The sequence below is a fragment of the Pseudoalteromonas sp. THAF3 genome (genome assembly GCF_009363775.1).
GTDB lineage: Bacteria > Pseudomonadota > Gammaproteobacteria > Enterobacterales > Alteromonadaceae > Pseudoalteromonas > Pseudoalteromonas ruthenica.
This window is the reverse complement of sequence record NZ_CP045418.1, coordinates 2,302,256-2,417,598: the sequence shown is the minus strand read 5'-3', so window position 1 is coordinate 2,417,598 and position 115,343 is coordinate 2,302,256. Positions and strand designations below refer to the sequence as shown.

The window sequence follows — 115,343 nt, the reverse complement described above, 5'->3', positions numbered from 1 at the left end:
CAGCTTTGTTATTGCCGATGCGTTGTACCACAAGTTTCCTAAAGCGCGAGAGGGCGATTTAAGCCGTATGCGCTCGACCTTGGTTCGTGGGCAAACACTTGCCGAATTTGGCGTTGAATTTGAATTGGGTGATTACCTGCGCTTGGGACCCGGTGAGCTAAAAAGCGGCGGTTATCGCCGTGAGTCTACACTAGCTGATGCAGTAGAGGCGATCATCGGTGCGGTGTTCTTAGACTCCGATATCGATACCTGCCGTGACCTAGTACTAAGCTGGTATGCCACTCGCCTTGAGTCAATTTCCCCAGGAATGAATCAAAAAGATCCAAAAACTCTACTGCAAGAGTTTTTACAGGCGCGCAAACTCCCCTTGCCGGGCTACACTGTGATTGATACGAAAGGTCAAGCGCACAATCAAACATTCACGGTTGAATGTATTGTTGAAGGCATGGACAGCATTATTTCTGTAGGCAGTTCACGCCGTAAAGCAGAGCAAAAAGCGGCGGAAAAAGCCTTAAAGATGTTAAAGAATGACAGCTGATATGCAAACAAATACCCATTGCGGTATGGTCGCCATTGTTGGCCGCCCCAATGTAGGAAAATCGACCTTGCTTAATAAAATTGTTGAGCAAAAGGTCAGTATTACCTCGCGTAAGCCACAGACCACGCGCCATCGCATTATGGGTATCCACACCGAAGATAATTACCAAACTGTTTACGTTGACACACCCGGCTTACACGTAGAGGAAAAACGTGCTATCAACCGGCTAATGAACCGCGCAGCATCAAGCTCAATTGGTGATGTTGAATTGGTGATTTTTGTTGTTGAGGGGACGCATTGGACTGATGATGATGAAATGGTACTCAGCAAAGTCAGTGGTGGCAAAACCCCGGTGTTGGTCGTGATCAATAAGACCGATCAAGTTAAAGACAACAACTTGATTTTGCCGCACATTAAGTGGCTCAGTGAGAAAGGCGATTTTGCTGGCATTATTCCAGTATCGGCAAAACACAACCGCAACCTTGATTTGATCAAAAAAGAGGTACGTGCTCGCTTGCCAGAAAGTGAGTTCTACTTCCCAGAAGATTATATTACCGATCGCTCAATGCGGTTTTTAGCGGCTGAAGTAGTGCGTGAAAAGCTGATGCGCTTTATGGGTGATGAGCTGCCTTACTCGGTTACTGTAGAGATTGAACAGTTTAAGTGGCAAGACAATGGTGTATGGCATATTAATGCACTGATCCTTGTTGAGCGTGAAACACAAAAACGTATGGTGATCGGTAACAAAGGTGAAAAGTTAAAAACTATCGGCCGAGAAGCACGTAAAGACCTTGAGCATATGCTCGATAATAAAGTGTTTTTAGAGCTTTGGGTGAAGGTCAAATCAGGTTGGGCAGATGACGAGAGAGCACTGCGCAGCTTAGGTTATGGCGAAGATTAAACGCCGATGGAAGCCGGTTTTGACCGTGCCTTTTTACTTCATCGTCGAGCCATTAGTGACTCGCAGTGGCTCGCTGATTTTTTAGTACAACACCGTGGTATGATGCGCATGATCGTGCGCCTCAGTGGTAAACACGCCGTAAAACATAAGGCTCAGTTACAGCCTTTCCAACCTTTGCTCATACGCTATCAAGGCGGCGGCGATCTTAAGTATTTGCAGCATTTCGAACTATCAGGCTCACAGCCCGCTTTAATTGGTGACAAACTATATTGTGGTTTTTACATGAACGAGTTGGCCGTGCGTATCGTACCTTTGAACGAGCCGCTGGAGCAGGTGTACGACCTTTATCAAGCGCAGCTCAAGGCCTTGGCGGCCACTAACCACATGGCAGCGAGCTTACGCCATTACGAACTCACCTTATTGGAAAGTTTGGGTTATGGTGTTGATTTTGAATACGATAATATCGGTAAAGAAATCAGCGCTGATTGTCATTATGACTACTATCCAGAGCAAGGGTGGGTGATGCAACAACAGCCTAAATATGGCTATGGTTTTAGCGGTAAGCAAGTGCTTGCAATGGCTGCGCGTGAGTTTACAGATCCTGAAATTCAACAGGCGGCGAAGCATTTTTGTCGCTTTCTACTTAAACCCTTGCTAGGCAGTAAGCCATTGAAAAGCAGAGAATTATTTAAATCAAGGTAAGGCAGCAATGAAAGAAATTCTATTAGGCATTAACGTTGATCATATCGCCACCTTGCGCCAGGCGCGCGGCACTCGTTACCCTGACCCTGCCCATGGCGCAGCAATCGCTGAGCATGCGGGCGCTGATGGCATTACTATCCACCTGCGCGAAGACCGTCGTCATATCCAAGACCGCGATGTGTATGTGATGAAAGACACCATTCAAACCCGCATGAACTTAGAAATGGCGGTGACTGAACAGATGCTAGCCATTGCCCTTGAGGTGCAACCCGCGTTTGTATGCCTAGTACCAGAAAAGCGTGAGGAGCTCACCACCGAAGGGGGGCTTGATGTGGTTGGTCAATTCGATAAAGTTGCCGACGCGGTTAAACGACTTACGGCTGCGGGTATCAAAGTCAGTCTATTTATTGATGCCGATAAAGCGCAAATTGATGCCAGTGTGAAAGCGGCGGCACCCTATATTGAAATTCACACCGGAGCCTATGCCGATGCCGAGAATGACCAGCAACAAGCGAAGGAACTAGAAATTATTCGTGAAGGTGTGCGTTATGCTCATAATCAAGGGCTCATCGTCAATGCGGGACATGGCTTGCACTATCATAATGTGAAGCCAATTGCCGCGATGGAAGAAATCTATGAGCTTAATATTGGTCACGCCGTTATTGCTCGTGCGGCCATTGATGGCATGGAAAAAGCGGTTCGTGACATGAAGCGCTTGATGTTAGAAGCGCGGGCGTGATTAGACCCTAAGCACTGGTGCCGCCTAGTTCGGTGGTATGAGTGTTTTGCAGTTGCTGAAGTAAACATAACATGCGCAGCGTCTCAACCGATCTTGATAACAGGGCACCTGTTTGGCTGGCGCTGTCGGAATTGTTTTTAGATACTGCAGTGAGTGATCACTATGATGCTATCGCCCGGTGCTGTGCGCACTCACCTTACAGCCTCAATGAACTTGCCTTTATTTTCCACTATGAAGTTGCCCCAGTGCTGTGGCGAAACTTATTATCACCTGCTGGGCACTGGAGTGGTTTTGATGAACAGTGGCTTATCAGCGCAGTCAAAGCGCATGTACTTAGCGCACGCACACCGCTAAGGCGGGCGTTACTGTATCTTTACTCGCTTTGTTATCGTCGCTATCTGCACCATCATTGGCAGGCATTAGCGCCAAGGATAAAGCACTGGCGACAAGTGCAAGGCAATGCTTAATGCACTGCCTTCACGTATCAGCACAGTTAAGATGAGCTGCTTTTCTCTAAACCGGCGTCTGCCATCAAATTGCTTAACTCGTCTTGTAGCTCTAACAGCTCGGGCTCAATATCATTAATGCTGGCTTTTTCTTTCATTGCGGTTTCTATCAACTCGGCGAGTTTTTTCAGTTTAGGCACACCGGTATAGCAACAAGCACCATGAAACTTGTGGATTATCGACAGTAAACGCTCATGGTCACCTTTTGCCATCGCCTCTTCGATAAGGTTCAGTGTTTCAGGAATACTTAATAGCAACATATTCAGCATCTCTTGGGCCAAATCTTCCTTGCCACCGGCACGTTGCAATGCCAGCTCCCAATTTAAACTGTCGCTGATAAAGGGGGGCTCGCTTAGTGGCGGTTTAGCACTGACGCGCTCACGAGCAAGCTTGTCATTGGGGGCATAATGCAATAGAGCATCGCTGAGCATATCCTCATCTAACGGCTTAGTAAGGTAACTGGCAAAGCCGACATGTTTTAACTGCTCCTTTTCACCATCTAAGGCATGGGCAGTGACCGCAATAATCGGGGTGTCTTCATTCAGAGATGACTCTAAGATTAGTTTACACGCGGTAATGCCATCCATAATCGGCATTTGAATGTCCATAAAAATTAAGTCGTAACGATGGCTTTTACATACTTCGACCGCTTGCGCGCCGTTATGAGCGGTATCTAGACTCTCCACTTGTTCTTCGAGTAAGGCACAGATCAGTTTTAGGTTGGCATCATTGTCATCGACCACCAAGGCTTTGAGTGGCAAACGGGTCGTATGATGGTCGTGAGTATGAATAGTTGGGTGATCCAAGCGAAATGGCGCAGCCAACATTTCGCAAAATTTGCGATGGTTAATTGGCTTACTAAGACACCCATCGGCACCACTGCCAACGAGTGCCTCACGCATATTATGCGACACTGTGTTGAGTAACAGGTAGAGGTAATCACTGCATTGACGAGCAATGGCAATGAGCTGCTTCATTCTGGCCATGGACTCTGCGCCGCCGGGGTCGCCAAGCACGCAGATATCGTAGTTGAATGCGTTAGTAGCAGCCTGCTCGAGCTCTTCTATGGTGCGGCACCCGGTTAAATGCACGCCCCAAGCCGCCAAAATACTGCTAGTTGCCATATAACTGTGTTCGTTCTGCTCGAAATACAGCACCCGTTTATTGACCAACGAAGCACAAGGCAGGTCAAGTTCAAAGTGATGTTCAGGTACTTTGAACACGGCGTTGAAGGTAAAACAGGTGCCCTTACCGGGAGCCGAGTTCAGGGTGATGCGACCGCCCATAGCCTCGACTAAATGTTTGGTAATGATAAGGCCGAGGCCTGTGCCGCCAAATTTTCGGGTAATGGAAGAATCGGCCTGACCAAAGGGCGTAAACAAAGTGTCTTGCTTGTCCATGGCAATGCCCACTCCCGTATCCTTGACGGATATTAACAATGAGACACGTTCGTCGTTCAACAACCGGCTACTAATATCAATATTGACTTCGCCGTGTTCGGTAAATTTAATGGCATTACTGACTAAGTTAGTCAGTATTTGCCGAAAGCGTGTGGGGTCGCCAACAAGGTGATCGGGCACGTTTGGGTTTACGTGAATAGACAATTCCAGATTCTTCTCATGAGCGCCGGGGGCTAATAAGGTGAGCACTTCATTAACGGCATCACGGATTTGGAATTGAATGCTTTCCAGTTCCATGGCGCCAGCTTCAAGCTTGGAAAAATCGAGAATGTCACTGATGATTGTCAACAGGCTATTCGCTGAGAGCTCAATGGTATCGAGGTAATCTTTTTGGTTTTTATTCAGTGGCGTTTTATAAAGCTGGCGGGCAAACCCGATGACTCCGTTCAGTGGGGTACGCAGTTCATGACTCATTTTCGCCAAGAAGTCTGATTTAACTTGGTTGGCAGCCAATGCATCACGTTTGGCGATATTGAGCTGGATGTTTTGCATCTCATACTGCTCGAGGGTTTCTTGATAATCAGCAGTGGCTTGGTCAATATGACGCTGCATCTCATCCTTTTCTTCGGCCATATGCTGGTTAATATGCAGCAACCCTTGGCGTAGCTGTTCGAGCTCGCCCTGCATTGGCTTTTGAATATTATCGGCCTCTTTCCCATGAGCGACTTCTTGGGTTGCTTGAACTAAACGCGACAGTGGCTGAGTGATCATACGGCTCAAACGAATCGATATCACCACGGCAAAGCCAATGGCTAGCAGAATGACCGCAGCACTGATCAGCACCGCCTTTTGCTGCTCGACTACCGCAACTTGGCGATTGAATTGCACCATGACAATGCCATTAGTTTTAAAAGGCTGATGACTCGGCGCATTGGGGTCAAGTATGCCATGGTAGATGACTAAGAAATCACCTTCTCGGGTCGTTTTGCTACTGGTTTTATTATCAAGCGTCGGTACTTGGGTTAAACGCGCAAACTCACGGTGTAAGTTGCTGGCCAACACCAGTTCATCGTTGCTATCGAAAATAGCAACGGACTTAATAAGAGGTGAGTGTTTGTTATGAATATGCCTGGCGATGCGCTCAAGTGCGCCTTGGTCGTTGTTCGCCAATGGGTTTTCCAGCGCTATACTTAAGGGCTCGATGATCGTATTACCTTGCTCGATAAGAAATTCATCCAGCTCAAGGTAGCGATTTATAGTAAAATAACCGCCAAGTAACAGACCAATCACCACAGTAGGCACCAAGGTCAGGATCAATACCGAGTCCCGCAGGCCTAATCGGTTCATAATCAACCATATTTTTTGTCTGTGATAGGTTTAGGTTATAGCTTTCACAGGCCTTTCGCAATGTTAATTAGGGTAGTCAATGGCGAAGTTCTTTAAGCCCACAAAAAAATCAGTCAGTCAGCGCTTTCGTACCTTGTCGATATCCGGGCTCGACCACCATGGTCGCGGTGTCGCCAAAGATAAAGGTAAAGTGATCTTTGTTGCCGGGGCGCTCGGCTCGGAGCAAGTCAAAGCAGAAATACTCAGCGATAAAAAGAATTACGCTGAAGCACGCTGTGTGAAAGTATTAAGCCCCAGTGCTGAACGAGTGGAGCCAAAGTGCCAACACTACCAGCACTGTGGTGGTTGTAACTTGCAGCACCTCGAGGCAAGTGCACAGTTGGCTGAAAAACAAAAAGCGTTAGCGGCGTTATTTCATAAGTTCACTGGGCTCAGTTCATTGCCATGGCAGAGTCCCATTGATAGCTCACCTTGGCATTATCGTCGTAGTGCCCGGGTCAGTGTATATTGTGATAATAAGCAAGAGACCATCAAAGTTGGTTTTCGCCAGCAGGGGTCAAAACAGATCACTAATATTGTTGCTTGCCCGGTGCTTGATGCAGGGTTTATGGGTGTCTTTGATTTCTTTCGTGATGTTATTGGTGCGCATCGTGCTTTGCGCTGTATTACCCATTTACAGTTGGTGAGTGCCAAAGAACATAATTTCATTGTTGTACGCCACACTAAAACAATAGCGCAAGCACTGCGCGAAGATATAAACGCGCAGGCGCAACAACACAACTGGCAACTTGTTTGGCAAAGTGAAGCGCAGCAGAGCTTGCCTAGCACTTACTATGAGCTGGAAAGTAGTCAGCTCCGCCTTGGCTTTGGTTTGCAAATTTTCATTCAAGTAAATGCCGAGGTCAACGACAAAATGCTCACGCAAGCCATGTCATGGCTTAATTTAGCGGCGCATGACCGGGTATTAGATTTGTTTTGTGGGGTGGGCAATTTCTCGTTGTTAGCGGCCATGCAAGCACAGCATGTTACGGGTGTCGAAGGAGTTGAATCGGCCGTCTCTCATGCGCGCGAAAATGCTCAGCATAATGGCATTGATAACTGTGATTTTTATTGCAGTGACCTCACGCAGCCATTAGCGCAAGCACAGTGGTTTTCAAGCGAGCTTGATGTGTTGATCCTCGATCCATCTCGCACTGGTGCTGAGGCGGTGCTTGCGCAATTACCGTGCAATCAGTTTAAACGTATCTTGTACGTGTCGTGCGATCCCGTTACTCTGGCCAGAGACAGTAAAATTATACTCGCCAGCGGACACCAGCTAACTAAGCTTGGGATAATGAATATGTTTCCGCATACCGGGCATATTGAAACAATGGCCTTATTCGAACGGGGGTAGTTGCGGCCATGGTGGCAACCAGACAATCACACCGTACAGCACAGATAGAGAGCTTTGATACGGCGCTAAATCAACTAGCTCTGAGCGATGACAAACATGCGTTAGTGAAAGCGGCCGCCGACTATTGTGGTGAGCGCCAGTGCGCCGAGCATGACCGTCTTGCCTTGGAGATGGTAGAAATTTTGGCGCAGTTAAATCTGGACGCCAATTCATTGGCGACGGCCTACCTAACGCCCTATTTCCTTGCTGGTTGTATAGATATTGAAGACACTCGCAACACCTTCAACAAAGACGTGGGTCTGTTACTCAAAGGGGTGGAGCAAATGGCGACCATCAGCACCTTGGCTCATGCTGGCAGCGGCCAAGTGCAGGTGGATAAAATTCGCCGCATGCTGTTGGCAATGGTGGAAGATGTTCGCGCGGTGGTGATTAAACTCGCGCAGCAGGTTTGCTATTTGCGTGAAGTGAAAAATGCCGAAGAAGAAGAGCGCGTAATTGCTGCCAAAGAAACCGCAAATATCTTTGCCCCCCTTGCAAACCGTCTTGGTATTGGTCAGTTAAAGTGGGAGCTAGAAGATTTAGCTTTTCGCTATTTGCATCCACAAACCTACAAACGCATTGCTAAATTGCTTGAAGAGAAGCGCTTAGACCGTGAAGCGTATATGCGCGATATGGTCAAGCAGGTAGAAGACAAGCTTACCCAAGCGGGAATTCAGGCGCAGGTATATGGCCGCCCGAAGCACATTTTCAGTATTTTTAAGAAAATGAGCAAAAAGAACTACGAGTTTGATCAATTATTCGACATTCGTGCCATGCGCATCATCGTCGATGAAATTCAAGATTGTTACGGTGCCTTGGGTATCGTACACACCAGTTGGCGTCATTTACCCAAAGAGTTTGACGATTATGTTGCCACACCCAAACCGAACGGCTACCAATCCATTCATACAGTGGTCTTCGGGCCGGAAGGAAAAACCGTAGAAATTCAGATCCGTACCCAGCAAATGCATGAGGATGCGGAGCTAGGTGTGGCGGCACATTGGATGTATAAAGAAGGTGCACTGCCTGGTCGGGACTCGGGTTACGAGCAAAAAATTAATTGGTTGCAGAAGATTCTGCAGTGGCAAGAAGAAGTTGTGGATGGCACCGACCTAGCGGATGAATTGAAAAACCAGGTGGTCGAAGACCGGGTCTACGTGTTCACCCCGCGCGGCGATATTTTCGATTTACCCCATGGGGCAACCCCCTTGGATTTTGCCTATTACATTCATTCCAACGTTGGTCATCGTTGTGTTGGCGCTAAGGTATTTGGCAAGATTGTGCCTTTCACCTACCAGTTACAAACTGGTGATCAGGTCGAGATTCTTACCCAAAAAGAGCCCAATCCGAGCCGTGATTGGCTTAACCCTAGCTTAGGGTATATCCGCTCCTCACGAGCACGTTCGAAGATCCACCACTGGTTTAAGCAGCTAGATCGAGACAAAAACTTACAAGCTGGTAAGGATATTCTCGATGGCGAGCTGCAAAAGCTCGACATTCACTACAAAGACCTCGAGCCGGCGATTAAGCGTTTTAATTTCTCAGCTCTTGATGACCTCCTGGTCGCTATCGGTGCCGGTGATGTGCGTCTAAATCAGCTGCTTAACTTTGTGCAAAATAAAGGTGAAAGCGAACCACAAATCAAGTTTAAGCCGCACCGAGGTAATCACAAAGGCGATAAAAATGGCATCGTGGTTGACGGTGTTGGCTCGCTGATGAGCCATATGGCAGGTTGCTGTGAGCCGGTGCCAGGCGATAGCATTTGTGGCTATATTACTCAGGGTCGAGGCATCGCGGTGCATCGCAGTGATTGTGAGCAATTTGCGCAGCTACAAGAGCGCCACCCCGAGCGCATTGTGGAGGTCAGTTGGTCGCAAAAAACCAGCCAAGACTTTGCTCTGTCAATTAAGGTCGAGGCCAACGATCGCCAAGGGTTAATTCGCGATATCAGCGCGGTGCTCGCCAATGAGAAGGTCAATGTGATGAGCATGAATGTGAATACTATTGATGAGAAGCAACTGGCGATATTTTCGATGAAGATCGCGGTCTCAGACCTAAGCAGCACCAATCGACTGCTAACGAAGTTACTGCAAATTGATGGCGTGTACGATGCCAACAGAGTTGGAGCTAGCTAATGGGCTCTGTTGATGAACTATTGGCGATTATGGCCAAGCTGCGCTGTCCTGAGTCGGGTTGCGAATGGGATTTGGGGCAAGATTTTCACACCATAGTGCCGCACACTCTTGAGGAAGCCTATGAGGTCGCCGACACCATAGAGCGTGGTGATTTTACTGCCCTTAAAGCCGAGCTTGGCGACCTGTTATTTCAGGTGATTTTTTATGCGCAACTGGGAAAAGAACAGCAGCTGTTTGATTTTGAAGACATCGTCAGTGGTTTAAATCGTAAGCTCAAGCAGCGTCATGGTCATATTTTTGCCGATGAAGCCGAGCCCGGAAATTGGGAGCAGCGCAAGCATCAGCAGCGCCAAGCGCAAGGGCAAAAGCAGCTTCTAGACGATATTCCTAGCAATCTTCCAGCGCTCAGTGCGGCTCACAAAATTCAAAAGCGGGTCGCCAGTGTGGGCTTTGATTGGCCCTGCATTAGCGGCGCTTTGGATAAGGTGAATGAAGAGGTCGAGGAAGTGCGTGAGGCCATCAACATTGATCCACACAGCGATCACAGTGCTGAAGAAATTGGTGATTTGTTGTTTGCCACCGTTAATGTCGCTCGCCATCTTGGTCGTGACCCTGAGCAGTTACTGCGCCAAGCAAATCGCAAATTCACTAAGCGATTCAACCAAGTGGAAGTACACATCAATGAGCAGCAGCACAGCCTTGAAGACGCCTCATTAGCGCAAATGGAAGCTGCGTGGCAAAAGGTCAAATCACAAGAGTAAGGCCGCACCCGTAGGCCAATTTAAACTGGATTGGCGAAGGTGGCTTTGCTATACTATCGCCCCGTCTTGATTCTATTTAATCCATTTCCTGATATCTTAGGGTTCGCATGAGTACAAAATTTATCTTCGTTACGGGCGGGGTGGTTTCCTCGTTGGGTAAAGGTATTGCCGCAGCGTCTTTGGCCGCAATTTTAGAAGCACGTGGCTTAAAGGTGACCATCTTAAAGCTGGATCCTTATATCAACGTTGACCCGGGCACTATGAGCCCGATTCAACACGGTGAAGTGTTTGTTACCGAAGACGGGGCTGAAACAGACCTTGACCTAGGTCACTACGAGCGCTTTATCCGCACCAAAATGACTAGCCGCAACAACTTCACTCAAGGACGCGTATACGAAGATGTGTTGCGCCGTGAGCGCCGTGGTGAGTACCTAGGCGCCACCATTCAGGTTATTCCACATATCACCAATGATATCAAACGCCGTGTGATTGAAGGCGCAGAAGGGCATGATGTGGCTATCGTGGAAATCGGCGGCACGGTTGGTGATATTGAATCCCAACCTTTCTTAGAAGCAATCCGTCAGCTTGGTACCGAGCTTGGACGTGAAAATGCGCTGTTCATGCACTTAACCCTAGTGCCTTTCTTAGGCCCAGCAGGAGAAGTGAAAACCAAGCCTACGCAGCACTCGGTGAAAGAGCTTCGTTCCATCGGTATTCAGCCTGATGTGCTGGTATGCCGTTCGGCGTGTAAATTGCCGGCCAACGAGCGCGCTAAAATAGCACTATTCACCAATGTTGAAGAAAAAGCGGTTATCTCACTGCAAGACGTCGACAGCATTTACAAAATTCCGGCGTTATTAAAGTCGCAAGATTTAGACAATATTATTTGTCGCCGTTTTTACTTAGATTGCCCAGAAGCGGATCTGTCTGAGTGGGAACAAGTACTGTATCAAGAGTCGAACCCAATTGGGGAAGTGACCATAGGTATGGTCGGTAAGTATATTGAGCTTCCTGATGCTTATAAATCGGTGAATGAAGCCCTTAAACATGCCGGTTTGAAGAATCGCTTAACTGTTAATATCCAGTATGTTGACTCCCAGGATATTGAGAGCAAAGGCGTTGAATTACTGCACGGCTTAGACGCTATCCTCGTACCGGGTGGCTTTGGCGGCCGAGGTATTGAAGGTAAAATCCGCACAGCGCAGTATGCTCGTGAAAACAAGGTACCTTACCTAGGTATTTGCTTAGGGATGCAAGTCGCATTGATTGAATACGCACGCAACGTTGCTGGCCTAGAAGGGGCAAACTCAACTGAATTTGATGCCGGCTCTGCACACCCGGTGGTTGGCCTTATCACCGAGTGGCTGGATAAAGACGGTAATGTTGAAATGCGTGATGCAGACTCTGATTTAGGCGGCACCATGCGTTTAGGCGCGCAGTTATGTCACCTCAAAGAGGGTTCAAAAGTACGCGAGGTGTACGGCAGTGACCAAGTGGTTGAGCGTCACCGCCACCGCTACGAAGTAAACAACAATTATGTTGAACAACTTGAGCAAGCGGGTCTGAAATTCACCGGTCTCTCCGAAGATAAAAAGCTGGTGGAAATCATCGAAAATGAAGATCATCCATGGTTCATAGCGGCGCAATTCCACCCGGAATTCACCTCAACACCACGCGATGGTCACCCACTATTTGAAGGTTTCGTGGCAGCAGCAAACAGCTTCCAGAAACAATCTTCGTAATTGTCAGATAAAGCCGTGCTCATGCACGGCTTTTTCGTTTTACACTTGGGACAAGAGGAATCAAGCAAGATGTCAGAAATTGTTAAAGTGATCGGCCGTGAAGTGATGGACTCACGAGGTAACCCAACTGTTGAAGCTGAGGTTCACCTAGCCAGTGGTGCATGGGGTCGTGCCTGTGCTCCATCAGGTGCATCAACCGGTACGCGAGAAGCATTGGAGCTGCGCGACGGCGACAAAGCACGTTACCTAGGCAAAGGTGTGCTAACCGCAGTCGGTTACGTAAACAACGAAATTGCCACCGCATTAAAAGGTCAAAATGCCCTTGAACAACGCGCTATAGATGCGGTGATGTTAGAGCTAGATGGCACTGAAAACAAAGAAAAACTAGGTGCAAACGCGATTTTGGCTGTGTCTTTAGCGAATGCTAAAGCAGCCGCTCAAGAAAAGGGCGTAGAGCTATTCGAACATATCGCTGATATCAATGGCACCTCAGGTAACTACTCTATGCCTGTGCCAATGATGAACATTCTTAACGGTGGTGAACACGCTGATAACAATGTTGATATTCAAGAGTTTATGGTTCAGCCAGTAGGCGCATCTAGCTTCCGTGAAGCGCTGCGCATGGGCGCGGAAATTTTCCATAGCTTGAAGAAAGTACTCAGTGCTCGCGGCTTAAATACGGCAGTGGGTGATGAAGGTGGTTTTGCCCCTGATCTGAAGTCGAACGAAGAAGCTCTGGAAGTCATCGCTGAAGCGGTTAAAGCTGCCGGTTATGAGCTCAACAAAGACGTGACCTTAGCACTTGATTGTGCTGCGTCAGAGTTTTACCACGATGGTAAATATGACCTTAAAGGCGAAGGTAAAGAGTTTGATTCTGCTGGGTTTGCTGACTTCTTGGCTGACTTGGCGGCGCGCTATCCAATCATCTCTATTGAAGATGGCTTGGATGAGAGTGACTGGGACGGTTGGAAAATTCTGACTGACAAAATTGGCGATAAGGTGCAATTGGTCGGCGATGATTTATTCGTAACAAACACGAAAATCTTAAAGCGCGGTATTGATGAAAGCATTGGTAACTCGATTCTTATCAAGTTTAACCAAATTGGTTCTCTGTCTGAAACCTTGGATGCGATCAAAATGGCGCAAGATGCGGGCTTCACAGCGGTTATTTCACACCGCAGTGGTGAAACAGAAGACGCCACCATCGCTGATTTGGCAGTAGGCACAGCAGCCGGTCAAATTAAGACGGGTTCATTGTGTCGCTCTGACCGTGTCGCTAAGTATAACCAGTTGCTACGTATTGAGCAGCAACTGGGTGATAAAGCGGTATATAAAGGTCGTTCGGAAATCAAAGGTCAATAACCAGTTGTTGAACAAAAAAACCGCAGCTCAGCTGCGGTTTTTTTATTGCTGGTATTACCAAGCACTTAAAAGCTTGGCTTGTGGTTAAATAGCACCACTAATACGAAGGTTATTGAAGGCTGTTGGTTGTACCGCGATTGAGCTCACGTTTTACGTAATCTTGACCTGCTTTTTCTTGTGCTGCTTTTTCTTCAGCAGTCATACAGACGCGCTTGGGTATGTTCGAGCCAGTCGGCCTTTTTAACTCACAAATCAGGCCGTCATTATTAGCGGTTTGTCCTTCATTAGCTTGGCCAGCGCAACCACTTAATAGTACCACTGCACATCCTGCCAAAAGCAATCCTAATTTCATTATTATCTCCTTAATAGTCCGTTAGCCCTCTTTTGGGGCCACCTTCATGTTATAAGGGAATTACTTTTCAGTTGCCAGTAAAGTAAGTGTTATTAATTGTTTTTAATAGTTAAATTAACCTGTTGTTAATATTGTTTACCTTTCATTGTTATGTCACTATGAGTTTAAATCGGAACAGTCGCTGTATCTGCATTGGTAACGCTCAAGGAGGGCGGGGTGACAGTACTTTATTTTCTCGGATGTCCAGAATTAGACACGCTTAATACCGATGAGCGTAGTCAGGTCGTGGAACAGGCCTATAAAGAGTTTCGGGCAGTGCACCCGGTAAAATGGGCGGTACGCTGGTTGTTAATTGTCTTGGCGCTATTACCCTCGGTGATACTTGGCGTGTTGATTGGCACTGAGGCTGCGCTCGCCAGTGCGGTGATAGCTATGGTGCTACTGCATATTGTTATTGCAGAGAAAGAGAGCACCTTAGCCCGCCATTATTTGCACCAGCATTTCAGCGAGCTCTGTGCGAAAGTGTTGCTTAAGTACTAAAACTGATGTTGCTAGGCATCAATCATCTTACTTTGACGGTGCATGATTTGCGGCGTTCGTTACAGTTTTACTCCGAGCTGCTATGTTTCACTCCGTTAGTGCGTTGGCGTCAAGGTGCTTACCTGCAAAACCAAGAACTGTGGCTATGCCTTAATGTTGGCCTACCCCAACCAGCGCAAGATTACTCCCATATTGCTCTAACGGTGGGGCCAAGCCGTTTTTGTGAATTGCAACAGCGATTAACCGCCGCTGATGTGTGTTTTTGGCAGGAAAATAGCAGTGAAGGAAACTCTTTGTATTTTCTAGACCCTGATGGTCATAAGTTAGAAGCGCATGTTGGCGATTTAGGTAGTCGATTGGCAGCCATAGCGCAAACGCCCTACGAACACTTGCATTGGTATCCACAAGGGCAGGCAGTGATAAAGGACTATGATTGAGACCCAGAGCGGCGCTAGTTAGTCCGTTACAGACTGGGTTTATAAGCCGAAATGGTTGGCTAGAATCTGTCTCGTAAAATGGGTTTTAAGGTAAAAGCCACGGGGCAGAGTTTGAATTGTTTTGCCTTGTGGGCCAATGGCGTCGGTTAACGCTTGGCTGTTTGCTGCTTTAGGACGCAGTTGCAATACGTCGCCATAATGGCCGTTGAGCGTTTCTATTTTCCCCAATGCAATCAGCTCGGTGAGCTCCTCCCAATCACGTTTAAGCTGTGCAAACTGTTGCTCATTGGGACGCCACAAAAAGCCACTGCCAATGACTCTGTCGATTACTGCGATATCACGTTCGGCCAGTATTGGTAGCCACAGTACGTGATTAAGCTTCTTGTACACTGTGCTTTGTTCAAAGGTCAGCCCTTGTAGATTGGTTAAGGGGGCGACACTGACAAAGGTCGTCTCCAGTGGCAAACCTTTTTGCGAGATGGGCAGCGTTTTCAGTTCGACACCTAATGACACAAAGTCGGGTTCGGGCAGTGAACCAGCACTGGCTCCTAACGCAAGTTCAATAAGCTGACCAACCCAGCCTTTTTCACGCAGCAAGTCTTGCGGTGTTTTAAAGCCCAGCTCACCTGCCAATTGTCCCAGCGTTTTACCTGCTATAGCATCGACCCGTTGTTGCAGTTGGCTAAGGGTTTGTGGCGGTGCGTTCATGTCTTTGTCTCTAGAGTATTTCAATTGCTATGTTAGCAAACTCTTGCGTAGCGGAGAATGTGTCACCTTACTATCTCGGCTAAGTATTGCTAGTAAGTGCCTTAGTTGGTGTTATTTTGAACATGTTTTCAGTGGTTAAAATAACATCGCTTTATAAGTCCTCGTCGAAAAATAACATTATGAAAAATAAAGATATTTTCTATTAAGCCTCTCGGGCTTTAATAATATGCTGTTGTTTTAATCCACAAAATACAGTCCTATAAACACATTTATCCACAGAATCTGTGGAGAAATGCCTTTTTATGATCGTCAATTGTGGATTTGTTCTATTTTTACCCTTGTTTTTTAAAAGTTATGCACAACTTGTGAGTAAGTTGGTGTTTAGTGCGAATAATATTTGCTGTGCTTTAGGGATTATGGAACAATCGATAAAAATCGACTTACAAATGAGGCACTAAGGTGATTGATGCCGAAGGTTTTCGTGCCAATGTCGGAATCGTAATTTGTAATAACCAAGGCCAAGTCTTTTGGGCTCGTCGTTACGGACAGCATTCTTGGCAATTCCCGCAAGGTGGCGTAGACGATGGGGAAACGCCCGAGCAAACCATGTATCGTGAATTACACGAGGAGGTTGGTTTACTCCCTGAAGATGTAGAGATACTGGCAAGTTCTAGACATTGGTTGCGTTATAAGTTACCGAAGCGGTTGATCCGCAGAGATTCCACACCTGTGTGTATTGGCCAAAAACAAAAATGGTTCTTGCTAAAATTAAAGTGTAAAGATGAAGACGTAGATTTACTTAAAACTCACCACCCTGAGTTTGATGACTGGCGTTGGGTGAGTTATTGGTATCCTGTACGTCAGGTCGTGGCCTTTAAACGCGACGTATATCGCCGGGTAATGAAAGAGTTTGCGCCGGTTGCTATGCCTTTTAATCGCAAGGAGTCACAGCCGCAAGGGCAGTGGCGCCAACGCCGATAGGAGAACACCATGTTATCCACCATGCGCACCATCGTCGAGCAAGTTGCTCAGCAACCGAGTTTGGAAAGCGCATTGGTGGTATTTGTATCGCAAGTAAAAAAAGCGATGCGCACCGAGTGTTGCTCAATTTACTTCGCTGATTACAGTAAAGATAACTTCGTTTTAATGGCCACTGATGGCCTCAATCCTGGTGCTGTGGGTCAGTTTCGAGTCGGCTTTACTGAAGGCTTGGTGGGCTTAGTGGCGCAGCGTGAAGAACCTATTAATTTGGCTTATGCCAAATCGCACCCGCGCTTTGTCACCTCCGATTTAGTGCAAGAAGATCAGTACAATGCTTTTCTCTCTGTACCTATTGTGCATCAACGCCGCGTGCTCGGTGTTATTGTCGTGCAGCAGCAGGCTGCGCGGGTATTCAGTGAAGATGAAGAGTCATTTTTAATTACTCTTTCTGCTCAGTTAGCGCCTCAGTTGGCCGACGCACAACTGCAAACCTTGCTCAACCAAGACGGGCAAAGCCAGCGGTCCACAACTCTTAAAGGTATATCCGGCTCGCCGGGTATCGCTTTAGGGCAGGCTTATGTGGTGTTGCCTAAGGTTGACTTTTCGTCGGTTGAAATGCGCAAAGAGCCTAACAAACTCAAACAAAAGCAGCTATTTTTCCAGGCAGTAGCCGCCACTCACAAAGAGTTCAGCACCTTGGCAGCGTCGATGCAAGGACACCTTCCCGATGAGGCTGTGGCCGTCTTTGAAGTGTATTTACAGCTTCTTGATGCGAAGAGCTTAGGACGTGATGTTGAATTAGAAATAGCCGATGGTTGGTGCGCTAAAAGTGCTTTGAAGCGGGTTATTGAGCGTCTAGTGCAGCAATTCAATGCCATGCAAGACCCTTATATAAAGGAGCGCGCTGTTGATGTTAAAGATATTGGTTTACGGGTTCTGCACCACCTATTAAATACCGAGAAGGCCACCAAGGTGTATCCAGACGATACAATTTTGGTGGCGCACACATTAACCCCAGCTATGCTAGCTCAGGTTCCCAAAGAAAAACTCAAAGGGGTGGTCAGCGTCCATGGTGCGGCGAACTCCCATGCCTCTATTCTTACTAAGGCGATGAACATTCCCACCGTGTGGGGCATCAATGATATTCCTCTATTGCAGTTTGACCAAAAGGAGTTGATTGTTGATGCTTATGCGGGGCGCGTCTATTTATGTCCTAGCGAGGCTCTTAAGCAAGAGTACGCGCAAGTACAGCATCATGATGCAAAATTACATGACCAGTTTGAGTCTGAGCACCATCTCGAGGCAAAAACCGCAGACGGGAAAAGCATCGACTTGTTGCTTAACGCTGGCTTAGATTTAGGCAGTGAGCTCAATAGTGCCCGATATTGCGATGGTGTTGGGCTGTACCGCACCGAGTCATGGTTTATGCAAAAGGGAACGTTTCCGTCTCAGCATGAGCAAGAGGTGTGGTATCGCCAAGTACTCAGCAGCTACCACCCTGCGCCAGTTACTATGCGTACATTGGATATTGGCGGCGATAAAGCACTGGATTATTTCGATATTGACGAGGAAAATCCGTTTTTAGGGTGGCGTGGTATTCGCGTAAGTTTGGATCATCCGGAGCTTTTCCTCGATCAACTGAAAGCCATGATCAAGGCCAATACTGGCTTAGGTAATCTACGTATTATGTTGCCGATGATAAGTGATATCGGGGAGGTCGATGACGCGTCTGCGCTGATGGAACGCGCTTATTATGAGTTGCAACAAGATGCACCGGATCAATTCAGCTATATTGATAAGCCGCTAGTGGGAGTGATGATTGAGGTGCCCTCGAGCATGTATTTACTCAAGGAGTTAGCGGCAAAAGTTGATTTTTGTTCGGTGGGCAGCAACGATTTAACTCAGTATCTGTTAGCTGTGGATAGAGCTAATTCCAGAGTGGCTGGGCTTTTTGACCCTTACCATCCTGCAGTTTTGCGGGCCTTAAATGATATTGCCCAGCAATGCCACAACGCCAACTTTCCCTTTAGCCTATGTGGTGAACTTGCCGGTGAGCCTGAAGGCGCGGTGCTCCTTATTGCTATGGGGTTTGACAGCCTAAGTATGAACTTCAGCTCGTTACACAAAGTGAAGTGGGTGATCCGCCGTGTCGGCTTGGCCGCTTGTGAGGTGCTATTGCATCAATGTTTGGCTGCTTCCAGTGCAAAGAAAGTGCACCGCTTGGTGCGTGAATTTATGCTCGAAAACCACCTTGGCGCGCTTCTTTATACGCAAAAAGAGTGATCAATAAGTGGTCGTGAAATTGCCTTTATAACCTGATATATTAGCGCTATAAGAAAAGTTTATAAGAAGGGTGGTATGGCTGACCTGATATGGCTATTTTTGCTATGCACAGTGCTTGGCAGCGTAGTAGGCTTTTTAGCTGGATTACTGGGAATAGGAGGCGGCTTACTTATTGTCCCGGCGCTTTCGGCGTTATTGGTGCACTTTCATGTCACGGATGTTGAGCACGTGTTAGTGATTGCCATTGCTACCTCCTTGGCTTCGATTTTATTCACCTCCACCTCTTCTGCTTTGGCGCATCATCGTAACCAAAATGTCCCCTGGCAAGTTGCACCTTGGGTGCTTGTAGGCGTTTCACTGGGCGCCCTGATAAGCGGCTTTATGGCAAGTTATATACCTCAACAGGGACTAAAAACCATATTTGCTGTCTGTGTGATGTTCATTGCAATGCGCATGATTGTCTCTACGCGCAGAGTAATGAAGACTCGCGCCATGCCTAAAGGTCCTGTGGTTGCTGCTAGTACCTCGGTACTTGGGGCCATATCCGGGTTAATCGGTATCGGCGGCGGCGCGCTTGTGGTGCCGCTTTTAAATTATTTTTCTGTGGATATGAAAAAGGCCATTGGCTGCGCCGCAGTCAGTGGCATAGCCATTGCGCTGTTTGGCTGCTTGGGTTACATTGCCTCCGGGTGGCAAGTGAAGAGTTTAAGCGATGGCTTCTTGGGCTTTGTGTATTTACCTGCTTTAGCGGGGATTGTTGTCACCTCCTGGTTCACTGCTCCTTTTGGCGCGCGAGCAACGCATTTTTTACCAGTATCGCAAATTAAGAAAATCTTCGCCGTGCTATTGGTGGTGATCGCCTTGCGAATGGTGTTTAGTTAGGCATTGGAATTTATGGCTTTAGAGTTTCCGCAAATCGACCCTATTATTTTTGAAGTGGGTCCGGTCGCTGTACGTTGGTATGGCTTGATGTATTTAATTGGCTTTGCTTTCGCTCTGTGGCTGGCAAACCGACAAGCAGCAAAATCTGGTTCAGGGTGGAGCAAAGAGCAGGTAAGCGATCTGCTGTTTTACGGCATGCTCGGTGTGATCCTCGGCGGACGTGTGGGCTATGTGCTGTTTTATCAGTTTAGCTATTTCCTCGAAAATCCATTGTATTTACTGCGTATTGACCAAGGCGGAATGTCCTTTCACGGAGGCACCCTCGGCGTGATTGCGGCGATTGTGTGGTTCGCTAAAGCCAAAGGTAAGTCTATCTTAGCGGTGGGCGACTTTGTGGTGCCTTTGGTGCCGTTAGGACTACTGGCCGGGCGCATTGGTAACTTTATCAATGGCGAGCTTTGGGGGCGCGCATCTGATGTGCCTTGGGCTATGGTATTTCCTACTGGCGGGCCAGAGCCAAGACACCCTTCACAATTATACGAGGCATTTTTTGAAGGCCTCGTGCTGTTTCTTATTTTGCAGTGGTTTATACGCAAGCCACGCCCAGCAGGCAGTGTCGCCGGATTGTTTTTACTCGGTTACGGGGTATTCCGTTTTGCCATTGAGTACTTCCGTGAACCTGACGCTCATTTAGGCCTGTTTGCAGACTTTATTTCCATGGGGCAAATTTTATCCTTGCCAATGATTATCGTGGGTGCTGGGCTGATGTATTGGGCATACCAGCATAACAACAGCGCAGAGAAACACGGTTCACAACAACCAAGCTAATACTATGAAGCAATATTTAGATTTAATGCGCCATGTGAAAGAGCATGGCACCAAAAAAGAAGACCGGACCGGTACCGGCACCCTTAGTGTATTCGGCTATCAAATGCGCTTTAATTTGCAAGAAGGGTTTCCCTTGGTGACCACCAAGAAGTGTCATTTGCGCTCGATTATCCACGAGTTGTTGTGGTTCCTTAAGGGCGATACCAATATTGGTTATCTTAACGATAATGGCGTGCGCATTTGGGATGGTTGGGCCACGGCAGAAGGTGAGCTAGGCCCAGTGTATGGCAAACAATGGCGCAGCTGGGAAGGTCCTAATGGTGAAGTGATTGACCAGATTAAGGACGTGGTCGAGCAAATTAAAACTAATCCAGATTCACGACGGTTAATTGTGAGTGCCTGGAATCCAGCATTGTTGCCAGACACTCAGTTTAGCCCTAGCGAAAATGCTGCTAAGGGCAAGCAAGCACTGCCGCCGTGTCACACGCTATTCCAATTCTATGTGCTTGATGGCAAGCTGAGTTGTCAGCTATATCAACGTAGTGCAGATATTTTCTTAGGTGTGCCGTTTAATATTGCCAGCTATGCATTACTGACCATGATGATAGCGCAAGTATGCGATTTAGAATTAGGCGACTTTGTCCATACCTTTGGCGATGCGCACTTGTATTTGAACCACTTACAGCAAGTAGACGAACAGCTTGGGCGTGAACCGTTCGCCAAACCGACCATGAAGATTAACCCTGAAGTGAAAGATATCTTTTCTTTTAGCTTTGATGACTTTGAGCTGGTGGATTACCAGTGTCATCCTCATATCAAGGCGCCTGTTGCTATTTAATCTAGCCTCAGGTTATTGCTGGCACCTTTATTGCAGGCACATTAAGTAATATTCATAAATGTGTTTCGGTGAGGGTGTCATGCGACTCTTAATCACGATTTTGCTAGCGGCGCTGGTGATGGCTTGTGCGCCTTCACAACGCATAGAAATTGTGCCCCGCGTCGGTGAATACCGACCTGTACAAGAAAATACTATTCACCAATACAGTGTCCGTCTTGCCAATAATATGACAGCGGCGCTGCAAAGCATTGCTCCGGGTGCCAAAGTGGCAGTCGGCACCTTTTTGCCGCCCCAGTCATTAACGCTCAAGCAAATGACACCTCAGCAACATCAGATAGCTCTACAACTTCAAGAGAGTTTTATCACCCTCTACAATCAAATGGGTTTCTCTGTGGTTGAATATCGAACCCGTAATAGCATTGCTTTGCGTGACGGCGGAGATGTTATGTTGAGCCGAGAGGTAGGGCAGTTAGCAGCCCGTCACGGCATCGACTTTTTTGTTACCGGGACTATGACCCCACAGCAAGATGCTTATGTGGTCAATGTACGGATGATTAATATCAGTAATAATGAGGTGGTCGCGGCGGCGACGGACTATTTACCTAATAATGTGTTAACTAGTGCCGATAAAGTACATATGCAAAATGGCCATATTGAGCGTCGCGCTTATTAACGAGGAAAGACTATGAACACTCCCGCAATTTCAGGGCTTTTATCGCTGACCTTAGCTGTAGCTGGTTGTGCCAGTATGAATCAATGGACCGCGCATGAAGATGAAGTAAAGCGCCAGGCAATTGAAGAGTATGAAAGTGCCCATCAGCAGGTTAAAGTGATTGGTGCCCCAGAGCAATCCGTGGCTGGTAACACAGCTCAGTATCAAGGCCTTAACAATCCTCTTAAAGTACATTCTAGCCGCCAAAGTTACGCGAAACATTCTGTGAAAAACATTAACCATTATGTGCGCGGATTGATGCAAGATATGATGAGTAACATTGACGCCAGCGCACAAAATCAGGTTATGGCAGTATCAAGCTTCGTCTACTTAGATACCGACTACCAGCAGGGCACATTATTGGGCAACCAATTGGCAGAGAGCTTTATGCATGAGTTGCATGAATTTGGGGTGCCTGTAGTGGATTACAAGACCACCGATTACATTCGTGTAACCCCTGAAGGTGATTTCGCTTATAGCCGTGACTTTTTAGAGTTGCAGCAAGATCACCCAATGCGCTTAGTGTTAGCGGGCACGCTGGTGAAACACCAAGGCGGAGTCTTAGTGAATGCGCGGATTGTTAGCGTCAATTCGAAAATGGTCATTGCCAGCTCTCAAGGTTTGATCCCCAACGATGTAGTAAACGCGTTACTGAGTAACGCCAGTTATAATGGTGTGGAGCTCAGCCAAGCGAATTAGTTATAAAGTTTTTAGCCCTGGCGCCGATAACCGACTATATGGCTTAAGTGGGTAAAAACAATGATAAAGCGTTTTCTTGTTGGCGCCATGGTAACAACCATGGCCATGGCTGCATGGGCTCAAAGTGAGCCAAGCAAGGTCGAGATAAACCCTCTGTATATCAGTGTTGATAGCGGGTTTAACAATGCTCACCACAAACACCTAGGGGATTACACTCAACAATTGGCATTGAAACTCAGTGATACCATGGCGACACAACATGTCAGCCATATTGCAGTGACCAGTTTCGTTGACTTTGATCATCGCCTTGATAACGCTGGCGCCCTTGGTAACCAGTTAGCCGAAGGGCTGATGACAGACCTGCAACAATTTGGTTTTGCAACGGTCGAGCACAAGCTTAAACGCGCTATTTCTGTTCAACCATCCGGTGACTTTGCTCTTTCTCGTCATGCCAGCGAGCTGGCTGAGTCGGTGGGTGTAGACCATGTTCTCACCGGTACACTGGTGTACCGCCCCAATGGTGTGGTGATTAATGCTCGAGTGATCAGTAGTCAGGATCAAGTCATTAAAGCCAGCGCCCGCCAGTTTATTCCTTACTTCGTCTTAGATGACCTATTGCCACATGGTTAATAGCTCAGCGTTTGTGCTTTAAGCTATTGCTATTTAAGGTGAAGTTATTTGATAATAGAGGCCAGTGGCCTCTTAGTTAAATGGATATAACAACCCCCTCCTAAGGGGTAGTTGCAGGTTCGATTCCTGCAGGGGCTGCCAGTTTATCCACATCGACCTATCCCCATAAAAGCACTTTTTATTCGTGTTAAAGACAGTACTTAGCAGATAAATATGATAACGGTCTTGCGATGCGTGCTTAGGTACCCATGCCTCTGGGTCGTGGACTCAGAGGCCGAAACAGGTATTACTAGGCGCCAGGGCCGCACTCTATACAGTGTCTAATAATATCAGGACCAAACTTTAGCTTGGCGTTAACGTTTCGTAGCGCCGTGCGCACGCCTTCCTCTATGACTGGGTGGTAAAATGGCATCTCTAACATTTGTGGTACAGTCATTTTGTTTTGCACCGCCCAGGCAAGCAAGTGAGCGATATGCTCGGCTGCAGGGCCTATCATTTCGGCGCCCAAAAATAGGCCGCTGCCTTGCTCTGCGTAAACTCTTAACATCCCTTTATTTTTTAACATAACGCGGCTGCGTCCTTGGTTTTCAAAGCTTACTTCGCCGATTTCATAGCAGCCACAATCACCAAAGCGTTTACTTACTTGCTGATATGACTCACCAACCATCGCAATTTGTGGGTCGCTAAATACAGCCGCAATTGGCGCTCGACGTAAGCCATTACGCACATCAGGGTAGCGTCCTGCATTGTGCCCTGCGATAGTGCCTTGATCCGAAGCTTCATGTAGCAGCGGCACCATATTACTGGCATCCCCGGCAATAAATATGTTGCTGTCCCCGCATTGCATAGTGTATTCATCGGCAATGGGGACTCCTCGCTCATCAAGCTCTAGCGATGTATTTGTCAATGCTAGCTTATCGACGTTAGGTTTGCGGCCTGTGGCGGCAAGCACGTAGTCGAACTGTTCGCTGTGTTGTTGTCCATGACCGTCGGTATAAGTGAATTGAGCTTTATCGCCGACTTGTCGCATATTTGTCACTTGAGCATCGGCGTCTACGAAAAACTCTTCAGCGAAGGTGGTGGCGGCATAATCTTTTAAGACTGGATCGCTTAGCGGGCCAATCGCTCCGCCAACGCCGAATAACTTTACGCGTACCCCTAAACGATGCAATGCTTGGCCAAGCTCTAGACCAATAACGCCAGGGCCAAAAACAGCCACAGACTCGGGTAAGTCTTGCCAGTCAAAAACCTCATCGTTAACAATTAAGCGCTCGCCAAAGTTGTTAAACGCTTCTGGGTAGCTAGGTCGGGAGCCGGTGGCGATAACGACACGCTTGGCTTCAATTAACGTATGATCAGCGACTTGAACTTGATGATCATTAATAAATTGTGCGTGGCCAATCAGACGGTCTTGCGGGTCGATATCTTCGACTGCATCAATTACAAAGCTAACAAAGCGATCACGTTCGCTACGCACGCGATGCATCACTGCCTGACCATCAACAATAGGGGCTTGGGTATTAATACCGAAATGGTTTGCTGTGTGCACACTGTGGGCTGCTTCTGCAGCGGCGATCAAGAGTTTGCTGGGCATGCAGCCAACTCGCGCACAAGTTGTTCCGTAATGGCCTGCCTCAACCAAGAGTACCTTATTGGTATGTTCTTTCGCGCTGCGATAAGCACTTAGACCGGCTGAGCCTGCGCCAATGACTAAAACATCGGTGCTCACTTTATTCATAGCAGTGTCCTTATAAAAAAGGGCCCGCAGGCCCTTAAAATGAATTAGTTGTTAGTGAAGTAAAGGGAAAGCTCATCAGAGCCACCAATATGTTGCCCACCAATAAATACTTGCGGTACCGTATCTCTACCGGATATTGCTTTTAAGCTGGTAAGCGACGCTTGACTACCCAACACAATTTCCTCAAAAGCAAGACCGTGCTGCGTAAGCATTGCTTTCGCTTTGGTACAAAACGGGCATCCCGGCTTAGTAATAATGCTTACCGGCTGTGGCTTACTTTGCTTGGGGTTAATATAATCAAGCATAGTATCTGCATCCGATACCTCAAAAGGGTCGCCTGGTTTTTGCGGTTCGATAAACATCTTCTCAACCACGCCGTCTTTCACGAGCATGGAGTAGCGCCAGCTACGTTTACCAAAACCTAGGTCGTTCTTGTCAACCAGCATGCCCATGCCGTCAGTGAACTCGCCGTTACCGTCAGGGAGTAAGGTAATATTGTCGGCTTCTTGGTGCTCAGCCCACGCATTCATCACAAATGTATCGTTTACCGACACGCAGACAATGTCATCTACGCCATTTTGTTTTAGTACACCGGCAAGCTCGTTGTAGCGTGGTAAGTGTGTTGACGAGCAGGTTGGTGTAAACGCACCGGGCAATGAGAAAACCACGACCGTCTTACCTGCAAAGATATCGTCTGAGGTAAGTTGTTGCCATTGCTCGCCTTTACGCAGTGCAAATGTCACCTGAGGAATTCGTTGGCCTTCGCTGTTTTTTAATGTTGTCATACTGATAATCTCCTTTCGATGTGTTGAGTACAGTGTGACAAAAGCGAATTGATTTGTATATCAGTAAGAATTGATGACTTTGATTGTTAAAATCGAACGTTGAACGTATCTTGATTTTAAATGGTACGCAGGGAAGTGCTGAGCCTAGGCTATTGGCTCAGCAACACTAAGTCGTTGAGTTGAATATTCGCCAGTGGCCGTTTACCAATATTAGTGGCAATGGCACTGTGTTGGTAAAGCTGATTCACTTCTACACGATGTAAGGTAGTTACCTGACGTGGCAAACGTTTGCCTGCATAGGTGGTGAGGTTGCTGCTATGCGCCAAAGTGAGTTGCTGACCCATCACTAAGCCGTTGGCTTTACCTAAGTTGACAACTACTTGGTCACCATCAATATGCTGAATTAATCCACGGGTGGGTAGGCAGCGCAGCTCATTGTTGAGGTCAAACATCACTTTCTCACTAAGCGCAGTAATGGCCCGTCCGTATTGGCTTTGCCAAAACGTGCCACTGTTTACATCGATACGAGCGGTTTTTTCAAACTGCCAAGGCCCTTGAGTTTGATAGGCTTTTTGCCATATTTTTTCAAAGCTCAAGGCATCGAATAACGCAAACTCTACATTAAAATAGCGGTTATAGCTTTCATCCTGCCAAAATGCATAATCATTATTCAATTGCTTGCCGGTGGAAATATCGGTGATTTGCGAGAGTAACACGTACTGACTGTTACTTTTGTCGCGAATATATTCCAGTACGTTTTCATCATACTGAAATTGCTGTGTAAAGAAGGGGCTAACATCCACCGCTTCTTTAAAATAAGGAATAGGCAGCATAGCTAATTGCGTTTGGCTCATAATTGCGTAGAGCTGCTTAGTAAAAGCAGGGGCTACGTCAAATATTTGACCATAACGAGCTTGCTGTGGATTATCCAATGCCGTGCGTGTGAGAGCAAAGTGGCTAACAAAGTCTTGTTCAGGGCATTGCTGTGGGTTGTCTAACACTTCAATTTGCATGGTGACACTGATCATGCCATCACTTTGTTGCTCTTCGAGAAGCTGCATTTGTTGTACTTGACCATGTGCTTGCAAAGAAAGGTGATCCTGAGTGAGCACGCCGTTAGTCAAGGTCTGCACACTGGATAGCTCCAGCCCTGAATATAATAACGCCTGTTTTATAGCGTCACTGACCGCGTTGGCGCGTGCTGTTTCGGTATCTCCATTCTCTAAAGTCGCAACCCCTGTGGTTTGCAACCATTGGGCGCTGACACTCGGGCTTATTAGTGCAATCATCAGTGCGCACACAGGTGCCAAATATCGCATAGTTATCCCACCTAAAAATGTTCTTGCAACAAAGATAGCAAAGAACATACCAACTCCCCTGTAATAGTGGCATTTATCGTGCATACTATTGAGCATAGGTTTAGAGACAATCAATGTGGAGCAAAACATGCTACGAATGATGATACTGCTGATCAGCACATGGAGCATGCTCGGCTGCAGCAGCGTGTTTGATAAGCACGTTGAATACGCCATAGAGCAGCCTGATAACTATCCGATTTTACGTGCGATTGGTTATGCACCTATCGCCCCGCAGCCCGGTGAAAGCGCTCAGCAAAAATCGCTGATGGCGATGAAAGCTTCAAAGATAGAAGCCTATCGGGAGTTGGCGGAGCAGGTTTATGGCCAACAAATGCAAGGGCAAACCACCGTTGCCAATGCCATTGCCGGAGATGATGTACTGCAAGCGCGGGTTCAAGGGGTGATCCGAGGGGCTCGAGTTAAACGCAGTTATGTTGTTGGCGACAGTTATGCAACTGAATTAGAGCTGGATATGAAGCTAGTACATGACCTTTACATTACTCAGAGTAAGCCTCGCAAGGTAAAAAAGGTCACTTACTACTGAGGTGTTGGCTGATATACAACATTGCCCCAAGTGTACGCCAGTGCGCTTGGGTTTATCTTTTCTTGCCTTCATACACCCGCATTTTTGCTTTAATTTCTAATATCAAACTTATTCTAAGCACCTCTTTATACTGCATTTACGGTTAACATTGGGTGCTGCAGAACTGAAAATCACTGCTATGCTTTAGTAAATCAAACCCATTGCGTCTTAGGCAGTGCGCAGAAACTATGTAGGCTTTTAGGACGTAGTGAGCAGTACGAAAATTACAAATAAAATACGGTGGCTGGGGCTAGGTTTAGTGTTAGCCATGCTGTTACTCATGAATGCCATTCACGTTGGCGCAGCTATGGACAGCGGCTTGTTTCAAACACTTATGCGCAATCAATACGGTACTCAACGTTTACTGGTGGCGCAGCGCTGGCAGCAATTACTAGCTAGCTTGAGTGCGCAGCCCGAAACCCGCAAAGTGCAACTGGTCAATCAGTTTTTTGCCACGCAAGTGCGCTACCGCACCGACCAACTTCTCTACAAACAACAAGATTACTGGGCAACGCCATTAGAAACCCTAGGGCAGGGGCTGGGCGATTGTGAAGACTACGCCATAGCGAAATACGCGTCATTGAGAATGCTAGGCATCGCTGATAATAAGCTTCGCCTTATCTATGTTAAAGCGCAAATTGGCGGCCCTCGCAGTCAAAAATTCCAAGCTCATATGGTGTTAGGCTATTACTCGACCCCCAGTAGCCAACCCATCATTCTCGACTCGCTGACGAGTGCTATTTTGCCAGCAGCGAAGCGCACTGATTTATATCCGGTTTTCAGCTTTAACAGTGAAGGTCTGTGGACTGCAACGTCAACCCACAGTGTGGCCGACCCTCGGGCGAGGTTATCTCGCTGGCATTCGGTTTTAAAAAAAATGGAACAGCAAGGAGTTAGGTGGTGATAAAGCAAGCATCTGTGGCGTCCAACGGGGCGCACCGTATATCTTTGGTGGTACAACTGTGGTTGGTTATTGTGGTTATTGCCTTGAGTGGGTTGATCTGCAGCGTACTCATTAGCGGCTATAATGTTAAGAGCAGCTTTTCTGAGCAGCTTTACCTAAAAAATGTGGATAACGCCAATACTTTAGCGCTGTCTTTAACGCAAATGAATAAAGACCCGGTCACTGTTGAGTTGTTCGTATCGGCTGCTTTTGATACTGGTCACTATCAGCAAATCAAATTGCTTGATACGCAAGGCGAAGTCATTGTTGAGCGTTCGTTCGCACAGCCTGAGCATGCTTCTGTACCAAACTGGTTTGCACAGATGTTCGCCTTTGAGGTGGGCGCCGGCGTTGCGCAAGTAAGTAATGGCTGGCAACAGTACGGCACCTTGTATATTCAGAGTCAGCAACGATATGCACTAGAGGCTTTATGGGACAATGTACTTAATTTAGCAAATGGCTTTGCGCTTATTGCTTTATTCAGCTGCATCGCTGCATCAATAATCTTACGCTGGATTTTAAGGCCGTTACAACGAGTTGTTGTCCAGGCCCAAAGCTTCTCTAAAAAGCAGTTTTTGCAGCTGCCGTTACCTAATACAGCTGAGTTAGCTCAAGTCACAGAAGCGATGAATCACTTAGCTGAGCGCTTCGCTGATATCTTACTCGAAGGAAATGAACGTATCGCTCGGGCGCAGTACTTGGCTCAACACGATGAAGTAACTGGTCTTGCCAATGGTAGATATTTTCTTTCGCGCATGGAACAAGAGCTAAGACAAGTTGCCCACCGCCAGCAAGTATTAGTATTAATGAGGTTAACGAACTACGAGCAACTGCGGGGCAGTTTTACCCCTGACCAATTCCATGTACTTGAGAAAGAACTTGCACAGCTATTGATTCGCTATGCAGAAACCCAACAAGATAACCTTCATGATTGGCAGCTAGGGCGTATCAGTCATTGTGACTTTGCTCTTCGACTCAATGAGGTGATGGCTGCAGAGGATAGCTCACGGACGCTGACGCAATACTGTAGTGAATTTAGCGATACCTATAATGGGCTGGTAGAGTTGAGGCACAGTATTACCTATATTGAAGAAAAGCAAAGCGGTGAAGAGGCTTTGCAAGAAGGTCAACGATTGTTGGCTATGGCCACTGCTTCTGGTGTGGATATGTGCGCTGATGCTGTAACAGAGGATGCCCCAGTAGCAGCGGTGACTGGGCAATCTTTAATGCAAGCGCTTGAAAAAGAGCAGTTTGAATTAAAGCTTACAGACGTATTGAACTTCGATAATAGTTGCGTACAAAGTGAAGTCGGTTTATACCTGAAAGTAGGTAACAAGGCTCACTCTAGAAGCTACTATCAACGCCTGCTCAGTGAACAACAACTGGATGCGCAGTCGGACTGGAAAACGGTGAAAAAATTTTTCAATGAGAAGCTATGGCTACACTATTCCCAGCCTTTCGCTATCAGGTTAAGTGAATCAACGTTGGCAGATGAAATTACTTATACCAGTATTCTTGCACTCATATCCAGTGAAGAGCAGCTAGCGCCGCGCTTGACCTTGGAGTTTTCAGAGTTATGTTTAATCAACATGGCTGAGCAAGTAAAAGAGTTCTGCCGAGAGGCAAAGTTAGTGGGTTGCCACTTAGGTTTAACGGATGCAGGTCAAGCATTGAACCAAGTTGATGGCTTAGAACAGTTGGGGTTAGATTTTATAAAGCTTGATAACACTTTGGTGCACAACATCAGTAATGATGAGGCAACCCAACAGTTGGTGCGGCATATTTGTGCACAAGTGCGCCCTTTAGGGGTGATGGTCGTAGTGGAGGAGTTGGCTCAAGACATTGCTGTTGAATTACTCAAAGAGTTGGGAGTCAGTGCCCGTATTCAAGCTCAGCAAGGGCATTAATGCCCTTGCCCAGCGCCATTGACATGCAACGCTAATTGCAGTCGATCTTTAACCTGTAGCTTTGCAAATGTCGAGCTTAAATGCTGTTTAACGGTGCGCTCAGAAATATAGAGTCGTGCCGCGATAGCCTTGTTGGTTTGTCCTTGAGCCACGAGCTTGGCGACCTCACATTCACGCTCGCTCAGTTTGCTTAAATCCGCAGAGGCAGATGAACAGGCCTTATCGGCGATGGAAAGTGCACCAATAAGGTTGCTTAGCAAGCAGCCGGGTAGCCACAAAGCATTGTTTTCAATCGCGTCACGCGCCTGTTTAAGTACAGCCGTAGTGGCGAACAGTTCAACATAGCCGCGCGCGCCTAAGCTAAACCCTTGTTGTAATTCACTGACACAGGGGTTACGGGTCATCAATATAATTGCGATATGACGAGCATGTAATTGGCCAATGATCTGTTGCCAATCGGGCATGCCAGTGAGTACCCAAGCAATACGCGCATCGGGTATTTGCTCGGGCAGTGCATAAAGCACTTCTATTGGCTCACCTAGGCGCTGCCAATGGCTAGATATGAGTCCTTGTTCGGTTATAAACAGATCCATGGCTAACGCTCCGTCATCGCCTGAGAAGTGGCTTTAAGAATAGGCTTTAATAGATAGTCTAAAACCGTTTTTTGCCCGGTGATAATATCCACTTGAGTTGTCATTCCCGGAATAATCGTGAGTTGCTCGCTCAATGAGCCGCGCGATGTTTTTAGTTGCACTAAGTAATAGGTGTTATCGCGCTCATCGGTGACAGTATCGGCACTGATATGAGTGACTTGGGCTTCCAACCCGCCATAAACAGTAAAGTCATAAGCTGTGAGTTTGATCATCGCAGGTTGCCCAGGGCGTAAAAAGGCAATGTCCTGTGGCGCAATTTTGGCCTCCACAAGTAGTTGATCATCAAGTGGGATGATCTCCACCAAGTCACTGCCAGGCTGTAACACCGCACCCACAGTATTGACCAATAGGCGTTGCACAGTGCCGCGAACTGGCGAGCGAATATCTGTTTGTGTAACCTTATCAGCAAGCCCCGTTTGTGTTTCCCGCAAGGCGTCGAGGCGTAGCATCGAGTCGGAAAGTTGGTCGCGCCAGCGGTTCACCATGGTCAGTTCGACTTCATCAATTTTACTTTGCGCTTCTTCAATCGCTGCCTGGGTTCGCTTCAATGCCGCTTGGGCGCGCTTGATCTCACCTTGTAAGTCCACAGCCTGTCGCTCTAAGCGGATTATATCGACTTCAGAGACGGCTCCAGATTGCAGTAATGGTCGGGTTACCCTCAGTTCTCGTTGGCTTAGTGCTAAGCTGGCGCGGTACTGCTCAATGGCTGCCGCTGTTTCATTATAGTCTTGGCGTCGCTGTTCTAATTGCCGTTGGTGAATACGAATTTGCTGGGTCAATTCCTGCTTGTTACTGCGATATTGGGCTTGCTCATACTTAATCGCATTAGGCGCCTGTTGCTTTAATTCATCGCTAAATACCAGTTCAGTATCTGCGGTGAGCGCTTGTAAGCGAGCCACTTCTGCGCTTAGCCCTAAATATTGGGCGCGGCTTTCACGCAGGCTGGAAACAAACCGAGTCGGGTCGACCTTAACGAGGAGGTCTCCTTGTTCAACAATTTGTCCCTCTTTGATGAGAATTTGCTCGACCATGCCTCCGTCATAAGATTGCACAATTTGCAGTTTTTGCGAGGGGATCACCCGCCCTTCGCCGCGTGTCACTTCATCTAGTTGTGCGTAGGCGGCCCACACTAGTAGCAGTATAATCGCCACGGCTATAGCATAAAGAAGACCGCGCGCCGCCAGTGGTTGCTGTTGCATTTGCTGCCAATGCGCATCAGCCACCCAGTCTTGCTGATTGGGAGGCACGAAGAAACCATTAAACAGACGATTGAATAACCCCTTTTTGGCGCTGCGTTGAATGCCTCGGCCTAAGCGCTCAAAACTCGCTTGTTCAATACTGGATGGTGGGTGTTCTTGCTCTTTCATGATGCGTGTTTCACCGATTTTTTCGTCAAGTGAGAGGTGATCGTCGCTTTATCTCCATCGGCGATGATTTGGCCCTTATCCATGACTATAACTCTATCAACAAGCTCCAGCAGGGCTGAACGATGGGTAACAAGCACTAGCGTTTTGCTTGAGCAGTAGTGTTTTAGGGTATGAATTAACCGTTGCTCACTGCTGTGATCTAGGGCGGCACTGGGCTCGTCCAATAGCAACACTGGGGGGTCGTTGATGAGGGCCCGAGCCAGAGCAACGGCTTGGCGTTGTCCGCCAGAGAGTAACTTTCCTTGTTCGCCAACTTGCAAATCAAGGCCGTCAGGATGGGCGTTGATAAGTTCCATCAGACCAGCTTTCTCTGCAGCTGCTATTATTTGTTCATCTTCGGCATGCCACGCACCAAGCGTGATGTTGTCTCTTAACGTACCGTACATTAAGCTCACGTCTTGGGGAACATATCCTATATTGTGGCGTAGCTCAGCCGGGTCGAGTTGGCCGATATCAATGTCATCAACTAATATATGGCCTGCATTAGGGCTATATAACCCCATAAGAAGCTTCTCAATGGTGCTTTTGCCAGAGCCATTTTTACCGACCAGGGCCACATGCTCACCGACATTAATTTGCAGTGACACGTTGCGTATAATAGGCACTGCGTTTTCATCATAACTAAAGTTAACTTGATCTAACTTAAGGTGGCCGTTAATGATTGGGTGAGATACCCAGTGTTTGCCCTCTGGCCGCTCCACTGGTTTGTCCATTATCTCATTAAGCGAATCCATAGCCGTAGCAGCGTGGTGATATTGTGCCATCACAGCGGCTGTTTGCGAGATTGGGGCCATGGCGCGAGAAGACAACAGATACGCGGCAATCAATCCGCCTTGCGTTAATTCGCCGTCAATCACCAAGTACACGCCGACAATGATAAGGCCAATGCCGACCCCTTGTTGCATCCAGGTAGACAGATTAGTAATTGAGGCACTGAGCAAACGGCTTTGGGCATTTATACGCGCTAAATACAGTGTCGCTCGTTCCCACGCTGATTGCACTTTACATTCTCCATGAAAGGCTTTGATATCATCGAGGTTGTTCAAGCTCTCAACCAGCACGGCATTGCGCATGGCACTGACTTTCATGGTGTTGTCACTTAGCTGCTCAAGGCGATTGTGACTAGCAAGGGCGTACAGCAAAATGACTATAGCGCCAATGATCAGCGGCACAATTAGCTCTAAGCCAATCAGTGCGATAATTAATACGTAAATTAATACAAAGGGTAAATCGACTAACGCCACTAAGGTCATAGAGCTAAAGAACCCACGGATAGACTCAAAAGCGTGAAGGTTTGCGGCAAATGAACCTGAAGATTGGGGTTTATTCTTCAGTTGCATGCCGAGTACACGCTCCATAATGGTGGCTGAGACTTTCACATCGATACGGCTCGCGGCTAATTCAAGAAAGTAACTGCGCATCAAACGCAACACCAAGTCGGCGCTGAGCGCCAACATAGCGCCAATACCTAAAACCCATAAGGTATGTACGGCTTGGTTTGGGACAACGCGGTCGTATACGTTCATCACAAACAGCGGCATAGTCACTGAAAACAAGCCTATGAATAGTGCGGCAATAATCACATCGCGATACAGCGAGCGACATTCTTTGATGATCGGCCAAAACCACCCGGCGCGGCTATTTTTATTAGTCAGAGGCGCGCGGGCATCGTAGGCAAATTCAGGCTGAAGGTAGATAACCGCGCCGCTATAGGCTTTTTCAAACTCCCCAGTACTTTGTTGTACTGGCGTATCTGCAAGTTCAGGGTAAATCACAGATACTTGCTCGTTATGCTTATCGAAGCTTAGCAGCACACAGGCTTGATTGTTTGCCAATAATACAATGGCGGGCAGTAAAGCAGTATTAACCGCATCAAGGTCTCGATGTACGAGCTTCGACTTAAAGCCAGCACGTTTGGCGGCGCGTGACAGCACAGAAGGAGTGAGCTTATCGTCAACAAGAGGAAGGCCAGCGATAAGCGCCTCGCCGGAAAAGGGGCGATTATGATAATTGCATATTATCGCTAAACAATCCGCTAAGGCACCACCGTGAGCATGATCCATATTCATAAAACGCCATTTCCAGTAGGTGATTAGCTGTTGATTTTGGCCTCAATTCGCCTATTGAGCGCGTTGGCGCGCACCGAAATTTCTTTCTGGATAGGCTGTTCAATACCAAAGCCCATGGCAGTGACCCGCTGCGCAGAAATACCGAAGTTATTGATAAGAATCTCGGTAACAGCAAAAGCGCGGCGCTCTGATAGACGCTTATTATACTGTGGCTCGCCATCGAGTGACGCGTGGCCGTGGATTTCAACGGTTTTATCAGGGTGCTGTTTTAAGAACGTCGCGAGGCGTTCAATTTCAGCGTAGTATTGCGGCATCACCACGTCAGAGTCGAAGGCAAAGGGAATTCCTATTTCCACCGAGCGCGTGTCCGCTGTATATTTAGTGCAGCCTTGGGCGTCGACCTCGGTTGCAAATGGTGTGGCCGGACACTGGTCTTTATCATTGGCAATGCCATCACTATCGTCATCAGCACCCATAATAGCGGCGTTACTGCTTAGACCCGCTGCAGGTAAAGAGGTATCTATTTTTATGCTTTTATAGGCGTTGTCGCGTTTTTTTTTCTCTGTAAGAAAAGATTTGCGAGACATTTGGCTGGCAACATCCACTTTGGGGCAAAGGTGCTCGCTATCTGCTGTAAGCGGTGACTCAGTTAACTCACTTAAAGTCGGGTAATCCTCGTTGGTAATACTCAAAGCTTCGAGTAACCCGCCCATCTCTGCTAGCATCGCCAATACATTGTTCATTCGCTCATACTCGGCATTTATATAGGCTCGGCTGGATTGAAACGCCTCATTCTCAGCATCAAGCACGTCCAGCAATGTCCGCTCACCGATATCAAACTGGTCCTTGTAAGCCAGCTTGACCTTTTCAGAGGCGGCCTGGTGCTGCGCTAAGGCCGGTAGCTTACGCTCCAAAATGCGTACATTATTGTAGGCGATCTGCACGCCTTGGCGTATCTCTAAACAGGCTAAGTCGCGCTGTTGCTTAGCAACATTAACTTGTTCGTATGCTTGCTCGAGATTGGCACTATCAAGCCCACCATTGAACAGGTTGTAGCTTACATCGATGCCAATTCGGCCTTCAGAGCGAGTTGTGTTAAAACCAAGCTCATCCCTGTCTTGCATGCCATAACGAGCGGATAAGTTCACATTGGGGTGAAATCCGGACTTTTGGCTTTGTGCAAAGGCTTGCTCTGCGCTGATACCATAAAGCGTGGCATAAAAGCGCGGAGAGTTTTCATATGCCAGAGCTAAAGCTTTATTAATAGAAAATGGAATTTGTTCGTCATCGACCCCCGCCTCGTCGAGGTTGCTAGGGGGCAGTTCGCCGACAATCCGTAGATAGCGAGCATTGACATCGTGCAGGTTAGCAAGCTCAGTCATAACGTTAGACTCGGCCAGAGACAAGCGTCCGGTGATTTGCTCTAGATCGGCTGCTCTGGCTACCCCTGCACCGACGCTTTGCTCAATCTGTTGAAACACTATTTGGTGTTGTTCAAGATTTTGCTCTGCTAACTCCACCAGCTTGTTGTAGCGAATAACATCAAGGTAGGCGGTAGCGGCCTCTAAACTGGTTTGTTGTGCTTGGGCTAGTAGCTCAAAGTAACGGGTTAGCTGGATTTGCTCAAACCGCTCAACTTCGTTGCTAGTGCGAAAGCCGTCATAGAGCATTTGGGTTACGCTCAACTCGGCGGTATTGCGCGCGTAGTCATCATCAATGCCGTAATTGCGAGTCTCGTAACCGGTACTTGCATTCACGTCGACCTTGGGCAAATAGCCAGAGAATGCAGCATCGACTCCATGCATTGACGCTTTAAATTCATGCCAGCGTTGCTTGACTTGTGGGTTCGCTTCAAGTGCTTGCTTGGCGGCGTAAGAAAGTGGCTCAGTGGAGCGTGCGTGTGATAACGAGCTTGCGAACATCGTAGCCAGTGCAATGACGGTTAGTAGTCGTGGCTTAAGACCTATGAACTCCTTGTTAATTTGTTCATGATCCATGCTAACCTCCCAGTTTTGTTAAAGAAACCCAGTACTGCCATGTGTACAATATGATTTAGTCGAGAATCGTAAGATGTGCAATAAAATTACTCTTTGTACCTCTTTTACTTTTTAGGCTTAGTACAAAAGTATTGCTTTTTCCCATTAAAATTGGACCTCTGTCCAATAACACTCAGCTAACTACCTTCTACACTTTATTTGTCGGCCAAATTCAGTGAGGACACCGTCATGGAGCAATTAATTGTAAAAGAGGTAGTTGGGGAAGTATTTGTACGTTTGCCTAGTGGGGAGGTGAAGCTTGTTAGTGTTGGCGATATTATTGCCCAGGATTCGCAGATAATGACCCAAGCGCAAAGTTCGATAATACTTTCAAGCACTCGCGGCGAGTTTGAAATCCCAGCTAATCAACACCTAACCATAGGAGCGGATACCTTAGCTGAACTTGGCGTGAACATGGATGAACATCAAGTTGCACAGCAAAGTGTCGTTGAAGCTCTCAAAGAGCTTGAAGCACAGCAGCCCTCTTCTTTTGCCACTAACGAAGATCCCAGTATTTCCTCTTTTTTGGATGCACTACAAGGTGACGGTGACATTCTCGATGCATTAGAAGCAACCGCTGCTGGTGCGGGTGGAGGCGCCGCTGGTGGAGGAGGTACCTCTTTTGTACAGCTCACACGTATCAGCGAAACGCTATCAGGTCAGCAATTGACCTTAAATGACGATTTTAGTGCTCAGAATCAAGGTGCGATAACGGTTGAGAACACCGGCGATGGGGTGCTGCCAGAAACACAGAATGGTGAAAATGGTGAGAATAGTGAGAGTGGTGTTATTACGGTGGCACCTATTGGTTTGACTAATAACCCAGACATTCAAGTCAGTGGCTCCAGTACAAATATGGTAGGGCAAACTGCGACTGTGACATTGACTACAGCTGATGGTGTTTCGGTTGAGCAGATAGTGGTTATTGATGATGACGGTCAATGGCAGGTGGTGTTCTCTGATGAGGTAGCAGACGGTACGTTCGAAGTGACGGTTACGGCCACCGATCCTCAGGGAAACACTGTGGTGGGAACAACATCAGGGGAGCTGGACACCACAGCCCCCGTTATTGTTATCGCTACACCTATAGATGAAGATGACCCGACGCCAGCTATTTCGGGGAGCAGCGATTTAGAGGCTGGAGCAGCAGTGAATGTGCTCATTACAGATGCAGCAGGCGCTACCCAAACACTGGTCGCTACTGTGGGGGAGGACGGCACTTGGCAAGTGCAAGTCACACAACCATTGGTGCAAGGGGAGTTCAGTGTTGTTGCTAGCAGCACTGATGAAGCAGGGAATATTGGCCAAGCGCAGGCACTGGGCAGCTTTAATGGTGACACTGACCTAGAGAGTTTAACTATTGATATCGCTGCGATTGGCACCACAAACGACAGTACGCCGAGTCTAGCGGGCAGCACGGATGCCCCTGATGGCAGTGTGATCACTATCACTGTCGTTGACGCTTTGGGAAATGAGCAGAGTATAACCACGACAGCTGTTGCCGGTCAGTGGCAAATTGATGTGGCTCAGCCATTGGCCGAAGGCGAATTCTCAGTGACCGCATCTGTAGCGGCGGGTGGCTTAGAAGCCAGTGACTCAGAGTCTGGTTTATTGGACAGCCAAGCACCCAGTATAGTCATTGACTCTTTAGCAACTATAAGTGATAGCACCCCAATAATCAGTGGTAGCAGTGATGAAATTGGCGCAACCGTCAATATATTGGTGACAGATGCGGCGGGAGTAGCACAAAGCTTAACGGCTGTCGTCCAGGCAGATGGTAGCTGGCAGGTGGAGGTGCCACAAGCGCTGACCGAGGGAGAGTTTGAGGTACAGGCAAGTGTCACTGATGCAGCAGGTAATAGCGCCAGCGATACCGAGCAAGGCAATATAGATACCACTGCTCCAAGTTTAGATATTGAACCATTGATCTCAACTGGTGACAGTACACCGTTAATTTCAGGTAGTAGTGATGAAATCGGCGCTACCGTCAATATATTGGTTACAGATGCGGTGGGAGTTGCGCAAAGTTTAACGGCTGTCGTCCAGGCAGATGGTAGCTGGCAGGTGGAGGTGTCACAGGCACTGGCTGAGGGAGGATTTGAGGTACAGGCTAGTGTCACTGATGCGGCAGGTAATAGCGCCAGCGATACCGAGCAAGGAGTTATAGATGCCAGTGCGCCGGAGTTAACGATCGATTCTCCTGCGATTACCAATGACACAACCCCCGTTATTACTGGCACCAGTAGTGAAGTCGGGGGCACCGTTATTGTGATTGTCTCTGATGCTGAGGGTAATCGACAAACATTAGAAGCGACAGTTCAGCAAGATGGTAGCTGGCAGGTGCAAACTCAACAACCGCTAGGTGAGGGTGTTTACCAAGTGCAGGCGAGTGTGGTTGATGCATCCGGCAACAGTACCAATGATACTGCTCAAGGTGAGGTGGATACTACAGCGCCGAGCCTAACCTTGACTCCTTTGGGAGTCACGAACGATCCCACCCCAGTGATTTCCGGAACAAGTGATGAAATAGGAGCAACGATAGCGGTCGAAGTGGTTGATGCGAATGGCACAACTCAGTCATTCACTGCTGTGGTGCAAAGCGACGGAAGTTGGCAAGTAGAGGTGCCGACAGAGCTTGCTGAAGGGGGATACCAAGTTGAGGCCAGTGTGAGCGATGAAGCTGGAAACAGCACATCAGCAACGGCAAGTGGAACAATTGATACCAATGCTCCCGATTTGAGCATCGACCCGCTATCACCTACCAATGATGTAACACCAACGATTTCAGGTTCTAGCAGTGAAATAGGTGCCGCAGTAAATTTGATTCTCACAGATGCAAATGGGCAGATACAAACCGTAACAGCGGTGGTGGCGGCAGATGGTGGTTGGCAAGTGTCTGTCCCGCAGGCGCTTGCTGAGGGGGGGTTTACCGTTTCAGCGAGTGTTACTGATGCCCAAGGAAATGAAGCGCAGGCAAATGCCCAAGGGCAAATAGATGTTACGGCTCCGACGCTCAGTATTGATCCGCTTGGAGCGCAAAGTGATACCACGCCTATTATTTCTGGTGTTAGTTCGCAAGTGGGCGCAAGCGTGGGTATCGAGGTCACCGATAGCGATGGTACGACGCAAACGTTAACAGCAGTGGTGCAAAGCGATGGCCGCTGGCAGGTAGAAGCCTCCCAGCCGTTAGCTGAAGGGGATTATACTGTACTTGCATCAGTGACTGATGAAGCAGGGAATAACACCCAAGCGTCAGCGCAGGGCAGTATTGATGCCAGCGCACCGGATTTGACCATCGACAACCCGGGTATAGGCAATGACACGACTCCAATCATTACTGGCAGTAGTTCTGAGGTTGGAGCAACGGTGGCTATCACCGTGGTCGATGCCAGTGGTAATACCCAGACGATTCAGGCGACGGTGCAAGATGATGGCACTTGGAGTGCGTCGCTCGCCACGCCTTTAGCGGAAGGGCAATACACTATCACCGCCGAAGTCAGTGACAATGCCGGTAACCAGGCTAATGATCAAGTCCAAGGCGAAGTGGATATTACAGCCCCCACAGTGACCATTTCGCCCATTGGCAGCGTGAATGATGAAACCCCTGTTATTAGCGGCAGTGCTGAAGGCAATGAGGGAGATGTTGTATCAATCACCGTAGTCGATGCCAGCGGAGATAGTCAGAGTTTTACGGCACTGTTAGCCGGTGATGGCAGTTGGACAGCTGAGGTGCCTACTGCACTTGCTGAGGGGGATTTTGATATTACCGCCAGCATTACTGATGCCGCAGGAAACGAGGGCACCGATAGTGAATCCGGTACAGTTGATACTGCCGGTCCAGGGATTACGATTGATCCCGTAGGAGTGATAAGCGATGCCACCCCCGTTATTTCTGGTATCTCAGCGGGCGCTGCGCTTGGGGCTGTGGTGTCAATAGTTGTAGTTGATGCTCTTGGTAATGTTCAGAACTTGAGCGCCGCAGTCGGTGCAGATGGTACATGGAGCGCAAACATTGGTGCAGCGCTGGCAGAAGGTGAGTTTACTATCACAGCCAGCGTTGATGATGGTGCTGGCAATACTTCAACGGATTCTGAAACGGGTGTTATCGATACTATTGCTCCCACTGTTAATATTGACCCACTTGAGCTCACTAACGACAATACTCCCCTTGTTTCTGGAGGCTCAAGCGAAGCGAACAGCCAATTAACACTTACTTTTACTGACTCTCAGGGGAACAGTCAAAGCGTCATTACTACTACTGATGTCAATGGTGATTGGCAGGTATCCGCTCCTTCAGCGTTAGCCGATGGTACTTATACTGTGGCCGTGACTATTGTTGATGATGCAGGCAATACGGGTACTGATTCACAAAGTGCTGTCATTGATACTATAGGTCCTGAATTAACCATAGTGCCTTCCTTTTTGTTAGGGAATCTAGTTTCTTTATCTGGTACATCAGACTTGCCCGCAGGCAGTGAAATCACTATCACTGAGCACCTCGTCGGAGGAGCAATTGGCTTAACATACACAGCGATCACCGATGCTGATGGCAATTGGACTTTAGTTAATTTAACAGTGCCGCTTCTGACATTAGCCTATGTGACTGCGTCAGCCTCTGATGCCGCTGGCAACACGACCACCATCAGTACACTCGATTTTGATAATGAACCACCTGTTCTTAGCATTGATACCCTTGGCTTAACTAATGACAGCACGCCAGTTATCAGTGGTACAACAGATGTGGCTGATGGCACTGTAGTAGAGGTGATAGTGACCGATGCGCTCGGTGACCAGCAAACCTTGCAAGCGTCAACCTCAAATGGTAACTGGTCTGTGGCTGTGTCTGCGGCGCTGGCTGAGGGAGGCTTTACTGTAGAGGCGGCAGTACGTGATGACGTTGGCAACCTAACCGAAGTGAGCGCAACCGGTGAGGTGGATACCACCGCCCCTAGCCTGAGCGTGAACGTGCCTGCAAACGGCAATGACAATACCCCGCTTATCTCAGGGACATGTGATGAAATAGGAGCCACTGTTTCTATCACGGTCATTGATGGCAATGGTGATAGCCAAAATATTTCAACTGTTGTAGCAGTAGATGGCACTTGGGCTGTCACGCCCTCTGCGTTATCTGAAGGCACTTTTACCGTAAGTGCAACGATAGTGGATGACGCGGGCAATACCACCACAGTTTCTAACACTGGGAATATTGATACTCAAGGCGTAAGCGTGACCCTTGACCCATTAGGGTTGGGGAACGATGCCACGCCTCTGCTAAGCGGTACATGCAGTGAAATTGGCGGGGCGGTGAGTATTAGTGTGCTTGATAGTAATGGTGATACATACACACTCAGTGCGACGGTAGATGGCGGTGGCAACTGGTCGGTGTCTGCCCCCAGCCTTGCTGAAGGGGGTTACACCGTAACCGTCAGTGCTTCTGATAGTGCTGGCAATAGCAGCAGTGTTAGTGGCACAGGTACCATAGACACCATTGCACCGACAGTAAGCATTGATGCGGGCAGTATAGCTCTCACAAATGACAGCACACCGCAGGTAAGTGGCTCCTCTAATGAGTCGAATGCTCAAGTAAGCGTACAATTTGTTGATGGAGCGGGTACTGCTCATACGGTGAGCACTACCACAGATAGTAATGGTGACTGGTCTATTAGCGCGAGCTTAGTATTGGTCGATGGACCATGTACTGTGACCGCGAGCGTCACCGACCAAGCAGGGAATACCAGCAGCGTCGTAAGTACTGGTACTATAGACACAACCCCAATTAGCTTTGAAGTCACTGATTTTGATCCCGGGATTTTGGGCTTAGTGTTACCATCAGCAGAGGGAACGGCGCCTGCGGGTACAGAGATCTACATTCTTGGTTCCAGCTTAATTGGTGTTGGCCTATTGGGCATTGACTTGGCTGTTCTGAGCACGTATCCGAGCACGACCACGGATGCGAATGGTGATTGGGGATATACGCTCTCTTTGCTAGATTTAGATATATTCAGTGGGGAGGATTTTTATTTCGTGACCATAGACGCTGCAGGCAACTACTTAGTCAAAGATACCAATAATCAGGTATTTGATAGTGGCTCTATTTATGAAAACTCGTCAGCAGAGCAACCTCTAGAGGTCAGCGCTTTCGCTCAAGAGGTGGTGGTTGAAGAAACTGATAGTCAAAGCCATTATGCCAGTGTTGAGACTCTGGATTATGAAGCTGTAAGCTTGAGCTTAAATGGTGAGCAGTTTACCGAGTTTAACCAAGTAAAAGAAATCACAGTCAATGCCGAGCAAGCTATCAGTGAATCGGGTTTGTTAGGCGCTGAGGCTATTTTGGATAATCCTGATGAGGCAGAAGAGGTATTAGCTCAATTTGATGATTTAGCCTCAGAGCAAACCATAACGAGCGAGGAGCATGGCTTTGGAGGAGCCTCACATTACGCCACTGTTGGCGATGATGAAGTGATCAAAGCGATGCTGGATAGCTCAGGCAAAGGCGAGCTGTAAGAGGTAAAAAAGGGAGCTTAGGCTCCCTTTTTCAAATCAATATTTAGCTTAGTAGGTTCAGGCTTTTAAGTTCTTTACGATTTTATTTTCGCTGCGGTCAATCCCGCCGTCGGCAGCATAGGTTAATGAACTTGGTGCGCCGATAAGAATATCTTTGAGCTGTTTGACGGTGAGCTGAGCATTGTGAGCAGCCTGAGCATTCACTTGATTTTGCTGTTTGCACTTTAGCAATAAAGTCTGTGCATGCTCTATCATCTCTTGGTGCGGCGCTAATATCTCTTGCTCTTGCGCTTTTAATAGCTGAGCAATATGCTGGTCTTGTTGCTTAATTTGAACAAGCGCCCGCTCTTTTCTAGGCGTTAATTCCTTCAGTTCATCACCACTGCGCCCGGCAATAGCGCTCAGCTCATCTTCAAGTAGTTGTAGCAAGTCTTGTAAACTTGAGAGCTGTTGACCGAGAGCCACACTAAGTGCCGAATCAGCCATACAAATCGAACTCAAACGCAGCGATGTTTTTAGCAAGCTTTTCACTATCTACTTGATATTTGCCTTCACTGATAGCTTGCTTTAATTCGTCAACCTTTTGTTGGTCGAACCCTGATGAGCGCTCAGCCTTCTCTTGCAAAGACTTCATTTGCTTTGCTTGTGGGGTAAGGCTTACTGAGTCCGCTGCAGCCTTCGTACTGGCCTTTGCGTTTGCCTCATTACCTTGTGTTTGCGTTTGGTTGAGCTTTTGTTGCTCCACTTTATTTTGTGGTGTGTTGTACACCGAGCCTTGCTGGCCTTTGTTGACTTGATTCACCATCACTAATTACCTAAGCTATATTGACCTTTGCACTGTTTATCGGCCATTCTAGCCAATACTTTAGCATAAAATTTAAATATTAACCGCCACGGTTTCCACTGCTGTTACTTTGGCATTGATCAGCCGGCCAGACTTTACATTACGCACGCGAATATTATCACCGACACCGCCATCTTCTAGCGCTTCTCCAGATGTTTTTATAGTGAGTCCGTTAAAGCGGGCAATTATGCTCACATTATCGCCCTTACACACCATACACAACTGATTCATACTAATTGGCAATCCTCTGCGAATACTGCGTTTACTGCGGCTGCCGACAATAACTTCTGGCTGCTCTATGTAGCGAGCGCGAACAAAATGTTGCGGACGCTGCTCAGTAGTTAAATCATCAGCACTAATAATTTGCCCACGGGCAATGTGATCATTGGCGACCACGATAGTAGAGAGCTTACTGATGCGTACATGGACATACTGACTCCAAAGAGCAGGACTTGAACACTTAAGTTTTACTGTTACCTGCCGATTAAATGGCGGAGCGCTAGCCGTAGAGGCTTGCGGTGTTACTGCACACTCTCTGGGACCTATGCGCGCATCTAAGTCCATCGCTTGCACTTGTAGCTCTTGATCGGGCTGAATGTGCGCTTGATCTGTGATGTATTGCTCAGCAAGCGTTTGCAAAGCGTGGCGATCATAGCGCTGTTGTTGGCCGTTGTTTGCCTCAGCCGTTGAGCTTATTAATACACCGGCTATTAACCATAAGCTTTGGAAAAGTTGAATTTTTTTGAACATACTCACCATGTTTCGACTATGCTTATTGGGTAAAACAGGGTATAACTACGAAGCGTCAAAAACTGGGCGTTCTAGCGTAGTTATACTAACGTATGAAGCTAAGAAGCAAAATGCGTTCCTATTTGGCGCGAGTGTGCGAAGTTGTAAATTAATGCTAGGAGAATCCGATGGCTGGCATTTTAGATTCTGTCAATCAACGAACCCAACTTGTGGGTCAAAACCGCCTTGAATTATTGCTGTTTAAACTAAAAGGACGCCAGCGGTTCGGGATCAACGTTTTTAAAGTTAGAGAAGTCCTTCAGTGTCCACCACTAACAAATATGCCGAAGACGAATTCTTACATTCGTGGGGTTGCGCATATTCGTGGACAAACCATTTCTATCATCGATTTGTCTATGGCTGTAGGCGGTCCGGCCATCACTGATATTGAAAATTGCTTTATTATTATCGCCGAATATAACCGCTCTGTGCAGGGGTTTTTGGTGGGTGGCGTTGAGCGTATCGTCAATATGAATTGGGAAAAGATTATGCCACCGCCGTCAGGTGCGGGGCGCTATTCTTACCTTACCGCAGTGACTGAGATTGATGACGAGCTCGTAGAAATTTTGGATGTCGAAAAAATTCTTGCAGAGATCAGCCCAGTTAATACCGAGGTCAGTGAGGGCATTGCCTCAGATGGCGAGATGCAGAAAGATCTCGGTGAGCGTATTGTGTTTATTGCCGATGACTCTGCCGTGGCGCGTAATCAAGTAAAACGGGCGCTGGAGCCTCTCGGGGTGCAAACTGAGCTGGCGAAAAACGGTAAAGAGGCCCTGTTGCGATTAAAAGAAATAGCGAAACTCGACTGCAAAGATGATATCACTGAGCGAGTGGCGTTACTGATATCGGATGTGGAAATGCCAGAGATGGACGGCTATACCTTAACAGCAGAGGTCAAAGCGGATCCGAAGCTGGCACCATTGCATGTGATACTGCACACCTCTTTAAGTGGCGTATTTAACCATGCGATGATAGAAAAAGTTGGGGCGGATGATTTTATTGCCAAATTTAACCCCGACGAACTGGCTACAGCAGTTAAAAAGTGGGTGCATTGTGATTAATGCCGCCTTGTCTTGTAACCGCTTCAAGTGAGTTAGGTGAGAGTAATTTGGAAAATAAGCATTTAGAGCTCGGTGAATACAACCAGTTTCGTGCATTTTTAGAACAGCAGTGTGGCATCGTGCTGGGTGATAACAAACTTTACTTAGTTAAAAGTCGCTTGGCTCCGCTAATGGCTCGCTTTAGCGTTGAATCTTTGTCGCAGCTGGTTAGCAAAACGTTGAGTCCGCATGAGCGGCAACTTCGTGCCGCTGTTGTTGATGCCATGACCACCAATGAAACATTGTGGTTTCGCGACTCTTATCCGTTTGAACTATTGAAGACAAAGCTCTTACCTGAGTGCAAAGATTTACGTCGGCCGGTAAAAATTTGGTCGGCGGCCAGTTCTTCAGGGCAAGAGCCCTACTCGATAGCGATGTCAGTGGCCGAATATCAACAGTCTCGCCCAGGTCAACTGTCCTCGGGAGCGCAAATAATCGGTACGGATATCTCTAATACTATGCTCGATATTTGTAAAAATGCTGAGTATGACTCATTGGCATTGGCTCGAGGACTCAGTGCTGAAAGACGCAAAAAGTTTTTTAGCGATAGCGGCAACGGTATGGCTAAAGTTAACGACAATGTAAAACGTATGGTGAGCTTTCGCCATTTGAATTTATTGGATTCATATGCGTTGCTGGGTAAGTTTGACATTATCTTTTGTCGCAACGTCCTTATTTATTTTTCTCCGGAAGTAAAAGCCAAGATCATTGGTCAATTCGCGCAAGCGCTGAATCCTAAGGGATATTTGTTTTTAGGAGCGAGTGAATCAATGACAGGCTTGAGTACCGAGTTCGATATGATCCGTTGTAATCCCGGTATCATCTACCAAAAAAAGTCGTAAATACATAGCCTTACAATCTATGGTCTAAAAATTGCTGTAGCCCCTCTAAGAGAGTCAAAAATTTGGAGAGGCTATGGCTATCAGTTTTGATAAAGCATTTGGTATTCATCCCCAAGCAATGCTCGTTCGCTCGCAAAGGGCTGAGCTATTGGCGTCGAATATTGCCAATGCAGACACCCCTGGCTATAAAGCGAAAGACATTGATTTTGCCAGCGCATTAAAAGCGGCAAATAATCGGCAGTTAAGCGGCAATAGCTTAGCTCGCACCCATCCGGAACACCTCCAAGCAAGTACCCAAATGAGTATGGGTGAAGCAAAATTTCGTGTTCCAAATCAACCAGATACAGGCGATGGTAACTCTGTTGATGTACAGGTGGAACGGAACTTGTATACACAGAACGCTATAGAGTATCAGGCCAGCTTACGCTTTATGAACGGCAAGATTTCCGGTCTTAAGAAAGCCCTAGGTGGTCAAGGAGCATAATCATGAGTTTATTTAATGTTTTTGATGTTTCTGGTTCGGCCATGAGTGCGCAAAACGTGCGCTTAAATACCACGGCCAGCAACTTAGCAAACGCAAACTCGGTTAGCTCCTCAGTGGAGCAGACATATCGCGCTCGCCAACCTGTTTTCGCTGCTCAGTTGCAGCAAGCGGTAGGCAAACAGCAAGGTGAGTCTGTGGGAGTGAAAGTGCTGGGTGTAGTCGAGAGTGACAAACCGTTGCAAATTGAATACAACCCAGGTCACCCGATGGCGGATGAGAACGGCTATATCTATAAACCCAATGTCAATGTGGTTGAGGAAATGGCCAATATGATTTCGGCGTCACGCTCCTATCAAACGAATGTGCAAATAGCCGACTCTGCTAAGCAAATGCTAACGAGAACGTTGCAGCTTGGTAAGGGTTAAAGCGAGGATAGAGCATGAACAATAATGTGCAATCAGCAACGGGTCTAGGCTCCCTGTATTGGGATAACCAAAATAAGGCGCCGGAAGAAAAGAGCGATGAGCTCACCCAGGAAGATTTTTTCAGCCTGCTGACTCAGCAGTTGTCCTATCAGGATCCGAGCAAACCTGCGGATAATGACCAGATGATTGCGCAGATGACTAATTTCACCATGGCTGAGGGGATCTCAAAGCTCAATGAGAATTTTAACTCTTTGGCTGCCTCAATGACATCTAACTCGGCGCTGCAGGCGTCAACGCTAGTCGGGAAAAAGGCGTTGCTGGAGTCTGAAACTATCGAGTTGTATAACGGTGAAGTGAGTAAAGGGACTGTTCTTGCTAAAGAGCCTGTTGATAATTTAAGCCTCACTATCAAAGACGATAAAGGTCAGGTGGTTGAGGTGGTTGATTTAGGCTCGCAACCTGCTGGTGCAATTCGCTTTGAATGGGACGGTCTCGACAAAGACGGCAATCCGTTTCCTCCTGGTGAGTACGACATTGTGGCAGAGGGCAGCATCAATGGTGAATACAGCTCTTTACCTATGGCAACATTCAAAAATATTGAAAGCGTTAATATCAACGGCGCGAATGGGATCATCGTGAACACCAAAGAGGGCGCAGTGAAGCTCGCTGAGGTGGCTGAGATTTCAGTGTAAAGCATTTGCCTGCGGGCAGTTATTACGAAGAGGTGGAACATGAGTTTCAATATCGCTTTAACAGGGTTGGCGGCAGCCCAAAAAGACTTAGATGTGACCGCAAACAACATTGCGAACGTCAATACCACAGGTTTTAAAGAATCCCGCGCAGAGTTTGCTGATGTGTATGCGGCATCAGTATTCAGCGGCGGTAAAACGAAGAACGGTGATGGTGTGCAAACCACCATGGTCGCGCAGCAGTTTCACCAAGGTTCTTTAAAGTTCACGTCAAATGCACTGGATTTAGCGATTACCGGTGAAGGTTATTTTGCCATGGCTGATGATTTAGCTTCGCAAGACTTTACCTATACGCGTGCTGGGGCATTCAAGCTTAATGATGATAACTTCGTAGTCGATGCCAAAGGTAACTTACTGCAAGGTTTCCCAACGGACCCCGTTACCGGTGATACCACTTCGGTGAGCTTGAGTACGGCCAATCCGATTCAAATACCTGATTCATCAGGCTCCCCAAATGCGACAGATAATGTCTACAGCTCATTTAACTTGGATGCAGGTGCCACCGTCCCAACGGTAACACCATTTAACCCAAATGACTCAGCCACCTATAATTCGTCAACATCAACAACTGTCTATGACTCTCTGGGTGAGCCCCACGTGCTGCAGTTTTTCTTTGTAAAAACGGCCTCTAACGAATGGGATGTGCGCGCCACCGTCGATGGCACTGAAGTTGATAACGCGGGTAACGCAGGTGCAGGTCCTATCACCCAGTTTACTTTTGATGCAGCGGGTTTACCATTGCAAACAGATGGTGCGCCCAATACCGGCGCGACGTTTAACCCAATGACGTTATCGGGCGCTAACCTGAGCGCCAGCGGTATTTTGACCAACGGTGCCCAGTTTAATGATATTAACTTAAACTGGCGTGATGAAGCTGCGACGGGTAACAAGCTCCCAACCCAGTTCTCTAGCCGCTTCGAGGTGAAGGCGTTGGAACAAGATGGTTCGACCGTGGGCCGCTTATCTAATATTGAAATCGGTAGTGATGGTAAGTTAGTTGCTTCGTATAGTAATGGCGACTCTACTTTCTTAGGTCAGGTAGCGATGGTTCGTTTCCCTAACTCTCAGGGCTTGCAGCAGGTAGGTAATACCAGTTGGAAAGAAAGCTTAGACTCTGGTGAACCCATCGCCGGTGAGCCAGGAACCGGGACCTTGGGCACGATTAATTCCGAAGCGTTGGAGCAATCGAATACCAACCTTACTAATGAGCTAGTTGATTTAATCAGTGCACAACGAAACTTCCAGGCTAACTCTCGGGCGTTAGAGGTGAACTCAACGCTGCAACAGAATATCCTGCAGATCCGATAAGAAATATCCTACTAGGCCACCTTTTGGTGGCCTTTTTTCATCCCTCTAATCTCTCCTTTTAGATAACTTCTTTTTCTTGGTATCAATCTTGCTTTAGTCAATATAACGACGATTTTAAGGAGCAAGCCAATGGACAAGATGCTGTACATTGCCACCTCAGGAGCTAAGCAAAGCCTACTGGGGATGGGGGTTAAAAGTAACAACCTTGCCAACGCTAACACCACAGGCTTTAAAGCCGATATCGCTCAGGCACGCTCGATGCAGGCCTTTGGTGAAGGGTTGCCGACACGTGTTTTTGCTCTACAAGAACGGGCAGGGACCAACACCACAGCCGGCGGTATTTCTGAGACCGGTCGCGACTTAGACATCGCTATGAGTGAGCACGGTTGGCTGACGGTACTAGATGATGCCGGTAACGAGGCCTATACCAAAGCCGGTTCGTTGAAAATGACCCAAGAGGGGATGTTACTCGATAGAGATGGCCGTCAAGTTGTTGGCGAAGGGGGGCCTGTAATCTTGCCTGTTCCGATTGAGAAAATAAGTTTCAGCAAAGACGGCACCATTCAAGTTCGCCCTCAAGGCGCACCGGCCAACTTTCTTGAAGAAGTGGACAGATTGCAAATCGTTGAGGCCACAGGGCATCAGGTGGAAAAGGGCAACGACGGTCTGTTTCGGCCCGTAAATGGCCAACAACTTGATGTTTCTGAAAATGTCTCAATCATGTCAGGGGCTCTCGAGATGTCGAATGTCAATCCTGTGCATGAAATGGTCGATATGATCAGCCATCAACGTCAGTTTGAATTACAAGTCAAGCTAATGAAAACCGCCGAAGAGAATGACCAGCGTGCTGAGTCATTGCTACGGATTATGTAACATTAGCGAGGAGTCACTACTATGAACCCAGCATTGTGGATCAGTAAAACCGGGCTTGACGCCCAACAGACCGATATTTCGGTTATTTCCAACAACTTGGCTAATGCCAGCACGGTCGGTTACAAGAAAAGCCGCGCCGTGTTTGAAGATTTGTTGTATCAAAATATCAACCAACCTGGTGGGCGCTCTTCACAAGATACAGAGATGCCTTCGGGGTTGATGCTTGGCGCCGGTGCCAAGGTGGTTGCTAACCAGAAGAATTTCTCCCAGGGCAATATGCTAAGCACGGAGAACTCCCTCGACTGGATGGTTCAAGGACAAGGCTTTTTTGAGGTGTTGCTCCCTGATGGCAATATTGCTTACAGCCGTAATGGTCAATTCACGACCGACGAAGACGGTCGTATCGTCACCAGTGGTGCTGGTTTTCCAGTGCAACCAGAAATGAACGTGCCCGATGATGCGCAGTCTATTACTGTTTCGCAAGACGGAGAGGTTTCGGTGCGCGTAGCCGGGCAGGCGGACAATGTAGTGATTGGTCAGTTGGTGATCAGTGACTTTATTAATCCATCAGGGCTTGAACCTATGGGCCAAAACCTTTACACCGAAACCGCTGTCAGTGGCGCTCCGGTGCAAGGTAACCCGGGAGTAGACGGCTTGGGTATTATTGTTCAAGGAGCATTGGAAACCTCGAACGTCAATGTGACCGAAGAGCTGGTCAACTTAATTGAGACACAGCGTGTTTATGAGATGAACTCTAAAGTGATTTCATCTGTAGACCAGATGCTCAGCTATATTAATCAGCAGCTATAAGTGGGGGCATTATGATTAGGCCAATTGCACTATCAATTACTTTTGTACTTGCTACAGGGTGTGTTTCTACACAAAACTCCCATGTTGTCGAAAACGACCCTTACTATGCGCCGATGTATCCGCAGGAAGCAACACAAAACATGACCCAAAGTGGCGGCCTTTTCAATCCCGTGTTGGCGAACGATTTGTATGCCGATAAGAAAGCGTTGCGTACTGGAGATATCATTACTGTGGTACTGCGTGAGTCAACGCAAGCATCAAAAACGGCAAAAACGGAAACTGACAGGGAAACCGAGCTGGGGTTAGAGCCGGTTATTGGTTTAGGCGGCAATCCGGTCAATATCGGTGGAGATAGTATTCAAATGGGTGTGAACTCAGATGCTTCGTTCACCGGCGACGCTAAATCTAATCAATCCAACAGTTTGTCAGGCAATATTTCCGTGAATGTGATGCGCGTGCTGCCCAATGGTAACCTGGTGATTCGTGGCGAAAAGTGGTTAACGCTTAATACTGGGCAGGAGTTTATTCGCTTAGAAGGCATTGTTCGCCCAGCTGACGTGAGCTCCGAAAACACCGTAGAAAGTAGCCGTATCGCTAACGCGCGCATTCAATATTCTGGCAAAGGCGAGCTGCAAGAAACGCAAAGTGCCGGTTGGCTATCACGGTTCTTTATGAGCACTTTGTTCCCATTCTAAGGAGTCCAGTCATGAAATGGTTAAACCTTATCGTGTTCTGCATGGCGTTGACTAGCTGGCAAAGTTTTGCCGAGCGTGTCAAAGATGTGGCCATGGTTGAGGGCGTACGTAGTAACCAATTAGTGGGTTATGGTCTGGTTGTGGGTCTGCCTGGCACGGGAGAGAAGAGCCGCTTTACCGAACAAAGCTTTAAAGCGATGTTGAATAACTTTGGCATTACTTTGCCGGCCAACCTTAAGCCAAAGATTAATAATGTTGCAGCGGTTGCCGTTCATGCGGATATGCCGGCGTTTATCAAACCCGGCCAGAGTATGGATGTCACTGTATCTTCAGTAGGCAGTGCCGAGAGCCTACGTGGTGGTACCTTATTGCAAACCTTCTTAAAAGGTGTCGATGGTAATATTTATGCTATTGCTCAAGGTAGCTTAGTTGTTAGTGGATTAGGCGCGCAAGGGCTTGATGGCTCACGTGTGGTGGTCAATACGCCAACTGTGGGGCGAATTCCTAATGGCGGCATTGTTGAGCGCGCGATCCCGAGTCCCTTTACCCAAGGGGATTACATTACCTTTAATCTTAATCGCCCTGACTTTACTACCGCGAAGCGCTTGTCCGATACCATTAATAATCTTGTCGGGCCGAATACCGCAATGGCAATGGACGCGGCGTCAGTGCGCGTAACTGCCCCACGTGATGTTTCGCAACGAGTCGCTTATTTATCGACGCTGGAAAACCTTGAATTCACTCCCGCCGATAATGCTGCGAAAATCATTGTCAACTCCCGTACCGGTACCATAGTGATTGGCAAAAATGTCAAGTTGCAGCCAGCGGCTATTACTCACGGCGGGCTCACGGTGACCATCGCCGAAAATGCAGAAGTGTCGCAGCCCAATGCATTGGCCGAGGGTGAGACGGTGGTGACCAATCAAAGTATTATCGATGTGCGTGAAGACGACTCGCGTGCCTTTGTTTTTGACCCCGGGGTGAGTTTAGACGACCTTGTGCGGGCGATTAATGAAGTGGGCGCCGCACCAGGAGATTTAATGGCCATTCTTGAGGCGTTAAAAGAGGCTGGTGCTATTAATGGTCAGTTGGTGGTCATTTAAATCTGATACTGCAACAGCAAACCCCAGGTGCCCAAAACCTTGGGGTTTGCTGTTTTTATAGCCACATAAGTTCTTGTTAATCAGAACCATAAAGTCAGTGGTACGTTTTTTGCTTTAGTTTTTGCATCTAGTCATAACTTTGTCAGTCTTATGGATGCTAACCAACTGCAAACGCAAAGCGTCTTCGATCTCAATAGCTTAGATAAGCTTCGCCAAGATGCGTTAAAACAGCCTGCCGGCAGCGATGGCGAGCGCGCGGCCCTAAAGCAAGCAGCGCAGCAGTTTGAGTCTATCTTTACGCAAATGCTGCTCAAAAGCATGCGCAAAGCCAATGAAGCCTTCGAAGATGAAGACAGTCCGTTTAACGCCAGCAGCGTTAAATACTTCCAAGACATGCATGATCAGCAGCTCTCCAGTGAGTTATCGGCGAATGGTTCACTGGGCTTGGCCGATTTGATTGTGCAACAGTTATCGCCACAAAAAGACAGCTATATGCCTGCGTCAGCTTTGCGTGATGCACGATTAAACAACGCGCAAGTGAAAACCCAAGACCAACACACTGAGGCATCTCCTATCACTCACAAAGCCGATTTCGCCAATGCCAAGGAGTTTGTCGAAGGGGTGTGGGACGTTGCCCGTGAAGCGGCCGGTAAAATCGGTGTGCATCCCGGTGTTATGGTTGCTCAAGCTGCATTGGAAACTGGTTGGGGCAAACACATTATTAAAACTGCGAGCGGTGAAAGTTCGAACAATTTATTTAATATCAAAGCGCACCGTGACTGGCAGGGGGAAGCGACTGTAAAACCAACATTAGAGTATGAAGGAGGAGTTGCGGTTCAGCGCAAAGAACCGTTCCGAGTGTATGACTCTATTAAACAAAGTTTCGATGATTTTGTCTCATTTTTGAAAACTAATCCCCGTTACCAGCAGGCTTTAGATGTGGCCGATAAGCCTCATCAGTTTATCGACGCTATACAACAAGCTGGCTACGCCACCGATCCACAGTATGCAGAGAAAATTAAACGTGTGTTAGGGCAAAGCGAATTACGCGCCCTAGCCGGTGATCTGCTAAGGCAAGGAGAGTAGATCATGTCATTTAACCTACTAAACATTGCCAGTTCAGGCATTCGTGCCAATACCGAGCTGCTTAATACTACCAGTAAAAATATTGCCAACATTAATACCGAAGGCTACGTGCGCGAGCGTACAGAGCATGGCACCACCTTCGACAATCAGGTTGGCCGTGGGCAAACCTATCGTTTGCTCAATGAGTTTGCACAACAGCAACTCAATAGAGACACCTCTAATCGCTCCTTCTTTGAGCGCTTTATGGAGGAGGCACAGCGTATTGACAGCCAGTTTTCCGAGGAGTCCAATAGCCTGTCTACGCAAATCAATGGCATGTTTAATAATCTGCAAGAGGCGCTTAATCAGCCCTCTAACAATGTTACCCGCTCGTTGTTCTTCACCAACGCAGAAAACTTTGTTAATCAGATGGATAGGTTGTCAGGAATTGTGTCGCAACAAAAGAGTGTGGTGAATGATCAGCTTGGGATCCTTGCTGATGAAGCCAATGGCTTAATTGAGAAAATTAGTGAGCTGAACAACCAAATTACGGCTGTTCATGGTAAGAAAGATCAAGCTGATGCCAGCTCGGTCTATAACGAGCGCGACAAAGCGATTAAAGATCTTTCAGAGCTAATGAACCTAGAAACACTTGACGGACCTCATGGTGAAAAATTGGTGTTCATGTCTACAGGTGAAGCTTTGGTTATGGAAAATGGTAGCTTTAACTTGTTCTCGTTAAATGGCGATCCAGATCCGAATCTTAAGGAACTTCGCCTTGATGTGACCTCCGGACAAGCTAATAGCTTAGAGGTTGATACCAACAGCTTAAAAGGTGAGATTGGTGGTCTGCTGGCTTATCGAGACGAGGTACTCATACCGGCGCAAAATCAGCTGGGGCAAATGGGCTTATCATTGGCCGACGCCTTCAATCAGCAAAACCGCTTGGGGATGGACGCCAACGGTGAAATAGGCGGTGATCTGTTCACTTTGCCCACCGTCAACGGCTTACCATTCGCCGCTAATGCGGGGTCGGGCAATTTGCAGGCTGGTTTAGAGCAGGGGATGGGCAAAGAGATTCCGGCAACGGATTTCCGTGTTACCTTTACTTCGCCAACAACCGTAGAGATAGTGCCCCTTAATAATAAAGGTGAGCCTATCGGTACGCCGTCGACGGCCAACGTAACGGCGGGAGTGATAGACTCAACCACAGTAACAAGTGGCGAGTCTTATGGCTTAGATATTGATGTGACAGGTGCGCCTGCGGCGGGAGATAGCTTTGATATCAAGTTAAATGCCTTTGCAGCCAGCAATGTTGGGTTGGCGACCACGCGGCCAGAAAAGCTGGCATTAGCGTCGCCAATTCGCACCGAAACAGCGTTAAATAACGTCAGTGAAGCGGCAATTTCTCCCGGTTCGGTGACTGATATTGCCAACTCAACGGGCATCACTGTGGGCCCGCCGCCAAGCTTGACGAATGGGCCAATCAGCTTGCAAAAAACAGGTAATCCTAACGAGTACACGATTACCGATGGCAATGGTACAACGACTTTTACCATTACACCGCCAGCTGAAAATATGCTCGCTCAAGCAGGAGCACCGTACGCTAACTATGGCTTTGACTTTAATATTGAAGGCAACCCGGCTGCAGGCGATACGTTTAGCCTCGAGTTTAATACCGGGGGTTTTGACGATAACCGTAATGGCCTGGCACTCGCTGGGCTACAAAGCGAAGAGTTAGTGCGAGAAAATGTGCTCAGCAGTGGCAGCGCCGATAATCTCAAAACATTCAACCAGGCATTCGCAGGTATAGTGACTGATATAGGGATTGTAACTAGCCAAGCACAAACTAGTCATGCGGCTTTCTCTGCGTTGGAGGAGCAATCGAGCGCTTGGTATGAGTCGATGTCAGGTGTCAATTTAGATGAGGAAGCGGCTAATTTACTGCGCTTTCAACAAAGTTATGCGGCATCAGCGCGAGTGCTCTCTACAGCACAAACGGTGTTTGATAGCCTGCTTAGCTCCGCGAGGTAAGTATTATGCGTTTATCCAATAATCAAATTTATCAAAAAGGCTTAACCAGTATTTTAGAAAACCAGGTTAAGGTTGCCAAAGCACAAGAGCAGATCAATACGCAAAAGCGCGTGTTAACTGCATCTGATGATCCATCTGCAACAACGCGAGCTATGCTATATGGTGATGCTATTGCTAGTAACGAGCAATACACCAAGAACCTTAATTTGCTCAACAGTCGTTTAGAGACAGAAGACAGTGTCCTTAAAAACATTAAAGACTCTATTCAACGTGCTAATACGCTTACCGTACAGGCTGGTAATGGTGCATTAACAGAGCAAGACCGTAAAGGTTTAGCGGAAGAGTTAAAAGCCATCCAGGCTAACTTGCTTGATTTGATGAATGCCAAGTCTGAAGACGGTAAGTTTATCTTTTCTGGCTATCAAGATAACAACCAGAGTTACCAGTTTAATAGTGCAAGTGGGCGTTACGAGTATGGTGGCGACCAAGGCCAACATAAAGTTACGGTTGCCGAAGGGGTGAGCATTAAATCATCGGACAATGGTTTCGATGTTTTTGAAAAAGTACCCACGCGTTTAAATGTTGACAGCAATACAGCAACGCCCGGCGGCGGTGTGACTTCGGCAACGGTGTATGTGAACGAACAAAACGCTTTTGACCAATTTCATAAACAAAATTACAACTCAGACCCAGCCGCTGGCGCAACCGCCAACACGATGACGGTGGATATCACGGCTGGTCCTCCCGATAGCTATCAAATACTGCAAGATGGGGCACCATTAACGCCTGCGGTTACTGGGACCTACACTCCCGGCGAGCCGATTAAGTTTGCCGGTATGGAAATTGATATTCAAGGCGCAGCTCCTGGACAGGCGACCTTCGATTTGGCCCCGCCGGGGCGAGACAACGTGCTTAATACCCTTGAGGATTTGATTAATGGGATCACCACACCTGGATTAGGTATTGAGGATTACCAACAAGTTTTGGCCGATGGTTTGGTGCAGTTAAGTAGTGCACAAAACCAGGTATCACTTACCCAAGCAGGTTTAGGCGGACGCCTTAATACGGCTGAACGTATTGAGTTTTCCAACGCCGATGTTGATATTAATAACAAAGAAGCAAAAGCTGATCTTGTTGAAGTGGATATGGCTGAAGCGGTGACCGAGTTAACTCGTCATGAGACTGCACTGCAGGCTTCGCAGGCCACTTTTAACCGCTTGTCGAACTTATCCTTATTCGACTATATCGGTTAGTTGAGATTACTATTTGTGGTTGGGGCCGCAAGGCCCTTTTTTATTTTTTGTTCCTATAACTATTCGCTCTTCTCCTGACTCAACATTACCAACTTATAAGTAAAGTTGTTAATTTTTATATTTAAATTCATAGAGTTGAAAAAAAGTATAAAAAAATACTAAAGGAAAAAAGTGCTCGCCCGATAACCTAAGTAACTTAGCAAAACGTCAAAAAACAAGCTTTCGCTTAGTAATTGACAGTTTGAGAGTAAATTCAAAGTTTACTGTGGGAGAAATGACATGGCACTTTATGTAAATACTAACGTAAGTTCACTGAACGCCCAGCGTCAGTTAATGAATTCAGGTAACGAGTTAGATACTTCGTTTCAACGTTTATCATCAGGTTTTCGTATTAATAGCGCAGCTGACGATGCGGCAGGTCTACAAATTAGTAACCGTTTAGGTTCACAAATCATGGGCTTGAACCAAGGTAACCGTAACGCCAATGATGGTATCTCTTTAGCACAAACCGCTGAAGGAGCAATGGATGAGGTTACTAACATGTTTCAGCGTGTTCGTACTTTATCGCAGCAAGCTGCAAACGGCTCTAATACAGATGAAGACCGTTTAGCGTTGCAAGAAGAGATTCGTGCCTTGATGGATGAAGTTAACCGCGTTGCGTCTGATACTACATTTGGTGGTACAAACCTTCTTGATGGCTCGTACAAAGCAAGTTTTCAGGTTGGAGCTGATGCCGCACAGGTTATAGGTTTTAGCATGCAACAGGTAGGCGGTACATCAGGTGACTCGGATCACTCGCTATCTGCAAATGGAGGTTTCACTCTTTCAGGCATTGCAGGCGTCGCGTCAGAAGTAACTTCAAAGGCGATGACCGATGTACTTGGAACTGATGGCATTTCAACGTTGTCATCGATTAATTCCGACTTTGCTCTTACGGATGCAGCATTCTCTAATGTGTTCACTGAGACAGGCATTTCTGTCTCGAGCCAAATGAATGCGCAACTGGTTATGGCTGGTATGGACTCGTTAATTGCGGTAGTGGATAAAAAACGGGCTGAATTGGGTGCGGTACAAAACCGTTTCCAATCAACAATTCGTAACCAAGCAAACATCTCTGAGAACTTGAATGCGGCAAAGTCTCGCATTAAAGATACAGATTTTGCTCAAGAGACCGCGAATCTAACTAAGAACCAGATCTTGCAACAGGCAAGCCAGACCATTCTTAGTCAGGCAAACCAGCGTCCACAGGCAGCATTAAGTCTTCTTGGATAAGTAAAATGAAAAGCGCCCTTGCTGATGGGGTATTGGCAAGGGCGCGAAGTTGGATTTTAAAGCGGAAGCTAATTGCTAAAAAAATCCCAAAGTTGGGCAGGGTGCTACATCCCACCCAACTTCATTCAGTATAAGCAGCTATTATGCCAAAAAGTATAACAATTTTTTGGCAGTCGATTTCACTCTCAAACACAAGGGCCGTTACGGCCCTTTTTTCATATTGGCCCACTTATTGCTCATTTACTCTTATACGCGGCTAGCGCGGGTTTTTAACGGCAAATAATTGCCAAGCCCCCTCTGAAAGCGGCGTAAAGGATCCGCCTTAGCGTGGAAACAATTCGCCGCAAGCAGCGGTTAATAACCAAATTGAGAGTGAAAGAGAGGCTATTATGGCTTTATATGTAAATACCAACGTCAGTGCGCTTAATGCACAGCGTCAGTTAATGAACTCTGGTAATGAGTTAGATACCTCGTTTAAGCGCTTGTCTTCTGGCTTGCGTATCAACAGTGCTGCCGATGATGCGGCAGGCTTACAGATTTCAGATCGTCTGCAGTCACAAATCCTCGGTTTAAACCAAGGTAACCGAAATGCCAATGACGGCATCTCCTTAGCACAAACCGCTGAAGGTGCGATGGATGAAGTAACATCCATGTTCCAGCGCATTCGAGTACTGTCTCAACAAGCCGCAAATGGTTCAAACACCGATGAGGACCGCTTGGCGCTGCAAGAAGAAATACGCCAACTTTCTTCTGAAGTAAACCGAGTCGCATCGGATACGACCTTTGGTGGCCAAAATTTACTTGATGGTTCTTATTCTGCAAGTTTCCAAGTTGGCGCAGATGCGGTGCAGGTTATCGGCTTTACCATGAAAAATGTGGGTGGAACGGCTAATAGCTTGTCGGCTGATGGCGGATTCACTATTTCGGGTATCGCTGGTGTAGCATCAGGTGTTGGCAATAATGCGATGACGGCTATTCTCGGAACTGATGGTGTTTCTACGCTTTCTGGCCTTGACTCTAACTTTGCCCTCACTGACGCTGTTTTCTCTAATGTATTCACAGAAAGTGGAGTGTCCGTGTCCAGCCAGGTTAATGCTCAGCTAGTGATGGCAGGCATGGATTCACTTATTGCGGTTGTTGATAAGAAACGGGCCGAGCTCGGTGCGGTACAAAACCGCTTCCAATCGACGATTCGAAACCAAGCAAACATTTCGGAAAATTTAAGTGCAGCAAAGTCACGAATTAAAGACGCAGACTTCGCCATGGAAACTGCAAAGCTAACCAAGAACCAAATTTTGCAACAGGCAAGTCAGACTATTCTTGGTCAAGCGAACCAGCGTCCGCAGGCCGCACTGAGCTTGCTGCAAGGATAAACTAGCACTTAATTCGTATTTTTAAAAAAATTATTAAAGCCTCCGTTTTAACTGTCGATAACAGAGCTAGAGAACTGTAACTCTAGTTCTTATCGTGAATCTAAGCTGAATAGGGGTATTTCGCTTAGGTTCATATAATTAAGATAAAGCGGAGGCTAATATGGCTTTATATGTAAATACGAACGTTAGCTCGCTCAATGCGCAGCGTCAGCTAATGAACTCGGGCAATGAGCTTGATACATCTTTTAAGCGCTTGTCCTCAGGGTTTCGCATTAACAGTGCATCTGATGATGCAGCGGGTATGCAAATTTCAAACAGGTTGACAGGGCAGGTCAATGGCCTAAACCAAGGTAACCGAAACGCTAACGATGGTATTTCTTTAGCGCAAACCGCTGAAGGGGCGATGGATGAAGTAACTAACATGTTCCAACGTGTTCGTACCCTAGCCCAACAAGCTGCTAACGGCTCAAACACTGATGAAGATCGTGTAGCGTTGCAGGAAGAAATACAGCAGTTAATGGGTGAAGTTAACCGTGTTGCTTCTGACACTACTTTTGGCGGTCAGAATCTACTTGATGGCAGCTACAAAGCCAGTTTCCAGGTCGGTGCTGATGCAGCTCAGGTCATTGGATTCAGTATGCAGCAAGTGGGTGGTACCGCAGGTGATAGTGATCATTCGCTTTCCGCTGATGGTGGCTTCACTTTGTCAGGGATTGCTGGTGTCGCGTCAGAAGTTACATCTAAAGCAATGACAGACGTACTAGGTACAGAAGGTATCTCTACACTGTCATCAATTAATTCCGACTTTGCTTTAACTGACGCAGCGTTTTCAAATGTCTTTACCGAAACGGGTATTTCGGTATCTAGTCAAATGAATGCGCAGTTGGTGATGGCTGGTATGGACTCATTGATTGCCGTTGTTGATAAGAAGCGAGCTGAATTGGGTGCGGTACAAAACCGTTTCCAATCTACAATTCGTAACCAAGCGAACATCTCGGAAAACCTAAGTGCTGCACGTTCGCGCATTAAAGATACCGACTTTGCTGCTGAGACAGCTGCTTTGACGAAGAACCAAATCTTGCAACAGGCAAGTAACTCAATTTTGAGCCAAGCAAATCAGCGCCCTCAGGTCGCTCTTTCGCTACTGGGTTAAATTGAACTGATTTAAGCCATAACTGACGGTTAGGCGGTTATGGCTTATACTCCTTCTAAGCATTGTTGGAGATGTTACATGGCTGAAATTAACTTAAATCAAGACTTGGCAACTGTCTTGCAAAGTAGCTCAACGGCGAGTAAAAAAGACTCGTTATCTGAAGCTAAAAATGAAGCAAAGCAGGGTGTCCAAGAAGATATTGAACTAAAGACCGAGGGTGACTCTTTAGTTTCTAATGAAAGCGAGTTGATGCAAACACAGCAACAACTCGATGAAGAGCTAAGAGAGAGTTTGGATAAAATCAATGACTTTATTCCAATTCGTTCAACGAATCTGGTTTTCGAGTTTGACGAACTTGGAGATCCTCCGATCGTTAAAGTTATAGATCGCGATAGTGAAGAGGTGATTCGAGAAATTCCACCTAAAGAGTTCCGCGAGGTTGCTAAAGCTTTAGAAGAATTTGCCGATAAACTTGATAACCGTGGAGTGTTCTTTGATCAATCTGCGTAACGTAAACTGAATTAGGAGGTTTTTATGCCATTAATCACTCAGGCGGGCATAGGCTCAGGTCTTGACCTTGAGAGCATTATCAGTGCGTCTATTGAGGCTGAAAATGTTCCTAAAATGCAGAAGTTCATTCAGAAAGATGAGCGCCTTCAAGTCGAATTATCTTCGATTGGTGCGGTCAAGTCTGCGTTATCCAAGTTAAAGGACACCATGGAGAAATTAGGTGATCCCGATAACTTTAATAAACGTTTGGCGAATATTTCACAGCCTCCAAGTGGCGATATTATCTCTGTGAGCCCCTCTAGTGATATCACTCCAGGTAACTTTGATGTGCAGGTCCAACAGCTTGCCCAGGGTAGTCGTGCTATGTCAGCCGCCAATGCCTTTGCAGATAACTCCGCTGTAGTTACAGCGTCTGGAGGAACTCTAAGTTTCGGCGCTGGTGACAAAAGCTTTGATGTAACCTTGGATGCTGGAGCCACGCTATCAGATTTACGTGATGCTATTAATGATTCAGACACGAACTTTGGCGTAACTGCCAATATTATCAACACTGGTAGTGAAGCTAAATTAGTGCTGACTTCAAACGAAACTGGATCGGGTAATGATCTTGTTATTACCAATGACAATGCTGAGCTTGATGCTGTCTCAACTATAGCCAATGGTGGAGGTGCAGGTGGCATGTCGATTGCCGCAGGGGACGAGGCCAAAGATGCGAAAATTACCGTTGACGGTATTGAGATTGTCAACGACAGCAATGTATTTAAAGATGCCGTGCAAGGCATGACTATCACCGCTAAGCAGGTAAGTGAGGCCGGAGAAAGCGCAGGCATCAATGTCAGCGTGGATAGAGAAAGTGTTAGTACACTCGTCAACAAGTTCATCGAAGATTATAACAATTTAGTTGGCACTATCGCCTATCACACTAGTTACGACGAGGAGCGCCAAGTGGGTTTGCGCGGTGATGCGACCATGCGTTCGTTGAGTGACCAGCTTGTAAGTGTATTGTCCAGTGAGCTGACTGATGCCGGTCCTTTCACTAGCATTTTCGACATTGGATTAAGCGTTAATGATGACGGTTATTTGGAAAAATCCAGCATAGTTCGTAGCCTAGACGAAGCAATGGATACCAATTATGATGATATTGGCAAGGCTTTTGCAGGTGAAAACGGTGTCGCGAATAAATTAGAGGAGCTGCTTGGATCGTTTGTTGACTCTGGTGGTATTTTGAAAAGTCGTGAGGAAAACATTAATAGCCAGATTGACGATCTAGAAGAGGATGTGCTGGATCATCAATATAGGATGGAGGAGCTAGAAACCCGGCTTCGTAAGCAATACTCCAATTTAGACGTTTTATTAGCACAGATGAGTTCGACGCAGCAGTATTTAGGTGCTCAGTTAGCTAGTTTACCAGGTTTCGGTAGCGGCAAATCATCATCTTAGTGAGGTTATAAATTATGTATAATGCAAAAGTTAAGAATTATCAGAAAGAAGCATTAAAAACCCGCCTCGCGGGCGCTGATAGATATGAAGTGATCCAAATTTTAATGGCCGGTGCAATTGAAAAGATGGTTCATGCTAAGGTTGCTATCGAGCATAAAAACTTTGAAGCGAAGGCTGAACATCTAGGTAAGGCATCTTCAATTATCGAGGCTTTGCGTGGCTGTTTAGATTTTAATGTGGGTGGTGAAGTAACGGAAAACTTATATGCACTTTATTCTTATATGCTCGACCAGCTCATTGACGCTAGTGTAGAAAATAGCGTTGAAAAAGTAGAAGAAGTGAGTGTGTTACTTAAAGAGATTAAGTCTGCTTGGGATAGTATTCCTGTCGAAGTGAGAGAACAAACTCTTCATACCCAAGAGGCTCAGCTTGGATAAAATTGCTGAGTTGCAAGCCGATTTAAAGTCGCTGGAGGAAGCTTTATCCTGCGGTGACTACGGCGAGGCTGTCAAATATCATAGTAAGCTAGATAAGAAGCTTCGTGGTCTATCGGAGCAAGAGGTTGCTGGTAACCAAAATCTGCTAGCAGATATTTATAATAAGCTCACCTCGCTAAATAAGAGTGCGAGAGAGACTCAGTTGACAGTAAAGAAAGACCTTTCCAATTTTACTAAAAACCAAAGTAAGCTCAAAGCGTACGACATTCCCCGTTAAACTTTAAATGTTCATGTAATAATGGCACTCAACTTGCTGAGTATATGCTAAATTACTCTTTAGCTATCAGTTTATAAGGTTGATTATGAGCGCTGGTAAAAAGCACAATGATCTAAACGATGCACTCAATGCGGCTCAGGAAAAACTTCGTCACACACAAGCTCACAAAATGAGAGAAGCCGCTTTTGCCGTGGAAGCAAATGAGCGGTTTGACAAAAATTTGACGGCCTTCAGGCATTATTATCCAGATATTGCAGATTTTATACAAAGCTACCAAACCCGAGACGACTTCTGCCTTCATGTAACCGAATCTGGCGACGCTACTTTTTATCCTGAAGGAAGTGATGTGCCCATCTATGGTGACAACCCTAGGGCCCAAGCTAAGGAGCAAGTTGAACACTACGTGCAGCATGCTAATTTCGGCCGAACGGACTACTTTAAAGCCTCAAGTGAAACAGCGAGCAGTGAGGATGAGAGGCTGCACTTGCGATATATGTATAAGTTGGTCCGAGAACTAGCAAAGACTAAATCAATAGAAAGCAAGCCTCTTGCCGAGCTACCTGAATCTTTCCCGTCATGTTTAATTTTTGGCATCGGCCTTGGTTATCATATTCCTGAATTGCTTGACAAATGCAAGTTTGACTACGTGTTTATCTGTGAACCAGATTTAGAAATGTTTTTCGCTAGCCTTTTTTGTATTGATTGGTCAGATGTTATCCACCGACTAGACGAACAAGATGCTTGTCTTTTCTTACATTTAGGTACCAGCTATGAAAGCTTCTTTAACGAGGTCTTTCAAGTTGCTGAGGATATTGGCGCTTACTCGGTTATCAATAGTTTTTGCTATCAGCACTATCCATCCGAAAAAGTAAATAAATTAATAAAAACATTTTTTAGCAACTACTATCAGCTCCACCAAGGTTTCGGATTTTATAACGATGCTATAACAGGGCTAGCTCATGGAATTCGCAATATTGAGCAAGGTGGAGAGTTTTTATTTGCAAATAAAAAGGCGTATGAACTGGTGGGCAATACGCCAGCCTTTGTTGTTGGGAATGGCCCCTCACTAGACGCTGCTATAGAAGTCTTGAAAAACTTTAATGGTCAAGCTGTCATTTTCGCTGCTGGAACAGCATATCAAAGTTTACTAAAAGCAGGAGTTACTGCAGATTTTCATGTTTTAGTTGAAAGGCCAAGGATCACATATGACATCCAGCGAACGATTGAACCAGAACAAGGTTACGGCGATACAAATTTATTAGCTGTAGATGTTATGTATCCTGATGTTTTAGGACTATATAAATGGGCGGGCTTAGGGTTAAAAGGGCCCGAGGCAGCCTCATCCTTCATTTCCACACATACCAAGAAAAAGTATGGTGTCTCAGCCACAACCCTCCCAGCCAGCGGACCGATGGTGTCCAACACAGCCTTGTCATTTGCATTGTGTATGGGATTTACCGAAGTTTATCTATTTGGCGTTGACAACGGTTACAGTCTTGGTGGCGTGACGCACTCCGAGCTAAGTATTTACAACGATAAAAAATTAAAAGAGCAATTTAAGCCACTTAAGGGTGCGAGAATTGAGTTTGAGGGAAACTTGGAACACCCGGTGAAAGCGACACCTCTGATGGCTATGTCTAAAACAACGTTTGATAGGTTGGTTAAGGGAGCTTCCCAATGCCATGTGTATAACGTTGGTGAAGGGGCGAAAATAGAGGGGGCGATGGCACTTAAGGAAAGTGATGTTGGCTTAGCGAATACAGTTACAGATAAGTATAAGTTAGTTGAAGATTTAAAGTCTCTGTTATTCAAAAGTGTTGAAATAGAAGATATAGAGACAAAGATTAGCTTCGAAGAATTCGACTCTCTATGTCAGTATTTGATTGATATAGGCAACCGAGACTTTTCAAATCGCGATGAAGCTCATGCAATTCTCAAATCTCAACAGCGGTTAGTTTATGCTTACCGAAAATCAGTGAACCCACATTTATTTAACCTATTAAAAGGCAGTTTACTATATTTCCACTGTCCACTGATAACTTTGCTGTATTACTTCGATGATGAGCAAGAAACACTTAAGCACTTCAGATCTGCTTTTTCCGTTTGGCTTGAATTGATTGAGAAAATCAAAGATGACTTCCCTGTTAATTGGAAAGCAAAGTGTACTTGGACAAAACCACAGTATCAGCAATATAAAGAGGCCAAGTGATGGATATATTGCGAGTAGTGAGTCGCAGCCAGCCGCTCTTTTCAAAGGATCTCACAGCGCATGAGCAAGAGTTGTCGGCGAAAGTGTCAGCGTCACGTTTTTTAGTGCTCGGTGGCGCGGGGACTATTGGTCAAGCCGTATGCAAAGAGATCTTTAAGCGCAGCCCTCAAGCCCTCCACGTTATCGATATTAGCGAAAATAATTTGGTGGAACTAGTGCGCGATATACGCTCATCATTAGGATACATCGAGGGAGATTTCCAAACTTTTGCTTTGGATATTGGCAGCTTAGAGTATCGCGCCTTTATCGAACAACAACCTAAATACGATTATGTGCTTAACCTTTCTGCATTGAAGCATGTGCGCAGTGAGAAAGATCCCTATACGCTGATGCGTATGATTAACACAAACATCTTTAATACTGAACAATCATTACGCCAGGCAATTGCCCATAACAGCAGCAAGTACTTCAGCGTCTCCACTGATAAAGCAGCGAACCCAGTAAATATGATGGGTGCATCAAAACGTATCATGGAAATGTTTCTCATGCGTGGCGGTATGCAAATACCCGTCTCAATGGCTCGTTTTGCTAATGTGGCGTTTAGTGATGGCTCGTTACTTCACGGTTTCAATCAACGGCTACTGAAGCAACAACCTATTGTCGCTCCTAGCGACGTTAAACGTTATTTTGTCACCCCAACAGAGTCAGGGCAATTATGCTTGATGTCATGTTTGTTAGGTGACAATGGAGATATTTTCTTTCCTAAACTCAGTGATGAATTGCACTTACAAACCTTTAGTGAGATTGCAAAGGCCTATCTACATCAACGTGGATATGAGCCCTTCATATGTGAGAGTGAACAACAAGCACGTGAATTAGTGCACTCATTGCCCCAACAAGGGCAATGGCCTTGTTTATTTAGCTCCAGTGACACCACCGGGGAAAAAGACATCGAAGAGTTTTATACCCCGACAGAAGAGCTGGATATGACACGCTTTGATGACCTTGGCATCGTCAAGAGTAAGCTTGCCTATGACTCGACCAAGCTAAGCGCATTTGTAGACAATATTAATGCTATGAAAAGTGCGGGACGATGGAGTAAGGCTGACCTTGTCGCTGAGTTTATCAAACTGCTTCCTGAATTTTCCCATACCGAAATGGGTCGTTATCTAGATGGGAAAATGTGATGGAGGAGGTCAAAAAATTAGTTGAATTGGTGCGTAATCACTACGGTACCAATGACTTTGTTCCACTGCATGCCCCTCGATTCAATGGCAATGAGAAGCGTTATGTATCGGATACCCTAGAATCCACGTTTGTATCCAGTGTAGGTGCTTATGTTGGTGAGTTTGAAGACCAAGTTTGCACTTTCACCGGGGCTGGCGCAGCCGTTGCCACGGTTAATGGCACGGCTGCATTGCATACCGCGTTATTCCTATCAGGTGTAAGAAGTGGTGATATTGTTATCACTCAAGCCCTTACATTCGTCGCTACGTGTAATACCATTGCCCACCTTGGGGCCACACCACTTTTTATTGATGTTTGCCGGGAGTCGCTCAGTCTTTGCCCAATCGCTCTTGAGGACTATTTAAGTGCTCACAGTGAGATTCGTGATGGCCAGTGTTATCACACTTGTGGCGCTAGAATAGCTAGCGTGATGCCGATGCACACTTTTGGTCACCCAGCCAAAATGGTTGCATTGAAAGAGGTCTGTGAACGCTACCATATTACGCTAGTTGAAGATGCGGCAGAGAGTTTGGGAAGCTTTTATAAAAACCAGCACACAGGGACCTTTGCTGATTTCTCGGCGCTTAGCTTTAATGGCAATAAAGTCATAACAACAGGCGGTGGAGGTATGGTTTTGTGCGGCACACCTGAATTAGGCCAGCGCGCTAAACATATAACAACAACAGCGAAAGTGGCACATGCTTATGAGTTTTATCATGATGAACTCGCTTTCAATTATCGCATGCCTAATATCAATGCCGCTTTGGGGTGCGCACAAATGGAACAGCTACCGGCTTATCTGAAAAATAAGCGTCGATTAGCAGCAACCTATAAAGCCCACTTTAATAACAGTGAACTGGTGTTTGTGGATGAGCCTCAAGATGCTCATTCAAACTTCTGGCTCAATGCGCTGTTATGCCCCTCACGACAATATCGCGATGCATTTTTAAAGCAAAGTAATTCAGCCGGTATAATGACCAGGCCTGTCTGGCAATTAATGCACACCTTACCAATGTTTAATAGTGCTCCTCGAGGATCACTGACAAACTCCGAATTTCTTGCTGATCATTTGGTCAATATACCGAGCTCGGTTGCGCCCGAAAAGGAGGTAAGGTGAAGAAAATAGGGATAGTAACCGGAACTAGAGCTGATTTTGGCTTGCTGTGTCGCACGATTTTACTGCTACAGAGCCACGGCGACTTCGACACTTACACATTCGCTTGTGGCACGCACTTGTCGCCTGAATATGGTTTGACTATAGACGAGCTCAGGGACAGTGGTGTTGAAAATATAGTGACTGTGGAAATGTTGCTTTCATCGGCATCCAAAGTAGGCGTGGCAAAATCCACAGGTCTTGCCACAATCAGTTTTGCTGACGCTTTTAGTCAACATAATCTAGATTGCATCCTATTGTTAGGCGATCGCTTTGAGACATTCGCGGCCGCGCAAGCGGCGCTATTTTTGGGTGTTCCTATTGCTCATATACACGGCGGTGAAGTAACCGAAGGCGCGTTTGATGATGCTTTGCGCCATAGTATTAGTAAAATGGCGGATATTCACTTTCCTGCAGCGCAGGTCTTTGCTAGGCGGCTAATGCAGTTAGGCGAGCAACCGAGTCGTATTTTTGTGGTCGGTGCGCCGGGCATCGATAACATCATGTCAGCACCTAGAGCAAGCCAACAGCAACTTGATGCTGTGCTTACATTTGCTGATCACACCGCTCCTTTAGTGCTTGTCACCTATCACCCTGTGACTCGGGGGACGAGTGCTGAGAATGATATCACTGCGCTTGTTGACGTGGTTAAAGAGCGTACCGATTTAAACTTTATGATCACCTATCCCAATGCCGACGGCGAAGGTGCAGAAATGATTGCACAGTGGCAAACATTAAGTGCATTGCCCCATGTATCGGTATGTCCCTCCCTTGGTTTTAAGCGCTATCTTAGTGTTATGGAGCGTGCATCCTGTGTGCTCGGTAATTCATCAAGTGGTGTTATTGAGGCGCCTAGTTTTAAAGTGCCAACAATTAACATTGGTACTCGGCAACAAGGTCGGCCGAAAAGTTGTACGGTGATTGACTGTCAGTTATCTGAAGTACGCAGTGCGCTTAACAAAGCATTGAGCCCGGAGTTTGTAATGTCTTGCCAAAGTGCTGAGAATCCATATGGCTCAGGCAATACCGCAAAGAAAATAGTGAGTATTTTGGCTGATATCGATCTACAACAGTTGCAGCCCCAGCCTTTTTACCAATCCGAGAACGCTTATGAATAGTCGAACTTTAATCATTGCTGAAGCAGGCGTAAATCATAATGGTGATGAGCACCTAGCGCTTGAACTTGTGCGCCAAGCCCATGTGGCTGGAGCTGATATTGTTAAATTTCAAACTTTTAAAGCGGCAGAAATTGTTACGCAAGATGCTGCACAAGCGCGTTATCAAAGCGAAAATATTGGCAAGCAGGAATCTCAGTTTGCCATGTTGCAGCGCCTAGAGTTGAGTTATGAGTGTCATCGTCGTCTGCTTCAAGAGTGTCAGCAATTAGGTGTGGAGTTTTTATCTACGGCATTTGACGAGCAAAGTCTGTCTTTTCTGATTAATGACTTGGGTCTGCAACGTTTAAAAATACCCTCAGGGGAGCTTACCAATGCGCCATTGTTATTAAAGCACGCTCAAACAGGTTGCGACCTCCTAGTGTCAACAGGCATGGCGACTTTAGGGGAAGTCGAGCAGGCGTTGTCGGTTATCGCATATGGGTTAACTCACCCTGACAGTGAGAGTCCGCAAGAGGGGGACTTTGCAAAAGCGTATGCTAGTGAGCGTGGACAACAGTGTTTGCGTGACAAGGTTACACTTTTACATTGTACAACTGAGTACCCAGCACCGTTGGATGAAATCAATTTAGGCGCGATGGACAGTATGAAACAGGCTTTTCATTTACCTGTAGGCTACTCCGATCATAGTGCTGGTTGGCTGGTGCCTGTGGCTGCTGTGGCCAAAGGGGCAACGGTCATTGAGAAGCACTTTACCTTGGATTGTAATTTGCCTGGGCCCGATCACAAGGCATCCCTTGAACCAAAAGAGCTTCAGCAGATGATACGTTATATTCGCCAAAGCGAGCAGGCGCTGGGTCATGGTGTAAAAATGCCCACAGCAAGTGAAATTAATAATAAAGCTGCAGCCCGTAAGAGTTTAGTCGCGGCTGAGGAAATCCCTGCCGGTGCGCCCTTTACACAATGTAACCTTGCGGTGAAACGGCCAGGTACGGGAATGTCTCCGCACCTGTATTGGCGCTTACTGAACTGTAATGCCTCGCAAAATTACAAGCCTGGCGACTTAATCAATGAATAAACCAGCCATTTTGATGTTTGGCGCTGGTGGGCATGCCAGTGTGCTGGCCGATATATTAATGAAACAAGGGCAGCCACTCACAGCCGTGTTCTCGCCACAGTCTATTCAACGCCAAGCATTGATAGGAATAACTCACTATAAAGATGATCAAGACGTGACGTTATTTAATCCTGAAGATTGTCAGGTGGTTATCGGCATTGGCCCGCAACCCTATGGCGACAGTCGCTCGAAGCTGGCGTCAAACTTGCAAAGTAGAGGTTATCGCTTTACAACCGTTATTGCCGACTCCGCAGAGGTTTCGACTTATGCCAGTGTGCAGCTAGGGGGGCAGGTGTTAAGTGGGGCGATAATTAATGCGGGCGCGCACATAGAGCAACATGTGGTAGTGAATACTCGGGCCTTAATCGAGCATGATTGCAAGGTGGCAAGCTTTAGCCATATAGCCCCCGGTGCTGTGCTGTTAGGCGGTGCTGAAATTGGCCCGCATGCATACATAGGAGCAGGTGCGACTGTATTACCGAGCGTTAAAGTCGGTTCCGGCGCGGTGGTCGGTGCAGGGGCACTGGTTGATAGAGATGTCGAGAGTAACGCTGTTGTTTATGGTGCACGGGCGAAGCAGAAATAAAGGGAGACCCAGATGAGTTTTTCATGGCAAGAAATATTAATGGCCCCAGAGCAGTCTCTGCGCGAAGCGCTTGAAGTGATAAATATACAAGCGTCGCGAGTGGTACTCATTGTTGATAAGCAAACGCACTTACTGGGTGTGATTACCGATGGTGATATACGACGTGCGTTATTAAATAATCTCGGGTTGGAAGTTGCGTTATCGGAGGTCATGAATACCTCGCCGATATGTGCAGAGGTAGGCACACCTAAAGAACAGCTTATTGAGACTATGGAGCAAAAGGGAATTTTATCTATTCCCGTGGTGCGCCAGGGTAAAGTGGTTGGGTTACAGACCCTCAAGCATGTGTTAAGTAAACCAAAGTTTGATAACCCTGTTTTTCTCATGGCTGGCGGGTTTGGCACACGATTACGTCCGCTGACCGACCACTGCCCTAAACCTATGTTGCAGGTAGGCAATAAGCCGATACTAGAAACCGTTCTGAAAAGTTTTGTCAAAGCAGGCTTCAGTAATTTTTATATCTCAACCCACTACATGCCTGAACAAATCGAAGAGCACTTTGGCGATGGGAGCCAGTGGGGGGTCGAAATAGAATATGTCCATGAAGAGTCTCCCTTGGGGACAGGGGGAGCTCTCGGTTTATTGCCAAAAAGTATGCGACGCGACCTACCATTAATTTTAATGAATGGTGATGTACTAACAAAAGTCGACTTTGCGCGTTTACTGGAGTTTCATTGTGAGAATGGCGCAGACGCAACAATGTGTGTGCGTGAGTACGAGTATCAAATTCCTTACGGTGTTATTCAAGGCGAAGGAAGTCGAATCACCGATATGGTGGAAAAACCAATACAACGGTTTTTTGTTAACGCCGGTATCTATGTGGTTTCCCCTGAAGTGATCAGCTCCGTACCCTTTAATCACCGCATCGATATGCCCACCGTGCTAGAGCAGCGAATAGCTAAAGATAAAGATGTATTAATGTTTCCCATCCATGAATACTGGCTTGATATAGGCCGAATGGACGATTTCAATCGCGCTCAGGTGGATATTCGTAGTCTGGGAATGGGTTAATGCAAAGCGTAGCCGTTATTGGTTTAGGTAATATCTCTCATCGTCATAGAAAGAATTTGAAGGCTCTAAAACCCGACGCTCGAGTTATCGCCATGCCAGCAAGCAATCGACAATTAACAACTTTGCCGGCCCATGCCGATGCCTGTGTAACGCAACTTAATGAGCTGATTGAATTGCGACCTGAGTACGTCATTGTCGCGTCACCTGCGAATCTACATGCAAGCCATGGTAAATCGCTGCTAGAGGCAGGAATTCCATGCCTTATAGAGAAACCACTGGGAGCAAGCCTAGACCAAGCTCAGGAATTGTTGAGATGTGCTCAGAAGCCATCAGCTCCTGCTTGTGCAGTGGGTTACTGCTTGCGGTTTATGCCGACAGCACGAATCATGAAAGACCTGGTTCAACAACAGGTAGTGGGCGAAATCTATAATATCCACATTGAGGTTGGTCAATATTTACCACAATGGCGATCAGGTTTAGACTACCGTGATTCAGTGTCAGCGCGTAAAGAGCTTGGCGGCGGTGCCTTGTTGGAGCTGAGCCATGAGTTGGATTACGCTCGCTGGATATTTGGTCCTTTGGCACTAAGCCACGCCCATTTGCGTTCATCATCGGAGCTTGGTTTAGAGGTAGAGGACTTAGTTGATGTTAGCCTGCGTACCGAGCATGACGCGCATGTGCAAATACATCTTGATTTCTTGCAACGTCAACCACAACGATTTTGCCGTGTGATTGGAAATAAAGGCCGCCTTGATTGGAATTTACTAAGAAACGAGTTGGTGTTAACAGACTCGCAAGGGCAGAGCCAACAGTTTGGCGATTCTCATTGGCAAGCCAACACTATGTATCTGGATATGTTGGATAATTTTCATAACCAAATCGCACAGCGACCTTATCAAGGGGCGAGCGTGGCGCAAGCTTTAGAAGTCGTTAACCTTATTGATGTTATAAAACAGAGTGCCTAATGAACCATTATGCTTTTATCTTTGCTCGAGGGGGTTCAAAGGGACTGCCTCGCAAGAATGTTCTTCCTTTGGCTGGAAAGCCGTTAATACATTGGTCGATTGATTCAGCTAAAGCCACTTCTTTGATATCGCGGGTTTTTGTCTCAACTGAGGATCCAGAGATAGCTCGTCTAGCGAAAGAACGCGGAGCGGAGGTTATAATCAGGCCCATGGCCTTGGCACAGGATGACTCACCAGAGTGGCTTGCTTGGCAGCATGCTGTGCAGTGGGTCGAGGAAAAATATGGTCAGTTTGACACTTTTATCAGCTTACCAACGACAAGCCCATTGCGCGCCAGTGAAGATATTGAAGGGGCTTTGCAGCAGTTGCAAAAAGTCGGTGCAGATATTTGCATTTCAACAACACCTGCGGCACGTAGTCCTTTCTTTAATATGGTAATGCGTCAGCAGGACGAAACTGTGCAGTTAGTATGCGAGACGCCGTCAGGGGTTTCGCGCCGGCAAGACGCGCCCAGCGTTTATGATATTACAACAGTGGTGTACGCCGCGCGGCCAGCTTATATCCGCCAAGCCACAGGCTTATTGGCGGGGAAAGTAACCAGTATTTGCGTACCCGCAGAGCGAGCCGTAGATATCGATACACAATTGGATTTTGATTTCGCCGAGCTGTTGGCTAAGAGAATGAGGAAAGTATGAGAACATTGTCACAATTACAACAGTTAAATGGCCAATGGGCATTGATCACCGGTGGTGCAGGGCATGTTGGCCATGCCGCAGCGCAAACGCTACTAGAGCTTGGTGGTCATGTGATTTTACTAGATAGAAGTGAACAGCAGTTACAACAAGTTCATAGCTCAGTGTATGACGGCAGTGACAAAGTTCATACTCTCTCTTGCGAGTTATCACAGCCAAGTGAAATAAGCACAGCAATGGCTAAGGTTAGCGAGCTCACTCAAGGCAAGCTCAACATTCTCATTAATAACGCAGCGTTTGTTGGCACTGATAAGCTCTCAGGCTGGTGTGTGCCTTTTGAGCAGCAGTCATTAGAGACTTTCAACGACTGCCTAAATGTGAATTTATCTGCGCCGTTTCAGCTGTGCCAACACGCTTATGAGCTAATGAAAAACACGCCCGGTGCCGCAGCAAGGATCGTTAATATCTCCTCAATTTACGGCGTTGTTGGTCCACAAATGGACATGTATGAAGGCACCGATATGGGCAATCCAGCTGCATATGCCACCAGCAAAGCGGGGTTGATGCAATTGACACGCTGGTTAGCTGCCAATGTTGCACCTAGAGTCCGAGTAAATAATATAGTACTAGGCGGCATTGAGCGTGGCCAGCCAGATTCATTCTTGAATAAATATAATGCCAAAGTACCTTTGGCTCGAATGGCCACAGAAGAAGACGTCAAAGGAGCCATTGCTTATCTTAGTAGTGAATTATCTAACTATATGACCGGCCAGAGTTTATTCTTAGATGGTGGGTGGACAGCGATTTAAAGTGCTTGTTGGAGACCAATGTTCTACACTTTAGTATAAGTGCAGGCCACAAAACTCCGGAGGCAGGTTATGAAAATCAACTCAGAAGCTGCAAGCCAACTAGCGTCAATCAATACTCGTTCGACGCAATTAGATCAACAACTCGCTACAGGTAAGCGCGTTAACTCAGCGGCTGATGATGCAGCTGCGCTTCAAATTATTGACCGCTTAACGGCGCAGCAAAATGGTTTTACACAGGCCAGCCGTAATGCCTATGACGGTATTTCCTATGCGCAAGTGAGTGAGTCAGCATTGAGTAACGTCAATGATTCTGTTGGCCGTATTCGCGAGCTATCCATACAAGCTGGTAATGGTGCACTTTCCGATAGCGACCGCCAGGCTTTGCAAGAAGAGGTCGTGCAACTGCAAAGCGAAATTACCAACACGTTAGAGCAAAGCAGTTTTGCCGGGAAGCCGTTATTTGATGGCCAAAGTGTCAGCTTCCAAATTGGTGCTGATGCGAATCAAACAAACGCCCTTGAACAGCCTAATAGCGACTTCCTTAGTGCCGTAAATGCTATTGACATCACCACTCAAGCGGGCGCTAATTCAGCGTTAGATGTGACTGAGCAAGCCGCAGAGCAGGTTAACCAGCAGCGAGCGCAGCTGGGCGCTTTCGAGAATAGCCTAAGCAGTCAAATTCGCTCGCTTAGCGAGCAAAACGAGAATGTTGCAGCGAGTCAAAGCCGCATTGCTGACACTGACTATGCAAAAGCGGTTAGCGAGCGCACCAGTAATGACATCCTTAACCAAGCATCTATCGCGCTGCGCGGCCAAGCTAACCAAAACGCCGCCGCAATTTTAGGACTGCTGTAATAGTGGTTCACTATGCGCTGAATCAAACAAAACTAGGAAAAGCGTCTGATTTTTGGCATTAACGTCAAAAACATGCCGCTTTTCCTTGAATCCTCCCTGAACTGCAATACAATCTAGAGTTATAACAATCGCTTAGTATTTGGCGGCGCGATGATCCTGATTCTAGATGACAATACGACTCGAGCCCAAGGGTTGAGCTCAGCACTAACCTTTGTGGGTGAGGCTAATGAACTGACCACCTCAGGTGATTTGTGTGCAAATATTGATAAGCACCACGAGCCCATTATTGTGCTCGGGGCACTCAATAACGGCGAACACCAGCAATTAATTAAAGCGCATCCAGAGTTACCATTTTTGTTAATTGGTGAAACGTTAAAACCCTTATTAGATATCGCTAACGTCATTGGCCTTATAACCGAGCCTTTTCACCATGATGTAACCACCCAATTGCTCCATGACTGTCAGCAGTATGCGCGCATGAAGCCCACCCAAAGTGCGCACAATCCTAAAGCCTTCAATGGCTTAGTGGGGGATACTGAAGCCGTCAATCATGTTCGCTTTTTAATCTCTCAGGTGGCGAAAACGGAAGCAAATGTACTCATTCTTGGGGAGTCGGGCACGGGTAAAGAAGTGGTGGCTCGTAACGTACACCTTCTTTCGGGACGTAGTTCAGGCCCATTTGTGCCGGTAAACTGTGGCGCTATCCCCGGCGAATTATTAGAAAGCGAATTGTTTGGCCATGAAAAAGGCGCATTTACTGGCGCCATATCAGCGCGTAAGGGGCGCTTCGAGTTGGCTCAAGGTGGTACCTTGTTCTTGGATGAAATCGGCGATATGCCATTGCAAATGCAGGTTAAGTTACTGCGTGTGTTGCAAGAGCGCACTTACGAGCGAGTTGGTGGTACCAAAGCCATTCAAGCCGACGTCCGAGTCATCGCAGCGACGCACCGAAACTTAGAGCAAATGATTGAGGCGGGAGATTTCCGTGAAGATCTATACTACCGCCTAAACGTTTTCCCCATCGAGAATCCGGCGTTGCGTGAACGTGGCGATGATATTGGCTTATTGCTCAAAGAGCTGACTAAGCGAACAGCCCAGCAAAGCGGTCAAAGCGTTAAGTTTACCGATCGTGCCATTGAAAGTTTAAAAGGCCATACGTGGCCCGGAAATATTCGTGAGCTCGGTAATCTTGTCGAACGCATGGTGATTATGTTTCCGGATCAAGTGGTTGATGTACCAGACTTACCGAAGAAGTATCAGCATCTCGATGTTGAAGCATTTGTTCCAGAGTACCCCGAAGAGCTATTAGAGCGCCAAGCCCTGAATGATATTTTCGGTGAAGGCTTTGTTGATGATGATGAGCAACTACCTGCTGAGCATGAATCTGCAGCGGACAATATTGGGGTGCTGCCTGATGATGGAGTCAACCTCAAAGAATACCTTGCAGAGTTAGAGGTGAGTCTTATCACGCAAGCGCTTGAGCGCTATGACTATGTTGTTGCCCGTGCTGCTGAGGTGCTGGGCGTGCGTCGCACCACCTTAGTTGAGAAAATGAAAAAATATAATCTCAACCGCGATTAGCTTTGCTGCAGTAACACAAGCGGTGCCAGCGTCCCTTAAGTAGTTAACTCAGGTTCAAAGCTAATACAAAGCGATCACCTGCTCTTTGCGAAAGCATTGGTTGTGGTGGTCGTTAACCATGCCACAAGCCTGCATATGAGCATACACTGTAGTGGATCCTAAAAATTTAAAGCCACGCTTTTTCAAATCTTTAGCAAAAATATCGGATTGCTCACTGGTTGCTACGTAATCTTCAGGACTCGCGATGCTGTTGACGCGCGGTCTGTCATTCACAAATTGCCATTGATACGCGCTAAAGCTACCAAACTGATGTTGAATTTCAATAAAGCGTTGAGCGTTATTAATAGCGGCATTAATTTTTAACTTATTGCGCACAATACCGGCATCATTGAGCAAGCGCGTGATGTCTTCGCCATCAAAAGCGGCGACAGTGTGAATATCAAAGTCAGCAAAAGCACGGCGGTAGTTGTCTCGTTTTTTTAAAATGGTATACCAGCTCAAACCAGCTTGTGCCGATTCGAGAGTAATAAACTCGAATAAGCGTTGATCATCATAAACAGGCACACCCCATTCATCGTCATGGTAGGCAACGTAATCGGGCTTACTTAAGTCCACCCAGGCGCAGCGAATACACATAAAAACTCCTTGTAGAAAGCGTTATCAACTAATGTATCAGGTAACTGTTTTTTTATACAGTGTCATTTTTTTGATAGCAATAATAACAATGTAACTTCATGAATATTAAATAAAATAAAGTTGGTACGCTTTGTGCTTTTATGGATTAGACCTTGTGTTTAAGAGTGAAAATCATGGCATTAGCGAGTGTTATCAACCCACAAATCCTTCATCATGGCCAGTTTAGCCCGGCATTAGCGCAAGAAGCTTACGTTGGAGAGCTGAGCGACTTGCGGCTACAAGCCAGCTGGCTGAGTCATTTAGTCGATACCATGCCTGCGGGTGTGGTGGTGCTTGATGGACAGGGAATGATAGCCAAAGCCAATCAAATTGCCAGTGATATGTTAGGCGAGCCGCTCGAAGGTGAGAAATGGTTTGCGGTGATCCAGCGCTCATTCCGCCCGCAACAGGACGATGGCCATGAAGTGTCGTTGCGCGATGGACGGCGTATAAAATTAGAAATCCGCGCGCTCACGCCCGAGCCTGGGCAGCTTATTTTAATGACCGATTTAACGGAAACGCGTCGTTTGCAATCAAGAGTGGCGCACATGCAACGTTTAAGCGCGCTTGGCAAAATGGTGGCTACTTTAGCCCACCAAGTGCGTACACCGCTCTCGGCAGCCATGTTATATGGGGCCAATTTGGGCTCGTCGCGATTGAATAATCAATCGCGTGCCCACTGTCACGATAAGCTCATGTCGCGTTTGAAAGATTTGGAAAACCAAGTGAATGATATGTTGTTGTTTGCCAAAAGTGGTGAGCAGCAAGTCGTTGAGCCGATGTCATTAGGGCTGTTACTTAATGATGTAAATTCTGGCAGTGAAGCCATGCTTAGTGAGCATGAAGCGCATCTACAAGTACAGCTTCCTGAGCCCGATATCGAAGTCATGGGCAATCGTACTGCCTTGGCCAGTGCCATCAATAACCTGGTGCACAATAGTTTACAGGTGATAGGCAGTGGTGCGCATATTAAGATGCAGGCACGTCGTCAACGCACGAACAGTGATTATGTCGATATCATCATTAGCGATAATGGCCCAGGGATCAATGAAGAGATTATTGACAAAATTTTTGAGCCTTTTTTTACCACTAAGCGTCAGGGCACAGGTTTAGGTCTGGCTGTGGTTGCCTCAGTGGTGAATGCCCATAAGGGGCAAATAAAAGTAGAGAACCTTCAAAACGGTGGCGCGCAATTTACGCTAACGCTTCCTGTTTTGCACAGCAATACCCAGGAGCAGAGCAATGAATAACTATGTACTTGTTGTCGAGGATGACAAGGGGTTACGCGAAGCCCTAATCGATACATTAACACTGTCAGATATTCGCTGCATTGCAGCAAAAAGTGGTGAAGAAGCAATCATGATGCTAAAAGAGCACAGTGTTGCTCTAGTGGTCAGTGATGTGCAGATGCCCGGTATTAATGGCATTGAATTACTAAAAAGCATCAAGCTTAACTATCCAGACATGCCGATATTAATGATGACGGCCTATGCCACTATTGATGATGCGGTTGAAGCCATGCGTCTGGGGGCCATCGACTATATGGCAAAGCCATTTGCCCCCGAGGTTTTACTGAATTTAGTGAGTCGTTACTTACCCAATGAAACGGCTAGCCAAAGTGGTCCAGTGGTCGCTGATGCCAAAAGTTTGGCGCTACTCGATTTAGCCAATAAAGTGGCTGACAGTGACGCGAGTGTCATGGTGATGGGTCCAAGCGGGAGTGGTAAAGAGGTATTGGCGCGCTATATTCACGACCAATCGCCGCGCAAAGAGGCGCCATTTATCGCTATCAATTGTGCAGCCATTCCCGAAAACATGCTTGAATCGACTTTGTTCGGTTACGAGAAAGGCGCGTTCACTGGCGCTGTGAATGCCTGTCCAGGTAAATTTGAGCAAGCACAAAATGGCACCATTTTACTTGATGAAATTACTGAAATGGATTTAGGCCTACAAGCGAAATTGCTACGTGTATTGCAAGAGCGCGAGGTTGAGCGCTTAGGGAGTCGCAAAACCATCGAGCTCAACGTACGGGTGTTGGCCACCTCAAACCGTGACCTCAAAGAAGCGGTCAGAGCCGGTATATTCCGGGAAGATTTATATTATCGCCTAAACGTGTTCCCGCTGACCTGGTTGCCACTCAATCAGCGCCCCGGGGATATTATTCCACTGGCTGAACATTTATTAGAGCGCCATTGCCAAGCTAGCAAACAAGCGACTGCCTCGCTCAGTGCCGATGCCAAAGAGCGCTTAATGGCGCATACTTGGCCGGGAAATGTGCGTGAGCTTGATAATGTTATTCAGCGTGCGCTGATCTTAAAATCCGGTGACGAGGTGCACGCCAGCGCCATTTATATCGAAGAGTTCGTCACTGATGATGAAGTTGAGCTCAATGCGCACCAAGATATGCCCTCTGCGCTCAATCAACACAATGATGAGCTGCCAGTGGCATCACCCCAAGGTGTAGACCAAGCCCATAACTTTAAAGATGAGCTTAAAAACAAAGAGCATAAAATAATTCTCGATACCTTAGCGCGCTTTAACGGTAAGCGTAAGGATGTTGCTGATGCCTTAGGGATCAGCCCGCGTACCTTACGCTACAAAATAGCGCAAATGCGCGAGCAGGGGATCCACCTTCCTGCATAGTCTCGTCATAATGTTCTATTTCAGCCCGGGATATGCTCGGGCTTTCTTGTGGGCGTCAAAAATATAGCTAGCCTAATTCCTCAGTGTCAAAATTAAAATAATAATAAGCCTTTGTTAAATAATGATATTTTATTGGCACGACTTGTGCATTGTTCAGGGTAAGTTTAATTAACTGAGTGATGCCCAAGATGAAAGTCCAAGCCAACTCATTATTTCAAGAAATGCAGTCGCTCGCGCAAGAAGCGCAAGCTCGTAACCCATTGAAAGAGGCACAAAACCAAGTGCCGCAAACATCGACCAGCCAATTTGGTGAGCTACTAAGTAGCGCAATCGATAATGTTCATAACCTACAGCAAGATGCTAAATCAAAAGTGGTTGCTGTGGAGATGGGTGATCGCCGCGTTTCTCTTGCCGAAGCAATGATCGCATCGCAAAAATCCTCTGTCGCATTTGAGGCCACTGTGCAGGTTCGTAACAAGCTAGTGGAAGCCTACAAAGACATCATGAACATGCCTGTATAACGGATAGCGGAGAACAGTTGTGGCACAAGCAAACCAATCAACAGATTTAGCCCTTGCCGATGGCGGTGTTGACATGAACACCGACTCCTCGGGTGAACAGCAAGAACAAAAGTCTGGCTATTTAAGCGCCCTTAATGGTGTGGATATGCTACGACAGGTGACGCTGATCATCGCTTTGGCTATTTGCTTGGCCATCGCTATTTTTATCATAATTTGGGCGCGTCAGCCTGATATGCGCCCGTTAGGCAAAATGCCTACCGAGGAATTGATTCAGACCTTGGATTTCTTGGATGCGCAAAAAATCGATTATGAACTCGATGGCAACGTGATCATGGTTGCCGAAGATGCCTATCAAGATATAAAACTGAATATGGCTCGAGAGGGGCTTACGCAAGGCCCGCAATCTGGCACCGATATCTTGATGCAAGACATGGGATTTGGCGTATCACAGCGTCTTGAACGTGAACGACTCAAGCATTCTCGCGAGCAGCAGCTTGCGCGTACCATTGAAGAACTTAATAAAGTATCTCGCGCCAAAGTATTACTGGCCATTCCTAAAGAAAATGTATTTGCTCGTATTGAGAAGAAGCCCTCAGCAACGGTTGTTGCGACGGTTAAACGCGGTCGTAACCTCAACAGTGAAGAGATAGACTCTATCGTCGATATCGTCGCCTCGGCCGTGCAAGGACTGTCTCCTGAACGGGTCACGGTGACCGATCAAAATGGTCGTCTGCTTAACTCCGGTTCACAAAATTCGTTATCGGCGCGCTCACGTAAAGAGTATGAGATTGAGCGTCAACGAGAGCAGGAATATATAGAAAAAATTGATAGCATCATGATCCCGGTGGTCGGACTGGGTAACTATACTGCGCAGGTCGACTTGGTCATGGATTTCAGCGCAGTAGAAGAGACTCAAAAGCGTTACAACCCAGATTTGCCAGCGGTGCGCAGTGAAACCACATTAGAAGAGAATAACATTGGTGGTTTAGCGGTCGGCATTCCTGGCGCCTTAACAAATCAACCGCCAGTGAACTCTAACATTCCAGAGAATGCGTTGGACGAGCAAAGTGCGCAAACTCGCTCACCGTCGCGCAGCCACAAAGAAGCGACCCGTAATTATGAGCTTGATACCACTATCTCTCATAAACGTAAGCAGACTGGGGTGATCCGCCGTATCAGTGTTTCCGTGGCTGTGGATTACACACAAACAGCTGGTGCGGATGGGCAAACCACCAGTGCGCCGCGCAGTGCCGAGGAGCTCAACAATATTCGTCGCCTATTACAAGGAGGCGTGGGTTTCGACATGCAGCGTGGTGATGCCTTAGAAGTCGTGAGTGTCCCCTTTGTACGTGAAGACCTGGGTGCGGTTGCTGAACTGCCACTGTGGGAGCAAAATTGGTTTATGAAGATAGTGCGTTTAGCACTGGGCGCATTAGTGATAATCGTGTTGATCATTGCCGTGGTTCGCCCCATGCTTAAGCGACTTATCTACCCAGATGATACACTGGAAGAATACAATGAAGATGCGTTGAGTTCGGGTGTTGATATCGGTGATAGTACATTAGAGATGCTAAACAAAGATTTCGACTCGGCAGCGGTGGGTTTCTCCTCCGACGGGACACTGCAGTTGCCAGACTTACATGGTGATGAAGATCTCCTAAAAGCGGTTCGCGCCTTGGTTGCCAATGAGCCTGAACTATCCTCGCAAGTAGTTAAAGCATGGTTGAGTGAAGATGACTGAAGAACAACAGCAACTAACTAGCGGCTTCGATGTAGATAAACTCGAAGGCGTAGAGAAAGCAGCAATCCTGCTACTGAGCTTGTCTGAAGAGGATGCCGCGCAAATTCTTAAACACCTTGAGCCCAAACAAGTGCAAAAGGTGGGGATGACCATGGCCGCGCTTGATGACCTTAGTCAGGATAAGATAAGCGCCGTGCACAACCTGTTTATTGAGCAAATTCAGCAGTTCAGCACCATTGGCTTCCAATCAGAAGACTTTATTAAGAAAGCTCTGACAGCCGCATTAGGTGAAGATAAAGCGGCAAGCCTGATTGACCAAATTGTGATGGGCTCAGGTGCGAAAGGTCTTGATTCGTTGAAATGGATGGACTCCAAACAGGTGGCGAACATTATTCGCAACGAGCACCCGCAGATTCAAACCATCGTTTTATCTTATCTGGAGCCAGAGCAAAGTGCAGAAATTCTGGCCCAGTTCCCAGAGAAAGTACGTTTGGATTTAACCATGCGGATTGCCAACCTCGAAGAAGTACAGCCAGCAGCGTTGCAAGAGCTCAACGAGATCATGGAGAAGCAGTTTGCAGGTCAAGCCGGGGCACAAGCTGCGAAGATGGGCGGCCTGAAAGCGGCGGCCGATATCATGAACTACCTCGATACCAATGTCGAAGGTCAGTTAATGGACTCTATTCGCGAGCACGACGAAGAAATGTCACAGCAAATTCAAGATCTTATGTTCGTCTTCGAGAACCTTATGGATGTCGATGACCGAGGCATTCAGGCCATCCTACGCGAAGTACAGCAAGATGTGCTGATGAAGGCAATCAAAGGTGCCGATGACGGACTGAAAGAGAAAATCTTTACCAATATGTCCAAACGGGCAGCCGATATGCTGCGTGATGACCTTGAAGCCATGGGTCCTGTGCGTATCAGCGAAGTGGAAGCGGCGCAAAAAGAGATTCTCTCTACGGCGCGACGCTTATCCGACTCCGGTGAAATTATGCTTGGTAGTGGTGGTGGCGAGGAGTTCCTCTAAGCCATGAGTGAGTCAAAATTACGTCGTGGGCAACGATTAGACGCCAGTGAGGCGGCAGATGAACTGCTGGAGAACTGGCCTATTCCCGACGTCAGTGCAGATCCAAAGAACTATCAAGGGCGTTCAACCGCCTTTGGGACACCGCTCGAACAGCTTTATAAAAAGCATGTCGAGGAAGATGAGCACCGCGATGGCGAAGAAATTCTGACCCCTGAGGAGACCGACTTTCCTAAACTGACCCTTGAAGAGTTAGAGCAAATTCGCCAAGACGCCTACGAAGAAGGCCTCAAACAGGGGCATGAACAAGGCTACGTTGACGGATTTGATAAAGGTGCCAGTGAAGGCAAAGAAGCGGGGTTCCAAGAAGGGCTAAAGCAAGGCAAAGAGCAAGGGCTTGAAGATGCGAAGCCCATCATTGACGAACAACTGGATGCGTTAAAAAGCACGTTAGAAGCGCTTGATGAGCCCGCCAAACACATTGATGAGCAGGTTGAGCATGAGCTGATCTTTCTCGCCAGCGAGTTAGCCAAAGCCATTACCTTGAGTGAATTAAAAACCAACCCCGACACTATTTTAAATGCGCTTCGCGCGGCAACCGAAGCCTTGCCAAGTAATGAGGCAATGTGCCAAATCAGCCTCCATCCAGATGATTTAGCTATAGTGACGTCACACTTCAGTGACACCGAGTTGGATAATCGCCATTGGCAGTTACTCGGTGAGCCGACTTTGGCGCGCGGTGATTGTAAAATCAAGCAACAGCGTTCATCTATCGATTTCACATTAGGGTTGCGAATCCAACAAGTACTGGAACCGTTTTTGCAAGACAGCGGTGTCCATGTGCGCGATGAGCCAAAATCATGACAACTTCATTAAGTGAGCGTTTGCACCAGCAGCGTAAACACATCCATCAACCTCAGGTCGCGGTAGCGGGGAGCTTGACCCGCGTTGTTGGCCTGACCCTTGAAGCAAAAGGGCTGCAGGCACCGCTGGGTAGCCAGTGTCAGGTCGAAACAAACCAAGGCTTAGTCGATGCCGAGGTGGTGGGATTTAATGACGACGTGCTTTATTTAATGCCCAATGACCGTATCTCTGGGGTGTTGCCAGGTGCCCGCGTTATCCCTCAACACAAGCAGCAAGGGCTGCCAGTAGGGATGAACTTACTCGGACGTGTGGTCGATGGTTTGGGGCGCCCTTTAGATGGACTCGGGCCACTGCGCTGCGAGGAGTTTACTCACTTTGCAAAAAACACCATCAATCCTTTAGCACGGCGACAAATAAGCCAACCTATGGACGTGGGCGTGCGTGCTATCAACTCCATTATCACCGTGGGTCAAGGCCAACGTATGGGCTTGTTTGCCGGTAGTGGTGTGGGTAAGTCGGTATTGTTAGGGATGATGACCCGAGGCAGTGCGGCCGACGTTATTGTGGTCGGCTTAGTGGGTGAGCGTGGTCGTGAAGTTAAAGAGTTCATCGAGGAAATCCTGGGTGAAGAAGGGCGTCGTCGTTCTGTGGTGGTGGCCGCGCCGGCTGATGCATCGCCATTGATGCGTCTAAAAGGCTGTGAAAGTGCCATCACTATTGCCGAATATTTTCGCGACCAAGGCCTCAATGTATTGTTATTACTTGATTCGGTCACTCGTTATGCCATGGCACAACGGGAGATAGCGCTCGCCGTTGGAGAACCACCCGCAACTAAAGGCTATCCCCCTTCGGTGTTTGCCAAGCTACCTGCTCTGATTGAGCGTGCGGGTAATGGCGGTGAAGGCCAAGGCGCCATTACTGCCTTTTTCACGGTGTTGTCAGAGGGGGATGATTTGCAAGACCCGATTGCTGATGCCGCACGAGCTATTTTAGATGGCCATATAGTGCTTTCACGAGAGCTTGCCGACAGTGGCCATTACCCGGCCATTGATATCGAAAAATCGATTAGTCGAGTAATGCCGCAAGTGGTCTCAGAGCAACATATGCAGCAAGCGCGGTTAATCAAGCAAGTGGTGGCAATGTACAATGAAAACAAAGACATGATCACCCTAGGCGCATACCAAAAAGGCACCGACCAGATACTCGATCAAGCCATTGATATGATGCCGCGTATTAATAACTTTTTACGCCAGGGAATGAAGGATGTGGTGCCTTACGATGAGTGTTTAACGTCGTTAGCCAATTTACTAGGACAGGGAGGTAGCCATGGCTAAGCTGGCGCTGCTTTATAAACTTGAATCGGACAAAGAAGAAAAACTGCGTGCCGACTTTTTAGGCGCGCAACAGCACTGGCAGTCTCATCAGCAAAAGCTCAATGGACTTAACCAGTTTCGCCAAGAGTATTTTGCACAACTGACGCAAAAGGCACAGGCCGGTCTATCCAGCGCTGGGTTTAGTCACTACCAAAACTTCATCAGCAAAATAGACCAAGCCATTGAGCAGCAAACACAGGTGGTTGAAACTGCCCACAGAGTCACGGAGCAGCGCCAATCACAATGGCGTCAACAGCGGGTACGTACTGAAGCCGTAGCCAAGTTAATTGAAAAAGAAAAACTTAAGCAACAAGCGAAGTTAGCGAAAGCAGAGCAAAAAATGTTGGATGAATTTGCTACCAATCAGTTTTATGCCCGACGACGTTCAGGCGAAACTGGTATGTAACTTGCTGTAATTTTCTAAAAGCTTAGTTAACCTTGCAAAGCGGCACTGCTTTGCCACCTTTGAAGGGGTCATATGATGACACAGGTAGAATCAGTAATTGTCCTTCCCCAATCGGGACAGAGCCAAGATAAGGGGGCATCATCCACTTACGACTCTGGTGAGAAAGAGTTTGCGCAATTCTATTCTCAAGAGCAGCAACGCCAAGACCGAGTGAAGCGCTCCCCAGAGGATGAAAAGCAGGCCATTGGCGGCTTTGTGGGTCAAAAAAGTGATTCAAAAGAGCCCCAAAAAAAGACTCAGGAAGCCGAACAAGGCGTTGATAAATCAGCGAAAAAGGTTAACGAGCAAAGTAGAGATAAAGAACCATCAACAACCGTCTTGGATGGTGAGGGTGATGCAGCTGATGGCGCTGAGCCGCTTAGTAATAAGGCGCAGCCTAGCGAAGAGGTGGCGCAGGCCACTCCCATAGCTGCTAGTGAAGATGACTTTTATCAGCAACTTTTTGCGCAATTATCGATGAGCACAGAGCTCTCTGCGGTCGCCAAAGAAGTGGGCAGCGCTCTTAATGGTACCGGGTTCAGTGATGATATTGATGTCGACTTTATTGCTAAGCTGCCAATCGAGCTTAAACAATCGCTTGCCCGTTTAACGCCGGCACAGCGCAGTGAGTTGAGTGTGCAACTGCAGCAAATGGCCTCGGCAGCGGGGATAGATGCAAAAGCGTTGGCTAGCATAGAGACACAACTGAATCAGTTAGTGGCCACCCCAGGGCAATCAGGCCTGAGCGATGCTGAACGTATTGCCGCGCAAGCCAAAGAGTTATCAATGGCAAAAGCCAGCGAACAGGTGCAGCGTCCAGCCGAGAGTGTAGCAGCACGCAGTGCCGAGGATGCCAGCAAACTAAACAATTCAACTAAGGTTGCCAGTGACGTTCAGCAAGAACTGAATAAAGTACTCGCTGATGGCAAAGCCCTTGGTGCAGAGGCTGCTAAGTCTGATGCAAAAAATAGTACCGCGAGCGCGGCGCCAGGGTCATTAAACCCAGAGCAACAGCAACGTCAATCCCAAACCCAGCATATATTGGCAGCAGCCAAAGTTGAAGCCGACCAAGGCGGGCCCAGTGCCAGCAAAACTACCCAAGCAGCGGTTAATCCAATGTTGAGCGATGCAAAAATGAAAGCGGCTCAGCCACAAGGGGATAAGCAAACTAATCTATCAGCGAGTAAATTCAGCGCCGAGCCTATGGCTGAGTCAGGGGATAAGGCGGTTTCGCCAAGTAAAGGCACTCAAGGGGAGAACGCTCAGCCTTCGGCCAGTGCTTTGAGCGCTCAGTCTAAAGTGACTCAGCTTGCCAGTGCCTTAGTGGCACACGCGCAAGGCAATACCGAGCTCAGCAGTGCAATTGAGGCGGACCTTGCACATTGGCAACAGGTGCAACAAGCCGCCATGCAAAGTACGCAGCACACCCAAGCTCAAGGGCAAACTCAGCGTGTGGCGCTGGATCCTGCACTACTGCAAGCAATTAATATCACTAAAAACGACGCCGCGCAGCAAATACAGCAGCGCGTTAATATGATGCTTAACCTCAATAATCAAGAAGCCGAAATCCGTCTTGATCCACCGGAGCTAGGAAGTATGCAAGTGCGGGTACGCAGTGAGGGAGAACAGGCACATGTTAATTTTGTAGTGCAAAATCAACAAGCTAAAGAAGCGCTAGAGCAGGCGATGCCGCGATTAAGAGATCTACTAGCGCAGCAGGGATTATCTTTGGGTGATATCAACGTCGAGCAGCAAAACCAGCAAAGTGCGCAGCACGATGGTGAGCAAGGTCAAGGCAGCGAGCATGGCCCACTGACAGAGCAAGCAAGCAATGATGAAAACCATGGCTTAGAGCAACAGCAGAAAAACGCGCCAATGGAACAAGGAATTGATTTCTATGCGTAATAACTATTGCTATTATACAGTTAAGTGATTTTATTCGAGGCAACCTATGGCCGATGATAAGCAAACCGACCTGCAAATAGAAGAAGGCGGCGGCTCAAAGAAAAAACTGATTATAATCATTGCTGTTGTAGTGCTATTAGTCGGTGGTGGTGCGGGCTACTTCCTGTTTGCTGGGGGCGACGACCCGGCGCCTGCTACACTGGAACAAGAACAAGGCAGTGCATCAGAGCAGGGTGGTGCAGCACCGAGTGCACAGCTTGGCAGTGCATTGTATGTGGGCATGCCTCGTCCTTTCGTATTCAATGTACCGGGCGCTGCACGTGACCGCATAGTACAAATTAAAGTGCAGCTATTAGTGCGTGGCGAAGGGAACGAAGAGGCCGCTAAAAAGCATATTCCACTTATTGAAGGCACATTATTAAGTGTGTTCGCCGGTACCAATGCCGATGAACTAAGCACTGCAGCAGGTAAAGAATCTTTGCGTGACGAAGCGCTTACGCAAGTACAACAAGCCCTCGAAGGCGTAGAGGGTTCGAAAGTCGTAGAGCGAGTGCTCTTTACCGGCTTTGTAATGCAGTAAGGGGTAGATGTGAGCGACTTATTATCTCAAGACGAAATTGACGCGCTACTGCACGGGGTAGACGATGTCGAAGAAGAGGATACCTCCGAGGGTGCCAGTGCCAGTGGCGAGAGCGCGCTGCAGTATGACTTTTCTTCACAAGATCGTATTGTCCGTGGGCGTATGCCAACGCTTGAGATTGTCAATGAGCGCTTTGCCCGACATATGCGCATCAGCTTATTTAATATGATGCGTCGCACCGCTGAAGTGTCCATCAACGGCGTGCAAATGATTAAATTTGGTGAATATATTCACACCTTGTTTGTTCCCACCAGTTTGAATATGGTGCGCTTTCGCCCGTTAAAAGGCACCGGGCTGATTACTATGGAAGCGCGGCTGGTATTTATATTGGTAGACAACTTCTTTGGCGGTGATGGTCGTTATCATGCCAAAATTGAAGGTCGTGAATTCACCCCTACCGAACGCCGTATTGTGCAGATGCTGCTGAAAATCATCTTTGAGGATTACAAAGAAGCGTGGGCTCCGGTGATGGATGTGTCGTTCGAGTATTTAGACTCGGAAGTAAACCCGGCGATGGCCAATATTGTCAGCCCCACTGAAGTGGTGGTGATCAGCTCGTTCCATATTGAGCTTGATGGTGGCGGTGGCGACTTCCATATTGCCCTGCCATATTCCATGTTGGAACCCATCCGTGAGCTGCTTGATGCCGGTGTACAGTCTGATACTGAAGACACTGATTTACGCTGGTCTAAAGCTCTGCGCGATGAAATCATGGATGTTGAAGTCGACTTATCGACACGGTTATTAGAGGTAGACTTGAGTCTTGAGCAGATTATGGAGCTCAAAGCTGGAGACATTATTCCAGTAGAAATGCCTGAGCATATCACTGTGTTTGTTGAAGACTTACCGACCTTCCGCGCGAAGATGGGCCGCTCTCGGGATATGGTGGCATTGCAAATTAGTGAAAAGATTAAACGCCCAGAATCAGTGAAGTCGGAACTTCATGTGTTTACGAAAGGCGGTAAAAAGCTCGACTCAGATGCTGAATTAGCCGAGCTTGAGGAAGATCTGCATTTAAGTGAAGGCGTAGATTTAGATTGGTAAAAAGGTGCGCACATGCGCGCCTAGCAACAGAGGTTGTATGTAATGAGTGATGATCAAGATACCATGGATGAATGGGCCGCAGCCCTAGCCGAAGCCGAAGAAGGTGAACAAGGCGGTGGCGACGATGCCCAGGTTGCAGAGCTAGACGAGCTCTCCGAAGAGCGCGATGAGGTCACGCCAGAGGAAAAGCGTAAGCTGGATACCATTTTAGATATTCCGGTGACCATTTCTATGGAAGTGGGCCGCTCTAAAATCAATATCCGAAATTTGCTACAGCTTAACCAAGGCTCAGTGGTTGAACTTGATCGCGTTGCTGGCGAGCCACTGGATGTATTAGTGAATGGCACCTTGATTGCGCACGGTGAAGTGGTGGTGGTGAACGATAAGTTTGGTATTCGCTTAACCGACGTGATTAGCCAAGTAGAGCGGATCAAAAAACTACGATGAGAGCATTGGCCTCGCTTTTTGCCCTCATGGCACTTCCCGTTTATGCGCAAAATGGTGCCGCCCAGCCTGGCGCGGGGCTGAATCTCAATGTTATGTCTATGTTGTTGTCGCTGTTGTTGGTGGTCGGGACAATTATCGCATTAGCTTATATGCTTAAGCGTTTTAATCCGAATATGGCCAATAATGACGATTTTAAAGTTATACGCACTTTGCCACTGGGGACTAAAGAGCGGCTACTGGTGGTAGAAATCGATAATAAGCAACATTTATTAGGCGTTACGCCAGGTGCCATCAATTACTTATATGAGCTGGAAACGCCGCTCAAAGAGCGCGAGATGGCGCCACTGGCAAAGCAACTCAGCCACATACTCAATACTAAAAAAAAGACCTAAGATAATGAAATACTGGCTAATACTTCTTTTTGCTATGCTTTTAAGCCCGACTGCTTTTGCAGAGCAGGGGCTTCCCGCCGTGACCGTAACCACCAATGCCGACGGCACGCAGGATTACTCAGTCACCTTGCAAGTATTAGCGATTATGACGGCGCTAAGTTTTATCCCTGCCGCCGTTATTATGATGACCTCATTCACCCGTATTATTGTGGTGTTGGCGATATTACGCCAAGCCATCGGCTTGCAACAAACCCCTTCGAACCAAGTGCTGCTGGGCATGTCTTTGTTTCTGAGTATTTTTATTATGGCACCGATATACAATCAGGTGCATGACCAAGCGATTCAGCCTTATCTAGACGAAGAAATGTCCTCTATGCAGGCGCTGGAAGCCGCTAAGCAGCCGATGAAGGCTTTTATGCTTTCACAAACACGGATAAAAGATTTAGAAACTTTTGCGCAAATAGCCGGTTATGAAAAACTAGACTCGCCTGCGGACACCCCTTTTATCGTGGTGATCCCCGCATTTGTTACCAGCGAATTACAGACCGCGTTTATTATTGGCTTTATGTTTTTCATTCCCTTCCTTATCGTCGATTTAGTCGTGGCCAGTGTCTTGATGGCCATGGGTATGATGATGCTCTCGCCAATGATTGTCTCCTTGCCCTTTAAAATTATGCTATTTGTATTAGTGGATGGGTGGTCACTGGTAATGGGCACCTTGGCACGTAGCTTTGGGTTGGGAGTGTAATAATGGAGCCGGGCATTTTTGTCGATATTCTCAGTGATGCTTTATTTTTGGTGATAAAGTTGGTGTCGGCGATCATTGTCCCTAGTTTGATTGTTGGTTTGATTGTTGCGGTATTCCAAGCGGCGACCTCAATCAATGAGCAAACCTTGAGCTTCTTACCTCGTTTGCTTGTCACCCTAAGTGCACTTATTATCGGTGGCCACTGGTTTACGCAGGAACTTATGGATTTCTTTAACCGCTTAGTGCTGTCGATACCTGAAATTGCGGGATAACCATGGAATACCCCTTTGCCGTCATTGTTCAGTGGCTAAGTGACTACTTACTTCCCTTAGTCCGTATACTGGCAATGTTGATGGTCATGGCAGGGATAGGGGCACGTAATGTCCCTTCGCGTATTAAGCTTGGCTTGGCCTTGGTGATTGCCTTTGTTGCGGTGCCGGTATTACCACCTACTCAGTTCACCAACCTGTTTTCGTTGGAAATGGTGTTTGTGGTGCTGCAACAGCTGCTCATTGGTGTGGCTATGGGCTTTGCCTCGCAGTTATTATTGAATACCTTCATTCTCGCCGGGCAAATCTTAGCAATGCAAACGGGCTTGGGTTTTGCCTCGGTGGTTGACCCCTCAAATGGCCTAAGCGTGCCGGCGGTGGGGCAGTTCTATTTAATTCTCACCACCTTATTATTTTTTGTTTTTAACGGTCATTTGATGATGATCCAAATGATTGTGCACAGCTTTATCGCGGTCCCTATCGATGGCACTTGGTGGGCGGTTGATCACTACTGGGATATCGTTACCTGGGGCGGGTGGATGTTTACCACTGCTTTGGTATTGGCGTTGGCACCGCTGACTGCGATGTTGGTCATTAATTTATCTTTTGGCGTGATGACGCGAGCGGCACCGCAATTAAATATCTTCTCAATTGGTTTTCCCTTCACCCTAGTGGCGGGGCTAACCATTATCTGGGCAACCTTAGGAAACTTCATGGCGCAGTTTGAGGCGCAGTGGTTACGCATGGTTGAGCTACTTTGCTCGATGGCAGGCTGTAGTCCTTAGGAGTTGTTATGGCAGAAGATTCAGGTCAAGAACGTACCGAAGAGCCCACACCGAAAAAGCTACAAGAGGCGAAGAAAAAGGGCCAAATAGCACGCTCAAAAGAGTTGGGTACCACCTTTGTATTGATTATGTCGGCGGTTTCTTTGCTCATTTATGGCCCCGATATTGGTCGTGGTTTACACACAGTCATGAAGCGAATGCTATCGCTGAGTCGTAACGAAACTTATGACACCACCAAGATGTTTGCGGCATGGGGGGCGGTAGCGGATTCATTGCTCTATCCCATGAGCATGTTTGTACTGGTTATAGTTATCGCCGCGTTTATTGGTAATACCATGCTTGGCGGGTTTAACTTTTCATGGCAAGCGATGGCACCCAAAGCCAGTAAGATGTCGCCGATGAAAGGGTTCAAACGTATACTTGGGCCGCAAGCAGCAGTTGAGCTGATAAAAGCGCTGCTCAAATTCGGGCTAGTTGCAGCGTGTGCGGTGTTTTTGATCAAAATGTATTTTTACGAAATTCTGCATTTGAGTATCGAAACGCCACCGAACAATATAGCTCACGCGTTGGAAATTATTGCGTGGATGTTTCTAGCATTGAGTTGCACCATGATTGTTGTCTCGGCGGTGGATGTGCCTTATCAGGCGCACAACCACCATAAACAGTTGAAGATGACCTTACAAGAAGTTAAAGACGAGTATAAAAACTCCGAAGGTGACCCGCAGATCAAAGCGCGTATTCGGCGAACCCAGCGGGAAATGTCACAACGTCGGCAAATGCAAGATGTGCCTGATGCTGATGTGGTGGTAACCAACCCGACGCATTTCTCGGTAGCGATAAAATACGATACTGAAAAAGCCGGTGCGCCAATAGTATTGGCTAAAGGGGCCGATGAAATGGCCTTACAAATTCGTAAAATAGCCAAGGGGAATGACGTCCCGCTGGTAGAATCTCCAGTGCTAACACGGGCGCTCTATCATACCACCGAAGTAGGCGAACAAATTCCCGAGCAGCTATTTACCGCCGTCGCGCAAGTGTTGGCCTATGTGTATCAGCTGAAACGCTTTGAAAAAGGACGCGGTCGCCGACCGTCTAAACTGGCAGAAAAACTACCTATTCCTGATGAATTCAAGTATTAACCAACTGAAATATAGGATATAAAAAACTGGCCTACTCCTTGCTTTGATGACTGCAGTGTCAATTTATTGCTGTAGCATTTATGGATTTTAAGGCCGTTCTCACCCAGCTTAATCGCGATAAAAAAGAATATGCAAAAGGCGTAGGTACGCCGTTGTTGGTGCTCGCCGCACTGGCAATGGTGGTATTACCTATGCCGCCATTTTTACTGGATATTCTGTTTTCGTTTAATATTGCGCTGGCCTTGGTGGTGCTGTTAGTTACGGTCTACACCATGAAACCGCTTGAATTTGGTATGTTCCCAGCGGTGCTTTTAGTCGCGACCATTATGCGTCTGGCGCTTAATGTTGCCAGTACGCGGGTGGTGTTATTAGAGGGCCACCAGGGCGGGGACGCGGCCGGTAAAGTAATTGAAGCCTTCGGCTCGGTGGTAATCGGCGGTAACTATGCCGTGGGTCTGGTTGTCTTTCTGATCTTAATTATTATCAACTTCGTGGTTATCACCAAAGGGGCCGGACGTATATCAGAAGTGTCTGCCCGCTTTACCCTCGATGCGATGCCCGGTAAACAAATGGCCATTGATGCCGATTTGAACGCGGGTTTTATCAGCGCCGAGCAAGCGCGGGAGCGGCGTGAAGAAGTCACCCGTGAAGCGGACTTTTACGGTTCGATGGACGGTGCCAGTAAGTTCGTAAAAGGCGATGCCATTGCGGGTATCGTTATCTTAGTGATCAATATCGTTGGCGGGTTATTTGTCGGTATGATCCAACATGACTTGAGCTTTTCTCAGGCCATGGAAGTGTACACCTTACTCACCATTGGTGATGGCCTCGTGGCGCAGCTGCCATCGCTGTTGCTATCAATCGGTACTGCTATCGTCGTAACTCGCCAAAATGAATCACACAATATGGGCGATCAAGTTAAAACCCAGCTTGGCAATGACAAAGCACTGTGGATAGCATCCGGTATTCTCATCACTATGGGGTTGGTACCGGGGATGCCGCATGTGGCGTTTTTAGGCTTGGGTGGCTTACTTGGTTTTGTTGCTTATTATTCGCAAAAGCAGGCAAAACTTGCTGCTGAACAGGAGCAACAAGAAGCTGAGCAGGGCCCTGGCAGCAATGTTGCCACCCACGACGAACCAAAAGAATTGGGCTGGGACGATGTGCAGCAAGTCGATGTCATCGGTTTGGAGGTAGGCTACCGTTTGATCCCGCTGGTGGATCAGGCCCAAGGTGGAGAATTGTTAAGCCGCATTAAAGGGGTCCGTAAGAAGCTCTCACAGGAACTGGGCTTTTTAGTACCGCCTGTTCATATTCGCGATAATTTAGAGTTAGACCCTAATGCCTATCGTATTACCCTAATGGGCGTGTCCAGCGGTGATGGTGAACTCAGTCATGGTGATGAACTGGCCATCAACCCAGGTCAAGTCTTTGGCCCAATCAATGGTGTGGCGACTAAAGATCCGGCTTTTGGTCTGGATGCGGTGTGGATCAAACCAGAGCAAAAAGATGAAGCACAGTCTTTAGGTTACACCGTCGTTGATGCTGCTACAGTAGTGGCGACCCACATTAGCCAGTTACTCACTAATAACGCCTCACTGCTATTGGGCCACGAAGAAGTGCAGAGTCTGCTTGATATGCTAGCGAAAAGCCATCCGCGTCTAGTAGAAGGTCTAGTACCAGATGTGTTACCGCTGACGACCATAGTGAAAGTGCTACAAAATCTCCTCAATGAAGGCGTTGCTATTCGCGATATGCGTAGCATAGTGCAAACACTCGTAGAATATGGTCCACGCAGCCAAGACCCAGATGTATTAACCGCAGCGGTACGTATTTCATTGCGTCGTTTGATTGTGCAAGATGCGGTTGGCGCTACGCCAGAAATTCCTGTCATAACATTGGCGCCTGAGTTGGAACAGATGTTGCATCAGTCGCTTCAGAACGCAGGAGATGAGGGTGCTGGCATTGAGCCAGGCTTGGCAGAGCGGCTACAGGCCTCTTTAAGCGAAGCCCACCAGAACCAAGAAATGTCGGGTGAACCTTCCATCTTATTGACCTCCGGGATGCTTCGTACAGTGTTATCACGTTTTGTGAAGCACACCATCCCTGGGCTGAAGGTGATGTCTTACCAAGAAGTGCCCGATGAGCGTCAAATTAAGATTGTTAGCTCCGTTGGACAGCAATAGATCGGAAAGCCGGTTGTGAGAGGGTAATATTATGAAAATCAAACGCTTTTTTGCTAAAGATATGCGTACAGCACTGAAAGAAGTAAAAGATGAGCTGGGTGTTGACGCGGTGATCATGTCGAATAAAAAGCTTGCAGATGGCGTTGAAATCGTTGCTGCTATTGACCATGAACGCCCAGCAGCCGCACCGAAAAGCGCTCCCCAGCAGCAAATGCAGCCGCGTGCCACTGAGCAGCGTATGGTACGCCCACAAACACGTACGCAACGTCCCGAGCTGCAAAGTCACAATGGTGTGGCTGATTCATTGCAGGCGTTGTTAGAGCGTCAGAGTCCGAAACCAAAGAACGCTGCTCTCGCCGACATGTTTTCGCAATCAGGTATTGATATGAGCGCGCCTGAAGAGCCCGTTGCACAGCCTCAGCGTCGCGCTGCGCCGGCCAATAACTACGCTCCGCAGCCAACGCTAGCAGAGCCAACGCAAGCCCGCGCTGCAGCGCAGTCCATGGGTGATGATTTGGACGGTGACGGTTTTGATGAGCTACACCGCCAGCCCAAAGATTCTGTACAGCAAGAGGCCATGGACAGCGAAGAGATCAGTGCCATGCGCGATGAGATGAATGCCATTCGTCAGCTTCTTGAACATCAAGTATCCGGCCTATTACATCAGGACCGAGCGCGCCGCGATCCAACTCGTGCCTGCTTCATCGAGCGCTTGCAGGGCATGGGTATCGACACTGAAGTGGCTGAGCAGTTAGTGCGTTATGTACCAGACGACGTATCGCGCAAGCAAGCATGGAGTGCAGCTCTGGATATGGTGCAAAAGCAGCTACACACCACCAATAATGAGATTTTACGTCATGGCGGCGTATATGCGTTAGTCGGTCCTACTGGCGTAGGCAAAACCACAACGGTTGCAAAACTGGCCGCATTAGGGGCGCAAAAATATGGCGCTGACAAGGTTGCGCTGATCACCACGGATACATACCGTATCGGTGCTTACGAGCAGCTAGCAACTTATGGACGCATCATTGGTTGCCCTGTGAAGCAAGTAAAAGATGCCAATGAATTGGCCGATGTGCTTTATCAATTACGCAATAAACGTCTAGTATTAATTGACACTGCGGGAATGAGCCAGCGCGATTTACGTTTAAGTGAGCAATTAAACACGCTCATGCGTAGTACGCGAGTCGATATTCGTAGCTATTTAGTGCTCAGTGCCACAGCACAACATGAAGTGCTTCAAGAAACCGTAAGGCACTTCCAAAAAGTTGACTTAAGTGGTTGTATTTTCACCAAACTTGATGAAAGTCTAAGTTTAGGCGAGATTATTAGTGTAGCGATTCAAAATCGCTTACCAATAGGGTATCTTACTAACGGTCAACGCGTTCCAGAAGATATTCGCGTTGCTAACTCAGAAAAAATGGTTAGAAAAGCTGAACAATTGTTTATCAAACACCAAAAAACACAAAAATCAGCGGCACCAGCAGGGCGCCAAACAGTGGCGTCTCAGGCAGTAGGAATGTATGATTAACACAGTGCACGATCAAGCAAGTGGCCTTCGAAAAATGAATCAAAACAATAGCCAAGGCGTAAAAGTAATCGCCGTGACCGGTGGCAAAGGGGGCGTCGGTAAAACCAATGTCTCTTTGAATTTAGCTATTGCCATGGGTCAGCAAGGCAAACGTGTCTTAGTGTTAGATGCTGACCTAGGACTGGCAAACTGTGACGTTATGCTTGGTCTGCGTGTTGAAAAGAACCTTTCTCATGTTCTAAGTGGTGAGTGCGAACTGCGCGATATACTGGTAACTGGGCCTGCGGGCATTCGTATTGCTCCGGCAACATCGGGGTCACAGAGCATGGTTGAACTGAGTGCCGCAGAGCATGCAGGTTTAATCCGTGCGTTTAGCGAGCTCGATAACGACTTTGATGTCCTCATTGTCGACACCGCCGCCGGTATCTCCGATATGGTACTGAGCTTCTCGCGAGCTGCGCAAGATGTTGTGGTGGTGGTCTGCGATGAGCCAACCTCGATAACCGATGCCTACGCGTTGATCAAGGTGCTTAGTCGTGAACATGGCGTATACAAATTCAAAGTCGTTGCCAATATGGTGCGCAGCCAGCGTGAAGGGCAAGACTTATTTGCCAAACTCTCCAAAGTAACCGACCGATTTTTAGATGTGGCGCTCGAATTAGTGGCCACCGTGCCCTATGATGAAAACATGCGTAAATCAACGCGTCGCCAGAAAGCCGTCGTGGAGTTATTCCCTAACTCACCCGCTTCGGTATCGCTGAAAAGTCTCGCTGGCAAGGCACTAAAATGGCCAACCCCTAATCAACCATCGGGGCATTTGGAGTTCTTCATTGAAAAGCTGGTCAATAATTAACTGTTGTTCGGATTTATGAATAAAGTGGCTGGATATCAAGATCAATTACAATTAAACACTCTGGTCGAGCGCCATGCCGCGCTGGTCAAGCGTGTTGCATGTCATTTGCTGGCTCGACTGCCTGCGAGTGTGCAGCTCGATGATCTCATTCAGTCCGGCATGATTGGCCTCATCGAGGCATCAAAAACCTTTGACGCCAGTAAAGGCGCCAGCTTTGAGACGTTTGCTGGTATTCGTATTCGTGGTGCGATGCTTGATGAAGTACGACGGGGAGATTGGGCTCCACGATCGGTACATCGCAATAGCCGCGCTGTAGCTACCGCTGTACATGAATTGGAAACCTCCCTAGGTCGGGAACCAAAGGATGTTGAAGTAGCTGAAAAACTTGATATTTCGCTCGATGAATACCATCATATTTTAAACGATGTTAATTGCTCTAAAGTGCTCGGTATCGAAGACTTAGGTGTCGATGAAGATGTACTCACCCCGAGCAGTGAACAATCTCAAACGGGGCGGCCCTACACCAGCGTTCACAACGAACGCTTTAACCAAGCATTAGTAGCGGCAATTAATTCTCTCCCCGAGCGTGATGCATTGGTATTATCGTTGTACTATAACGATGAAATGAATTTAAAAGAAATTGGGCAAATACTGGACGTAAGTGAGTCCCGTGTGAGTCAGATACATGGTCAGGCAATGATTAAGCTCAAAGCGAAAGTCAATGACTGGGTCAATTAGTAGTAAGAATAAAGGTTCATACCTCACTGGAGGATACTTTGGATAAAAACATGAAAATTCTCGTGGTCGATGACTTTTCCACTATGAGAAGAATCATTAAAAACCTATTGCGTGATTTAGGCTTTACCAACGTGCAAGAAGCGGACGATGGTAGTACCGCGCTGCCCATGTTGCAAAACCAAGAGTTTGACTTTGTGGTTACCGATTGGAACATGCCAGGTATGCAGGGTATCGATTTGCTCCGTGCAATTCGCGCCGACGACAGCTTAAAGCACATTCCAGTACTGATGGTAACTGCAGAGGCGAAGAAGGAACAAATCATTGCCGCTGCCCAAGCTGGCGTGAACGGTTACATCGTTAAGCCCTTTACCGCAGCTACATTAAAAACCAAGCTGGATAAAGTATTTGAGCGCTTAGGTTAACCGAGAAGGAGAGGTTTATGTCAGCTCCCGCTGCACCTCACATTACCCTAGAGCAAGCCAAACAGCTTGTATCGTTTCTTGAGCAAGGTGAGCAGGAGAAAGCCGATCAGCTGATCCTCGATGCTGCCTCCAAGGAACAATCCGAACTGTTTGCTGAGGTTGGCAAGTTGACGCGGCAACTTCACGAGTCGTTGAAGAATTTCCAACTCGATACGCGCTTGAACGACCTCACGCAAGAAGCCATTCCCGATGCTAAGCAGCGTCTTAATTACGTGATGGAAATGACCGAGCAGGCGGCAAATAAAACCATGGATGCCGTGGAAGCTAGTTTGCCCATCGCTGAGCAGCTATCCACTGAACTACATCAAATTAAACCCATTTGGGATAAATTGATGCGTCGCGATCTCGAATTAGGTGAGTTCAAGCAGTTGTGTCATCAGCTTGATAGTTTTATGAACCGCTCTCAAGGCAGTACAGTGGAGCTGCACGACCTTCTTAACAATGTGCTGATGGCGCAAGACTACCAAGATTTAACAGGGCAGGTAATTCGCCGCGTAATCGAGCTGGTGCGCGAGGTAGAAGACAGCCTTATTAATTTATTAACTGTGTTTGCGGGCAACGAAGGTGAAGAACCGGTGGTTGAACAACAAAAAGCAAAACCAGCTGTGAACGCTGAAGGTCCAGAAGGGCCAATTATAGACACAGAATCACGTGATGACGTGGTCTCAGGCCAAGATGAAGTAGACGACTTGTTGTCTAGTTTAGGCTTCTAAAGAGGAGAGCGGCTGCATGAGCTTTGAAGTAGATGAAGATATTTTACAGGACTTTTTAGTCGAAGCAGGTGAGATATTGGAGCAGCTCTCTGAGCAGTTAGTAGAGCTTGAAAATAACCCTGATGATAAAGACTTGCTCAACGCTATCTTCCGGGGCTTCCACACTGTTAAAGGGGGAGCTGGGTTCCTTGGCATGAATGAGCTGGTGGATGCCTGTCATGGTGCTGAGAATGTATTTGATATTCTTCGCCAAGGTAAGCGCCAGGTTACTTCTGAACTGATGGACGTTATCCTGCAAGCGCTCGATACAATTAACGACATGTTTGCGCTTATTCAAGCACGAGAGCAGCCGCAACCTGCAGACCCTGAGTTACTTGCTGTATTGCATAAACTGAGCGAACCTGAATCCGAAGATGAGGCACCTATTGCAGTGCCTGAACCTGCCGCAACTCCGAGTGAACCTGTTGTTGAACCCGAACCTGTGCCTGAAAATGTCGCATCAGGGGCCGATGATTTTGGCGATGATATTTTGTTCGATGCGCCAAGTGATGGCAGTGACGAAGGCGAAGCGATTGACGAAATCACCGAAGATGAATTCGAAAGCTTGCTCGATGAATTGCACGGCCAAGGCAAAGGCCCGTCTGTGGGTGAAGGGTCAGCGGATGCTGGGACATCCGGTAATGATGAAGATATTACCGATGATGAGTTCGACTCGCTACTAGACGAATTACATGGAGCAGGCAGCTTTGGTGCCATTAGCGATAATGGCTCCACGCCGAGCGTCGAAGAGCAGGGAGCTGCGCAGCAGAGTGCACCGACTACATCGGGCCAATCAGAGTCGGCCAGTGGTGATGATGAAGACATTACCGAAGATGAATTTGATGCGCTGCTTGATGAGCTGCACGGCAAAGGCAATGCGCCTAAAGCAAGCTCTGCAGAAGCTTCGCCAGCGCCGGTTGAAAAGCCTGCGGCGCCAGTAAGCCAAAGTAAAGCTAAAGACACACCGCCGGCAACGCCAGCGCCTAGTAAAGCGCCAGCGGCCGCAAAACCAGCGCCGAGTGCAGCGAAGGGGAGCACCCCGCCTAGCAGTGGTGATACCAAAAAACCGGCACCTAAAGCCGCGCCACCGCCACAAGCAGAAACGACAGTGCGCGTCGATACCAAACGACTAGACCAGATCATGAATATGGTGGGTGAGCTGGTATTGGTACGTAATCGTCTTATTACCTTAGCGAATAATAACAACAGTGAAGCTATGGGTAAGGCTATCTCAAATCTTGACGTGGTCACCGCCGACCTACAAGGTGCGGTGATGGCAACTCGGATGCAGCCAATTAAGAAAGTATTTGGCCGCTTCCCACGTGTAGTACGTGACCTTGCCCGCAGCTTACAAAAAGATATTTCCTTGGTCCTTGAAGGGGAAGAGACTGATTTAGATAAAAACCTTGTCGAAGCCCTAGCTGACCCACTCGTGCACTTAGTACGTAACTCAGTGGACCACGGTATTGAGATGCCTGATGTTCGAGAAGCAGCAGGTAAACCTCGCACCGGTACGGTGCGCTTATCGGCTTCTCAAGAAGGCGACCACATTCTCCTGAGCATCCACGATGATGGCGCTGGGATGGATGCCGAAAAACTGAAAAAAATTGCTATTAGCAAAGGGGTTATTGATCACGACCAAGCCGCTCGTTTGAGTGACACGGAAGCCTATAACCTTATCTTTGCACCTGGATTCTCCACCAAAGAGGAAATTTCTGATATTTCTGGGCGTGGTGTGGGTATGGACGTGGTGAAAACCAAGATCAGCCAGCTTAACGGCACCATTAATATCGACTCACAGCTCGGTGTTGGTACCCGTCTAGATATCAAAGTACCGCTGACGCTTGCTATTTTGCCAACGCTGATGGTGATTGTTGGTGAACAAACCTTTGCTCTGCCATTGGCGGCTGTTAGTGAGATTTTCCACCTTGATTTGACCAAAACTAACATTGTTGATGGCCAGCTCACCATTATTGTGCGTGAAAAAGCTGTACCACTATTTTATTTAGAGCATTGGTTAGTCAAAGGTGCGGACCGCACCCAACGTAAAGCCGAAGGCCATGTCGTCATCGTTCAAATTGGTACTAAAAAGGTCGGCTTTGTGGTGGATTCGCTGATTGGTCAAGAGGAAGTAGTCATAAAGCCTCTGGATGCGTTGCTGCAAGGCACACCAGGTATGGCCGGGGCGACAATTACCTCAGACGGTGGCATAGCCTTAATTCTAGACGTGCCAAGCATGCTAAAACATTACGCTGGGCGCTCCAGCGTTAACTAAAATCGAGTATTAAATGGCTGTCAAAGTTCTAATAGTTGACGACTCAAGCTTTTTTCGTCGCCGGGTTACTGAAATTCTTGAAGGTGATGCCAATATCGAAGTCATTGACGCAGCTGTCAATGGCGCCGATGCGGTGGAAAAAGCAGTTAAGTTACGCCCAGATGTGATCACCATGGATGTGGAAATGCCAGTGTTAGATGGTATTTCTGCGGTGAAACAAATCATGGCGAAATCGCCAACACCTATTCTTATGTTTTCCTCACTGACGCGTGAAGGAGCCAGCGCCACACTGGATGCACTTGATGCCGGGGCATTGGATTTCTTACCGAAAAAGTTTGAAGACATCGCGCGCAACAACCAAGATGCGATTGAGATACTTCGACAAAAGGTGCGCGAGCTAGGACGTCGTCGTCTTTCGCGTTTTAATCGCCCAACGACCTCGACAACGGCATCGTCACCAGCGCGCCCCAGTGTCACCACACGCAGTTCAGCGCAACCTGATAGAAGCTTTAACCAAGGAGCTTCGACTCGGCCTCAAAGCGCTAGCCAATTCAAGCCCAGCGGCAAAAAGTACAAGTTAGTGGCTATTGGTACCTCTACCGGGGGGCCTGTGGCACTGCAAACGATTCTGACCAAGCTGCCAGCCAATTTTCCTCATCCTATTTTGCTTATTCAGCATATGCCGGCCGCATTTACTCCTGCGTTTGCGCAGCGCTTGAATAACCTTTGCAAAATCAAGGTAAAAGAAGCGCAACAGGGAGACCGTTTGCAACCTGGAACGGCGTATCTTGCACCAGGTGGTCAGCAAATGATGTTTGATGGCCGCGCTCAACAGCAAACTCTGAAGGTATTTCAAGACGACAACCCAAGGATTACTTATAAACCCAGTGTTGATGTTACTTTTGCCAGTAGCGCAAAAGCATTTGGCGGTGATGTATTAGCCATTGTGCTGACCGGGATGGGCGCTGATGGTCGTGAAGGTGCGCGGATGCTCAAACAATCAGGCTCACGGGTTTGGGCGCAGGACGAGCAGTCTTGTGTTGTGTATGGTATGCCGCAAGCGATAGCCAGCGCCGGTTTGCATGACCACCAAGTGGCTCTTGACGATGTTGCCGCGCATTTACTCAAGGAAGTCGGCTGTGGATAAACTTTCCATAATTGGCCTTGCTGTTGCCATTATCGCCATTACCTTAGGCTATAGCCTCGAGGGCGGTATGGTTTCAGGGCTGATTGATGGACCGGCACTGATCATTGTCCTTGGCGGCACTTTAGGTGCCGTAATGTTGCAATCGCAACTAGCGACCTTCAAAAAGGCCTTGGGCGTCTTTAAGTGGGTATTTGTTCCCCCGTTTTATGATACCCAAGCTGGGATTGAGCAAATTAAATCGTGGGCCAGTACCGCACGTCAAAAAGGATACCTGGCTCTTGAGGAACAAGCACTCGTAAGTGAAGACCCTTATGCCGCTAAAGGCTTAAGCTTGCTGATTGATGGCTCTCATGAGCAGCGCTTGCGTGACACCCTAGAAATCGAGCTTATGTTAGAGCGCGAGCGGTTGCTAGATGCAGCTCGTGTTTACGAGGCCATGGGAGGATATGCGCCGACCATTGGTATTTTAGGGGCTGTGCTCGGGCTCATTCAGGCGATGGCATACATTAGTGAGCCCGATAAATTGGGTGCTGGGGTCGCCACCGCATTTTTGGCCACGATTTATGGCGTGGGCTTTGCCAACTTGTTATTCCTGCCCGTTGCCAACAAGCTAAAGCAAGTGATTGAAGAAAAAATGCTCTATCATGAGCTCATCGCTGAGGGCATCATGGCAATGCAGCAGGGAGAGACGCCCGCAAATATAGAGTTGAAACTCGAGGCTTACTGCGCTGAGCGCCATGTTAGTGCAGGGTACTAATATGATGCGCATTCGTCACCGCCGAGGTCATGTAAAGGAGTCGCAACACACCCACCGTTGGCTCGTTTCTTACGCTGACTATATGACCATTATGTTCGCCTTGTTCGTGGTCATGTACGCGATTGCTATCAATAAAAAAGACGAAGAGTTTGCTATTTTCTCGCAGACTTTGGAGCAATTTTTTGACCGTGCTACCCAAGTGACTCAACCCATATTAACTGAGCAGCAGCAATCCACAGGGGACGGTGTGTTGCAACAACCACTGCCCGTCAATGACAATGTGTTAGAAGGTGAGAGTATTGTCAAAGAGCCTATTCGTGGCTCAAAGTTGATTCCAGAGCAAGCAGACGTGAGTCTTATCGAGCAAAAAGAGCTCGGAGAGCCTTTAGAAACTTTGTTAGATAAGTTAACTGGCACTTTGCTTAATGAAATTCGCCAAGGTGATGCACAGCTCCAACTGAATGAGAACTGGCTTACTATTGAGATGAGTTCGGGGCTGCTTTTTCCGAGCGCCAGCGCCACAGTGACGAATCACGCCGAACAAGTGGTGGCTCGTATTGCTGAGATTATTTCGCCAATGCGCAATTACTTGCGTGTGCGTGGCTATACCGATGACCGCAGTATCAATAACGAAATGTTTCGCTCCAATTGGCAGTTATCAGCGGCACGTGCAGCGGCCGTAGTCAAAGAGTTGCAAACCCTGGGCATAAACCCTGCGCGAATGGCGTTGGAAGGGTATGGGCAGTACACCCCTTTTGCTGACAATGATACTGCCCAAGGGCGGGCGCAAAATCGTAAAGTGGTCATCGCAATTTCAAAGTTTGCCTTGCCACGGCAAGAGGCCCCCCAACAAGACAGTGCCGTTGAATCAGTTGAGCCCGCAGTGGAGCAAGAGCTGCCAAGCACTGACAATACAATAAAAATAATACAACTACCCCATGGCGGTATTCGTATTACGACGCGCAATGAGGAACAGCAATAATGAAGGTATGGACGGTCGCGAACCAAAAAGGCGGGGTGGGAAAAACCACCACAACGGTGTCTTTAGGCGGTCTATTGGCTGAACAAGGAAAGCGTGTCTTATTAATTGATACCGACCCTCACGCGTCGCTTACCTACTATTTTGGTATTGATTCAGAGGCCATCGAAGTGAGTGCTTACGATGTTTTCACTCGCGGTAAAAATATGGCGAGTGAGGAAATACTGCAATCGCTGTGTCCATCCGGTGTCGAAAATATTGATATTCTGCCGGCTACCATGGCCATCGCCACGCTTGATAGAAGCATGGGTAATAAAAACGGCATGGGGTTAATACTTAAAAAGGTATTAGCGAAAATCAGCGAGCATTATGACTATGCCATTCTCGATTGCCCGCCAGTACTTGGGGTGTTAATGGTGAACGCGTTGGCAGCAAGCGAGCGCGTGCTCATACCTGTGCAAACTGAGTTTCTTGCGCTCAAAGGACTAGATCGCATGATGCGCACGATGGAGCTGATGCAGCAAAGTGCACAAACCTATAGCTATCAATACACGGTGGTCGCGACTATGTATGATAAGCGCACCAATGCCTCTTTGGATGCATACAAAAAACTGCGCGCTACGTATCATGACAGTGTTTGGCCGGGTGTGATCCCCATTGATACCAAGTTTCGCGATGCCAGCCTTGCGCAGCAGGTGCCTAGTAAGCACTGTGCTAAGGCGCGAGGCGTACAAGCCTACCGTGCGCTCTTAGACTATTTGCAAAACAAGCAGGTGGATGCATGAGTGGTCCTAATGAAAAGGTGATGAAGGAGTACCTCAGCGCGCTACTTAAAGAAGAAGCAGAGCCTAGGCGGGTAGCTAAGCCGGTCATCACTGAATCCCCTCAGGCAAATAAACTTGAGCCACTTGAAAAGTTACTTGCGCAGGCAGAGCAGCAAGCACAGGCTCGCGAGCAACAGCAACAGCAACAGCAACAGCAACAGCAACAGCAACAGCAACAGCAACAGCAACAGCAACAGCAACAGCAACAGCAACAGCAACAGCAACAGCAACAGCAACAGCAACAGCAATCCAGCACGCACGTTGAGGATATTGCTCGGGCAATTAATAAGGCAAAACCTGCATCCTCAGGCACTAAGCTGCGCGCGCCACAGGCGGCGCGAGAAGAATATATGCAGGGCGAATTTCAGGCGCTGTTTTTTGACGTGGCTGGTTTGCTACTAGCAGTGCCTCTGAAATCTCTCGGTGGTATTCACCAGATTGGTGAAGTAAACCAATTATTCGGGAAACCACCTTGGTTTAAAGGGGTGATGTTAAACCGCGATGAAAAAGTCAGCCTTGTGGACACCGCCCGCTGGGTAATGCCAGAAAAATATGACAAAAACTTGGAACAGGCATTAAACTATAAGTATGTGATAATGCTTGGAGAATCTCAGTGGGGATTAGCCGCTGAGAATTTGATCAACAACGTAACCTTGAAAAGTGAAGACGTAAAGTGGCGACAAAGCCATGGTAAGCGTCCGTGGCTTGCTGGGGTTATAAAAGAAAAAATGTGTGCTTTAATTGATGTGGATAACCTGCAACTGCTTTTAGAGCAAGGGTTAGACAGTCAGGCTGAGTAATCAGGCACAAACTAATTGGTAACCAAGGCCGATTCATGACAGACGGCGTTATGGAGCTAAGTATGAGCGAAGAAAGAATAGTATCAGCGAAAGATGTAGACAGCAGTGATGAGGTACTGCAATGGGTCACCTTCCGGTTAGAGGAAGAAACCTATGGTATCAATGTGATGCAGGTACAAGAAGTACTTCGTTATACCGAGATTGCGCCCGTGCCCGGTGCACCCAGTTATGTCCTGGGTATTATTAACTTGCGAGGCAACGTGGTTACCGTGATTGATACCCGTTCACGCTTTGGGTTAGTTGACGCTGAAGTCACTGACAACTCTCGTATTGTGATTATCGAAGCGGAAAAGCAGGTTATTGGTATTTTGGTCGACTCGGTCGCTGAGGTGGTGTACCTGCGCAGCTCTGAAATCGACAGTGCGCCCAACATTGGCACAGAAGAGAGTGCTAAGTTTATCCAAGGGGTCTCAAACCGTGACGGTGAGTTACTGATTTTGGTGGATCTAAACAAACTACTCAGTGACGAAGAGTGGGACGAGTTAAGTAATATCTAAGTAATGAAAGACCCGAATCTGCTGTATATGATAGCCGCTAGCATAGTGTTATTGCTGGCGGTTTTAGTAATAGTGTTGTGGTTACGTACGTCGCAATTAGCGCGGCAAATGCGGGCACTGCGACAAAATATGGACACTGAAAAACAGTCGTCATCACAAACGCAAATTTTGCGTGCGGAGGTCAGTGAGTTGCGCACAGCATTGGCAAATATGAGCAACCGTATTGGCCAAATTCAACAGCGCACCGAAGAAGTGGCGCAACAACAAGACACTATTCGTGAAGCAGACCCGCAAGCACGAATTTACTCTCGAGCAGTAAAAATGATTGAGCTAGGTGCGCCCATGGAAGAAGTGATGAGCGAATGTGAGCTACCTCGGGCAGAAGCTGAGTTACTGTTTTCACTGCATCAGAAAAATTAAGCTTTCACATTGAGCTTATTGCTAAAGTTCTGCCACCCAGGTGGAAACTTACCACGTAATACATAGGAAAAGGCAATAAGCTCAGCAATCACATAATAAAGCTCTTTGGGGATTTCTTGGCCCTGATCGAGCTTTTCTAAGGTCTTCGCTAAATCAGCATCTTGGTGAATTAAAATGCCTTGTTCTTGTGCTGCTTCGATAATGTGCTCGGCTAACTCGCCAAACCCTTTGCTCGATACGGTTGGCGCACTGCCATGCTCGTAGAGTAATCCAATGGCACTGCGTTGGGTTGATGCTGTCATACTACACCTTTAAATTAACGATACTATGACGGCGATAAAACTGCCGCCACTGTTGTACTTGTTGTTCACTCACCTGCTCAACCTTAATGGGCGCAACGCCGAGGCCGTGACTTTGCAGCTTGCGTCTTAGTGTTTCACTGTGTTCGTTGGCAAGGTGGTGCAAAGCCTGTGAGCTGGCGCGAAGTTCACAATTGAGGGTTTGCTTACACAAGTGCGCCTGCACACTGAGCTCGCCCAATTTAGGGTAGTCAAATTGCATACGCACAAACCACACGTCTTCGCCCTTGCCTTGTTGGCTCTTTTCTTTGTAGCGACCAATACTTAGCTGCGTTTGTCCTGCCTCGGGTGGCAAACGCATAGGTAAAAACAGCTGTACCAAAGGGTTAGAATCTTGCTGCGTTGTTAATTGTGGAGCGCTGGACTGGGGCGTCATACTTTGTTTAATGGCTGCCAAATCGCCGCCTAATGCTTGCGCCCCCGCACTTTGCAGCTGTTGCAATATTTGCTCAGCAGTAGAAGCTGGCGCTTGCGGTGTTTGTGCTAAAAGTAGGTTTATCAGTGGCATCAAGGCGCTTTGGCTGTGAGTCGCCATCGTGCTTGGCAGCTGTTGCAGGCTCTGAGCGCCCAACAGTGATAGCAAAAGAGTATCGATTTGAGCTGTGACGCTTGCACGGTATTGGCTAACAGGCTGTGACCAAGGCTGCAATTGGGCTTGCAACTGATTGACTGTGTTGGCTGCCGGGGTATGCGGTCCAACCATTTTACTGAAAGCTTGATTGACGAGTTGCTGTAGCTCTTTAGGCGCGTTTTGCACCAGAGTGTCTAGATTGGCAAGGTGATGGGTCAAGCTATGCTGTGCTGTATAAGGCTTTATTAATGGTGCCATTAACGCCTTGCTGAGAGGCAAGGAGAGTACTTGTTGTGCCCCTGATACCGTTTCTGTAGCAGCCCCAGACACCAAGGTTGCTTTTACCGTATGCTGCATCTGTGCGGTTAATGCTAATAGCGGCGACTGACTGCGAAGGGTATTAAGCAAGGCGCTCACCTCAACGCTCGGGCTTAATGGTTGCCCCATGGCGTTGTGTTTTGCCGCGCCATTAAAGGCGCTGAGAGACACCGGTTCAAGCTTTTTCGGCGTATCAAATAGCACCGTACTAAGCAGTGGCTTTGCAGTACTTTGTAATAACTGCTGAGCACTTGCGAGTGAATTGATACTTGGCGCACTTCGCCCTTGCTGCCAAGACTGTAATTGTTGCTTAGCATGCTGCCATAACGAGGTGCTTGCTTTGTTGTCTGTTACCGGCATATCACCGAGTTGCTGTGTTGCCGAGGAGGCAGTGGCGGTGCTTTGAGTGCCCACAATCACTTGTGGGCGGGCAACGTGTAAGTCAATACGCGGCAATTGCAGTTTGAGTTGTAACGCAGGTGATGTTAGCGCCCCCCCCAGGCTTGTTGTGAGGCCCTGAGTTGGCAGTTGAGCCGATACGGTTCGGTTTATCGGCAAGGTCAATATGGCTTTATTCGCTTGGCCACCGACCAGGTTGAGCTGAGCATGCTTACCATCGGGACGTGGTAGCAACTGCAAGTTCATCGGTGTCTTTAGCAGCATGGCAACGAGCTTTTGTTGGCTCATCGGCAGTGGTAATTGGCTCCCTCCACTAAGCGGTAAGTGGGCCTGTATCTTTCCTTTCACTAACTGAACGACCAAGGATGTCGGCGATGGCTGAGCGTTAATTATCTCGGCACTGGATTTATTTAGATGCAAACTGGCATTAAGCGCCGGTATTGATAACGCTGCTTTGTCAGTTAATTGCACTGTTAGTGCCAAACGCGTTGGGCTCACAACTTGGCCCTGACCATTGGTTAAAGCTGCGCCAAGCAAACGCATTATATCCTGAGCGGAGCTAAGCGGCAGCGAGGTTTTGCTGGGCGTTAATTGCAGTTGTCCTTGAGCATTAAGTTGCACGGTGCCTTGCTCAATAGTCAATGGTAGCGGCCCCTTTGGCGGTGATTGCAAGGGAACTTCGAGGGTCCGCCATTGACCTTGCAGCTGAACTTGCATTGTTGCTTTGTCAGCGCTGATATGAACATTTTTAACCGCCAAGGGCTGCTCAGTGGGCAGCGTGAGTGTCCTAGCCTGCTGCGTATCGCCAGCGATGCTCAGCGTTTGTGTGTGATGAATTAAAGGGGCAGATGGGCCCGACATATTACCCCCGAAACAAGATCAAAGTTTTGCCCGCAATTTTTCGCATTAGCATAGCATTATGGTAGACTATCGCCCAATTTTAAGCACTGAGAATGTCTGTTCGTGTTACACGTTGACGCAGTCACTTGCATTAAGCAAGAGCGATGCCTGTTTGAAGACCTTAGCTTTTCAATAAACGCTGGGGAGATCATGCAGTTAGAGGGGCCTAATGGGGCTGGGAAAACCTCTTTATTGCGCATTTTGGCGGGCTTTTCAGAGCCTATGCAAGGGCAAGTGCGCTTTATGCAAAAGTGTATTCGCCGTGACTACGAAAACTATGCGCAACAAGTGTTGTTTATTGGCCATAAAACGGGTGTAAACACACAGTTAAATGCATTAGAAAATTGTCAGTTCTGGCTTGATACTCACGGACTGAAAACCGACCTCAATATTTATGACGTGTTGAGCAATCTTGGCTTAGTAGGACTAGAAGATGTTCCGGTGCGGCAATTATCAGCTGGCCAACAGCGCCGTGTCGCCTTGGCTCGGTTGTGGCTCAATGATGCCAAACTGTGGTTTTTAGATGAGCCATTCACTGCCGTAGATAAAAAAGGCGTGGCATTATTGCAACAGCGTTTCGCTCAGCATTTAGCCCAACAAGGGGCGATTTTACTCACCAGTCACCAAGACTTGACCGCGCACTTTTCTCACCTCAGTAAGTTGCAGTTGGAGTATCGCATTTAATGATTCAGCAGCACTCCTACTGGCGAGTTTGGGCCAGCGTATATAAAAAAGATGTGCGTCTTGCCTTTCGCCAGCGCAGCGATATTGTTAATCCGCTGCTGTTTTTCTTAATCGTGATTACACTGTTCCCACTTGGCGTGGGTCCTGAGCCAAACTTATTGGCACGCATGGCGCCGGGTATTATTTGGGTCGCTGCTTTACTAGCGACGATGTTGGGTCTGGATAAAATGTTCCGAGATGATTACCTAGATGGTACTTTGGAGCAGTTATTATTGTCGCCATTTCCTTTGTCGCTCAGTGTGTCGGCAAAAATTGCAGCGCATTGGACCATTACAGGCTTGCCAATGGTGTTATTAACGCCACTGTTCGCATTACTAATGAATTTAGAAATGCAGGCCCTCAACGCAACGTTGTTAACGTTGCTTATCGGTACTCCATTATTAAGCTTGATCGGGGCGATCGGCGCGGGGTTAACCGTGGGTTTGCAAAAAGGGGGAGTGTTACTCAGTTTGTTGGTCTTACCGCTGTACATTCCCGTATTGATTTTTGCGACTTCCGCCATTGATACAGCCAGCATGTCGTTGGCTTATGGCGGTCAGCTCGCAATCTTAGGTGCATTTCTTACCGTCGCCATTGTGCTTGCGCCTATTGCCGTTTCATCAGCATTGAAAGTGAGTATTAACTAGTATGTGGAAGTGGTTACATCCCTATGCCAAGGCCGAGCGGGCCTACACGCTGTGTAACACACTGTTGCCGTTTTTTGCAGTGGTTACCGTGATATGCATGATCTTAGGTTGGGTTTGGGGGTTGGCTTATGCGCCGGCCGATTACCAACAAAAAGACAGCTATCGCATTATCTTCATTCATGTACCGTCGGCTATTTGGTCGATGGGGGCTTATTCGTCGATGGCCATTGCCGCCATCGTCGCGTTAGTATGGCAAATTCGCAATGCCCAACTGGCGGTGATTGCTATAGCCCCGGTGGGGGCGGCAATGACGGTGATCGCATTATTGACCGGCGCCGCGTGGGGTAAACCTATGTGGGGTACTTGGTGGGTATGGGATGCACGCTTAACCTCAGAGCTCATCCTGTTGTTTTTATACCTAGGGGTCTTGTCTTTGTACCATGCCTTTGAAGACAAACGTGCTGGAGGCAAGGCAGCGTCTATTTTGGCCCTTGTCGGAGTGGTCAACTTACCCATTATTCACTTCTCAGTGGAGTGGTGGAATACCCTGCATCAGGGCTCAACCATTACCAAATTTGATACCTCTGCCATCGACCCAAGTATGTTTTGGCCGTTAATGGTTAATATTGTCGCTTTTGCTGGTTTTTTAGGCTGGGCAACGTTGATCCGTTTGAAAACGGAGCTGTTAAAAAGTGAACAACATCGACCGTGGGTGAGAGCACTCGCCACAGGAGCAAAACATGGAGTTTAATAGTTTTTCTGAATTTCTCGCCATGGGTGGGTATGGCTTTTATGTATGGCTTTCCTTCGGCAGCTGTGCATTTATTTTGATTGCGCTTTTAGTGACCTCGCTATTAGAGAAACGTAACGTGCTCAAGCAGGTTGCCGCTCAAAGCGCACGAGAGCAACGTATTGAGAGGGCGAAACGCTCGCAGCAGGAGTCGTCACTATGAACCCAAGACGCAAAAAACGCTTAATCACCATTATTGCCTTATTGCTCGGTTTATCATCGGCGGTGGGGCTTACTCTGTATGCGTTGCAAGAGAACATTAACCTTTTCTATACCCCCAGTGAGCTGATTGAAGGCAAGGGTAAAGATTTGGAAAAACCCAGTATTGGCCAAAAACTACGGATTGGCGGCATGGTGGTGCCAGGCTCAGTTAAGCGCGACGAAAACTCGCTATTTGTAGAGTTTAAACTGATTGACAGTGGCCCTATGGTCACCATCCGTTACAAAGGCATCTTGCCGGACTTATTCCGTGAAGGCCAAGGCATCGTAGCCCAGGGCACCTTAGTGCAGACCGATGTGGTTGAGGCATTTGAGGTACTCGCCAAGCACGATGAAGAGTACATGCCAGAGGAAGTGGCAGAAGCGGTGAAGGGTATCAAACACGAGAAACCTAAATACAATAGCAATTACGGCAACTAAATTATGATTCCAGAGCTCGGGTACTTTTCCCTAACCTTAGCAATGGTGCTGTGTGTACTGTTGTTTATATTTCCTTTGTGGGGCGCGCATACCGGTAATCTCAGGTTAATGCGTGCAGCTCCTTCTTTGGCTGTGGGCCAATTCATTTTTGTTCTGCTCTCTTTCGCGGCTCTTATTTACGCCAGTGTCACCGATGACTTTACCGTCGCCTACGTTGCTTACCACTCCAGTAGCACGCTACCTTGGTATTACAAAATAACCTCGACTTGGGGTGGCCATGAAGGCGCTATTTTATTATGGCTGGTCATGCAAGCGGGGTGGACAGCCGCAGTGGCGCTGATGTCTAAATCGTTACCATGGCCGCTGCGCGCCCGGGTGCTCGGCGTACTTGGGTTCTTAGCGGTTGGCTTTATGCTTTATACCTTATTGATGTCGAGCCCGTTTGAACGCTTATTACCTTACTTTCCAGTAGAAGGGCGCGATCTTAATCCTTTGCTGCAAGACCCTGGCATGATTATTCACCCGCCATTGCTGTATATGGGCTATGTGGGTTTATCTGTCTCTTTCTCATTTGCCATTGCCGCACTGTTGACCGGTCAACTAGATAATTTGTGGGCCAAGTGGTCTCGTCCTTGGACGATGGCTGCCTGGGGCTTTTTGACTCTCGGTATCACTATCGGTAGCTGGTGGGCTTATGCTGAACTTGGCTGGGGGGGCTGGTGGTTCTGGGATCCAGTAGAAAACGCCTCACTGATGCCGTGGCTGGTGGCCACCGCATTATTGCACTCTTTGGCGACCACGGAAAAACGCGGCATCTTTAAGTCATGGACTGTGCTATTGGCCATCGCAGCGTTCTCGCTGAGTTTACTAGGTACCTTTATCGTACGTTCAGGGATCATCGTCTCGGTGCACGCGTTCGCGTCAGACCCAGATCGCGGTATGTTTATTTTGGCGTTTTTAGCCATCGTCGTCGGTGGCGGCTTGTTGCTGTATGCTCTGCGTGCAGGGCAGGTACAAAGTGAGGGGCGTTATAGCCTATTCTCCCGTGAAGTCGCACTGTGGCTAAACAATATTTTACTGGTGGTGGCAACCCTTATTGTCCTGCTTGGCACGTTGCTCCCTATGGTGCACAAGGAGCTCGGCCTTGGCTCTATTTCCATCGGTGAACCGTTCTTCAATCAGATGTTCAGTTATTTAATCGTGCCTTTTGCCTTGCTATTAGGTGCCGCACCGCTGCTACGCTGGAAGCAGAATAAGTTTAGCCAAGTGGCTCGTAAGTATGGCCTCGGGTTAGTCCTGACACTGATCGCGACACCAGTGTGGCTGTATAGCAGCTTCGATAACGTCAGTGCCTTAACGCTACT

The 115,343-nt window shown here is 47.5% G+C and carries 109 protein-coding genes and 1 tRNA gene (2 of these 110 running past the window's edge); 94 read left to right on the top strand and 16 right to left on the bottom strand.

All coding sequences use genetic code 11. The features are described from left to right. The 5 genes from rnc to FIU82_RS11240 form a co-directional block, all read left to right on the top strand. A protein-coding gene (gene rnc / locus FIU82_RS11260) for a ribonuclease III (protein WP_022944099.1) crosses the window boundary here: on the top strand, positions 1–538 show its 3' portion. The gene continues 140 nt to the left of window position 1, outside the view; only the last 538 of its 678 coding nucleotides appear in the window; its start codon lies off the left edge, out of view; its stop codon occupies positions 536–538. Position 539: 1 nt separating this feature from the next. Further along, a complete protein-coding gene (gene era / locus FIU82_RS11255; RefSeq protein ID WP_026110994.1) occupies positions 540–1,439 on the top strand; it encodes a GTPase Era in 900 nt (299 codons plus the stop codon). Positions 1,440–1,445: 6 nt separating this feature from the next. Further along, on the top strand, positions 1,446–2,141 hold the full coding sequence (gene recO / locus FIU82_RS11250) for a DNA repair protein RecO (protein WP_152441094.1): 696 nt from the start codon (positions 1,446–1,448) through the stop codon (positions 2,139–2,141). 7 nt (positions 2,142–2,148) lie between these two features. Further along, on the top strand, positions 2,149–2,880 hold the full coding sequence (gene pdxJ / locus FIU82_RS11245; protein WP_022944096.1) for a pyridoxine 5'-phosphate synthase: 732 nt from the start codon (positions 2,149–2,151) through the stop codon (positions 2,878–2,880). A gap of 71 nt (positions 2,881–2,951) precedes the next feature. Next, a complete protein-coding gene (locus FIU82_RS11240; RefSeq protein ID WP_152441093.1) occupies positions 2,952–3,347 on the top strand; it encodes a hypothetical protein in 396 nt (131 codons plus the stop codon). A 26-nt stretch (positions 3,348–3,373) separates the two neighbouring features. Here FIU82_RS11240 and barA read toward each other — a convergent pair whose 3' ends face one another. Continuing rightward, entirely contained in the window at positions 3,374–6,133 is a 2,760-nt protein-coding gene (gene barA / locus FIU82_RS11235; protein WP_152441092.1) for a two-component sensor histidine kinase BarA, read from the bottom strand. A 79-nt stretch (positions 6,134–6,212) separates the two neighbouring features. Here barA and rlmD point away from each other — a divergent pair, with 79 nt between their 5' ends. The 5 genes from rlmD (at position 6,213) to eno (ending at position 13,565) form a co-directional block, all read left to right on the top strand. Continuing rightward, positions 6,213–7,526 (top strand): 23S rRNA (uracil(1939)-C(5))-methyltransferase RlmD, encoded by a 1,314-nt coding sequence (rlmD, locus tag FIU82_RS11230; protein WP_152441091.1) that lies wholly within the window; start codon positions 6,213–6,215, stop codon positions 7,524–7,526. A gap of 8 nt (positions 7,527–7,534) precedes the next feature. Next, entirely contained in the window at positions 7,535–9,700 is a 2,166-nt protein-coding gene (gene relA / locus FIU82_RS11225; protein ID WP_022944092.1) for a GTP diphosphokinase, read from the top strand. Beyond that, a complete protein-coding gene (mazG, locus tag FIU82_RS11220; protein ID WP_152441090.1) occupies positions 9,700–10,461 on the top strand; it encodes a nucleoside triphosphate pyrophosphohydrolase in 762 nt (253 codons plus the stop codon). The genes relA and mazG overlap by 1 nt, the downstream gene beginning before the upstream one ends. Positions 10,462–10,568: 107 nt before the next feature. Next, on the top strand, positions 10,569–12,203 hold the full coding sequence (locus FIU82_RS11215) for a CTP synthase (protein WP_022944090.1): 1,635 nt from the start codon (positions 10,569–10,571) through the stop codon (positions 12,201–12,203). A gap of 69 nt (positions 12,204–12,272) precedes the next feature. After that, positions 12,273–13,565: a phosphopyruvate hydratase gene (gene eno, locus FIU82_RS11210; protein WP_045978620.1), complete on the top strand. Its 1,293-nt coding sequence runs from the start codon at positions 12,273–12,275 to the stop codon at positions 13,563–13,565. Positions 13,566–13,674: 109 nt separating this feature from the next. On the opposite strand, the gene FIU82_RS11205 is transcribed toward eno, so the two are convergent. After that, positions 13,675–13,917, bottom strand: a complete 243-nt coding sequence (locus FIU82_RS11205; RefSeq protein ID WP_022944088.1) for a hypothetical protein — start codon at positions 13,915–13,917, stop codon at positions 13,675–13,677. Positions 13,918–14,133: 216 nt separating this feature from the next. Here FIU82_RS11205 and FIU82_RS11200 point away from each other — a divergent pair, with 216 nt between their 5' ends. Together FIU82_RS11200 and FIU82_RS11195 are read left to right on the top strand one after the other, a co-directional pair. Then, positions 14,134–14,457: a hypothetical protein gene (locus tag FIU82_RS11200; protein WP_152441089.1), complete on the top strand. Its 324-nt coding sequence runs from the start codon at positions 14,134–14,136 to the stop codon at positions 14,455–14,457. Between the two features lie 5 nt (positions 14,458–14,462). Beyond that, positions 14,463–14,894, top strand: coding sequence for a fosfomycin resistance glutathione transferase (locus FIU82_RS11195; protein WP_152441088.1), 432 nt, complete (start codon positions 14,463–14,465; stop codon positions 14,892–14,894). Positions 14,895–14,933: 39 nt separating this feature from the next. Here FIU82_RS11195 and mutH read toward each other — a convergent pair whose 3' ends face one another. Next, the gene (mutH, locus tag FIU82_RS11190) at positions 14,934–15,602 is read right to left on the bottom strand and encodes a DNA mismatch repair endonuclease MutH (protein WP_152441087.1); all 669 of its coding nucleotides are present in this window, start codon (positions 15,600–15,602) and stop codon (positions 14,934–14,936) included. A 459-nt stretch (positions 15,603–16,061) separates the two neighbouring features. Here mutH and rppH point away from each other — a divergent pair, with 459 nt between their 5' ends. From rppH to FIU82_RS11145, 9 genes are all read left to right on the top strand, one after another. Beyond that, positions 16,062–16,583: an RNA pyrophosphohydrolase gene (rppH, locus tag FIU82_RS11185; RefSeq protein ID WP_022944084.1), complete on the top strand. Its 522-nt coding sequence runs from the start codon at positions 16,062–16,064 to the stop codon at positions 16,581–16,583. 9 nt (positions 16,584–16,592) lie between these two features. After that, positions 16,593–18,866: a phosphoenolpyruvate--protein phosphotransferase gene (ptsP, locus tag FIU82_RS11180; protein WP_152441086.1), complete on the top strand. Its 2,274-nt coding sequence runs from the start codon at positions 16,593–16,595 to the stop codon at positions 18,864–18,866. A 75-nt stretch (positions 18,867–18,941) separates the two neighbouring features. Then, positions 18,942–19,748, top strand: coding sequence for a sulfite exporter TauE/SafE family protein (locus FIU82_RS11175; RefSeq protein ID WP_022944082.1), 807 nt, complete (start codon positions 18,942–18,944; stop codon positions 19,746–19,748). A 12-nt stretch (positions 19,749–19,760) separates the two neighbouring features. Further along, positions 19,761–20,576 carry a prolipoprotein diacylglyceryl transferase gene (gene lgt / locus FIU82_RS11170; protein ID WP_152441085.1) on the top strand — a complete coding sequence of 272 codons (816 nt, stop codon included), beginning with the start codon at positions 19,761–19,763 and terminating at the stop codon, positions 20,574–20,576. Positions 20,577–20,580: 4 nt separating this feature from the next. Further along, the gene (locus tag FIU82_RS11165) at positions 20,581–21,414 is read left to right on the top strand and encodes a thymidylate synthase (protein ID WP_022944080.1); all 834 of its coding nucleotides are present in this window, start codon (positions 20,581–20,583) and stop codon (positions 21,412–21,414) included. A 79-nt stretch (positions 21,415–21,493) separates the two neighbouring features. Beyond that, a complete protein-coding gene (locus FIU82_RS11160; protein ID WP_152441084.1) occupies positions 21,494–22,087 on the top strand; it encodes a FlgO family outer membrane protein in 594 nt (197 codons plus the stop codon). Between the two features lie 12 nt (positions 22,088–22,099). After that, positions 22,100–22,825, top strand: coding sequence for a FlgO family outer membrane protein (locus FIU82_RS11155; protein WP_022944078.1), 726 nt, complete (start codon positions 22,100–22,102; stop codon positions 22,823–22,825). Between the two features lie 60 nt (positions 22,826–22,885). Beyond that, positions 22,886–23,455, top strand: coding sequence for a FlgO family outer membrane protein (locus FIU82_RS11150; RefSeq protein ID WP_138507750.1), 570 nt, complete (start codon positions 22,886–22,888; stop codon positions 23,453–23,455). A gap of 66 nt (positions 23,456–23,521) precedes the next feature. Then, positions 23,522–23,596, top strand: a tRNA-Arg gene (locus FIU82_RS11145). A 148-nt stretch (positions 23,597–23,744) separates the two neighbouring features. Here FIU82_RS11145 and FIU82_RS11140 read toward each other — a convergent pair. The 3 genes from FIU82_RS11140 to FIU82_RS11130 form a co-directional block, all read right to left on the bottom strand. Then, positions 23,745–25,193, bottom strand: coding sequence for a dihydrolipoyl dehydrogenase (locus FIU82_RS11140; RefSeq protein WP_152441083.1), 1,449 nt, complete (start codon positions 25,191–25,193; stop codon positions 23,745–23,747). Between the two features lie 44 nt (positions 25,194–25,237). Continuing rightward, positions 25,238–25,978 (bottom strand): glutathione peroxidase, encoded by a 741-nt coding sequence (locus FIU82_RS11135; protein ID WP_138507748.1) that lies wholly within the window; start codon positions 25,976–25,978, stop codon positions 25,238–25,240. A gap of 149 nt (positions 25,979–26,127) precedes the next feature. Continuing rightward, on the bottom strand, positions 26,128–27,297 hold the full coding sequence (locus FIU82_RS11130; protein ID WP_171035362.1) for a flagellar assembly protein T N-terminal domain-containing protein: 1,170 nt from the start codon (positions 27,295–27,297) through the stop codon (positions 26,128–26,130). Positions 27,298–27,424: 127 nt separating this feature from the next. Here FIU82_RS11130 and FIU82_RS11125 point away from each other — a divergent pair, with 127 nt between their 5' ends. From FIU82_RS11125 to FIU82_RS11115, 3 genes are all read left to right on the top strand, one after another. Then, on the top strand, positions 27,425–27,880 hold the full coding sequence (locus tag FIU82_RS11125; RefSeq protein ID WP_026110991.1) for an LPP20 family lipoprotein: 456 nt from the start codon (positions 27,425–27,427) through the stop codon (positions 27,878–27,880). A gap of 307 nt (positions 27,881–28,187) precedes the next feature. Further along, positions 28,188–28,823, top strand: a complete 636-nt coding sequence (locus FIU82_RS11120; protein ID WP_138507746.1) for a transglutaminase-like cysteine peptidase — start codon at positions 28,188–28,190, stop codon at positions 28,821–28,823. After that, entirely contained in the window at positions 28,820–30,769 is a 1,950-nt protein-coding gene (locus tag FIU82_RS11115) for a LapD/MoxY N-terminal periplasmic domain-containing protein (protein WP_172972728.1), read from the top strand. The genes FIU82_RS11120 and FIU82_RS11115 overlap by 4 nt, the downstream gene beginning before the upstream one ends. Here the strand turns inward: FIU82_RS11115 and FIU82_RS11110 are convergent. Genes FIU82_RS11110 through FIU82_RS11095 form a run of 4 tightly spaced genes read right to left on the bottom strand, consistent with a single transcriptional unit; the run spans position 30,766 to position 36,915 of the window. After that, entirely contained in the window at positions 30,766–31,362 is a 597-nt protein-coding gene (locus FIU82_RS11110) for a response regulator transcription factor (RefSeq protein ID WP_138507744.1), read from the bottom strand. The two genes, FIU82_RS11115 and FIU82_RS11110, sit on opposite strands and share 4 nt — an antisense overlap. A gap of 2 nt (positions 31,363–31,364) precedes the next feature. Then, positions 31,365–32,789 carry an HlyD family type I secretion periplasmic adaptor subunit gene (locus tag FIU82_RS11105; RefSeq protein WP_152441081.1) on the bottom strand — a complete coding sequence of 475 codons (1,425 nt, stop codon included), beginning with the start codon at positions 32,787–32,789 and terminating at the stop codon, positions 31,365–31,367. Beyond that, a complete protein-coding gene (locus FIU82_RS11100; protein WP_152441080.1) occupies positions 32,786–34,918 on the bottom strand; it encodes a type I secretion system permease/ATPase in 2,133 nt (710 codons plus the stop codon). Before FIU82_RS11100 ends, FIU82_RS11105 begins: the two co-directional genes overlap by 4 nt. Before the next feature lie 23 nt (positions 34,919–34,941). After that, complete coding sequence (locus FIU82_RS11095; RefSeq protein ID WP_138587859.1) at positions 34,942–36,915, bottom strand: TolC family outer membrane protein; 1,974 nt, start codon at positions 36,913–36,915, stop codon at positions 34,942–34,944. 228 nt (positions 36,916–37,143) lie between these two features. On the opposite strand from FIU82_RS11095, the gene FIU82_RS11090 reads away from it, so the two are divergent. After that, on the top strand, positions 37,144–43,458 hold the full coding sequence (locus FIU82_RS11090; RefSeq protein ID WP_152441079.1) for a retention module-containing protein: 6,315 nt from the start codon (positions 37,144–37,146) through the stop codon (positions 43,456–43,458). 57 nt (positions 43,459–43,515) lie between these two features. Here the strand turns inward: FIU82_RS11090 and flgN are convergent, their stop codons facing one another. The 3 genes from flgN to flgA all read right to left on the bottom strand — a co-directional run bounded on the left by flgN (position 43,516) and on the right by flgA (position 45,052). After that, on the bottom strand, positions 43,516–43,944 hold the full coding sequence (gene flgN / locus FIU82_RS11085) for a flagellar export chaperone FlgN (protein WP_138507739.1): 429 nt from the start codon (positions 43,942–43,944) through the stop codon (positions 43,516–43,518). Continuing rightward, a complete protein-coding gene (flgM, locus tag FIU82_RS11080) occupies positions 43,937–44,263 on the bottom strand; it encodes a flagellar biosynthesis anti-sigma factor FlgM (RefSeq protein ID WP_022944062.1) in 327 nt (108 codons plus the stop codon). The genes flgN and flgM overlap by 8 nt, the downstream gene beginning before the upstream one ends. A 72-nt stretch (positions 44,264–44,335) precedes the next feature. Next, on the bottom strand, positions 44,336–45,052 hold the full coding sequence (gene flgA / locus FIU82_RS11075) for a flagellar basal body P-ring formation chaperone FlgA (protein ID WP_171035360.1): 717 nt from the start codon (positions 45,050–45,052) through the stop codon (positions 44,336–44,338). A gap of 167 nt (positions 45,053–45,219) precedes the next feature. Here flgA and FIU82_RS11070 point away from each other — a divergent pair, with 167 nt between their 5' ends. The 32 genes from FIU82_RS11070 (at position 45,220) to FIU82_RS10915 (ending at position 77,674) form a co-directional block, all read left to right on the top strand. Continuing rightward, entirely contained in the window at positions 45,220–46,152 is a 933-nt protein-coding gene (locus FIU82_RS11070) for a chemotaxis protein (RefSeq protein ID WP_022944060.1), read from the top strand. Between the two features lie 47 nt (positions 46,153–46,199). Further along, entirely contained in the window at positions 46,200–47,033 is an 834-nt protein-coding gene (locus FIU82_RS11065; RefSeq protein ID WP_026110988.1) for a protein-glutamate O-methyltransferase CheR, read from the top strand. A gap of 73 nt (positions 47,034–47,106) precedes the next feature. Next, positions 47,107–47,517: a flagellar basal body rod protein FlgB gene (flgB, locus tag FIU82_RS11060; RefSeq protein ID WP_045978574.1), complete on the top strand. Its 411-nt coding sequence runs from the start codon at positions 47,107–47,109 to the stop codon at positions 47,515–47,517. 2 nt (positions 47,518–47,519) lie between these two features. Then, positions 47,520–47,942, top strand: coding sequence for a flagellar basal body rod protein FlgC (gene flgC / locus FIU82_RS11055; protein ID WP_045978575.1), 423 nt, complete (start codon positions 47,520–47,522; stop codon positions 47,940–47,942). 14 nt (positions 47,943–47,956) lie between these two features. Beyond that, entirely contained in the window at positions 47,957–48,634 is a 678-nt protein-coding gene (locus FIU82_RS11050; protein WP_138507737.1) for a flagellar hook assembly protein FlgD, read from the top strand. Between the two features lie 39 nt (positions 48,635–48,673). Continuing rightward, on the top strand, positions 48,674–49,999 hold the full coding sequence (gene flgE / locus FIU82_RS11045) for a flagellar hook protein FlgE (protein ID WP_138507736.1): 1,326 nt from the start codon (positions 48,674–48,676) through the stop codon (positions 49,997–49,999). A 129-nt stretch (positions 50,000–50,128) separates the two neighbouring features. Then, entirely contained in the window at positions 50,129–50,872 is a 744-nt protein-coding gene (locus tag FIU82_RS11040) for a flagellar basal body rod protein FlgF (protein WP_022944054.1), read from the top strand. Between the two features lie 21 nt (positions 50,873–50,893). Then, positions 50,894–51,682, top strand: coding sequence for a flagellar basal-body rod protein FlgG (gene flgG / locus FIU82_RS11035; protein WP_022944053.1), 789 nt, complete (start codon positions 50,894–50,896; stop codon positions 51,680–51,682). A gap of 14 nt (positions 51,683–51,696) precedes the next feature. Then, the gene (gene flgH / locus FIU82_RS11030; protein WP_026110987.1) at positions 51,697–52,377 is read left to right on the top strand and encodes a flagellar basal body L-ring protein FlgH; all 681 of its coding nucleotides are present in this window, start codon (positions 51,697–51,699) and stop codon (positions 52,375–52,377) included. Between the two features lie 11 nt (positions 52,378–52,388). After that, complete coding sequence (locus tag FIU82_RS11025) at positions 52,389–53,480, top strand: flagellar basal body P-ring protein FlgI (protein ID WP_022944051.1); 1,092 nt, start codon at positions 52,389–52,391, stop codon at positions 53,478–53,480. 150 nt (positions 53,481–53,630) lie between these two features. Further along, positions 53,631–54,566: a flagellar assembly peptidoglycan hydrolase FlgJ gene (gene flgJ, locus FIU82_RS11020; RefSeq protein WP_138507735.1), complete on the top strand. Its 936-nt coding sequence runs from the start codon at positions 53,631–53,633 to the stop codon at positions 54,564–54,566. Positions 54,567–54,569: 3 nt separating this feature from the next. After that, positions 54,570–56,579 (top strand): flagellar hook-associated protein FlgK, encoded by a 2,010-nt coding sequence (gene flgK, locus FIU82_RS11015; RefSeq protein WP_152441078.1) that lies wholly within the window; start codon positions 54,570–54,572, stop codon positions 56,577–56,579. 5 nt (positions 56,580–56,584) lie between these two features. Next, positions 56,585–57,832: a flagellar hook-associated protein FlgL gene (gene flgL / locus FIU82_RS11010; protein ID WP_045978578.1), complete on the top strand. Its 1,248-nt coding sequence runs from the start codon at positions 56,585–56,587 to the stop codon at positions 57,830–57,832. A 279-nt stretch (positions 57,833–58,111) separates the two neighbouring features. Then, positions 58,112–59,104: a flagellin gene (locus FIU82_RS11005; RefSeq protein WP_138507733.1), complete on the top strand. Its 993-nt coding sequence runs from the start codon at positions 58,112–58,114 to the stop codon at positions 59,102–59,104. Positions 59,105–59,493: 389 nt separating this feature from the next. Further along, positions 59,494–60,477, top strand: a complete 984-nt coding sequence (locus FIU82_RS11000; RefSeq protein WP_138587855.1) for a flagellin — start codon at positions 59,494–59,496, stop codon at positions 60,475–60,477. 160 nt (positions 60,478–60,637) lie between these two features. After that, complete coding sequence (locus FIU82_RS10995) at positions 60,638–61,630, top strand: flagellin (protein WP_138507731.1); 993 nt, start codon at positions 60,638–60,640, stop codon at positions 61,628–61,630. Between the two features lie 78 nt (positions 61,631–61,708). Next, positions 61,709–62,140 carry a flagellar protein FlaG gene (locus tag FIU82_RS18750; RefSeq protein ID WP_253946314.1) on the top strand — a complete coding sequence of 144 codons (432 nt, stop codon included), beginning with the start codon at positions 61,709–61,711 and terminating at the stop codon, positions 62,138–62,140. Positions 62,141–62,164: 24 nt separating this feature from the next. After that, positions 62,165–63,580 carry a flagellar filament capping protein FliD gene (gene fliD / locus FIU82_RS10985; RefSeq protein WP_152441077.1) on the top strand — a complete coding sequence of 472 codons (1,416 nt, stop codon included), beginning with the start codon at positions 62,165–62,167 and terminating at the stop codon, positions 63,578–63,580. Positions 63,581–63,594: 14 nt separating this feature from the next. Beyond that, positions 63,595–64,017: a flagellar export chaperone FliS gene (gene fliS / locus FIU82_RS10980; RefSeq protein WP_138507729.1), complete on the top strand. Its 423-nt coding sequence runs from the start codon at positions 63,595–63,597 to the stop codon at positions 64,015–64,017. Continuing rightward, positions 64,010–64,294: a hypothetical protein gene (locus tag FIU82_RS10975; RefSeq protein WP_152441076.1), complete on the top strand. Its 285-nt coding sequence runs from the start codon at positions 64,010–64,012 to the stop codon at positions 64,292–64,294. The genes fliS and FIU82_RS10975 overlap by 8 nt, the downstream gene beginning before the upstream one ends. An 85-nt stretch (positions 64,295–64,379) precedes the next feature. Continuing rightward, positions 64,380–66,503, top strand: a complete 2,124-nt coding sequence (locus FIU82_RS10970; protein WP_152441075.1) for a 6-hydroxymethylpterin diphosphokinase MptE-like protein — start codon at positions 64,380–64,382, stop codon at positions 66,501–66,503. Further along, positions 66,500–67,690: a UDP-N-acetylglucosamine 4,6-dehydratase gene (locus FIU82_RS10965; RefSeq protein WP_152441074.1), complete on the top strand. Its 1,191-nt coding sequence runs from the start codon at positions 66,500–66,502 to the stop codon at positions 67,688–67,690. The genes FIU82_RS10970 and FIU82_RS10965 overlap by 4 nt, the downstream gene beginning before the upstream one ends. Continuing rightward, on the top strand, positions 67,690–68,847 hold the full coding sequence (locus tag FIU82_RS10960; protein WP_152441073.1) for a LegC family aminotransferase: 1,158 nt from the start codon (positions 67,690–67,692) through the stop codon (positions 68,845–68,847). Before FIU82_RS10965 ends, FIU82_RS10960 begins: the two co-directional genes overlap by 1 nt. Continuing rightward, positions 68,844–70,001 (top strand): UDP-N-acetylglucosamine 2-epimerase, encoded by a 1,158-nt coding sequence (gene neuC / locus FIU82_RS10955; RefSeq protein WP_138547713.1) that lies wholly within the window; start codon positions 68,844–68,846, stop codon positions 69,999–70,001. The genes FIU82_RS10960 and neuC overlap by 4 nt, the downstream gene beginning before the upstream one ends. Then, a complete protein-coding gene (gene neuB / locus FIU82_RS10950) occupies positions 69,994–71,076 on the top strand; it encodes an N-acetylneuraminate synthase (RefSeq protein WP_152441072.1) in 1,083 nt (360 codons plus the stop codon). The genes neuC and neuB overlap by 8 nt, the downstream gene beginning before the upstream one ends. Beyond that, on the top strand, positions 71,069–71,701 hold the full coding sequence (locus tag FIU82_RS10945) for an acetyltransferase (protein WP_152441071.1): 633 nt from the start codon (positions 71,069–71,071) through the stop codon (positions 71,699–71,701). Before neuB ends, FIU82_RS10945 begins: the two co-directional genes overlap by 8 nt. A 12-nt stretch (positions 71,702–71,713) precedes the next feature. Then, on the top strand, positions 71,714–72,772 hold the full coding sequence (locus FIU82_RS10940) for a nucleotidyltransferase family protein (protein WP_152441070.1): 1,059 nt from the start codon (positions 71,714–71,716) through the stop codon (positions 72,770–72,772). Continuing rightward, positions 72,772–73,737: a Gfo/Idh/MocA family protein gene (locus FIU82_RS10935; protein ID WP_152441069.1), complete on the top strand. Its 966-nt coding sequence runs from the start codon at positions 72,772–72,774 to the stop codon at positions 73,735–73,737. The genes FIU82_RS10940 and FIU82_RS10935 overlap by 1 nt, the downstream gene beginning before the upstream one ends. Further along, positions 73,737–74,432, top strand: coding sequence for an NTP transferase domain-containing protein (locus FIU82_RS10930; RefSeq protein ID WP_152441068.1), 696 nt, complete (start codon positions 73,737–73,739; stop codon positions 74,430–74,432). The genes FIU82_RS10935 and FIU82_RS10930 overlap by 1 nt, the downstream gene beginning before the upstream one ends. Beyond that, complete coding sequence (locus FIU82_RS10925) at positions 74,429–75,238, top strand: SDR family oxidoreductase (protein ID WP_152441067.1); 810 nt, start codon at positions 74,429–74,431, stop codon at positions 75,236–75,238. The genes FIU82_RS10930 and FIU82_RS10925 overlap by 4 nt, the downstream gene beginning before the upstream one ends. Positions 75,239–75,307: 69 nt before the next feature. Continuing rightward, positions 75,308–76,093 carry a flagellin gene (locus tag FIU82_RS10920; protein ID WP_045978595.1) on the top strand — a complete coding sequence of 262 codons (786 nt, stop codon included), beginning with the start codon at positions 75,308–75,310 and terminating at the stop codon, positions 76,091–76,093. A 150-nt stretch (positions 76,094–76,243) separates the two neighbouring features. Next, positions 76,244–77,674, top strand: coding sequence for a sigma-54 dependent transcriptional regulator (locus tag FIU82_RS10915; RefSeq protein WP_022944847.1), 1,431 nt, complete (start codon positions 76,244–76,246; stop codon positions 77,672–77,674). 60 nt (positions 77,675–77,734) lie between these two features. On the opposite strand, the gene FIU82_RS10910 is transcribed toward FIU82_RS10915, so the two are convergent. Then, positions 77,735–78,310, bottom strand: coding sequence for a DNA-3-methyladenine glycosylase I (locus FIU82_RS10910; RefSeq protein WP_022944846.1), 576 nt, complete (start codon positions 78,308–78,310; stop codon positions 77,735–77,737). A 173-nt stretch (positions 78,311–78,483) separates the two neighbouring features. Here FIU82_RS10910 and FIU82_RS10905 point away from each other — a divergent pair, with 173 nt between their 5' ends. From FIU82_RS10905 to FIU82_RS10755, 31 genes are all read left to right on the top strand, one after another. Beyond that, positions 78,484–79,599, top strand: a complete 1,116-nt coding sequence (locus tag FIU82_RS10905; RefSeq protein WP_152441066.1) for a PAS domain-containing sensor histidine kinase — start codon at positions 78,484–78,486, stop codon at positions 79,597–79,599. After that, positions 79,592–80,992 (top strand): sigma-54 dependent transcriptional regulator, encoded by a 1,401-nt coding sequence (locus FIU82_RS10900; RefSeq protein ID WP_152441065.1) that lies wholly within the window; start codon positions 79,592–79,594, stop codon positions 80,990–80,992. The genes FIU82_RS10905 and FIU82_RS10900 overlap by 8 nt, the downstream gene beginning before the upstream one ends. Positions 80,993–81,180: 188 nt before the next feature. Further along, on the top strand, positions 81,181–81,513 hold the full coding sequence (gene fliE / locus FIU82_RS10895) for a flagellar hook-basal body complex protein FliE (protein WP_026111098.1): 333 nt from the start codon (positions 81,181–81,183) through the stop codon (positions 81,511–81,513). Between the two features lie 19 nt (positions 81,514–81,532). Beyond that, positions 81,533–83,254, top strand: a complete 1,722-nt coding sequence (fliF, locus tag FIU82_RS10890; RefSeq protein WP_022944842.1) for a flagellar basal-body MS-ring/collar protein FliF — start codon at positions 81,533–81,535, stop codon at positions 83,252–83,254. After that, on the top strand, positions 83,247–84,284 hold the full coding sequence (gene fliG / locus FIU82_RS10885) for a flagellar motor switch protein FliG (protein ID WP_022944841.1): 1,038 nt from the start codon (positions 83,247–83,249) through the stop codon (positions 84,282–84,284). The genes fliF and fliG overlap by 8 nt, the downstream gene beginning before the upstream one ends. Before the next feature lie 3 nt (positions 84,285–84,287). After that, on the top strand, positions 84,288–85,145 hold the full coding sequence (fliH, locus tag FIU82_RS10880) for a flagellar assembly protein FliH (protein ID WP_152441064.1): 858 nt from the start codon (positions 84,288–84,290) through the stop codon (positions 85,143–85,145). Beyond that, positions 85,142–86,479 carry a flagellar protein export ATPase FliI gene (fliI, locus tag FIU82_RS10875; protein WP_152441063.1) on the top strand — a complete coding sequence of 446 codons (1,338 nt, stop codon included), beginning with the start codon at positions 85,142–85,144 and terminating at the stop codon, positions 86,477–86,479. The genes fliH and fliI overlap by 4 nt, the downstream gene beginning before the upstream one ends. Continuing rightward, complete coding sequence (gene fliJ, locus FIU82_RS10870; RefSeq protein ID WP_130145089.1) at positions 86,472–86,924, top strand: flagellar export protein FliJ; 453 nt, start codon at positions 86,472–86,474, stop codon at positions 86,922–86,924. The genes fliI and fliJ overlap by 8 nt, the downstream gene beginning before the upstream one ends. Positions 86,925–86,996: 72 nt before the next feature. Next, the gene (locus FIU82_RS10865; RefSeq protein WP_152441062.1) at positions 86,997–88,868 is read left to right on the top strand and encodes a flagellar hook-length control protein FliK; all 1,872 of its coding nucleotides are present in this window, start codon (positions 86,997–86,999) and stop codon (positions 88,866–88,868) included. 46 nt (positions 88,869–88,914) lie between these two features. Next, the gene (gene fliL / locus FIU82_RS10860) at positions 88,915–89,448 is read left to right on the top strand and encodes a flagellar basal body-associated protein FliL (RefSeq protein WP_152441061.1); all 534 of its coding nucleotides are present in this window, start codon (positions 88,915–88,917) and stop codon (positions 89,446–89,448) included. A gap of 9 nt (positions 89,449–89,457) precedes the next feature. Continuing rightward, on the top strand, positions 89,458–90,552 hold the full coding sequence (fliM, locus tag FIU82_RS10855) for a flagellar motor switch protein FliM (RefSeq protein ID WP_022944834.1): 1,095 nt from the start codon (positions 89,458–89,460) through the stop codon (positions 90,550–90,552). A 42-nt stretch (positions 90,553–90,594) separates the two neighbouring features. Continuing rightward, positions 90,595–90,999, top strand: a complete 405-nt coding sequence (gene fliN, locus FIU82_RS10850) for a flagellar motor switch protein FliN (RefSeq protein ID WP_022944833.1) — start codon at positions 90,595–90,597, stop codon at positions 90,997–90,999. A 26-nt stretch (positions 91,000–91,025) separates the two neighbouring features. Beyond that, a complete protein-coding gene (gene fliO / locus FIU82_RS10845; protein ID WP_138542753.1) occupies positions 91,026–91,391 on the top strand; it encodes a flagellar biosynthetic protein FliO in 366 nt (121 codons plus the stop codon). 4 nt (positions 91,392–91,395) lie between these two features. Continuing rightward, positions 91,396–92,139 carry a flagellar type III secretion system pore protein FliP gene (fliP, locus tag FIU82_RS10840; RefSeq protein WP_022944831.1) on the top strand — a complete coding sequence of 248 codons (744 nt, stop codon included), beginning with the start codon at positions 91,396–91,398 and terminating at the stop codon, positions 92,137–92,139. Positions 92,140–92,141: 2 nt separating this feature from the next. Beyond that, complete coding sequence (gene fliQ / locus FIU82_RS10835) at positions 92,142–92,411, top strand: flagellar biosynthesis protein FliQ (RefSeq protein ID WP_022944830.1); 270 nt, start codon at positions 92,142–92,144, stop codon at positions 92,409–92,411. 2 nt (positions 92,412–92,413) lie between these two features. Next, complete coding sequence (gene fliR / locus FIU82_RS10830) at positions 92,414–93,193, top strand: flagellar biosynthetic protein FliR (protein ID WP_022944829.1); 780 nt, start codon at positions 92,414–92,416, stop codon at positions 93,191–93,193. Positions 93,194–93,201: 8 nt separating this feature from the next. Continuing rightward, complete coding sequence (gene flhB, locus FIU82_RS10825; RefSeq protein ID WP_152441060.1) at positions 93,202–94,332, top strand: flagellar biosynthesis protein FlhB; 1,131 nt, start codon at positions 93,202–93,204, stop codon at positions 94,330–94,332. An 80-nt stretch (positions 94,333–94,412) separates the two neighbouring features. Next, complete coding sequence (gene flhA, locus FIU82_RS10820; protein ID WP_152441059.1) at positions 94,413–96,518, top strand: flagellar biosynthesis protein FlhA; 2,106 nt, start codon at positions 94,413–94,415, stop codon at positions 96,516–96,518. 31 nt (positions 96,519–96,549) lie between these two features. Beyond that, positions 96,550–98,049, top strand: a complete 1,500-nt coding sequence (gene flhF / locus FIU82_RS10815) for a flagellar biosynthesis protein FlhF (protein ID WP_152441058.1) — start codon at positions 96,550–96,552, stop codon at positions 98,047–98,049. Further along, positions 98,042–98,902, top strand: coding sequence for a MinD/ParA family protein (locus FIU82_RS10810; RefSeq protein ID WP_022946906.1), 861 nt, complete (start codon positions 98,042–98,044; stop codon positions 98,900–98,902). Before flhF ends, FIU82_RS10810 begins: the two co-directional genes overlap by 8 nt. 15 nt (positions 98,903–98,917) lie before the next feature. Further along, positions 98,918–99,640 carry an RNA polymerase sigma factor FliA gene (locus tag FIU82_RS10805; protein ID WP_022946905.1) on the top strand — a complete coding sequence of 241 codons (723 nt, stop codon included), beginning with the start codon at positions 98,918–98,920 and terminating at the stop codon, positions 99,638–99,640. 38 nt (positions 99,641–99,678) lie between these two features. Beyond that, a complete protein-coding gene (cheY, locus tag FIU82_RS10800; RefSeq protein WP_010560568.1) occupies positions 99,679–100,062 on the top strand; it encodes a chemotaxis response regulator CheY in 384 nt (127 codons plus the stop codon). 17 nt (positions 100,063–100,079) lie between these two features. Beyond that, positions 100,080–100,835 (top strand): protein phosphatase CheZ, encoded by a 756-nt coding sequence (locus tag FIU82_RS10795; protein ID WP_022946904.1) that lies wholly within the window; start codon positions 100,080–100,082, stop codon positions 100,833–100,835. Positions 100,836–100,851: 16 nt separating this feature from the next. After that, positions 100,852–103,149 (top strand): chemotaxis protein CheA, encoded by a 2,298-nt coding sequence (locus tag FIU82_RS10790; RefSeq protein ID WP_152441057.1) that lies wholly within the window; start codon positions 100,852–100,854, stop codon positions 103,147–103,149. A 13-nt stretch (positions 103,150–103,162) separates the two neighbouring features. Next, complete coding sequence (locus FIU82_RS10785) at positions 103,163–104,296, top strand: chemotaxis response regulator protein-glutamate methylesterase (RefSeq protein ID WP_022946902.1); 1,134 nt, start codon at positions 103,163–103,165, stop codon at positions 104,294–104,296. After that, a complete protein-coding gene (locus FIU82_RS10780; RefSeq protein WP_045978608.1) occupies positions 104,289–105,053 on the top strand; it encodes a flagellar motor protein in 765 nt (254 codons plus the stop codon). The genes FIU82_RS10785 and FIU82_RS10780 overlap by 8 nt, the downstream gene beginning before the upstream one ends. A gap of 1 nt (position 105,054) precedes the next feature. Further along, positions 105,055–106,035, top strand: a complete 981-nt coding sequence (locus FIU82_RS10775) for an OmpA family protein (RefSeq protein ID WP_152441056.1) — start codon at positions 105,055–105,057, stop codon at positions 106,033–106,035. Beyond that, positions 106,035–106,817, top strand: coding sequence for a ParA family protein (locus tag FIU82_RS10770; RefSeq protein WP_022946899.1), 783 nt, complete (start codon positions 106,035–106,037; stop codon positions 106,815–106,817). The genes FIU82_RS10775 and FIU82_RS10770 overlap by 1 nt, the downstream gene beginning before the upstream one ends. Then, a complete protein-coding gene (locus tag FIU82_RS10765) occupies positions 106,814–107,656 on the top strand; it encodes a chemotaxis protein CheW (RefSeq protein ID WP_152441055.1) in 843 nt (280 codons plus the stop codon). The genes FIU82_RS10770 and FIU82_RS10765 overlap by 4 nt, the downstream gene beginning before the upstream one ends. 62 nt (positions 107,657–107,718) lie before the next feature. Further along, positions 107,719–108,213, top strand: coding sequence for a chemotaxis protein CheW (locus tag FIU82_RS10760; protein ID WP_022944775.1), 495 nt, complete (start codon positions 107,719–107,721; stop codon positions 108,211–108,213). Between the two features lie 3 nt (positions 108,214–108,216). After that, the gene (locus FIU82_RS10755; protein ID WP_071209406.1) at positions 108,217–108,633 is read left to right on the top strand and encodes a DUF2802 domain-containing protein; all 417 of its coding nucleotides are present in this window, start codon (positions 108,217–108,219) and stop codon (positions 108,631–108,633) included. On the opposite strand, the gene FIU82_RS10750 is transcribed toward FIU82_RS10755, so the two are convergent. Then, a complete protein-coding gene (locus FIU82_RS10750) occupies positions 108,630–108,935 on the bottom strand; it encodes an EscU/YscU/HrcU family type III secretion system export apparatus switch protein (protein ID WP_022944773.1) in 306 nt (101 codons plus the stop codon). The genes FIU82_RS10755 and FIU82_RS10750 overlap by 4 nt on opposite strands. Position 108,936: 1 nt before the next feature. Beyond that, a complete protein-coding gene (locus FIU82_RS10745; RefSeq protein WP_152441054.1) occupies positions 108,937–111,141 on the bottom strand; it encodes a flagellar hook-length control protein FliK in 2,205 nt (734 codons plus the stop codon). 102 nt (positions 111,142–111,243) lie between these two features. On the opposite strand from FIU82_RS10745, the gene ccmA reads away from it, so the two are divergent. The 6 genes in view from ccmA to FIU82_RS10715 are tightly spaced (at most 3 nt apart) and all read left to right on the top strand, a layout consistent with a single transcriptional unit that may run on beyond the window. Next, complete coding sequence (ccmA, locus tag FIU82_RS10740) at positions 111,244–111,864, top strand: cytochrome c biogenesis heme-transporting ATPase CcmA (protein ID WP_081604405.1); 621 nt, start codon at positions 111,244–111,246, stop codon at positions 111,862–111,864. After that, positions 111,864–112,550 carry a heme exporter protein CcmB gene (gene ccmB, locus FIU82_RS10735; protein WP_022944770.1) on the top strand — a complete coding sequence of 229 codons (687 nt, stop codon included), beginning with the start codon at positions 111,864–111,866 and terminating at the stop codon, positions 112,548–112,550. Before ccmA ends, ccmB begins: the two co-directional genes overlap by 1 nt. Position 112,551: 1 nt before the next feature. Further along, positions 112,552–113,301, top strand: coding sequence for a heme ABC transporter permease (locus FIU82_RS10730; RefSeq protein ID WP_022944769.1), 750 nt, complete (start codon positions 112,552–112,554; stop codon positions 113,299–113,301). Beyond that, complete coding sequence (gene ccmD, locus FIU82_RS10725; protein ID WP_022944768.1) at positions 113,291–113,503, top strand: heme exporter protein CcmD; 213 nt, start codon at positions 113,291–113,293, stop codon at positions 113,501–113,503. The genes FIU82_RS10730 and ccmD overlap by 11 nt, the downstream gene beginning before the upstream one ends. Further along, complete coding sequence (ccmE, locus tag FIU82_RS10720) at positions 113,500–113,979, top strand: cytochrome c maturation protein CcmE (RefSeq protein ID WP_022944767.1); 480 nt, start codon at positions 113,500–113,502, stop codon at positions 113,977–113,979. The genes ccmD and ccmE overlap by 4 nt, the downstream gene beginning before the upstream one ends. A 3-nt stretch (positions 113,980–113,982) precedes the next feature. Next, a protein-coding gene (locus tag FIU82_RS10715; protein WP_138547556.1) for a heme lyase CcmF/NrfE family subunit crosses the window boundary here: on the top strand, positions 113,983–115,343 show its 5' portion. It continues 592 nt past the right edge of the window; only the first 1,361 of its 1,953 coding nucleotides appear in the window; the start codon lies at positions 113,983–113,985; the stop codon falls past the right edge of the window.

Coding starts and splice junctions, on each gene's coding strand:
- barA (WP_152441092.1), bottom strand. CDS start 6,133: ATGAACCGATTAGGCCTGCGGGACTCGGTATTGATCCTGACCTTGGTG.
- flgA (WP_171035360.1), bottom strand. CDS start 45,052: ATGTTCAAAAAAATTCAACTTTTCCAAAGCTTATGGTTAATAGCCGGT.
- flgN (WP_138507739.1), bottom strand. CDS start 43,944: ATGGCTGATTCGGCACTTAGTGTGGCTCTCGGTCAACAGCTCTCAAGT.
- FIU82_RS10790 (WP_152441057.1), top strand. CDS start 100,852: ATGAGCTTTGAAGTAGATGAAGATATTTTACAGGACTTTTTAGTCGAA.
- FIU82_RS10865 (WP_152441062.1), top strand. CDS start 86,997: ATGATGACACAGGTAGAATCAGTAATTGTCCTTCCCCAATCGGGACAG.
- fliQ (WP_022944830.1), top strand. CDS start 92,142: ATGGAGCCGGGCATTTTTGTCGATATTCTCAGTGATGCTTTATTTTTG.
- ccmB (WP_022944770.1), top strand. CDS start 111,864: ATGATTCAGCAGCACTCCTACTGGCGAGTTTGGGCCAGCGTATATAAA.
- FIU82_RS10795 (WP_022946904.1), top strand. CDS start 100,080: ATGTCAGCTCCCGCTGCACCTCACATTACCCTAGAGCAAGCCAAACAG.
- FIU82_RS11140 (WP_152441083.1), bottom strand. CDS start 25,193: ATGAATAAAGTGAGCACCGATGTTTTAGTCATTGGCGCAGGCTCAGCC.
- ptsP (WP_152441086.1), top strand. CDS start 16,593: ATGTTATCCACCATGCGCACCATCGTCGAGCAAGTTGCTCAGCAACCG.
- FIU82_RS10945 (WP_152441071.1), top strand. CDS start 71,069: ATGAATAAACCAGCCATTTTGATGTTTGGCGCTGGTGGGCATGCCAGT.
- FIU82_RS11240 (WP_152441093.1), top strand. CDS start 2,952: ATGCGCAGCGTCTCAACCGATCTTGATAACAGGGCACCTGTTTGGCTG.
- FIU82_RS11195 (WP_152441088.1), top strand. CDS start 14,463: ATGTTGCTAGGCATCAATCATCTTACTTTGACGGTGCATGATTTGCGG.
- FIU82_RS10755 (WP_071209406.1), top strand. CDS start 108,217: ATGAAAGACCCGAATCTGCTGTATATGATAGCCGCTAGCATAGTGTTA.
- FIU82_RS11205 (WP_022944088.1), bottom strand. CDS start 13,917: ATGAAATTAGGATTGCTTTTGGCAGGATGTGCAGTGGTACTATTAAGT.
- FIU82_RS10785 (WP_022946902.1), top strand. CDS start 103,163: ATGGCTGTCAAAGTTCTAATAGTTGACGACTCAAGCTTTTTTCGTCGC.
- FIU82_RS11100 (WP_152441080.1), bottom strand. CDS start 34,918: ATGAATATGGATCATGCTCACGGTGGTGCCTTAGCGGATTGTTTAGCG.
- neuB (WP_152441072.1), top strand. CDS start 69,994: ATGAATAGTCGAACTTTAATCATTGCTGAAGCAGGCGTAAATCATAAT.
- flgJ (WP_138507735.1), top strand. CDS start 53,631: ATGGATGCTAACCAACTGCAAACGCAAAGCGTCTTCGATCTCAATAGC.
- mazG (WP_152441090.1), top strand. CDS start 9,700: ATGGGCTCTGTTGATGAACTATTGGCGATTATGGCCAAGCTGCGCTGT.
- FIU82_RS10805 (WP_022946905.1), top strand. CDS start 98,918: ATGAATAAAGTGGCTGGATATCAAGATCAATTACAATTAAACACTCTG.
- FIU82_RS11155 (WP_022944078.1), top strand. CDS start 22,100: ATGAACACTCCCGCAATTTCAGGGCTTTTATCGCTGACCTTAGCTGTA.
- ccmE (WP_022944767.1), top strand. CDS start 113,500: ATGAACCCAAGACGCAAAAAACGCTTAATCACCATTATTGCCTTATTG.
- FIU82_RS11120 (WP_138507746.1), top strand. CDS start 28,188: ATGCTGTTACTCATGAATGCCATTCACGTTGGCGCAGCTATGGACAGC.
- FIU82_RS10900 (WP_152441065.1), top strand. CDS start 79,592: ATGAATAACTATGTACTTGTTGTCGAGGATGACAAGGGGTTACGCGAA.
- FIU82_RS11070 (WP_022944060.1), top strand. CDS start 45,220: ATGGCTGGCATTTTAGATTCTGTCAATCAACGAACCCAACTTGTGGGT.
- FIU82_RS10750 (WP_022944773.1), bottom strand. CDS start 108,935: ATGACAGCATCAACCCAACGCAGTGCCATTGGATTACTCTACGAGCAT.
- fliP (WP_022944831.1), top strand. CDS start 91,396: ATGAAATACTGGCTAATACTTCTTTTTGCTATGCTTTTAAGCCCGACT.
- lgt (WP_152441085.1), top strand. CDS start 19,761: ATGGCTTTAGAGTTTCCGCAAATCGACCCTATTATTTTTGAAGTGGGT.
- relA (WP_022944092.1), top strand. CDS start 7,535: ATGGTGGCAACCAGACAATCACACCGTACAGCACAGATAGAGAGCTTT.
- FIU82_RS11135 (WP_138507748.1), bottom strand. CDS start 25,978: ATGACAACATTAAAAAACAGCGAAGGCCAACGAATTCCTCAGGTGACA.
- FIU82_RS10760 (WP_022944775.1), top strand. CDS start 107,719: ATGAGCGAAGAAAGAATAGTATCAGCGAAAGATGTAGACAGCAGTGAT.
- FIU82_RS10730 (WP_022944769.1), top strand. CDS start 112,552: ATGTGGAAGTGGTTACATCCCTATGCCAAGGCCGAGCGGGCCTACACG.
- fliE (WP_026111098.1), top strand. CDS start 81,181: ATGAAAGTCCAAGCCAACTCATTATTTCAAGAAATGCAGTCGCTCGCG.
- FIU82_RS10910 (WP_022944846.1), bottom strand. CDS start 78,310: ATGTGTATTCGCTGCGCCTGGGTGGACTTAAGTAAGCCCGATTACGTT.
- eno (WP_045978620.1), top strand. CDS start 12,273: ATGTCAGAAATTGTTAAAGTGATCGGCCGTGAAGTGATGGACTCACGA.
- flgL (WP_045978578.1), top strand. CDS start 56,585: ATGCGTTTATCCAATAATCAAATTTATCAAAAAGGCTTAACCAGTATT.
- flhB (WP_152441060.1), top strand. CDS start 93,202: ATGGCAGAAGATTCAGGTCAAGAACGTACCGAAGAGCCCACACCGAAA.
- FIU82_RS10915 (WP_022944847.1), top strand. CDS start 76,244: ATGATCCTGATTCTAGATGACAATACGACTCGAGCCCAAGGGTTGAGC.
- FIU82_RS11040 (WP_022944054.1), top strand. CDS start 50,129: ATGGACAAGATGCTGTACATTGCCACCTCAGGAGCTAAGCAAAGCCTA.
- FIU82_RS11130 (WP_171035362.1), bottom strand. CDS start 27,297: ATGCGATATTTGGCACCTGTGTGCGCACTGATGATTGCACTAATAAGC.
- flgM (WP_022944062.1), bottom strand. CDS start 44,263: ATGGTGAATCAAGTCAACAAAGGCCAGCAAGGCTCGGTGTACAACACA.
- FIU82_RS11105 (WP_152441081.1), bottom strand. CDS start 32,789: ATGAAAGAGCAAGAACACCCACCATCCAGTATTGAACAAGCGAGTTTT.
- FIU82_RS11125 (WP_026110991.1), top strand. CDS start 27,425: ATGCTACGAATGATGATACTGCTGATCAGCACATGGAGCATGCTCGGC.
- fliS (WP_138507729.1), top strand. CDS start 63,595: ATGTATAATGCAAAAGTTAAGAATTATCAGAAAGAAGCATTAAAAACC.
- FIU82_RS10745 (WP_152441054.1), bottom strand. CDS start 111,141: ATGTCGGGCCCATCTGCCCCTTTAATTCATCACACACAAACGCTGAGC.
- recO (WP_152441094.1), top strand. CDS start 1,446: ATGGAAGCCGGTTTTGACCGTGCCTTTTTACTTCATCGTCGAGCCATT.
- fliD (WP_152441077.1), top strand. CDS start 62,165: ATGCCATTAATCACTCAGGCGGGCATAGGCTCAGGTCTTGACCTTGAG.
- FIU82_RS10905 (WP_152441066.1), top strand. CDS start 78,484: ATGGCATTAGCGAGTGTTATCAACCCACAAATCCTTCATCATGGCCAG.
- rlmD (WP_152441091.1), top strand. CDS start 6,213: ATGGCGAAGTTCTTTAAGCCCACAAAAAAATCAGTCAGTCAGCGCTTT.
- flgB (WP_045978574.1), top strand. CDS start 47,107: ATGGCTATCAGTTTTGATAAAGCATTTGGTATTCATCCCCAAGCAATG.
- flhF (WP_152441058.1), top strand. CDS start 96,550: ATGAAAATCAAACGCTTTTTTGCTAAAGATATGCGTACAGCACTGAAA.
- FIU82_RS11005 (WP_138507733.1), top strand. CDS start 58,112: ATGGCACTTTATGTAAATACTAACGTAAGTTCACTGAACGCCCAGCGT.
- flhA (WP_152441059.1), top strand. CDS start 94,413: ATGGATTTTAAGGCCGTTCTCACCCAGCTTAATCGCGATAAAAAAGAA.
- fliJ (WP_130145089.1), top strand. CDS start 86,472: ATGGCTAAGCTGGCGCTGCTTTATAAACTTGAATCGGACAAAGAAGAA.
- FIU82_RS10960 (WP_152441073.1), top strand. CDS start 67,690: ATGGAGGAGGTCAAAAAATTAGTTGAATTGGTGCGTAATCACTACGGT.
- FIU82_RS10810 (WP_022946906.1), top strand. CDS start 98,042: ATGATTAACACAGTGCACGATCAAGCAAGTGGCCTTCGAAAAATGAAT.
- fliO (WP_138542753.1), top strand. CDS start 91,026: ATGGCACTTCCCGTTTATGCGCAAAATGGTGCCGCCCAGCCTGGCGCG.
- flgK (WP_152441078.1), top strand. CDS start 54,570: ATGTCATTTAACCTACTAAACATTGCCAGTTCAGGCATTCGTGCCAAT.
- FIU82_RS10770 (WP_022946899.1), top strand. CDS start 106,035: ATGAAGGTATGGACGGTCGCGAACCAAAAAGGCGGGGTGGGAAAAACC.
- era (WP_026110994.1), top strand. CDS start 540: ATGCAAACAAATACCCATTGCGGTATGGTCGCCATTGTTGGCCGCCCC.
- FIU82_RS11050 (WP_138507737.1), top strand. CDS start 47,957: ATGAACAATAATGTGCAATCAGCAACGGGTCTAGGCTCCCTGTATTGG.
- FIU82_RS10765 (WP_152441055.1), top strand. CDS start 106,814: ATGAGTGGTCCTAATGAAAAGGTGATGAAGGAGTACCTCAGCGCGCTA.
- FIU82_RS10995 (WP_138507731.1), top strand. CDS start 60,638: ATGGCTTTATATGTAAATACGAACGTTAGCTCGCTCAATGCGCAGCGT.
- ccmD (WP_022944768.1), top strand. CDS start 113,291: ATGGAGTTTAATAGTTTTTCTGAATTTCTCGCCATGGGTGGGTATGGC.
- FIU82_RS11095 (WP_138587859.1), bottom strand. CDS start 36,915: ATGGATCATGAACAAATTAACAAGGAGTTCATAGGTCTTAAGCCACGA.
- FIU82_RS11175 (WP_022944082.1), top strand. CDS start 18,942: ATGGCTGACCTGATATGGCTATTTTTGCTATGCACAGTGCTTGGCAGC.
- FIU82_RS10970 (WP_152441075.1), top strand. CDS start 64,380: ATGAGCGCTGGTAAAAAGCACAATGATCTAAACGATGCACTCAATGCG.
- FIU82_RS18750 (WP_253946314.1), top strand. CDS start 61,709: ATGGCTGAAATTAACTTAAATCAAGACTTGGCAACTGTCTTGCAAAGT.
- pdxJ (WP_022944096.1), top strand. CDS start 2,149: ATGAAAGAAATTCTATTAGGCATTAACGTTGATCATATCGCCACCTTG.
- fliI (WP_152441063.1), top strand. CDS start 85,142: ATGACAACTTCATTAAGTGAGCGTTTGCACCAGCAGCGTAAACACATC.
- FIU82_RS11025 (WP_022944051.1), top strand. CDS start 52,389: ATGAAATGGTTAAACCTTATCGTGTTCTGCATGGCGTTGACTAGCTGG.
- FIU82_RS10935 (WP_152441069.1), top strand. CDS start 72,772: ATGCAAAGCGTAGCCGTTATTGGTTTAGGTAATATCTCTCATCGTCAT.
- fliR (WP_022944829.1), top strand. CDS start 92,414: ATGGAATACCCCTTTGCCGTCATTGTTCAGTGGCTAAGTGACTACTTA.
- fliH (WP_152441064.1), top strand. CDS start 84,288: ATGAGTGAGTCAAAATTACGTCGTGGGCAACGATTAGACGCCAGTGAG.
- flgG (WP_022944053.1), top strand. CDS start 50,894: ATGAACCCAGCATTGTGGATCAGTAAAACCGGGCTTGACGCCCAACAG.
- FIU82_RS11110 (WP_138507744.1), bottom strand. CDS start 31,362: ATGGATCTGTTTATAACCGAACAAGGACTCATATCTAGCCATTGGCAG.
- FIU82_RS11090 (WP_152441079.1), top strand. CDS start 37,144: ATGGAGCAATTAATTGTAAAAGAGGTAGTTGGGGAAGTATTTGTACGT.
- FIU82_RS11165 (WP_022944080.1), top strand. CDS start 20,581: ATGAAGCAATATTTAGATTTAATGCGCCATGTGAAAGAGCATGGCACC.
- flgE (WP_138507736.1), top strand. CDS start 48,674: ATGAGTTTCAATATCGCTTTAACAGGGTTGGCGGCAGCCCAAAAAGAC.
- FIU82_RS10940 (WP_152441070.1), top strand. CDS start 71,714: ATGAGTTTTTCATGGCAAGAAATATTAATGGCCCCAGAGCAGTCTCTG.
- FIU82_RS10775 (WP_152441056.1), top strand. CDS start 105,055: ATGATGCGCATTCGTCACCGCCGAGGTCATGTAAAGGAGTCGCAACAC.
- mutH (WP_152441087.1), bottom strand. CDS start 15,602: ATGAACGCACCGCCACAAACCCTTAGCCAACTGCAACAACGGGTCGAT.
- flgC (WP_045978575.1), top strand. CDS start 47,520: ATGAGTTTATTTAATGTTTTTGATGTTTCTGGTTCGGCCATGAGTGCG.
- FIU82_RS11000 (WP_138587855.1), top strand. CDS start 59,494: ATGGCTTTATATGTAAATACCAACGTCAGTGCGCTTAATGCACAGCGT.
- fliG (WP_022944841.1), top strand. CDS start 83,247: ATGACTGAAGAACAACAGCAACTAACTAGCGGCTTCGATGTAGATAAA.
- FIU82_RS11215 (WP_022944090.1), top strand. CDS start 10,569: ATGAGTACAAAATTTATCTTCGTTACGGGCGGGGTGGTTTCCTCGTTG.
- fliL (WP_152441061.1), top strand. CDS start 88,915: ATGGCCGATGATAAGCAAACCGACCTGCAAATAGAAGAAGGCGGCGGC.
- FIU82_RS10925 (WP_152441067.1), top strand. CDS start 74,429: ATGAGAACATTGTCACAATTACAACAGTTAAATGGCCAATGGGCATTG.
- FIU82_RS11150 (WP_138507750.1), top strand. CDS start 22,886: ATGATAAAGCGTTTTCTTGTTGGCGCCATGGTAACAACCATGGCCATG.
- FIU82_RS11160 (WP_152441084.1), top strand. CDS start 21,494: ATGCGACTCTTAATCACGATTTTGCTAGCGGCGCTGGTGATGGCTTGT.
- FIU82_RS10930 (WP_152441068.1), top strand. CDS start 73,737: ATGAACCATTATGCTTTTATCTTTGCTCGAGGGGGTTCAAAGGGACTG.
- FIU82_RS10920 (WP_045978595.1), top strand. CDS start 75,308: ATGAAAATCAACTCAGAAGCTGCAAGCCAACTAGCGTCAATCAATACT.
- fliN (WP_022944833.1), top strand. CDS start 90,595: ATGAGTGATGATCAAGATACCATGGATGAATGGGCCGCAGCCCTAGCC.